Origin of the sequence: Streptomyces sp. AM6-12 (assembly GCF_044327085.1) — a bacterium.
Classification (GTDB): Bacteria; Actinomycetota; Actinomycetes; order Streptomycetales; family Streptomycetaceae; genus Streptomyces.
Genome location: NZ_JBIQWN010000002.1, coordinates 1 through 111,051 on the forward strand (window position 1 = coordinate 1; position 111,051 = coordinate 111,051).

The 111,051-nt window shown below is 73.3% G+C and carries 108 protein-coding genes and 2 pseudogenes (1 of these 110 only partly in view); 45 read left to right on the forward strand and 65 right to left on the reverse strand.

The genetic code is table 11. The features are described from left to right. From ACE4Q9_RS28420 to ACE4Q9_RS28440, 5 genes are all read left to right on the forward strand, one after another. On the forward strand, positions 1-2,949 hold a 2,949-nt coding region (locus ACE4Q9_RS28420), incomplete at its 5' end, for a 4'-phosphopantetheinyl transferase superfamily protein (RefSeq protein WP_397987359.1). Then, positions 2,946-3,263, forward strand: coding sequence for an acyl carrier protein (locus ACE4Q9_RS28425; RefSeq protein WP_397987360.1), 318 nt, complete (start codon positions 2,946-2,948; stop codon positions 3,261-3,263). The genes ACE4Q9_RS28420 and ACE4Q9_RS28425, both read left to right, overlap by 4 nt. A 3-nt stretch (positions 3,264-3,266) precedes the next feature. Next, positions 3,267-4,070, forward strand: coding sequence for an alpha/beta fold hydrolase (locus ACE4Q9_RS28430; RefSeq protein WP_397987361.1), 804 nt, complete (start codon positions 3,267-3,269; stop codon positions 4,068-4,070). Further along, on the forward strand, positions 4,067-5,248 hold the full coding sequence (locus ACE4Q9_RS28435) for a glycosyltransferase (protein WP_397987362.1): 1,182 nt from the start codon (positions 4,067-4,069) through the stop codon (positions 5,246-5,248). The genes ACE4Q9_RS28430 and ACE4Q9_RS28435 overlap by 4 nt, the downstream gene beginning before the upstream one ends. Continuing rightward, entirely contained in the window at positions 5,245-6,321 is a 1,077-nt protein-coding gene (locus ACE4Q9_RS28440) for a class I SAM-dependent methyltransferase (RefSeq protein ID WP_397987363.1), read from the forward strand. Before ACE4Q9_RS28435 ends, ACE4Q9_RS28440 begins: the two co-directional genes overlap by 4 nt. A gap of 98 nt (positions 6,322-6,419) precedes the next feature. Here the strand turns inward: ACE4Q9_RS28440 and ACE4Q9_RS28445 are convergent, their stop codons facing one another. Then, complete coding sequence (locus tag ACE4Q9_RS28445; protein WP_397987364.1) at positions 6,420-7,334, reverse strand: UPF0104 family protein; 915 nt, start codon at positions 7,332-7,334, stop codon at positions 6,420-6,422. Between the two features lie 226 nt (positions 7,335-7,560). Between ACE4Q9_RS28445 and ACE4Q9_RS28450 the strand changes: the two genes are divergently transcribed. Continuing rightward, the gene (locus ACE4Q9_RS28450) at positions 7,561-8,205 is read left to right on the forward strand and encodes a DedA family protein (protein ID WP_397987365.1); all 645 of its coding nucleotides are present in this window, start codon (positions 7,561-7,563) and stop codon (positions 8,203-8,205) included. A gap of 41 nt (positions 8,206-8,246) precedes the next feature. Here ACE4Q9_RS28450 and ACE4Q9_RS28455 read toward each other — a convergent pair. Then, positions 8,247-8,384 (reverse strand): annotated as a pseudogene (locus ACE4Q9_RS28455) (gamma carbonic anhydrase family protein); the annotation flags it as partial. Between the two features lie 54 nt (positions 8,385-8,438). On the opposite strand from ACE4Q9_RS28455, the gene ACE4Q9_RS28460 reads away from it, so the two are divergent. Beyond that, positions 8,439-9,203 (forward strand): acyltransferase, encoded by a 765-nt coding sequence (locus tag ACE4Q9_RS28460; protein ID WP_397987366.1) that lies wholly within the window; start codon positions 8,439-8,441, stop codon positions 9,201-9,203. Positions 9,204-9,207: 4 nt separating this feature from the next. Here the strand turns inward: ACE4Q9_RS28460 and ACE4Q9_RS28465 are convergent, their stop codons facing one another. Continuing rightward, positions 9,208-10,065 (reverse strand): EamA family transporter, encoded by an 858-nt coding sequence (locus ACE4Q9_RS28465; protein ID WP_397987367.1) that lies wholly within the window; start codon positions 10,063-10,065, stop codon positions 9,208-9,210. Positions 10,066-10,173: 108 nt separating this feature from the next. Here ACE4Q9_RS28465 and ACE4Q9_RS28470 point away from each other — a divergent pair, with 108 nt between their 5' ends. Beyond that, on the forward strand, positions 10,174-10,746 hold the full coding sequence (locus ACE4Q9_RS28470; protein WP_397987368.1) for a helix-turn-helix domain-containing protein: 573 nt from the start codon (positions 10,174-10,176) through the stop codon (positions 10,744-10,746). Positions 10,747-10,813: 67 nt separating this feature from the next. Further along, positions 10,814-11,371 (forward strand): YbaK/EbsC family protein, encoded by a 558-nt coding sequence (locus ACE4Q9_RS28475; RefSeq protein WP_397987369.1) that lies wholly within the window; start codon positions 10,814-10,816, stop codon positions 11,369-11,371. A 70-nt stretch (positions 11,372-11,441) separates the two neighbouring features. On the opposite strand, the gene ACE4Q9_RS28480 is transcribed toward ACE4Q9_RS28475, so the two are convergent. Further along, entirely contained in the window at positions 11,442-13,085 is a 1,644-nt protein-coding gene (locus ACE4Q9_RS28480; RefSeq protein ID WP_397987370.1) for an APC family permease, read from the reverse strand. 201 nt (positions 13,086-13,286) lie between these two features. Then, positions 13,287-13,694 (reverse strand): CoA-binding protein, encoded by a 408-nt coding sequence (locus ACE4Q9_RS28485; RefSeq protein ID WP_397987371.1) that lies wholly within the window; start codon positions 13,692-13,694, stop codon positions 13,287-13,289. Positions 13,695-13,833: 139 nt separating this feature from the next. On the opposite strand from ACE4Q9_RS28485, the gene ACE4Q9_RS28490 reads away from it, so the two are divergent. The 6 genes from ACE4Q9_RS28490 to ACE4Q9_RS28515 all read left to right on the forward strand — a co-directional run bounded on the left by ACE4Q9_RS28490 (position 13,834) and on the right by ACE4Q9_RS28515 (position 20,781). Continuing rightward, on the forward strand, positions 13,834-14,565 hold the full coding sequence (locus ACE4Q9_RS28490; RefSeq protein WP_397987372.1) for a hypothetical protein: 732 nt from the start codon (positions 13,834-13,836) through the stop codon (positions 14,563-14,565). Further along, positions 14,562-15,131 carry a SixA phosphatase family protein gene (locus ACE4Q9_RS28495; protein WP_397987373.1) on the forward strand — a complete coding sequence of 190 codons (570 nt, stop codon included), beginning with the start codon at positions 14,562-14,564 and terminating at the stop codon, positions 15,129-15,131. Before ACE4Q9_RS28490 ends, ACE4Q9_RS28495 begins: the two co-directional genes overlap by 4 nt. Positions 15,132-15,162: 31 nt before the next feature. Continuing rightward, positions 15,163-15,789 carry a YigZ family protein gene (locus ACE4Q9_RS28500; RefSeq protein WP_397987374.1) on the forward strand — a complete coding sequence of 209 codons (627 nt, stop codon included), beginning with the start codon at positions 15,163-15,165 and terminating at the stop codon, positions 15,787-15,789. A gap of 131 nt (positions 15,790-15,920) precedes the next feature. Continuing rightward, on the forward strand, positions 15,921-17,084 hold the full coding sequence (locus tag ACE4Q9_RS28505; protein WP_397987375.1) for an exonuclease SbcCD subunit D: 1,164 nt from the start codon (positions 15,921-15,923) through the stop codon (positions 17,082-17,084). After that, positions 17,081-20,077 carry an AAA family ATPase gene (locus ACE4Q9_RS28510; protein ID WP_397987376.1) on the forward strand — a complete coding sequence of 999 codons (2,997 nt, stop codon included), beginning with the start codon at positions 17,081-17,083 and terminating at the stop codon, positions 20,075-20,077. The genes ACE4Q9_RS28505 and ACE4Q9_RS28510 overlap by 4 nt, the downstream gene beginning before the upstream one ends. 191 nt (positions 20,078-20,268) lie before the next feature. After that, the gene (locus tag ACE4Q9_RS28515) at positions 20,269-20,781 is read left to right on the forward strand and encodes an immunity 21 family protein (protein WP_397987377.1); all 513 of its coding nucleotides are present in this window, start codon (positions 20,269-20,271) and stop codon (positions 20,779-20,781) included. Here ACE4Q9_RS28515 and ACE4Q9_RS28520 read toward each other — a convergent pair. The 7 genes from ACE4Q9_RS28520 to ACE4Q9_RS28550 form a co-directional block, all read right to left on the reverse strand. Further along, a complete protein-coding gene (locus ACE4Q9_RS28520; protein ID WP_397987378.1) occupies positions 20,778-22,235 on the reverse strand; it encodes an IS630 family transposase in 1,458 nt (485 codons plus the stop codon). The two genes, ACE4Q9_RS28515 and ACE4Q9_RS28520, sit on opposite strands and share 4 nt — an antisense overlap. 28 nt (positions 22,236-22,263) lie before the next feature. After that, positions 22,264-26,361, reverse strand: coding sequence for a beta-galactosidase (locus tag ACE4Q9_RS28525; protein WP_397987379.1), 4,098 nt, complete (start codon positions 26,359-26,361; stop codon positions 22,264-22,266). A gap of 343 nt (positions 26,362-26,704) precedes the next feature. Further along, positions 26,705-27,946: a cytochrome P450 gene (locus tag ACE4Q9_RS28530; RefSeq protein ID WP_397987380.1), complete on the reverse strand. Its 1,242-nt coding sequence runs from the start codon at positions 27,944-27,946 to the stop codon at positions 26,705-26,707. Positions 27,947-27,985: 39 nt separating this feature from the next. Next, the gene (locus tag ACE4Q9_RS28535) at positions 27,986-29,377 is read right to left on the reverse strand and encodes an NAD(P)/FAD-dependent oxidoreductase (protein WP_397987381.1); all 1,392 of its coding nucleotides are present in this window, start codon (positions 29,375-29,377) and stop codon (positions 27,986-27,988) included. Continuing rightward, positions 29,367-29,591 carry a ferredoxin gene (locus ACE4Q9_RS28540; protein WP_397987382.1) on the reverse strand — a complete coding sequence of 75 codons (225 nt, stop codon included), beginning with the start codon at positions 29,589-29,591 and terminating at the stop codon, positions 29,367-29,369. Before ACE4Q9_RS28540 ends, ACE4Q9_RS28535 begins: the two co-directional genes overlap by 11 nt. A 148-nt stretch (positions 29,592-29,739) precedes the next feature. Further along, positions 29,740-31,428 (reverse strand): DUF885 domain-containing protein, encoded by a 1,689-nt coding sequence (locus ACE4Q9_RS28545; RefSeq protein WP_397987383.1) that lies wholly within the window; start codon positions 31,426-31,428, stop codon positions 29,740-29,742. A gap of 53 nt (positions 31,429-31,481) precedes the next feature. Continuing rightward, positions 31,482-31,967 (reverse strand): Lrp/AsnC family transcriptional regulator, encoded by a 486-nt coding sequence (locus ACE4Q9_RS28550; protein ID WP_397987384.1) that lies wholly within the window; start codon positions 31,965-31,967, stop codon positions 31,482-31,484. A gap of 61 nt (positions 31,968-32,028) precedes the next feature. On the opposite strand from ACE4Q9_RS28550, the gene ACE4Q9_RS28555 reads away from it, so the two are divergent. After that, positions 32,029-33,264 carry a trans-sulfuration enzyme family protein gene (locus ACE4Q9_RS28555; RefSeq protein WP_397987385.1) on the forward strand — a complete coding sequence of 412 codons (1,236 nt, stop codon included), beginning with the start codon at positions 32,029-32,031 and terminating at the stop codon, positions 33,262-33,264. Between the two features lie 370 nt (positions 33,265-33,634). On the opposite strand, the gene ACE4Q9_RS28560 is transcribed toward ACE4Q9_RS28555, so the two are convergent. Both ACE4Q9_RS28560 and ACE4Q9_RS28565 read right to left on the reverse strand, forming a co-directional pair. Further along, positions 33,635-35,032, reverse strand: a complete 1,398-nt coding sequence (locus ACE4Q9_RS28560) for a GNAT family N-acetyltransferase (RefSeq protein ID WP_397987386.1) — start codon at positions 35,030-35,032, stop codon at positions 33,635-33,637. A 252-nt stretch (positions 35,033-35,284) separates the two neighbouring features. Further along, positions 35,285-35,470: pseudogene (locus tag ACE4Q9_RS28565) on the reverse strand (alkaline phosphatase); the annotation flags it as partial. Positions 35,471-35,679: 209 nt separating this feature from the next. On the opposite strand from ACE4Q9_RS28565, the gene ACE4Q9_RS28570 reads away from it, so the two are divergent. Continuing rightward, entirely contained in the window at positions 35,680-35,988 is a 309-nt protein-coding gene (locus ACE4Q9_RS28570; protein WP_397987387.1) for a hypothetical protein, read from the forward strand. On the opposite strand, the gene ACE4Q9_RS28575 is transcribed toward ACE4Q9_RS28570, so the two are convergent. After that, a complete protein-coding gene (locus ACE4Q9_RS28575; RefSeq protein WP_397987388.1) occupies positions 35,985-36,836 on the reverse strand; it encodes an alpha/beta fold hydrolase in 852 nt (283 codons plus the stop codon). The genes ACE4Q9_RS28570 and ACE4Q9_RS28575 overlap by 4 nt on opposite strands. A 100-nt stretch (positions 36,837-36,936) precedes the next feature. Next, positions 36,937-37,590: an NADPH-dependent F420 reductase gene (locus ACE4Q9_RS28580; RefSeq protein ID WP_397987389.1), complete on the reverse strand. Its 654-nt coding sequence runs from the start codon at positions 37,588-37,590 to the stop codon at positions 36,937-36,939. 123 nt (positions 37,591-37,713) lie between these two features. Between ACE4Q9_RS28580 and ACE4Q9_RS28585 the strand changes: the two genes are divergently transcribed. The 3 genes from ACE4Q9_RS28585 to ACE4Q9_RS28595 all read left to right on the forward strand — a co-directional run bounded on the left by ACE4Q9_RS28585 (position 37,714) and on the right by ACE4Q9_RS28595 (position 40,663). Beyond that, on the forward strand, positions 37,714-38,598 hold the full coding sequence (locus tag ACE4Q9_RS28585) for an RNA polymerase sigma-70 factor (RefSeq protein ID WP_397987390.1): 885 nt from the start codon (positions 37,714-37,716) through the stop codon (positions 38,596-38,598). Positions 38,599-38,838: 240 nt separating this feature from the next. Next, positions 38,839-39,600, forward strand: a complete 762-nt coding sequence (locus ACE4Q9_RS28590) for a GntR family transcriptional regulator (RefSeq protein ID WP_397987391.1) — start codon at positions 38,839-38,841, stop codon at positions 39,598-39,600. Positions 39,601-39,742: 142 nt separating this feature from the next. Further along, entirely contained in the window at positions 39,743-40,663 is a 921-nt protein-coding gene (locus ACE4Q9_RS28595; RefSeq protein ID WP_397987392.1) for an alpha/beta fold hydrolase, read from the forward strand. A 23-nt stretch (positions 40,664-40,686) separates the two neighbouring features. On the opposite strand, the gene ACE4Q9_RS28600 is transcribed toward ACE4Q9_RS28595, so the two are convergent. The 3 genes from ACE4Q9_RS28600 to ACE4Q9_RS28610 form a co-directional block, all read right to left on the reverse strand. Then, positions 40,687-41,844, reverse strand: a complete 1,158-nt coding sequence (locus ACE4Q9_RS28600; RefSeq protein ID WP_397987393.1) for an ROK family transcriptional regulator — start codon at positions 41,842-41,844, stop codon at positions 40,687-40,689. Between the two features lie 95 nt (positions 41,845-41,939). Then, the gene (locus tag ACE4Q9_RS28605) at positions 41,940-42,599 is read right to left on the reverse strand and encodes a response regulator (protein WP_397987394.1); all 660 of its coding nucleotides are present in this window, start codon (positions 42,597-42,599) and stop codon (positions 41,940-41,942) included. A 30-nt stretch (positions 42,600-42,629) separates the two neighbouring features. Continuing rightward, a complete protein-coding gene (locus ACE4Q9_RS28610; RefSeq protein WP_397987395.1) occupies positions 42,630-43,793 on the reverse strand; it encodes a sensor histidine kinase in 1,164 nt (387 codons plus the stop codon). 107 nt (positions 43,794-43,900) lie between these two features. Here ACE4Q9_RS28610 and ACE4Q9_RS28615 point away from each other — a divergent pair, with 107 nt between their 5' ends. Together ACE4Q9_RS28615 and ACE4Q9_RS28620 are read left to right on the forward strand one after the other, a co-directional pair. Further along, positions 43,901-44,821 (forward strand): ABC transporter ATP-binding protein, encoded by a 921-nt coding sequence (locus ACE4Q9_RS28615; RefSeq protein WP_397987396.1) that lies wholly within the window; start codon positions 43,901-43,903, stop codon positions 44,819-44,821. Between the two features lie 2 nt (positions 44,822-44,823). Continuing rightward, positions 44,824-45,540 (forward strand): ABC transporter permease, encoded by a 717-nt coding sequence (locus ACE4Q9_RS28620; protein WP_397987397.1) that lies wholly within the window; start codon positions 44,824-44,826, stop codon positions 45,538-45,540. On the opposite strand, the gene mug is transcribed toward ACE4Q9_RS28620, so the two are convergent. Next, the gene (gene mug / locus ACE4Q9_RS28625) at positions 45,521-46,117 is read right to left on the reverse strand and encodes a G/U mismatch-specific DNA glycosylase (RefSeq protein ID WP_397988239.1); all 597 of its coding nucleotides are present in this window, start codon (positions 46,115-46,117) and stop codon (positions 45,521-45,523) included. The two genes, ACE4Q9_RS28620 and mug, sit on opposite strands and share 20 nt — an antisense overlap. Continuing rightward, positions 46,114-47,556 carry an adenylosuccinate lyase gene (gene purB / locus ACE4Q9_RS28630; RefSeq protein WP_397987398.1) on the reverse strand — a complete coding sequence of 481 codons (1,443 nt, stop codon included), beginning with the start codon at positions 47,554-47,556 and terminating at the stop codon, positions 46,114-46,116. The genes mug and purB overlap by 4 nt, the downstream gene beginning before the upstream one ends. Positions 47,557-47,797: 241 nt before the next feature. Between purB and ACE4Q9_RS28635 the strand changes: the two genes are divergently transcribed. Continuing rightward, positions 47,798-48,793: an alpha/beta hydrolase gene (locus tag ACE4Q9_RS28635; protein WP_397988241.1), complete on the forward strand. Its 996-nt coding sequence runs from the start codon at positions 47,798-47,800 to the stop codon at positions 48,791-48,793. A 39-nt stretch (positions 48,794-48,832) separates the two neighbouring features. Here ACE4Q9_RS28635 and ACE4Q9_RS28640 read toward each other — a convergent pair whose 3' ends face one another. From ACE4Q9_RS28640 to ACE4Q9_RS28670, 7 genes are all read right to left on the reverse strand, one after another. Next, a complete protein-coding gene (locus ACE4Q9_RS28640; RefSeq protein WP_397987399.1) occupies positions 48,833-49,654 on the reverse strand; it encodes an SGNH/GDSL hydrolase family protein in 822 nt (273 codons plus the stop codon). A gap of 59 nt (positions 49,655-49,713) precedes the next feature. After that, the gene (locus tag ACE4Q9_RS28645; protein WP_397987400.1) at positions 49,714-50,727 is read right to left on the reverse strand and encodes a hemolysin family protein; all 1,014 of its coding nucleotides are present in this window, start codon (positions 50,725-50,727) and stop codon (positions 49,714-49,716) included. Then, complete coding sequence (locus tag ACE4Q9_RS28650) at positions 50,724-52,067, reverse strand: hemolysin family protein (RefSeq protein ID WP_397987401.1); 1,344 nt, start codon at positions 52,065-52,067, stop codon at positions 50,724-50,726. The genes ACE4Q9_RS28645 and ACE4Q9_RS28650 overlap by 4 nt, the downstream gene beginning before the upstream one ends. A 171-nt stretch (positions 52,068-52,238) precedes the next feature. Next, on the reverse strand, positions 52,239-52,664 hold the full coding sequence (locus tag ACE4Q9_RS28655; protein ID WP_397987402.1) for a GNAT family N-acetyltransferase: 426 nt from the start codon (positions 52,662-52,664) through the stop codon (positions 52,239-52,241). A gap of 45 nt (positions 52,665-52,709) precedes the next feature. Continuing rightward, positions 52,710-53,594 carry an LLM class F420-dependent oxidoreductase gene (locus tag ACE4Q9_RS28660; RefSeq protein ID WP_397987403.1) on the reverse strand — a complete coding sequence of 295 codons (885 nt, stop codon included), beginning with the start codon at positions 53,592-53,594 and terminating at the stop codon, positions 52,710-52,712. Positions 53,595-53,659: 65 nt separating this feature from the next. Next, complete coding sequence (locus ACE4Q9_RS28665) at positions 53,660-56,233, reverse strand: ABC transporter permease (RefSeq protein WP_397987404.1); 2,574 nt, start codon at positions 56,231-56,233, stop codon at positions 53,660-53,662. A 4-nt stretch (positions 56,234-56,237) separates the two neighbouring features. Next, a complete protein-coding gene (locus tag ACE4Q9_RS28670; RefSeq protein WP_397987405.1) occupies positions 56,238-57,065 on the reverse strand; it encodes an ABC transporter ATP-binding protein in 828 nt (275 codons plus the stop codon). A gap of 378 nt (positions 57,066-57,443) precedes the next feature. Here ACE4Q9_RS28670 and ACE4Q9_RS28675 point away from each other — a divergent pair, with 378 nt between their 5' ends. Together ACE4Q9_RS28675 and ACE4Q9_RS28680 are read left to right on the forward strand one after the other, a co-directional pair. Beyond that, the gene (locus tag ACE4Q9_RS28675; protein WP_397987406.1) at positions 57,444-57,686 is read left to right on the forward strand and encodes a toxin-antitoxin system HicB family antitoxin; all 243 of its coding nucleotides are present in this window, start codon (positions 57,444-57,446) and stop codon (positions 57,684-57,686) included. Between the two features lie 52 nt (positions 57,687-57,738). Continuing rightward, positions 57,739-58,077, forward strand: coding sequence for a fic family toxin-antitoxin system, toxin component (locus ACE4Q9_RS28680; RefSeq protein ID WP_397988243.1), 339 nt, complete (start codon positions 57,739-57,741; stop codon positions 58,075-58,077). Here ACE4Q9_RS28680 and ACE4Q9_RS28685 read toward each other — a convergent pair whose 3' ends face one another. From ACE4Q9_RS28685 to bioB, 4 genes are read right to left on the reverse strand one after another with little or no spacing between them, the layout of a single operon-like run. Further along, complete coding sequence (locus ACE4Q9_RS28685) at positions 58,078-58,764, reverse strand: class I SAM-dependent methyltransferase (RefSeq protein ID WP_397987407.1); 687 nt, start codon at positions 58,762-58,764, stop codon at positions 58,078-58,080. A gap of 55 nt (positions 58,765-58,819) precedes the next feature. Then, positions 58,820-59,536, reverse strand: a complete 717-nt coding sequence (gene bioD / locus ACE4Q9_RS28690) for a dethiobiotin synthase (protein ID WP_397987408.1) — start codon at positions 59,534-59,536, stop codon at positions 58,820-58,822. 1 nt (position 59,537) lies between these two features. Then, the gene (locus ACE4Q9_RS28695) at positions 59,538-60,827 is read right to left on the reverse strand and encodes an adenosylmethionine--8-amino-7-oxononanoate transaminase (RefSeq protein ID WP_397987409.1); all 1,290 of its coding nucleotides are present in this window, start codon (positions 60,825-60,827) and stop codon (positions 59,538-59,540) included. Continuing rightward, the gene (bioB, locus tag ACE4Q9_RS28700) at positions 60,820-62,019 is read right to left on the reverse strand and encodes a biotin synthase BioB (RefSeq protein WP_397987410.1); all 1,200 of its coding nucleotides are present in this window, start codon (positions 62,017-62,019) and stop codon (positions 60,820-60,822) included. Before bioB ends, ACE4Q9_RS28695 begins: the two co-directional genes overlap by 8 nt. 147 nt (positions 62,020-62,166) lie before the next feature. On the opposite strand from bioB, the gene ACE4Q9_RS28705 reads away from it, so the two are divergent. Next, a complete protein-coding gene (locus ACE4Q9_RS28705; protein ID WP_397987411.1) occupies positions 62,167-63,294 on the forward strand; it encodes an 8-amino-7-oxononanoate synthase in 1,128 nt (375 codons plus the stop codon). A gap of 92 nt (positions 63,295-63,386) precedes the next feature. Here ACE4Q9_RS28705 and ACE4Q9_RS28710 read toward each other — a convergent pair whose 3' ends face one another. Both ACE4Q9_RS28710 and ACE4Q9_RS28715 read right to left on the reverse strand, forming a co-directional pair. Beyond that, complete coding sequence (locus tag ACE4Q9_RS28710) at positions 63,387-63,611, reverse strand: DUF397 domain-containing protein (protein WP_397987412.1); 225 nt, start codon at positions 63,609-63,611, stop codon at positions 63,387-63,389. A gap of 10 nt (positions 63,612-63,621) precedes the next feature. Next, on the reverse strand, positions 63,622-64,485 hold the full coding sequence (locus tag ACE4Q9_RS28715; RefSeq protein ID WP_397987413.1) for a helix-turn-helix domain-containing protein: 864 nt from the start codon (positions 64,483-64,485) through the stop codon (positions 63,622-63,624). A 213-nt stretch (positions 64,486-64,698) separates the two neighbouring features. Between ACE4Q9_RS28715 and ACE4Q9_RS28720 the strand changes: the two genes are divergently transcribed. Further along, positions 64,699-65,157, forward strand: coding sequence for an ATP-binding protein (locus tag ACE4Q9_RS28720; RefSeq protein WP_397987414.1), 459 nt, complete (start codon positions 64,699-64,701; stop codon positions 65,155-65,157). A 146-nt stretch (positions 65,158-65,303) separates the two neighbouring features. Here ACE4Q9_RS28720 and ACE4Q9_RS28725 read toward each other — a convergent pair whose 3' ends face one another. From ACE4Q9_RS28725 to ACE4Q9_RS28735, 3 genes are all read right to left on the reverse strand, one after another. Then, positions 65,304-65,777, reverse strand: a complete 474-nt coding sequence (locus ACE4Q9_RS28725) for a C40 family peptidase (RefSeq protein ID WP_397987415.1) — start codon at positions 65,775-65,777, stop codon at positions 65,304-65,306. 574 nt (positions 65,778-66,351) lie between these two features. After that, on the reverse strand, positions 66,352-66,660 hold the full coding sequence (locus ACE4Q9_RS28730) for a hypothetical protein (protein ID WP_397987416.1): 309 nt from the start codon (positions 66,658-66,660) through the stop codon (positions 66,352-66,354). Between the two features lie 7 nt (positions 66,661-66,667). Then, the gene (locus ACE4Q9_RS28735) at positions 66,668-67,294 is read right to left on the reverse strand and encodes an ATP-dependent Clp protease proteolytic subunit (RefSeq protein ID WP_397987417.1); all 627 of its coding nucleotides are present in this window, start codon (positions 67,292-67,294) and stop codon (positions 66,668-66,670) included. An 88-nt stretch (positions 67,295-67,382) separates the two neighbouring features. Here ACE4Q9_RS28735 and ACE4Q9_RS28740 point away from each other — a divergent pair, with 88 nt between their 5' ends. The 7 genes from ACE4Q9_RS28740 to ACE4Q9_RS28770 all read left to right on the forward strand — a co-directional run bounded on the left by ACE4Q9_RS28740 (position 67,383) and on the right by ACE4Q9_RS28770 (position 72,544). Beyond that, positions 67,383-67,682 (forward strand): type II toxin-antitoxin system Phd/YefM family antitoxin, encoded by a 300-nt coding sequence (locus ACE4Q9_RS28740; protein WP_397987418.1) that lies wholly within the window; start codon positions 67,383-67,385, stop codon positions 67,680-67,682. A 244-nt stretch (positions 67,683-67,926) separates the two neighbouring features. Beyond that, entirely contained in the window at positions 67,927-68,229 is a 303-nt protein-coding gene (locus tag ACE4Q9_RS28745) for an urease subunit gamma (RefSeq protein ID WP_397987419.1), read from the forward strand. 11 nt (positions 68,230-68,240) lie between these two features. Then, complete coding sequence (locus tag ACE4Q9_RS28750) at positions 68,241-68,552, forward strand: urease subunit beta (RefSeq protein WP_397987420.1); 312 nt, start codon at positions 68,241-68,243, stop codon at positions 68,550-68,552. Then, the gene (locus ACE4Q9_RS28755) at positions 68,545-70,266 is read left to right on the forward strand and encodes an urease subunit alpha (RefSeq protein ID WP_397987421.1); all 1,722 of its coding nucleotides are present in this window, start codon (positions 68,545-68,547) and stop codon (positions 70,264-70,266) included. Before ACE4Q9_RS28750 ends, ACE4Q9_RS28755 begins: the two co-directional genes overlap by 8 nt. Before the next feature lie 17 nt (positions 70,267-70,283). After that, complete coding sequence (locus ACE4Q9_RS28760; protein WP_397987422.1) at positions 70,284-70,958, forward strand: urease accessory protein UreF; 675 nt, start codon at positions 70,284-70,286, stop codon at positions 70,956-70,958. An 81-nt stretch (positions 70,959-71,039) separates the two neighbouring features. Then, the gene (ureG, locus tag ACE4Q9_RS28765; RefSeq protein WP_397987423.1) at positions 71,040-71,717 is read left to right on the forward strand and encodes an urease accessory protein UreG; all 678 of its coding nucleotides are present in this window, start codon (positions 71,040-71,042) and stop codon (positions 71,715-71,717) included. Beyond that, positions 71,714-72,544 (forward strand): urease accessory protein UreD, encoded by an 831-nt coding sequence (locus tag ACE4Q9_RS28770; RefSeq protein ID WP_397988244.1) that lies wholly within the window; start codon positions 71,714-71,716, stop codon positions 72,542-72,544. The genes ureG and ACE4Q9_RS28770 overlap by 4 nt, the downstream gene beginning before the upstream one ends. A gap of 52 nt (positions 72,545-72,596) precedes the next feature. Here the strand turns inward: ACE4Q9_RS28770 and ACE4Q9_RS28775 are convergent, their stop codons facing one another. The 10 genes from ACE4Q9_RS28775 to ACE4Q9_RS28820 form a co-directional block, all read right to left on the reverse strand. Beyond that, complete coding sequence (locus ACE4Q9_RS28775) at positions 72,597-73,322, reverse strand: lysophospholipid acyltransferase family protein (protein ID WP_397987424.1); 726 nt, start codon at positions 73,320-73,322, stop codon at positions 72,597-72,599. Between the two features lie 124 nt (positions 73,323-73,446). Beyond that, positions 73,447-74,094: a methyltransferase family protein gene (locus tag ACE4Q9_RS28780; protein ID WP_397987425.1), complete on the reverse strand. Its 648-nt coding sequence runs from the start codon at positions 74,092-74,094 to the stop codon at positions 73,447-73,449. 153 nt (positions 74,095-74,247) lie between these two features. Next, positions 74,248-75,465 (reverse strand): ornithine--oxo-acid transaminase, encoded by a 1,218-nt coding sequence (rocD, locus tag ACE4Q9_RS28785; RefSeq protein ID WP_397987426.1) that lies wholly within the window; start codon positions 75,463-75,465, stop codon positions 74,248-74,250. Beyond that, positions 75,465-76,274, reverse strand: coding sequence for a dimethylargininase (ddaH, locus tag ACE4Q9_RS28790; protein ID WP_397987427.1), 810 nt, complete (start codon positions 76,272-76,274; stop codon positions 75,465-75,467). Before ddaH ends, rocD begins: the two co-directional genes overlap by 1 nt. A 177-nt stretch (positions 76,275-76,451) precedes the next feature. After that, entirely contained in the window at positions 76,452-76,937 is a 486-nt protein-coding gene (locus ACE4Q9_RS28795; RefSeq protein ID WP_397987428.1) for an Lrp/AsnC family transcriptional regulator, read from the reverse strand. A 42-nt stretch (positions 76,938-76,979) separates the two neighbouring features. Next, positions 76,980-77,171: a hypothetical protein gene (locus ACE4Q9_RS28800; RefSeq protein ID WP_397987429.1), complete on the reverse strand. Its 192-nt coding sequence runs from the start codon at positions 77,169-77,171 to the stop codon at positions 76,980-76,982. 92 nt (positions 77,172-77,263) lie between these two features. Continuing rightward, entirely contained in the window at positions 77,264-78,214 is a 951-nt protein-coding gene (locus ACE4Q9_RS28805) for a cytochrome c oxidase assembly protein (protein WP_397988246.1), read from the reverse strand. Between the two features lie 133 nt (positions 78,215-78,347). Next, positions 78,348-79,373, reverse strand: a complete 1,026-nt coding sequence (locus ACE4Q9_RS28810; protein WP_397987430.1) for a 6-phosphofructokinase — start codon at positions 79,371-79,373, stop codon at positions 78,348-78,350. 293 nt (positions 79,374-79,666) lie between these two features. Next, positions 79,667-80,395: a type 1 glutamine amidotransferase gene (locus ACE4Q9_RS28815; protein ID WP_070028154.1), complete on the reverse strand. Its 729-nt coding sequence runs from the start codon at positions 80,393-80,395 to the stop codon at positions 79,667-79,669. Between the two features lie 21 nt (positions 80,396-80,416). After that, positions 80,417-81,655 (reverse strand): MurT ligase domain-containing protein, encoded by a 1,239-nt coding sequence (locus ACE4Q9_RS28820; protein ID WP_397987431.1) that lies wholly within the window; start codon positions 81,653-81,655, stop codon positions 80,417-80,419. Positions 81,656-81,807: 152 nt separating this feature from the next. Between ACE4Q9_RS28820 and def the strand changes: the two genes are divergently transcribed. Next, positions 81,808-82,347 (forward strand): peptide deformylase, encoded by a 540-nt coding sequence (gene def / locus ACE4Q9_RS28825; protein WP_397987432.1) that lies wholly within the window; start codon positions 81,808-81,810, stop codon positions 82,345-82,347. 60 nt (positions 82,348-82,407) lie between these two features. Here the strand turns inward: def and ACE4Q9_RS28830 are convergent, their stop codons facing one another. After that, entirely contained in the window at positions 82,408-83,052 is a 645-nt protein-coding gene (locus ACE4Q9_RS28830) for a TetR family transcriptional regulator (protein ID WP_397987433.1), read from the reverse strand. A gap of 173 nt (positions 83,053-83,225) precedes the next feature. Here ACE4Q9_RS28830 and ACE4Q9_RS28835 point away from each other — a divergent pair, with 173 nt between their 5' ends. Continuing rightward, positions 83,226-84,482: an acyl-CoA dehydrogenase family protein gene (locus ACE4Q9_RS28835; RefSeq protein ID WP_397987434.1), complete on the forward strand. Its 1,257-nt coding sequence runs from the start codon at positions 83,226-83,228 to the stop codon at positions 84,480-84,482. Between the two features lie 87 nt (positions 84,483-84,569). Here the strand turns inward: ACE4Q9_RS28835 and ACE4Q9_RS28840 are convergent, their stop codons facing one another. The 7 genes from ACE4Q9_RS28840 to ACE4Q9_RS28870 all read right to left on the reverse strand — a co-directional run bounded on the left by ACE4Q9_RS28840 (position 84,570) and on the right by ACE4Q9_RS28870 (position 91,878). Next, positions 84,570-85,115, reverse strand: a complete 546-nt coding sequence (locus ACE4Q9_RS28840; protein WP_397987435.1) for a cupin domain-containing protein — start codon at positions 85,113-85,115, stop codon at positions 84,570-84,572. Between the two features lie 7 nt (positions 85,116-85,122). After that, complete coding sequence (locus ACE4Q9_RS28845; protein WP_397987436.1) at positions 85,123-86,346, reverse strand: cytochrome P450; 1,224 nt, start codon at positions 86,344-86,346, stop codon at positions 85,123-85,125. Next, the gene (locus ACE4Q9_RS28850) at positions 86,343-87,407 is read right to left on the reverse strand and encodes a type III polyketide synthase (protein WP_397987437.1); all 1,065 of its coding nucleotides are present in this window, start codon (positions 87,405-87,407) and stop codon (positions 86,343-86,345) included. The genes ACE4Q9_RS28845 and ACE4Q9_RS28850 overlap by 4 nt, the downstream gene beginning before the upstream one ends. A gap of 740 nt (positions 87,408-88,147) precedes the next feature. After that, positions 88,148-88,381: a DUF6213 family protein gene (locus ACE4Q9_RS28855; RefSeq protein WP_397987438.1), complete on the reverse strand. Its 234-nt coding sequence runs from the start codon at positions 88,379-88,381 to the stop codon at positions 88,148-88,150. A gap of 26 nt (positions 88,382-88,407) precedes the next feature. Beyond that, positions 88,408-89,793 (reverse strand): NADP-dependent succinic semialdehyde dehydrogenase, encoded by a 1,386-nt coding sequence (locus tag ACE4Q9_RS28860; RefSeq protein WP_397987439.1) that lies wholly within the window; start codon positions 89,791-89,793, stop codon positions 88,408-88,410. 76 nt (positions 89,794-89,869) lie between these two features. Further along, positions 89,870-90,343, reverse strand: a complete 474-nt coding sequence (locus ACE4Q9_RS28865) for an NUDIX domain-containing protein (protein ID WP_397987440.1) — start codon at positions 90,341-90,343, stop codon at positions 89,870-89,872. Further along, the gene (locus ACE4Q9_RS28870) at positions 90,340-91,878 is read right to left on the reverse strand and encodes an ATP-dependent DNA ligase (protein ID WP_397987441.1); all 1,539 of its coding nucleotides are present in this window, start codon (positions 91,876-91,878) and stop codon (positions 90,340-90,342) included. The genes ACE4Q9_RS28865 and ACE4Q9_RS28870 overlap by 4 nt, the downstream gene beginning before the upstream one ends. Positions 91,879-92,052: 174 nt before the next feature. On the opposite strand from ACE4Q9_RS28870, the gene ACE4Q9_RS28875 reads away from it, so the two are divergent. From ACE4Q9_RS28875 to ACE4Q9_RS28895, 5 genes are all read left to right on the forward strand, one after another. Continuing rightward, positions 92,053-92,628 carry a helix-turn-helix domain-containing protein gene (locus ACE4Q9_RS28875; RefSeq protein ID WP_397987442.1) on the forward strand — a complete coding sequence of 192 codons (576 nt, stop codon included), beginning with the start codon at positions 92,053-92,055 and terminating at the stop codon, positions 92,626-92,628. Positions 92,629-92,717: 89 nt separating this feature from the next. Next, complete coding sequence (locus tag ACE4Q9_RS28880; RefSeq protein WP_397987443.1) at positions 92,718-93,683, forward strand: NADPH:quinone oxidoreductase family protein; 966 nt, start codon at positions 92,718-92,720, stop codon at positions 93,681-93,683. Next, entirely contained in the window at positions 93,680-94,861 is a 1,182-nt protein-coding gene (locus ACE4Q9_RS28885) for an acyl-CoA dehydrogenase family protein (protein WP_397987444.1), read from the forward strand. The genes ACE4Q9_RS28880 and ACE4Q9_RS28885 overlap by 4 nt, the downstream gene beginning before the upstream one ends. Beyond that, positions 94,858-95,946, forward strand: coding sequence for an acyl-CoA dehydrogenase family protein (locus ACE4Q9_RS28890; RefSeq protein ID WP_397987445.1), 1,089 nt, complete (start codon positions 94,858-94,860; stop codon positions 95,944-95,946). The genes ACE4Q9_RS28885 and ACE4Q9_RS28890 overlap by 4 nt, the downstream gene beginning before the upstream one ends. Positions 95,947-96,049: 103 nt before the next feature. Beyond that, positions 96,050-96,244 (forward strand): hypothetical protein, encoded by a 195-nt coding sequence (locus tag ACE4Q9_RS28895; protein ID WP_037658873.1) that lies wholly within the window; start codon positions 96,050-96,052, stop codon positions 96,242-96,244. Between the two features lie 5 nt (positions 96,245-96,249). On the opposite strand, the gene ACE4Q9_RS28900 is transcribed toward ACE4Q9_RS28895, so the two are convergent. The 3 genes from ACE4Q9_RS28900 to ACE4Q9_RS28910 all read right to left on the reverse strand — a co-directional run bounded on the left by ACE4Q9_RS28900 (position 96,250) and on the right by ACE4Q9_RS28910 (position 99,425). Next, positions 96,250-97,488, reverse strand: a complete 1,239-nt coding sequence (locus ACE4Q9_RS28900) for a phosphodiester glycosidase family protein (RefSeq protein ID WP_397987446.1) — start codon at positions 97,486-97,488, stop codon at positions 96,250-96,252. A gap of 75 nt (positions 97,489-97,563) precedes the next feature. Continuing rightward, entirely contained in the window at positions 97,564-97,923 is a 360-nt protein-coding gene (locus ACE4Q9_RS28905; RefSeq protein ID WP_397987447.1) for a DUF779 domain-containing protein, read from the reverse strand. Positions 97,924-97,964: 41 nt separating this feature from the next. Beyond that, a complete protein-coding gene (locus ACE4Q9_RS28910) occupies positions 97,965-99,425 on the reverse strand; it encodes a purine-cytosine permease family protein (protein WP_397987448.1) in 1,461 nt (486 codons plus the stop codon). Between the two features lie 93 nt (positions 99,426-99,518). On the opposite strand from ACE4Q9_RS28910, the gene ACE4Q9_RS28915 reads away from it, so the two are divergent. Both ACE4Q9_RS28915 and ACE4Q9_RS28920 read left to right on the forward strand, forming a co-directional pair. Then, positions 99,519-100,163, forward strand: a complete 645-nt coding sequence (locus ACE4Q9_RS28915; RefSeq protein WP_397987449.1) for a TetR/AcrR family transcriptional regulator — start codon at positions 99,519-99,521, stop codon at positions 100,161-100,163. 91 nt (positions 100,164-100,254) lie between these two features. Beyond that, a complete protein-coding gene (locus ACE4Q9_RS28920) occupies positions 100,255-101,868 on the forward strand; it encodes an amidohydrolase (RefSeq protein WP_397987450.1) in 1,614 nt (537 codons plus the stop codon). A 97-nt stretch (positions 101,869-101,965) separates the two neighbouring features. Here the strand turns inward: ACE4Q9_RS28920 and ACE4Q9_RS28925 are convergent, their stop codons facing one another. Continuing rightward, positions 101,966-102,706 carry a DedA family protein gene (locus tag ACE4Q9_RS28925; RefSeq protein ID WP_397988248.1) on the reverse strand — a complete coding sequence of 247 codons (741 nt, stop codon included), beginning with the start codon at positions 102,704-102,706 and terminating at the stop codon, positions 101,966-101,968. Between the two features lie 168 nt (positions 102,707-102,874). Between ACE4Q9_RS28925 and ACE4Q9_RS28930 the strand changes: the two genes are divergently transcribed. Together ACE4Q9_RS28930 and ACE4Q9_RS28935 are read left to right on the forward strand one after the other, a co-directional pair. After that, positions 102,875-103,447, forward strand: coding sequence for an HD domain-containing protein (locus tag ACE4Q9_RS28930; protein ID WP_397987451.1), 573 nt, complete (start codon positions 102,875-102,877; stop codon positions 103,445-103,447). Between the two features lie 48 nt (positions 103,448-103,495). Beyond that, positions 103,496-104,752, forward strand: coding sequence for a PP2C family protein-serine/threonine phosphatase (locus tag ACE4Q9_RS28935; protein ID WP_397987452.1), 1,257 nt, complete (start codon positions 103,496-103,498; stop codon positions 104,750-104,752). 13 nt (positions 104,753-104,765) lie between these two features. Here the strand turns inward: ACE4Q9_RS28935 and ACE4Q9_RS28940 are convergent, their stop codons facing one another. The 6 genes in view from ACE4Q9_RS28940 to ACE4Q9_RS28965 are tightly spaced (at most 37 nt apart) and all read right to left on the reverse strand, a layout consistent with a single transcriptional unit that may run on beyond the window. Beyond that, complete coding sequence (locus ACE4Q9_RS28940; protein WP_397987453.1) at positions 104,766-106,118, reverse strand: NADase-type glycan-binding domain-containing protein; 1,353 nt, start codon at positions 106,116-106,118, stop codon at positions 104,766-104,768. Positions 106,119-106,122: 4 nt separating this feature from the next. Next, positions 106,123-106,686 carry a phage tail protein gene (locus tag ACE4Q9_RS28945; RefSeq protein ID WP_397987454.1) on the reverse strand — a complete coding sequence of 188 codons (564 nt, stop codon included), beginning with the start codon at positions 106,684-106,686 and terminating at the stop codon, positions 106,123-106,125. Then, complete coding sequence (locus ACE4Q9_RS28950; protein WP_397987455.1) at positions 106,683-108,653, reverse strand: putative baseplate assembly protein; 1,971 nt, start codon at positions 108,651-108,653, stop codon at positions 106,683-106,685. The genes ACE4Q9_RS28945 and ACE4Q9_RS28950 overlap by 4 nt, the downstream gene beginning before the upstream one ends. Beyond that, complete coding sequence (locus ACE4Q9_RS28955; RefSeq protein WP_397987456.1) at positions 108,653-109,075, reverse strand: GPW/gp25 family protein; 423 nt, start codon at positions 109,073-109,075, stop codon at positions 108,653-108,655. The genes ACE4Q9_RS28950 and ACE4Q9_RS28955 overlap by 1 nt, the downstream gene beginning before the upstream one ends. After that, positions 109,075-109,392: a PAAR domain-containing protein gene (locus ACE4Q9_RS28960; protein ID WP_397987457.1), complete on the reverse strand. Its 318-nt coding sequence runs from the start codon at positions 109,390-109,392 to the stop codon at positions 109,075-109,077. The genes ACE4Q9_RS28955 and ACE4Q9_RS28960 overlap by 1 nt, the downstream gene beginning before the upstream one ends. Before the next feature lie 37 nt (positions 109,393-109,429). Further along, positions 109,430-111,051: the 3' portion of a VgrG-related protein gene (locus ACE4Q9_RS28965; protein ID WP_397987458.1), read on the reverse strand. Its footprint extends 202 nt past the window's final position; only the last 1,622 of its 1,824 coding nucleotides appear in the window; its start codon lies beyond the right edge, outside the window; the stop codon is at positions 109,430-109,432.

A 111,051-nucleotide genomic window follows, 5' to 3' on the forward strand; every position in this document is an offset into this window, starting at 1 on the left:
GTCGGCGTGGGCCGGCTGCTGGACCGGGCGCTGCGCGCGATGGGCGTCGTACCGGACGCGGTCGCCGGGCACAGCGTCGGCGAGTGGACGGCCATGGCGGCGGCCGGAATCTACTCCCCGGACCAAGTCGACGCCTTCATGGCGGAGTTCGACCCGGACGCGCTGACCGTCCCCGGCCTCGCCTTCGCCGCGATCGGCACCTCCGCCGCACAGGTGGGCACGGCGCTCGCCGACGCCTGGGCGGGCTCCGGGATCGTGCTCTCCCACGACAACGCGCCCCGCCAGTCGATGGTCTGCGGGCCGGACTCGGCGGTCGAGGACCTCGTACGGTCCTTCCGCGCGCAGGGCGTGATCTGCCAGGTGCTGCCCTTCCGCTCCGGCTTCCACACCCCGATGCTCGAACCGTACCTCGCCCCCATCCAGGATGCCGCCGACCGCTTCCGGCTGCACCCGCCGGGCGTCCCGGTGTGGTCCGGCACGATCGCGCGGCCGTTCCCGGCGGCCGAGTCGGCCGTGCGCGCGCTGTTCGTGCGGCACCTGCTCGAACCCGTCCGCTTCCGCGAACTGACCGAGGCCCTCTATGCCGCCGGACACCGCGTCTTCGTCCAGCCCGGCCCCGGCCGCCTCACCTCGCTGATCGACGACACCCTCGGGGACCGTGACCACCTCGCGGTCCCCGCGTGCTCGCCGCACCACGACGGCGTACCCCAACTCCGGCGAGTGGCAACGGCCTTGTGGGCGGCGGGGGCGGCGGTGGCACCGGCCCTGAGGGCGGCCGCCGCGACGGGGAGGGCCACGGCGGCGCCCGCGATCCTGGTGAACCCCGCGGGCGCCGACCGGCCGCCGGTCCGGCTCGACCTCGGCGGCGCGCTGGTGTCGCTCGACGGCGGCGTACTGGCAGAGCTGCGCGCGGAGCTGCGGCCCCCCGCGACACGTCCCGCCGACCCCACCCTGGCTGGCCGGGCGGCCGCCCTCGACGGTCTCGCGCCCCCGATCTCACCCGCCCTCGACACGCTCGCCGCCCGCTTCCCGGTCGCCGCCGAACTGTCCGCCCTGTTGTGGGACACCGCGGACACGGCGGCCGAGGTGATGGCGGCGGCGGGGGGTCGTACTCCGGCCGTACCCCGCCGTACCCCGGCCACGCACCAGCGCACGCCCCGCGCGACGACACCCGCACCCGCAGCCGCGACGGGCGCCCCTGGCCGCCCCGCACCCGCAGCTACGACGCGCACCCCCACCCACCCCGCACCGACAGCCGCGACGCGCACCCCCACCCGCCCCACACCCGAAACCCCCGTGCCACCCACCTCACCCCCCACGACCACCACCCTCCACATCTCCCCCCACTCCATGCCCCACCTCCTCGACCACTGCTTCTTCCCCCAACGTCCCGACTGGCCCGATATCGAGGACCGCTGGCCGGTCGTACCCGCGACCACGATCGTGCGGCACATGATGGACGCGGCGGAGGCGGCCGCGCCCGGAATGCGGGCGGTGGCGGTGCACGAGGCAAGGTTCGACCGGTGGCTGACCGCCGTACCCGCCGTGGACGTGCCGATCACGGTCACCCCGGTCACCGGACGCCCGCACCGCCTCGCCGTCGCCTTCGGCCCCACCGCCCGCGCCGTGATCGAACTCGCCGCCCACCACCCGGCACCGCCCCCGCCGGGGCCCCGCCCGGACGCCCCCGAGCGCCGCCCCGAGCACACCGCCGCGCAGCTCTACCGCGAGCGCTGGATGTTCCACGGCCCGGGCTTCCAGGGCCTGACCGAACTGTCCGCGATCGGCGAGCGGCACGTCCGCGGGGTGATCACCGCGCCTGCCGCCCCCGGCGCCCTGCTGGACAACGTGGGCCAGTTGCTCGGCTACTGGATCATGGCGACCCGTACCGAGCGGACCGTCGTCTTCCCCGTGCGGATGCGGCGGATGACGTTCCACGGGCCGCAACCGGGACCCGGCACGCGGATCGACTGCCTGGTGCGGATCACTTCCCTCACCGACACCCTCCTCGAAGCCGACGCGCAGCTCACCGCCGGCGGCCGGGTGTGGGCCGTGCTCGACGGCTGGCAGGACCGCCGCTTCGACAACGACCCCACGACCCGCCCCGTCGAACGCTTCCCCGAGCGCCACACCCTCTCCGCGCCGCAGCCCGGCGGCTGGACGCTGCTGCACGAGCGCTGGCCCGACCTCGCCTCCCGCGAGCTGATCATGCGCAACTCGCTGGGCAGCGCCGAGCGTTCGCAGTACGCCGCCCATCCGCCCCGCGGGCGCCGCCAGTGGCTGCTGGGCCGGATCGCGGTCAAGGACGCGGTACGGCGCTGGCTGTGGGAGCAGGGCGAGGGGCCCGTCTTCCCGGCCGAGATCCGGGTCCACAACGACGCGGCCGGCCGCCCCCGCGTCACCGGTGTGCACGGCCGGACCCTGCCCCCGCTGGACGTCTCCCTCGCCCACCGGGCCGAGGCGGGCGTCGCGATCGTACGACCGCGCGACCCGCACAGCGGCTCCGGCTCCGGCTCCAGCTCCGGCATCGGCATCGACATCGAGGAGGTCGCCGAACGCGAGCCCGCCACCCTCGCCACCGCGCTCGGACCGGACGAACTCCGGCTGCTTCGGGCGCAGTCGGGCCCGGAGGCCGAGTGGTTCACCCGGTTCTGGGCCGCCAAGGAAGCCGTCGCCAAGGCCGAGGGCACCGGATTCGGCGGCCGGCCACGGGACTTCAGGGTCCTGGAGGCCACCCCCGACGGCAGCCGGCTGCTCGTCGCCGGCCGGCTCGCTCCCGCCTACCCCGTCCACTGCGCCCATGCGGCCAACCCGCTCACGCTGGCGCCCCGCGCGTACGTCGTGGCCTGGACCACCGGGCCCACCACCGAACCCACCGCGGTCAGTACCCGGCCCACCCCCGAAGCCGCCGCATTCCACGATCCCGCAGCCGAGGAGACCCCCCGATGAATCCCCCGCTCATCCCCACCCAGCCGGCCCCCGAGGCCGTCCTCGCCGACATCACCGGCATGCTCCGCGAGGTCCTGGCCGAGTACGGCGACGACGACACGGTCATCGGCATGTCCACCACCTTCAACCGCGATCTGGAACTGGAGAGCATCGACCTGGTCACCCTGGCCGGGCTCATGGAGGAGCGGTACGGCGGGCGGGTCAACCTCGCCGAGTTCCTGGCCGGGATGGAGTTCGACGAGATCATCGAGCTGACCGTCGGCAGGCTCGTGGAGTACGTGGTGTGGAGCCTGCGCACCGCGCAGGCGGACTGAGCCATGGCGATGGTCGACGCCAACGGCATCCGGCTGCACGTCCAGCGCATGGCCCCCGCGGGGGGCGGCACCCCGCACGGCACGGTCGTACTGGTGCACGGGCTGCTCACGGACAGCCTGGCCAGCTACTACTTCACCGTCGCCCCCGCATTCGCCGCGGCCGGGCTGGACGTGGTCATGTACGACCTGCGCGGCCACGGCCGCAGCGAACGCCCGCGCGAGGGTTACACGTTGGACCACAACATCGACGACCTCACCGCTCTCCTCGACCGCCTCGGCATCACCGGTCCCGTGCATCTCGTCGGCAACTCCTACGGCGGGACCGTCGCGTTCGGCTACGCGGCGCGTGACCCCGAGCGCGTCGCCACCCTCACCCTCGTGGAGTCCGAACCCGCCACCCCAGCCTGGGCGAGCAAACTCGGCGGCATCCTGCACCGCGTGGTCACCCAGCTCGCGCACAACGAGCGGGACGCGATCGCCTGGATCACCGCCCACCGCGGCCACAACACCGCGCGCCTCGCCAAGGGCGCCGCCCGGCTCGCGCGGGAGACCAGCCTCGGCCGGGACATCCCCGCCAGCCGGGTGCACACCGACGCCGAGATCGCCGCCGTACGCTGCCCGGTCCTCGGGGTGTACGGCGGCGACTCCGACCTCGCGGACCTGATCCCGCTGCACGAGGCCCGGCTGCCGGACTTCCGCCCGGTGGTGCTGCCGGGCCACGAGCACTCGGTGCTGGTGGAGGCGCCCGGCGTGGTCGGCGGGCACATCCTGGACCTGATCCGGGCCGGCGCGGGTGCCGTGCGGTGAGCGGTTTCCTCTTCGTCGTACCGCCGCTGACCGGCCACATCAACCCGGCCGCCGGGGTCGCCGACCGGCTCGCCGCGCGCGGCCACCGGGTGGCCTGGGCCTGCGCCGATCCGGGCCTGGTGCACCGGCTCGCGGGCCCCGGCGCCCCGGTGTTCGGCTGCGCGGGCCCGGTGCCGGGCGCCGACGGCGTCGTACGGCCTCCGGACCTGCGCGGCGCGGAGGCGCTGAAGTTCCTGTGGGAGCGGTACCTGCTGCCGCTCGCCGAGGCGATGGCGCCCGGAGTGCGCGCGGCCGTCGAGGAGTTCCGCCCGGACGTGGTGGTCGCCGACCAACAGGCCTTCGCCGGGGCCCTGGTGGCCGAGCGGCTGGGTCTGCCCTGGGCCACCTCCGCGACCACCTCGGCCGAATTCAGCGGCGCCTACGACGGGTTGCCCAAGGTCGCCGAATGGCTGCGGCGGCGGCTGGCCGAGCTGCGCGACCGCCTCGGCGATCCCTCGGGCACCGCCGACCCGCGCGCCTCGCCCCACCTCCTGCTGATCTTCAGCAGCCCCGGACTCGTCGGCCCCCAAGCCCCCTCGGGGCCGCACATCCACTATGTCGGCCCCTCCCTCGCCGGCCGCCCGCACCGCCCCGGCTTCCCCTGGGAGTGGCTGACTCCCGGCCGCGCGGAGGTCCTGGTCACCCTCGGCACCGCCAACGCCGACGCCGGAGGCCGCTTCCTCGCCGCCTGCCGGGAGGCGCTGCGCGACCGCGCCGACCGGGTGCAGGCGGTGCTGGTCGATCCGGGCGGCGTGCTGCCCGCCGAGGACGGCGGCAAGGACGTGCTGATCCTGCCCTCCGTGCCCCAACTCGCCCTGCTGGAACGGATGGACGCGGTGATCTGTCACTCGGGCCACAACACCGTGTGCGAGGCGCTGTGGCACGGCGTCCCGCTCGTCGTCGCCCCCATCCGGGACGACCAGCCGGTGATCGCCGCGCAGGTCGTGGACGCGGGGGCCGGGCTCCGGGTCAAGTTCGGCCGGGTCACCGCGGACCGGCTGGGCAGCGCCCTCGACACCGTGCTGCACGACCCCGCCCACCGGGCCGCCGCCGCCCGCGTCCGCACCGCCTTCCGCGCGGCCGGCGGCGCCCCCGCCGCGGCCGACCACCTGGAACGACTCGCAACGGAGAGCCGATGAGCGACCCCAGCGACAAGCGGGCGAAGGCCGAACGCGTCGCCGCCCTGCGCCCTGCCTACCGAGCCGACCTCGCCTCCGGCGCCGCCCGCTTCCTCGGCGCCCGCCGCACCACCTGTCCCTGGTGCGGCTCGGACCGGCTGGACAACCGGCTGCGCACCACCGACCTGCTCCAGCACAAGCCCGGCCGCTTCACCCTGGACCGCTGCGCCGGCTGCGGGCACATCTTCCAGAACCCCCAACTCACCGAAGCCGGGCTGGAGTTCTACTACCGGGACTTCTACGACGGACTCGGCGAGCAGCGGATGAGCGGCACCTTCGGCGGGCGCACCGCCATGTACGAGGGCCGCGCCCGCGCCATGCTGCCGTACGACCCCGCGCCGAAGACCTGGCTGGACGTCGGCACCGGACACGGCCACTTCTGCGCGAGCGCCCGCAGCGTGCTGCCCGGCACCTCCTTCGAGGGGCTGGACTTCACCGACGGCGTCGAACTCGCCGCCCGCGAGGGTCGGATCGACCGCGCCCACCGCGGCGCCTTCCCCGACCTCGCCCCCGAACTCACCGCCCGCTACGACGTGGTGAGCATGTTCCACTACCTGGAGCACAGCACCGACCCCGACCGCGAACTGCGCGCCGCCCACCAGGCCGTACGCCCCGGCGGCCACCTCCTCATCGAGGTCCCCGACCCGGACAGCCGCTACGCCCGCCTCCTCGGCCGCTGGTGGCTGCCCTGGCTCCAGCCGCAGCACCTGCACTTCGTCCCGGTCGGCAATCTGCGCCGCCGGCTCACCGAACTCGGCTTCACCGTACTCGCCGAGCAGCACGCCGAGCCGCACGACCCGGTCGATCTGCTCGCCGCCGTCTGGCTGGCCCTGGACCACACTGCGCCCCGAGAGGACGCCCCCTGGCTGCCCGAGCCCCCCGGCGCGGCGCGCCGCGCCCTGCGCACCACGCTCCTGCTCGCCGGGGTGCCCGCCCTGCTCACCGCCACCCTCCTCGACCGCCTCGCCATCCGCCCGCTCGCCCACCGACTCCACCTCGCCAACGCCTACCGCCTGGTGGCCCGCCGGGAGTGAACGCGCCCCGGCTCACAGCACCTTGGACCGGATCAGCGCCGACAGCACCAGCGCGCCCGGCAGCAGCGGCAGCCAGTCCGTCACCACCCGGTAGCCGATCACGGTCGCCGTGGCGGGGGCGGGCTCCGCGCCGAAGGCGACCAGCGTCCACACCAGCGCCGCGTCCACCGCCACCCCGCCGGGCACCGGGGCCGCGCCCACCGCCGTGCCGGCCGCCAGGAACGCCAGCGCCACCTCCGCCCAGGACAGTCCGAGCCCGAGCGCGGCCCCGACGCAGCCGAGCGCGCCCGCTGCACCAGCGGCATCGCCACCGCCCCGCCCCACAGCGCCAGCGCCCGGCAGGGCCGCGCGTGCACCACCCGGACATCGGCGAGCGCGGTGCGCACCAGGGCGGTCACCGGCCGCCGCAACGGCCGTACGACCGTCAGCAGCACCCCCGCCCCGGCGACCACCCCGCACGCGACCGCCGCCACCGGCACCAGCTCCGTGCCGTCCGGCACCAGAGCGGCCAGGCGCCGCAAGGCCGGCGAGAGGGCCAGGAACACCAGCAGCACCAGGGTCTTCGACACGCCTTTGACCAGCGAGTACAGGCCGATCGACGCGGTGGCCCGGTCCAGCGGCACCCCGCGCGCCCGCAGGAAGCGCACGGTCACGGCATGCGCGCCGAGCCCGCCGGGCAGCGCGTGGTTCGCGGCACCCGCGGCGAACTGCGAGGCCAGCAGGAGCCCCGCCGGCAGCCGGTCGGGCAGCGCGCCCTGCCGTACACAGGAGGCCGCCACCCAGGTCAGGCACGTACAGCCGACCCCGGCCAGCAGCCAGCCGGGATCGGCCGCGACGAGCCGCGGTACCCCCTCGTACACCACGGGCCGGTTCGCGACGGCCCAGCACAGCGCGATCAGCAGCGGGGCCAGACACAGGGCGAGGCGCAGGGTCCGGCCGGAGATCGAGGGGGCGGCGATCCGGGCCGGAGCCTCGGGTACAGGAGCGGTGACGAGAGGAGACGGTACGGACACGGGGACGTCGTCCTTCCGCGGCGGGGCCCGGCGGGCGGGCGGTGCGGTCCAGACCGGGGGGAGCCTTCCCGCGCCGGATGACACCGGGATGTCCGAGAACCCAACGCTCGGGGGCGGACCGGTGCCGTACGCCGCGCGGCCGGTCACCGCCGACCGGGTAGCCTTTCTTGGGGAGCGCTTTACACAGCGCTGCCCGCCAAGGTCAGCGGCAGGGGAGGATCCCGCGGTGCACGTCCAGGAATGGCTCGACTCGGTCCCGGCGGTAGCCGTCTACGCCGTGGTGGCCCTGGTGATCGGCGTCGAGAGCCTCGGCATCCCGCTGCCCGGCGAGATCGTCCTCGTGTCGGCGGCGCTGATGTCCTCCCAGCACTCCCACATCAACCCGCTGATCCTCGGCGCGTGCGCCACCGCGGGCGCGGTGATCGGCGACTCCATCGGCTACGCCATCGGCCGCAAGGGCGGCCGGCCGCTGCTGGCCTGGCTGGGCGGGAAGTTCCCGAGGCACTTCGGCGAGGCCCATGTGGCGACCGCCGAGCGCTCCTTCCAGAAGTGGGGCATGTGGGCCGTCTTCTTCGGCCGCTTCATCGCCCTCCTGCGCATCTTCGCGGGCCCCCTCGCCGGCGTCCTGCACATGCCCTACTGGAAGTTCCTGATCGCCAACATCCTCGGCGGCGTCTGCTGGGCCGGCGGCACCACCGCCGCCGTGTACTACGTGGGCGTCGTCGCCGAGGGCTGGCTGAAGAAGTTCTCCTACGTGGGCCTGGCCGCCGCCGTCGTCATCGGTCTCGCCACGATGCTGATCGTCAGGCGCAAGACCAAGCGGACCCAGCAGGAACTGTCCGAGCGGGAACCTGTCAACGCCGGCGAGTGACAGCGCCCCCATCCCGATCAGGCAGTCGTCCCCGACCGCGGCCCGTGCACGACCGCGCCGTACCAGACACTCGCCCCCGCGCCCAGCGTCACGTCGCCGATCACCGAGGCCGTCGGCGCCGCGAACGCCTCCGCGTCGACCCGCGGCTCCTTGCCGCCGCAGGACAGAGGGTGGGGCAAAGATCACAGCGGTCCGGCCTCTCGCCGGACGCAACCCGTGAGTAACGTGACCCCGTGCCGAAGCGCAAGAACACGTTCTCATCCTGGCGCCATGGCCTGGCCCAGCGTGCCGTCCACGCGGCCTGGGCCTGGGCCCAGCGGGCCGGCTCCGTCACGGCGGAGCATCCCGGATGCCTCCGCTTCGGCGCCATCGGCGAGGCCACCCGGCTCGCCTTCCCGCTCGGCACGGTCTTCGGCGAACCCTGGATCCGCCTCGGCTCCCACTGCATCATCGCCGAACAGGTCACCCTGACCGCCGGTCTGATGCCCGACCTGGACCTCGGCCCGGACCCGATCCTGCGCATCGGCGACGGCGTGGTGCTCGGCCGCGGCAGCCACGTCATCGCGGACACCACGGTGACCATCGGCCGCGACTGCTACTTCGGGCCGTACGTCTACGTCACCTCCACCAACCACTCCTACGACGACCCGCACGAGCCCATCGGCCGGCAGTGGCCCCGCATGGAGCCCGTGGAGATCGGCCCCGGCTGCTGGATCGGCACCGGCGCGGTGATCCTGCCGGGCGCGCGGATCGGCCGGAACGTCGTGGTCGCCGCCGGTGCCGTGGTGCGCGGCACGGTGCCCGACCACGCCGTGGTGGCCGGCGCTCCCGCCAGGGTCGTACGGCGCTGGACGCCCGAGGACGGCTGGCAGCCGCCGCTGCGGACCCCCGCCCCGATGCCGGTCCCGGACGGGGCGACCCCGGCGCAGCTGCGGGCGCTGGCCGGTCTCGACGAGTCCGCGGTGGCCCGGCTCGCCGAGCTGGAGACCGAGGGCTGAGCCCTCAGCCGGTGGCCAGCAGCACCGTGCCCAGCAGGGCGAGGCCCGCGCCCGCCGCCTGGACGGCGCGCAGCCGCTCGCTGAGGAAGCCGCGGGCGGCCAGCGCGGTCACCACCGGGTAGAGCGAGGCGAGGACGGCGGCCACGGTGACCGGGCCGTGCTGGGCGGCGATGGCGTAGGTGCCGTTGGCCGCCACATCGGCGAGACCCACGAAGGCCAGCGCGGGCAGCGAGCGGTAGGGGAAGCCGCCCTGTGGCAGGGCGGTGCCGCCGCGCCGCAGGGAGACGGCGAGCACCGCTCCGCCCACCGCGACATTGGTCAGCCGCTGTACGAACAACGCGAGGCACAGGCCGGTGACCGTGGTGGACGCCTCGGCGATCAGGGCGAACACCGTGCCGAAGCCGAGCGCCGCGACCAGCGTCAGCAGGACCGTGCGCCGCTCCACCGGCGCGCCGCGCAGCTGGGGTCCGCCCGCGAGGACGACACCGCCGACGGCGACCGCGATGCCCGCGAACTGGAGCAGCCCCGGACGCTCGCCGAGGATCAGGCCCACGCCGACCGGTACGACGACGCTCAGCGTGGCGAGCGGCGAGACGACGCCCATCGGGCCGAGTGCCAGGGCCTTGTAGAAGGCGAGCAGGGCGATCGGACCGACCAGGCCCGCCGCGAACGCGAACCACAGCCGGGGCCCGGCCGCGCCCCAGGCGCCCGTGGCGGTGACGATCGCGCCGAGTACGGCCGCCGCGATGGCCTGCGAGACGACGACCACGGTGAGCGCCGGCGTCCTTCGTGTCAGCAGCCCGCCGCCGAAGTCGGCCAGCCCCCACAGCAGGCTGGTGGTCAGGGCGAAGAACGCCGTCACGATACCTCGCAGTACAGTTTGTTGGACGAACGGGTGCGCTCCACCGTAGTTCAGTCAACTGGACCGCGTCATCCAAGGAAGTGAACCATCTCGGATATCGGACGGAACGTGTCGGACCTCGAATTGCTCACCCAGTCCCTGGCGCGCAACGTCAGGCACTGGCGTTCGGTGCGCGGTTTCACCCTGGACGTGCTCGCCGCCCGCGCGGGGGTCAGCCGCGGCATGCTGATCCAGATCGAGCAGGCCCGCACCAACCCGAGCATCGGCACCATCGTCAAGATCGGCGACGCGCTCGGCGTCAGCGTCACCACCCTGCTCGACTACGAGCGCGGGCCCCGCGTCCGCATCGTCCCCGCCGAACGGGCGGTGCGGCTGTGGCGCACCGCCGCCGGCAGCTACAACCGGCTGCTCGCGGGCACCGAGGCGCCCGGCCCGCTGGAGATGTGGGACTGGAGGCTGATGCCCGGCGACGAGAGCCCGGCGGAGCCGCACCCGCCCGGCACGGTGGAACTGGTCCATGTCACGGCGGGTGAGCTGACCCTCACGGTCGACGGCGAGGACCACCTCGTGCCGACCGGCGCCAGCGCCACCTTCGAGGCCGGTGTCCCGCATGTCTACGCCAACCGCGGCGAGGTCCCGATGGAGATGATGATGGCCGTCTCGGTGCCGCCCGTGCAGTGATCTCCGCGCCCGCCCGTGCACTGAGATGCCCCTGCGCCGTCCCGCCGCGCCTTGTTAGCGTGCGGCCATGCGCGCACCCATCGGAGACTTCGAGACCGCGACCCCGGTGACCGACTGCCTGGCCGAGCTGACCGAGCCGGTGGCGTGGGCGGTGCGGAACTGGACCGCCGGGATGCCCGCCGACCGCGTCCTGTACGTAGACACCGACCCGGAGTGGGCGGACACCGCCGTCTTCGTGCAGCACTACGGCAGCGATCTGCCCGAGCGGTCGGCGAACTGCGTGGTGGTCGCCGCCAAGCGGGCCGGCGAGACCACGCTCGCCGCGTGCCTGGTGCTGTCCACCACCCGAGCCGACGTCAACGGCACGGTCCGCCGCCGACTGGGCGCCCGCAAGGCGTCGTTCGCCCCGATGGACACGGCGACGGGGCTGACCGGGATGGAGTACGGCGGCATCACCCCGATCGGACTGCCCGCCGACTGGCCCCTGCTGGTGGACTCTGCCGTCGTGGACCTGCCCTACGTCCTGGTCGGCAGCGGCCGCCGACGCGGCAAACTGCTGGTACCGGGCAAGGTCTTCGCGGAGCTGCCGGGGGCGGTGGTACTGGAGGGGCTGGGTGTGGCCTGACCCAGAACCCCGACGCGACGGTGCCCCGTCAGCCGCGGACGGCCGACGGGGCACCAGGACGGGCTCCGGCTCAGTGCGCCGGCGCGTCCGTCACGACGACCTCGTCGATGCTGCGCTCGATCGCCTCCGTGCTGGAGGCGGCGGCCTTGGCCCAGTAGTAGATGCCGAGAGAGAAGACCGTGATGACCAGGATGTCCCAGTACAGCTTGATGTGGCCCTGGCTGCCCACGCCGAAGCTGCCCTGCCAGGAGATCAGGCCGATGCCCAGCAAGTAAACCGGCAGCCACTGCGCGGCCTTGAAGTCCATCCGGGGGGCGTCGGGCCGGCCCTTGTGGTTGGCCCACAGGGCGTAGGAGCCCATCAGCACGTAGCCGAGCAGGATGGCGAAGGCCAGCCGCCACAGCGTGTCCCAGCCGCTCCAATAGATGATCAGGTTGGCGACAACGAAGGACACGGGCGAGATGATCTTGCCGAAGGGCAGCCGGTAGGGGCGCTCGAAGTGCGGCAGGCGGTCGGCGAACACGCCGTAGGCCAGCGGGGCACCGGCGTACATGAGCACGCTCGCCGAGGTGATGAAGCTGACCAGCCTGTGCCAGCTCGGGAACGGCAGGAAGCAGAGGATGCCGGTGACGAAGGTGACGATCAGGCCGATCCACGGCACGCCGCGCTTGTCGGTCTTGGTGAGCGCCTTCGGGGCGTAGCCGTTCTTGGCCAGCCCGTAGGAGACGCGGGAGGTGGCGGTGGTGTAGATCAGGCCGGTGCCACCGGGGGAGATGATCGCGTCGACGTAGAGCACCCAGCCCAGCCAGCCGAGGCCGACCAGGGTCGCGAGGCCCGCCCAGGGGCCGCTGATGCCGGCGTATGCCAGCTTCCCCCAGCCGTGCGCGAAGGAGGCGTGCGGCAGCGCGGCGACGAACACGATCTGGAGCAGGATGTAGATGCCGGCGCCGATGGCGACCGAGCCGAGCGTGGCGCGAGGCAGGTCACGCTTCGGGTTGCGGCTCTCACCGGCCAGCTGGATCGCCTGCTCGAAGCCGAGCAGCGCGAAGATGATGCCGCTGGAGCTGATCGCGCCCAGCATGCCCTTGACGCCGAACGGGGCGAAGCCCTCCGAGGTGAAGTTGGCGACGTGGAAGTTGCCGACGGCGATGATGAAGATCGCGGCGAGCGGGATCGCGATCTTCCACCAGGTGGCGGCGCTGTTGGTGTGCGCCAGGGCGCGGACGCCGAAGAAGTTGACGCCCACGAAGACGGCCATGAGCACGACTGCAGTAACGATTCCGCTGGTGGTCAGCGTCTGGTCGGCGTTCTCCAGCCCCTGCGCGAACTTCCAGTGACCGGCGTAACCGATCATCGCCTCGACCTCGATGGGGGCGACGGTGGCCGCCTGGAGCCAGGAGAACCAGCCGAAGGACATGCCGGCCAGGCCGCCGAAGGCGTAGTGCGGGTAGCGCGCCGTACCGCCCGCCACCGGGAACATGCCGCCCAGCTCGGCGTGCACGAGCGCCAGCAGGACGATGGCCACCGTGCCGATCACCCACGAGATGATCGCCGCGGGGCCGGCCACGACGACGGCCTGCTCGGCGCCGTAGAGCCAGCCGGAGCCGATGATGGACCCCACGGAGGCCCACATCAGGCCGATGAGTCCGACGTCGCGGCGCAGACCCCCGGACTCACTCGTGGCTACCGGTGCAGCCTGATCGACTTTCGTCATGCAAGTGGCCTCTCAGATCGTAAACGCAGTTTTAACGGGGAGGGAGGCCACAGGCTAGGAACGGTTTCCTCGTCGGCAAAAGACTGCTTACCAAAACTTGACCCAGGATCTTGTCCGCCTTGGGGACAGGGTTTTCACAGCTCAGAGGCTACAGCCGAATGTCAATATTCACCACTGAATTGTGATGAAGAAGTTCTGACACTAGGGCAGGCGTGGAATTTCGATCGCCGGACAGCGGTCCATGACCATGTCCAGACCGGCCGCACGGGTGCGATCGCAAGCTGCTTCGTCGACGACGCCGAGCTGGAACCAGACCGCCTTCGCACCCTTCGCCACCGCCTCGTCGGCCACCACGCCCGCCAGCGCACTGTTGACGAAGACGTCCACCACGTCGACGTCGAAGGGGATGTCCGCGAGGGAGGCGTAGCCCTGCTCGCCGTGCACCGTCTCCGCCTTCGGGTGCACCGGCACGATCCGCTTGCCGTACCGCTGGAGCACCTGGGCCACGCCGTACGCGGGCCGGGCGGAATTGCCGGACAGACCGACCACCGCCCAGGTATCGCCCCGTTCGGTCAGAATCCTGCGAATCGCCGCCTCTTCGTCGTACACGTCCGCCTCCTGTGTGGTGATTTCCGATGCCGTCAACCGGCCTCCGAAAGCGCTGATTCCCGTCCCCCTACCCCTCCACGGTGACCGGAATCGGCGCGCGGTGCCAGCGCACGGGCCCGCGCGCGCCTACGCTCGGCCCGTGCTGCGCATCCTCGACGCCCGAACCGGCGAGTCCGTCGCCGCCACGCCCGCCCGCCGCGGCCTGACCCGCGTCGAGGCCCGTGCCCCCGGTCCCGATCTCACGTCCCTGCGGGTGCTGCTGACCGCCGACCTCCTTGCCCGCGCCCTCGAACTGAACGGGCTCCAGGCCTGGCCGACCGCCCCCGGCCAGGCACCGGAACTGCGCACCGCCGCCGACGCCCTCGCCGTCCGCCCCTTCGAGGAGGCGCACGGGCCGGGGCTCGCCGAGGCGGGCGTCGTGCGGGTGACGGCGGGGGAGGTGGACCCGGCCGCCGCGGAGGGGCCGGTGGTGGCCGTGGCGCCGGTGGTGTGGGCGGGCGAGCCGGGGGCCCCGCTGTCGGACCTGCTCACCGACCCGACCGCCCTGCGCCTCGCCCTGCTCTCCGTCCCCCACGGGGAGACCGTCACGCTGGACGAGGCCGCCCTGAGCCGGGCCGCCGAGCGGCTGGCCGGATGGCGGCGGGACGTGGCCGGATGGGCGCGCCGGCCCTCGCGGCCCGTGCCGGAGGCGGTGCGCGAGCGGCTCACCGAGGCGTGGGAGGACGACCTGGACATGCCGGGCGTGCTGGAGGCGCTGGTGCAGGCCGCGGCCGATCCCGCGGTGGCCGACGGCGCCCGGTTCGAGACGTTCGCCTACGCCGACCGGCTGCTCGCCCTCGAACTCACCCGCGACCTCGGGACCCTCGGGTGAGCGACCGCGCGGGCACCGGTCCGCTGCGCCGGCTCGTCGTGCTCAGACACGCCAAGTCGGCCTGGCCCCAGGGCGTGCCCGACCACCGCAGGCCGCTGGCGCCGCGCGGCCTGCGCGACGCCCCCGCCGCCGGGCGTGCCCTCGCCGGGGCCGACCTGCTGCCCGACCTCGCCCTGTGCTCCACCGCCGTACGCGCCCGCCAGACCTGGCAGCTCGCCTCCGGCGAATGGGGCACCCCGCCGCGGGTGCGCTACGAACCCCGCCTGTACGAGGCCGGCGTACCGGCCCTGCTGGAGGTCGTACGCGAGAGTCCGCCCGAGGTGAAGACGCTGCTCGTCGTCGGGCACAATCCGGGCCTGGAGGACCTCGTCCTGGCGCTGGCCGGGGACGGCCTGGACGACAGCCTGGAGCGGGTCCGCGCCAAGTTCCCCACCTCCGCGCTCGCCGTCCTCGCCTGGCACGGCGCCGGCTGGGCCGCCCTCGCACCGGGCGCCGCCCTGCTGACCTGGTTCACGGTGCCCCGCGGCAGGACCCACGCCCGGGGTGGGCCCGGCGCCTGCGCATAGGGCTGGCGGCGCCTGCGCATAGGCTGGCGGGATGCAGGACGAGTACCGCACAGTGGCCCACGCGGGCGTGCACGAGACCGAGATCAACCGTTCCCGCTTCCTGTGCGCCCTCGCCCCGGCCGCCACCGAGCAGGAGGCGCAGGACTTCATCGCGGCCGTCCGCAAGGAACACGCCGACGCCACCCACAACTGCTGGGCGTACGTCATCGGCGCCGACGCCTCCGTGCAGAAGGCCAGCGACGACGGCGAACCGGGCGGCACGGCCGGCGTCCCCATGCTCCAGATGCTGCTGCGCCGCGACATGCGGTACGTCGTCGCCGTCGTCACCCGCTACTACGGCGGTGTCAAGCTCGGCGCCGGCGGGCTCATCCGCGCCTACGGCGGCGCCGTGGGCGAGGCCCTGGACACCCTCGGCACCCGCACCCGGCGCCGCTTCCGGCTGGCCACGGTCACCGTCGACCACCAGCGCGCGGGAAAGCTCCAGAACGAACTGCGCGCCACCGGCCGCGAGGTCCGCGACGTCCGCTACGGCGAGGCCGTTGCCCTGGAGATCGGCCTGCCGGACGCCGACGTGGAGGCCTTCCGGGGGTGGCTCGCCGACGCGACGGCGGGCGCGGCCGCCTTCGAGCTGGGCGGCGAGGCGTACGGGGATGCCTGAGGGGCGGGTGCTCGGGGGCACCGGACGGGACGGACAAAAGGGGCGTAACGCCCTTATGGTGCGCCGGGTATGACGGGTGGTACGGCAGAGGCCGGCCGCGTTGTCACACCCGGCCGATACTCTCGGGAGCCATGAGACTCCTGCACACGTCCGACTGGCATCTCGGCCGGGCCTTCCACCGGGTGAGCATGCTCGGGGCCCAGGCCGCGTTCATCGGACACCTCGTGGCCACCGTGCGCGAGCGCGAGGTGGACGCGGTGGTCGTGTCGGGAGACGTGTACGACCGGGCGGTGCCCCCGCTGGCCGCCGTCGAGCTGTTCGACGACGCCCTGCACCGCCTCGCCGAGCTGGGCGTGCCCACGGTGATGATCTCGGGCAACCACGACTCGGCCCGCCGCCTCGGCGTCGGCGCCGGACTCATCGACCGCGCCGGCATCCACCTGCGCACCGAGCCGTCCGCCGTCGCCACCCCGGTGCTGCTCGCCGACGCCCACGGCGAGGTCGCCTTCTACGGGCTGCCGTACCTGGAACCCGCCCTGGTGAAGGACGAGTTCGGGGTCGCGAAGGCCGGACACGAGGCCGTCCTCGCCGCCGCCATGGACCGGGTCCGCGCCGACCTCGCGACCCGCCCCGCCGGCACCCGCAGCGTCGTCCTCGCGCACGCCTTCGTCACCGGCGGCCGGGCCAGCGACAGCGAGCGCGACATCACCGTCGGCGGGGTCGCCGCCGTACCGGCCGGGATCTTCGACGGCGCCGACTATGTCGCCCTCGGTCATCTACACGGCTGCCAGACCCTCACCGAGCGGGTCCGCTACTCCGGCTCCCCGCTCGCCTACTCCTTCTCCGAGGCCGACCACCGCAAGAGCATGTGGCTGATCGACCTCGCCGCCGACGGCGCCGTCACCGCCGAACGCATCGACTGCCCGGTGCCCCGCCCGCTGGCCCGCGTCCGCGGCACCCTGGAGGAGCTGCTCGCCGACCCGGACCTGGAGCGCCACGCCGACGCCTGGGTCGAGGCCACCCTCACCGACGCCGTCCGCCCGCCCGAGCCGATGGCCAGGCTCACCGAGCGCTTCCCGCACACCCTGAGCCTGGTCTTCGCCCCCGAACGCGCTCCCGACGACCCCCGGCACTCCTACGCCCGGCGCCTCGCGGGCCGCAGCGACCAGCAGATCGCCCAGGACTTCGTCGCCCACGTCCGGGGCGCCGGGCCCGACGAGCGGGAGGCGGCCGTGCTGCGCGAGGCGTTCGACGCCGTCCGCGCCGACGCCGCCGTCCGGGAGGTGGCCAAGTGAGGCTGCACCGGCTCGACATCACCGCCTTCGGGCCCTTCGGCAACGCCCAGAGCATCGACTTCGACGCCCTGTCCGCCGCCGGGCTCTTTCTGCTGCACGGCCCCACCGGCGCGGGCAAGACCTCCGTCCTGGACGCCGTCTGCTACGCGCTGTACGGCTCCGTCCCCGGCGCCCGCCAGAGCGCCGCGGGCCAGGGCATGAACCTGCGCAGCGACCACGCCGACCCCCGCACCCGTACCGAGGTCCGCCTCGAACTCACCGTCGCCGGGCGCCGGTTGGAGGTCACCCGGCAGCCGCCCTGGGAGCGGCCCAAGCTGCGCGGCAAGGGCACCACCGTCGACAAGGCCCAGACCTGGCTGCGCGAGTACGACGCCACGGCGGGCGCCTGGAAGGACCTCAGCCGCTCGCATCAGGAGATCGGTGCCGAGTTCGAGCAGCTGCTCGGCATGAGCCGCGAGCAGTTCTGCCAGGTCGTGCTGTTGCCCCAGGGGGACTTCGCCCGCTTCCTGCGCGCCGACGCCGAGGCGCGCGGGCGGCTGCTGGGCCGCCTCTTCGACACCCAGCGCTTCGCCGACGTGGAGAAGCGGCTCGCCGAACGCCGCCGCGCCGCCGAGGCACGGGTGCGCGAGGGCGACGCGGCCCTGCTCGCCGACGCGCACCGCATGCAGCAGGAGGCCGGCGACGCCATGGAACTGCCCGAGCTGGCGCCGGGCGAGCCCGGCCTGGCCGAGGCCGTGCTCGGCGCCGCCGCCGTCGCCCGCAGCACCGCCAGGGAACGCCTCGCCGGCGCCGAGAGCCGCCTCACCGCCGCCGAGTCCGCCCACACCGCGGCCCGCCGCACCCTGGACGGCATCCGCGAACTCGCCCGCCTCCAGAACCGGTTCGCCGAGGCGCGGCGACGAGCCGAACGCCTCCGGGAGCGGGCCGCCGAGCACCATGCCGACCAGGAGCGCATGGACCGCTCCCGCAAGGCCGAGGCGGTCGCGCCCGCGCTGGAGCTGCGCGAGGAGGCCGAGCGGGAACACCGCGCGGCCACCGCCGCGGAGGCCCGCGCCCGCGGTCCGCTGCCCCCGTCCCTCGCCGGCGCCGACGCGGGCGGACTCGCCGCCGCCGCGCGCCGCGCCGCCGAGGAGCTGGGCGGCCTCGACGCCGCCCGGCGCGCCGAGCGACGCCTCGCCGAACTGGCCGTGGAGCGCGCCGCGCTGGACCGGCAGGAACGCGCCGACGAGGACGCGCTGCGCGAGGCCGAGGCCTGGCTGGAGGGCTGGGAGGACATGCGTGCGGCGCTCCAGGCGCGCATCGACACCGCCCAGGAAGCAGCCACCCGCGCCGAACAACTCGCCGTCCGCCGCGAGCCGATGCGGCGCCGCCTGGCCGCGGCCCGCACCCGCGACACCCTCACCGGCGACCTGGAGACGGCCCGGCGACGTGCCCGGGAGGCCGCGCAGCGGGCCCTGGACGCCCGCGCCCACTGGCTCGACCTGAAGGAGCAGCGCCTCGACGGCATCGCCGCCGAACTCGCTGCCCACCTCACCGACGGCGCGCCCTGCGCGGTCTGCGGCGCCACCGAACACCCCGCGCCCGCCCGCAAAGACGCCGGACACGTGGACCGCGCGGCCGAGGAACGCGCCCACGCCGCCTCCCGGGAGGCCGACCGGCAGCACGCCGACGAGGAGCGGCGGGCGGGCGAGGTCGGCAAGGCCCTGGCCGTCGCCGTCGCCGAGGCCGGCGAGACACCCGCCGCGCAACTCGAAGTGGAAGCAGCGGAGTTGGAGCAGGAGTACGCCAGCGCCCACCGCGCCGCCTCCGCCCTGCACGCCGCCCGCGAGGAGCTGCGGCGCGCCGAGCAGGAGCGCGAACGGCGCCTCGGCGACCGGCAGCAGGGCGGCGTCCGGGCCGCCTCGCGCCTCACCCGGCGCGAGGCACTGGAGCGCGAACAGGACCAACTGCAAGCCGGGTTGGCGCAGGCGCGCGGCACCGCCGACAGCGTGGCCGCGCGCGCCGCCCAGCTGGAGCGGCGGGCGGTCCTGCTCACCGAGGCCGCCGACGCGGTACGCGCCGCCGAGGACGCCGCACAGCGCCTCAAGACCGCCGACGCCCGGCTCGCGGACGCCGCCTACCGGGCCGGTTTCGCAACGCCCCAGGAGGCGGCCGACGCCCTGCTCACCGATGCGGCCCACCGCGAACTCCAGCACCGGCTGGACGCCCGGCAGTCGGAGGAGGCCGCCGTACGCGCCGTACTGGCCGAGCCCGACACCGCGGCCGCGGCCCGGCGCCCGCCCGCCGAACCGGCCGACGCCGAGCGGGCCGCCGCCGCGGCCGAGCACCGGCTGCGGACGGCCGCCTCCGCCCGCGACGCCGCCGCCCGCTGCTGCGCCGAACTGGACCGCCTCTCCGCCCGCGCGACCGCGGCCGTGCGCCAACTGGCCCCGCTGCGCGAGGAGTACGACGGCATCGCCCGGCTGGCCGCCCTCACCGCGGGCACCTCCGCCGACAACGAGCGCAAGATGCGCCTGGAGTCGTACGTGCTCGCCGCCCGCCTGGAACAGGTCGCCGCCGCCGCGACCGCCCGGCTCCAGCGGATGTCCTCCGGGCGTTACACCCTCGTGCACTCGGACGACCGCAGCGGGCGAGGTCGCAGCGGGCTCGGGCTGCATGTCGTGGACGCCTGGACCGGGCGCGAGCGGGACACCGCCACCCTGTCCGGCGGCGAGACCTTCTTCGCCTCCCTCGCGCTCGCCCTCGGCCTCGCCGATGTCGTCACCGACGAGGCCGGCGGGGTGCGCCTGGACACCCTCTTCATCGACGAGGGCTTCGGCAGCCTGGACGACCAGACCCTGGACGAGGTCCTCGACGTCCTCGACGGCCTGCGCGAACGCGACCGCAGCGTCGGCATCGTCAGCCACGTCCCCGACCTGCGCCGCCGCGTCCACGCCCAACTGGAGGTCCTCAAGGGCCGGACGGGTTCGACGCTGCGGACGCGGGGAGTCTGAGCGGGGCGGCGCCACACATTCAAGCCTTCGCGCGCGAACTGCTCGAACTCGACGGCGCGTCCGTGCACACACTGCCCGCGGCGATCGTCAAAGCCTCCGCGGTGCTGGGTGCGGCCTGATCGCCTCGCCCAACCACCGCCCGTCTGGGGCTAGTTCGGCGGTTGTCGTGCGGGCGTGTAGGTTCTTCGCCCATGGCTCGGTTTGAAGATCGCGGAGTGCTGGAGTGGGTGGAGTCGGGCGGCGGCCCCCTGATCGCCGTTCCGGAGGTGGTCCTGCCGTTCTGGGCGGGCGCCGACAGCGAGGAGCTGGACACGGACTACGACCGGGCCTGTGAGGTCCCCGGCTACGCCGGGCTGCTCCCGGTCGGCGACAGCGCGGCCCTCGTCCTCGGCGACGAACCGGCCGCCACCTCCTACCTGCCGGAGCACACCACCTTCGTCCGCTGGTCCGCCGCGGACTCCGAGCGCGACCTGCTGGCCCGGGTCCCCGCCGCGCTGGAGACGGCGGTGTGGGAGCACGAGCTGCGCTGGGAAGTGCCGGGCCCCGTGGTCCTGTTCGACTCCGCCTGGCCGGGCGCCGAGGCGGACCGGCAGGAGCACCTGCGGGTGCCGCTCGCCGCGGGCTCGTACACCGTGCGCGCCGCCTACACCCAGCCGGGCCCGGAAACCTGGGTGGGACTGGTCCGGCTGGGCAGGCTCGCCTAGTGAGCTGGTCTGGAGATCCTGTCGCAGTAGCGGCAGATCCGGTCGATGATCTGGTCCGCGGACTTGGTCCATCTGAAGGGCCGGGCCTGCTCGTTCCAGGTTTTGATCCAGTCATCGAGCGCGGTCTTCAGCTCGTCGAGTGAGCAGAACACGCCGCGCTCCAGACACCGCCGCTGCAATTCGGCGAACCACCGCTCGACCTGGTTGATCCAGGACGAGTAGGTGGGGGTGAAGTGCAGCTCGAACCGAGGATGGGCCAGAAGCCACTTCTGCACCACCGGCGCCTTGTGGGCGCAGAGGTTGTCGCAGATCTCGTGGACCGCCAGGCGGGGATCGCTCTGGCGGTCGATGTCATCGAGAAAGTCGCGGAAGTCCACCGCCCGATGCGTCGCCGACAGCTTCCCGATCACCTTGCCGGTGGCGGTGTTCAGGGCGGCGAACAGGTCCACGGTGCCGTGCCGGACATAGTCGAAGCTGCGCCGTTCAGGGGTGCCGGGCGCCATGGGCAGCACCGGGGCGGTCCGCTCAAGAGCCTGGATCTGCGGCTTCTCGTCCACCGCGAAAACTGCCGCGTTCGCCGGCGGGGCGAGATACAGCCCGACCACGTCGCGGATCTTGTCGATCAGCAGCGGGTCCGGGGAGATCTTGAAGTTCTCCGTTCGCCAAGGCTGCAGCCCGAACGCCCGCCAGATCCGCAGCACACTCGTCGGAGAGATCCCCACTCGCTTCGCCAGCTCCCGCTTCGACCAGTGGGTGGCACCCTCGGGCACCTCTTCGAGAGTGCGCACCACCACCTCTTCCACCTGGGCGTCGGTGATGGTGCGGGGCACACCGGGACGTGGCTCGTCGGACAGCCCGTCAAGCCGGCATCGGAGAAATCTGGTCCGCCACCGGCGTACGGTCGCGCGATCGGTGTCCAGCCGTGCGGCCACCGCGGTGTTGTTTCGGGCTGGGGCGTGCCGATGATCCGCCCCCGCTTGGTCCAGGTGACACCGTCGTCGGTGGACGTCGCGAGGCCGGTGGAGTTCCACTCGCCGTAGCCGCCGTCCGCGAACACGTGGTGCTCGGCGTGGTAGAAGCCGTAGATCGTGCCCTTGGGGTCGTGCGGGTCCCGCTGCGCCGACGACAGCCATGCGCCGTTGCCGTCGAACGTCCCGCGGGGGCCGGCCGTCAGCACGGGCGTGGTGGGACTGATCGGGCCCATGGTGTCCAGGCTCCGCCCGGTGCTGCGGTAGTCGTCGCCGTCGACCCAGAACGTGAGGTTCGCCGTTCCCTGCGCGTTGGGCAGGTAGGGGAAGGTCGAGTCGTTCGCGTACCACCGGACCGGGTTGTCGGGGACGGGCACCACCTGTGGGGTCCCGAGCGTGGTGGTCGGGGTGAGGGTCGCCTCGTGCGCGGCCGACGCGGTCGCGGGGGCCAGCAGCACGGCGGCGGTGGCCGCGACCGCGGCCCATACCGTGCGGTTCCTCGGGGATCGGTGGCTCAGTCGCATGTCAGCTTCGCTCCTGCCCAGTCGCCGTGATCGTTTCCATTGCCGTCACCGGCGTCGCCGACCGACAGGTCGAGGACCTGGCCGCCGGTCACCGGGACGTCGATGGCGACCGGGGCCGAGTCGCCCTTGAGGACCGGGGTGGTGGTCAGCACCTTGCCGTCCAGCCCGACGCTGAAGGTGACGGTGCCGGGATCGCCGTTGTCGACGCCGGCCGTGGCGGTGAACCTGCTGCACTTCCCGCCGAGATAGACGGCCACGTCACTGGGCGAGTTGGTGCCCAGGCCCTTGGCGTAGACGGTGCCGCCGAGTTTCAGCGGAGTGCCGTCGCCGCTCGCGGTGCCGCCGACGCTCTGGTCGCGTTCGACGGGTCCCCAGCCGTTGCTCGCCGACAGGAACTCCAGATCGCTGACCTGCCGGGTGCCGGTCGGCGCTCGCGGTACGGCACCCGGTGTGCGTTCGTCGGACGCCGTGGTGCGGCTGCCGCCCTGCGTCTGGTGGGTGACGACGCGCAGGGCGCTCGTCCTCGGCACGGTCGCCGGGGCGGTGACCTCCCAGCTGAGGGTGGCCGAGGAGCCACCGTGGACGCTGCGCACGACCGGTGGTGTGGAGGTGCCGCTCGCCTTCCAGCCGTCCGGCAGGTCGAGTCGGGCCGTCACGTCCCGCGCGGTGGGCTTGCCCGCCGGCACGCCGACGGTGGCGGTCGCGGTGAACTTCTGGCCCCCGCCGATCACGCCGGGCACGTGCAGGGCGACCGTCGCCGGCGGAGCCTTCGGCATGGCGTAACGCCTCTTGTCGTAGCCGGGGCCGTCGTTCTGCGCGACCTTCAGCGAGGAGGCGTAACTGCCGTAGTTCACCAGGCTGACCTTGCCCAGGCCGCCGGTGCTGCCGTCGAGGTTCCAGACCGCGATGGCGATCTTGTTACGGCCGTGCGGGTTCAGCACCCCGTTCGGTACGGGGAAACTGCGCTGCGGACCGAGGTAGTTGACGTAGTTGCCCATGTCCCAGCCGTTGACGTAGATCTCGGCGCGGTACTTGCGGGAGGGGTTGTCGTCGAGCCGCACGCCCACGGAGGTGTCCTGGCCCTCGGGCAGTTGGAGGGAGACGTCGGTGGTGTACCAGGAGACGCCCGGAGTGGGGTCGGTGGCGGGCAGGGTGACGGGCTTCCAGACGGCCGTGGGGTAGCCCGGCAGCATGTAGCCGGCCCGCTCCCCGTACAGCCCGCCCGTGGCCAGCGGACCGCGCACCGGGTCGACCGGGCTCTCCCCGCCGCGCACTCCCTGGAGCCGCCAGGTGAGGCTGTTGAAGGCGGTACCCAGCAGGGTGGCGCCGGTCAGGCCCCGTGCGGCCTTGTTGCCGCTGTGCGGGGTGTAGTCCTCCTCGTGGCCCATGTCGACCGTCAGCACCGACACGACGTTGTCCGCGCCGTTCTTCACCACCCCTTCGGGGAAGGTGTAGGTCTGCTGGCCGTCCTTGGTGGAACTGCCCAGGAAGACGCCGTTGAGCCAGACCGAGGAGGCCGCCGTACCCCCGCCGCTCTGCGTGGAAAGGGTGATGCCGGTCTCCTTGCCGGTGCCGGTGAAGCGGCCCCGGTACCAGGTGCTTCCGGTGTGGAAACCGTAGTCGTCGGCGAACAGTACCGGGCCGTTCGAACCCGGAGTGGTGATGCTGTGGGTGGTGGTCTTGTCGGCGACCTGCCAGGTGGAGTCGTCGAATCCGGGCCGCGCCTCGGGTGACTCCTCGGTGTGCTTCCAGTTCGTCAGCGCGGGCAGGGTGACGGGCTCGGCGGTCGGCAGGGTGCCCGCCCGGCTGCCGGTGCCGGTCGGCCGGGTGGCGATCGGGGTGCCGTTCCAGGTGATCGAGGTGGCGTCGCTGAACACCTCGACGGCTCCGTCGTCGCCGGTGTCACCGGTCAGGTCGAGCCGGTCCCCGTGCGTGGAGGCGCCGCGCACCAGGTGGGTGCCGCGCACCAGCACTGGCCCGCTGGAGGTGTCCTGCCGCCAGAACGTCTTGGCCGTGCCGGTGTCGGCGAGCAGCAGGAGCAGCGGGTGGCCGCCGCCGCTGATCCGGACCCGCGTGAGCCCGGTGTGCCGGTAGTCGAGCCGCAGGTCGCCCGTCGCCGGGTCCCAGGTCGATCCCACCGTGCCGCCGGCCGAGGTGACCTCGGGCCGGGTGCGGTAGTTGAGCACCGTCTCGCCGTCAGAGCCTTTGTCACCGTAGAGCACGGCGACCTCGCGGTCGCCGATGAGCGCGTCGGTCATGATCTCGGAGGTGGAGTACTGGAGCTTGTTCCCGCCGAGGTCGTAGTCCGCGACGATGGTCTTCGAGGCCCGGCCGTCGAGGGTGAGGGCGGTGCCCGGCTTCTGCGGGACGGTGTAGACGGGGGCGGTGGGCGTGGTGCCGGTGCGGACGTCGATGGCGTCGACGGGCACGAACCCGTTCCCGGCGACGACGATCTTCAGCGTGTGCGGGCCGGACGTGAGCCCGCTCACCTGGTAGGCGACGTACTGGCTCCGGCCCGTCGCCCCGTACAGGTCGACGGTCTTGACCTTGGTGCCGTCCAGGTAGACGTCGGCCTTGCCGTGGTTGGCGGCGAGGTTGCTGATGAACTTCACGCCGGTTCCGGTGAAGTCGACGCTCGCGCTGTCGCCCGCGGTGTCGGAGAAGGATTCGGTGTGCTGGTAGTCGCCACCGGTGTACGACTGCTCCGCACCGACGTGCGACCAACTGCCCTGGTAGGTGAGCGCTTTGTCGCGGTCGTCGTAGGTGTAGCGGGAGCGCGCGCCGAGGTCGAGGGTGAGGTGCGTGGAGTCCTTGTCGTTCGACGTGGAGTCGGAGTGGCGCAGCACATGGAACTGGGTGCCGGTGTCCGGGTTGCCGCGGGCGGTGTCCACGATCTTCGCGTTGTCGGTGGGCGCCGGGGCCAGCGGGTCGGTCTTGGTCAGCGGGGTGAGCGCCTGTGTGAAGTACCCGATCAGCTTGTCCGTGGAGTACTTGGGATCCAGCTGCCGGTTCTCGCGGATGGCCGCCCCGTAGTCGTACGAGGTGTAGTTCTGCGGCATGCCCAGCCAGCCCCAGTTGGTGCCGCCGTAGGTCATGTAGAAGTTCTGCTCGGTCGCGCCGACCGCGATGTTGTGCTTGTAGAAGACGTCGGCGAACTTGTCGTTGATGAGCTGGGCGCACTTGTCGTAGCCGGGGCCGCCCCACGGGTCGAAGGCGCCGCCCTGGAACTCCGGTGCGATCAGCGGCTTCTTCGGCGGGTGGTCGTAGGAGATGTCGGGCACGCCGCTCCACCGGCTGGGATCGGAGCAGTTGAAGCCCTGCGGGTAGGAGTCGGCGCCGTCGACGTCCAGGGCGGCGTCCCCGGCGTTGAACGTGCCGTTGTCGTTGCCGACCAGCGGCACGGTGATGCCGTCGGCGGTGGCCTTGTCCTCCAGGTGCTTCATGTACGTCCGGCCGGCGGCGCTGCCGTTGTAGTACTCGTTCTCCACCTGGTACTGGATCACGGACCCGGTGCCGTTGGTGAGTTGGTGCCGGGCGATGATCCGGTCGATCCGGGTCTGCCACTCGTCGGAGTACTTCAGGTAGTCGGGATCGCTGGTGCGGGTGCTGCCGGGTTTCGCCGACAGCCAGCCGGGGAAGCCGCCGCCGTCCACCTCGGCATTGATGTACGGGCCGGGCCGTGCGATCACGTACAGGCCCAACTCGTCGGCCATGTCGAGGAGTTTGTCCACGTCACGGATGCCCGTGAAGTCGTAGACGCCCGGAGCCGGCGAGTGGTAGCCCCAGTCGAAGTAGAGCGAGACGGAGTTGAAGCCGGCCGCCTTCATCTTCTCCAGTACATCCCGCCACAGGTCCTGGCTCGGCAGCCGGAAGTAGTGGAACTCCCCGGACCACAGATAGGTCCGCTTGCCGTCGATCATGAACGAATAGCCGTCATAGGTGACCGAGTGCGCCGTGCGCACATTCCCGGCCGCGGCGCTCCTGGCCGCCGCGGCCGGCGGCGCCGCGCTCGCGGCAGAACCGGTACCGAGGGCCAGCCCGACCGTCAGCACGACGGCTGCGCACACTGCGAGGAGTCTCCGGATCATCCCCACCTCCATTGCGGCAACCGGCCTGACCACAAACGGTGTTGAGGTCTGTTGCCATATGTTTGATTGGGTGGCTTCGCGTTCGGCAGTGTGGCACTCGGCTGTGCGGAACGCAACGGATGTCACACGGCGGGCGACCTTTTCGGGCACCTGGGCGGTGTTTCCACCACAACCCGACACGACTGCTCAAGTCCGTTACGAGAGGTCGGCCGAGTCGGCGCCGCCTGGTGCGGTCGGCTCCGGAAGGGGCGGCCCGGGCCGCGAACTGCTCACCGCAGCCGCGCGATTCGGTCGTGCGCCCGCGCGTGCTCGGCCCGACCCGGAAAGACGGCGCAGAGAGGTTTCAGGGCCGGACGCCGTCGAAGGCGATCCGCAGGTGTCGGGGTCCGCGCAGTACCGCGTTCTCCCGGTAGGGCGGCGGGTCCTGGACCAAGCGGGGGTTGTCCAGGCGCCGGGCCAGCTCGGTCAGGGCGATCTGGGTCTCCAGGCGGGCCAGCGGTGCGCCGAAGCAGATGTGGATGCCGCTGCCGAAGCCGAGGTGCTGGATGTCCTCGCGGTCCGGGTCGAACCGGTCGGGGTCCTCGAACCGCTCCGGGTCCCGGTTGCCCGCGGCCAGCACCAGCCAGATCCGCGACCCCTTGGGGATCGTCACCCCGCGCACCTCGATGTCGGTGATGCAGGTGCGCTGCGGCACCAGCTGCACCGGCGGCTCGTAGCGCAGCAGTTCCTCCACCAGTCGCGGCGCCAGCTCCGGCTCATGGCGCAGCCGCTCCAGCACGTCCGGGTGGCGCAGCAGCGTGAGCATGCCGTTGGTGATCAGGTTGACGGTCGTCTCGTGACCCGCGATCAGCAGCAGGACCGAGGTGCTGAGCACCTCCATCATCGTCATGGCGCCGTCCGGGCCATGGCTGTTCACCAGGTCGGACAGCAGATCGTCGCGCGGCTCCTTGGCCCGCTCCTCGGCCAGCCCGGCCAGATACATGCCGAGCTGCATCCGGGCCTCGCGCGCGGTCCTGGCGAAGTCCTCGTCCGCCTCCTGCCGCGTCCCCGGATCGAGGCTCGCGACCAGCGGATCGACCCAGGCGCGAAAGCGCGGCTCGTCCTCACGGGGCACCCCGAGCAGCCGGCAGATCACCGTCACCGGGAACGGGTACGCGAACTGGTCCACCAGATCGATCTCCCGCTCCTCGCCGAAGTCGTCGATCAGACCCCTGACGATCTCCCGCAACTCGCCCCGCATGCCGTCGATCCGGCGCGGCCGGTGCGGGGGCCCGAAGGCGCTGTTGGCGATCCGCCGCAGCCGGTCGTGCTCCGGCGGGTCCAGGCGCAGGAACGACGGCGGCAGCCCGCCCGTCTCCTCCGACTGGAGCAGGACATCCTCCCCGGCCGCCGCCAGATTCGCCGCGTCGGAGCTGATCCGCGGATCGTGCAGCAGCGCCTCGATGTCCCAGTAGGAGCTGATGACGTAGGGGCCGCCCTCCTCCTCGTGCAGCACCGGTGTCCCGCGCAGCTCCCGGTACACCGGGTACGGGTCGGCGCGGTTGGCGAAGTCGGTGATCCGGCGCACGATCGAGTCTTGCGTCATGGGGCTTCCTCGGGGCGGTTCCGGCACGCGGGGCGCCGGTCAGTGGCGGGCGGGGTGGAAGACGAGCTGGGTATCGGCGGGCGAGTAGCCGCTCAGGGTCACCATCGGGCCGTGGGTCGGCAGGGACGGGTCGGGGAAGTCGGCCGGCACCGGGCGCCGGTTCTCGGACCGCCGGTCCATCGTCGGGTACTCCACCGGGAACGGCGCGCCCCGCTCGATCGCCCGCTGGTAGAACTCCAGCCACCGCGTGTTGTCGAAGCTCACCGCGGCCACCACCCGGCCCTTGTGGCCGTAGACCCCGACGAACCGGCGCTCCGCCGTCGAACCCTGGGTGATCATCAGCTCCTCGCCCATCGGGGGCACCCCGACCGACTTGATGTTCACCCCGAACTGCGAGGACCAGAACGCCGGCATCCACAGGTGCGGGCGCCGGTCCGCGCCGTCGCAGATCATGTTGTGCGCGGCCGTCTCCGCCTGCGCCACCGCGTTGCCCCAGTGTTCGAGCGAGAGGAACTGGTACTCGAACAGCGCGTGCGGGGAGCGCGCCACATCACCCGCCACGAACACGTCGTCGGTGACGATCCCCCGGAAGTCGAAGGCCCGGCAGCCCGCGTCACAGGCGATGCCGCGCGGCCCCGCGCCGAGCCCCGACCCCTGGAGCCACTCGGTGTTGCGCTGCGAGCCCAGCGAGACCACGACCACGTCCGCCTCGACCACGCTCTCGTCGGACAGATGGACCGCCCGCACCCGCCCGGCCGCGTCGCCCTCAAGGGCCGTCACCGTCACACGGGTCCGCAGATCCACGCCGTGCTCGCGCATCAGATCCGCGGCCACCGCGCCGATCACCCCGCCGAGCGCGCCCACCAGCGGCGCGCCCGCCCGTTCCGCGACCGTCACCGCGATGCCCTGCTCCCGGCACGCGGAGGCGACCTCGCAGCCCGCGAACCCGGCGCCGATCACGAACACCCGGCGCGGCCCCGCGCGCAGCCGCTGGTACAGCCCGGCCGCGTCGTCCCGCGTGCGCAGCAGGAAGACGCCGTCCAGCCGGGCCTCCGGCTCCTTCGGCCAGGGCCGGGCGCGCACCCCGGTGGCGATGAGCAGCCGGTCGTACTCCACCTCGTCCCCGTCGGCCAGCCGCACCCGCCCGGCCGTCAGGTCCAGGCCGGTGGCCGCCGTGCCGAGCCGCCACTTGGCGTCGATCTCCCGGCGCCGGGGCAGCCCGGTGCGGTGCGGGTCCGCCCGGCCGAGCAGGACCGCCTTGGACAGCGGCGGGCGGTCGTACGGCTCGTACGGCTCGTCGCCGATCAGCGTCAGCTCCCCGGCGAAGCCCTCCGCGCGCAGCGTCTCGGCCGCCCGCAGCCCCGCCAGCGAGGCCCCCACGATCACGATCCGGCCCTCGCGGCGGAGCCGGTCCATGTGGTCAGCGGCCATCGTCCGCGCTCCGGGAAGCGCCGGCCACCCCGTCGGCCGTGATCGCCTGCACCGGGCAGGCGGCCACGGCCCGCGCCAGTCGCTCGCGCTGCTCCGGGTCGGGCTGCGGGTCGTAGACCAGCGATTCCTCGCCGTGCATGGCGAAGACGTCCGGCGCGAGGAACGCGCACTGCGCGTACCCCTGACACTTGTTGAGATCGACGACGAGCCTCATCGACGCCCTTCCGGTGGTCAGGGTCCGCGGCGCGCCCCACGCGGCTGACGCGTGCGGCGGCCCGGACGGCGGTCGTCCCCCGTTCGCCAGCATGGGAGCGAAGCCGGGGGGCCCGCGCGCCGGGCACGCCGATCGAGTGAGTCGGCCCTCAGAGCGCGGCCAGCTCGTCCACCAGGTCGTCCAGGCCCAGCGAGCCCTGGGAGAGGGCCGCCATGTGCCACGCCTTCAGGTCGAACGACGCGCCGTGCCGCTCGCCGGCCCGCTTCCGGCCCAGCAGCCAGGCACGCTCCCCGAGCTTGTAGCCGATGGCCTGGCCGGGCATGGTCAGGTAGCGGGTCAGCTCGCTCTCCACGAAGTCCGCCGGGCGGCTGCTGTGCGCCCCGAAGAACTCCTGCGCCAGCTCCGGCGTCCAGCGCTCGCCGGGGTGGAACGGCGAGTCCGCCGGGATCTCCAGCTCCAGGTGCATGCCGATGTCCACGATCACCCGCACCGCCCGCATCATCTGCGCGTCCAGGTAGCCGAGCCGCTCCTCCGCGTCGCCGAGGTAGCCCAGCTCGTCCATCAGCCGCTCCGCGTACAGCGCCCACCCCTCGGCGTTGGCGCTGACGATGCCCACCGTCGCCTGGTAGCGGGAGAGGTCCTCGGCCACGTGCGCCCACTGCGCGAGCTGGAGGTGGTGGCCGGGCACGCCCTCGTGGTACCAGGTGGACACCAGGTCGTAGACCGGGAAGCGGTCCTGGCCCATGGTGGGCAGCCAGGTGCGGCCGGGCCGGGAGAAGTCCTCCGAGGGGCCCGTGTAGTACGGCGCCGCCGCGCCGCCGGGCGGGGCGATCCGCGACTCCACCCGGCGTACCCGCTCGGCCAGTTCGAAGTGCGTGCCGTCCAGGTCCGCGATCGCCCGGTCCATCAGGCCCTGGAGCCAGCCCTGGACCTCGTCCACGCCGATGTGCCGGCCGTGCTCGTCCAGGTGCGCCAGCGCCACCCAGGGGGTCTCGGCGCCGGGCAGGATCTTCTCCGCCTCGCGCTTCATCTCGCCGAGGATGCGGTGGAACTCGGACCAGCCGTACGCGTACGCCTCGTCCAGGTCCAGGTCGGTGCCGTTGAAGTACCGCGCGAGGCGCGCGTACCGCTCCCGGCCCACCACGTTCGGGGCGCCCTCGACGGCCGGCGCGTACACCTCGCGCAGCCAGTCGCGCAGTTCCACCAGGGCGGCGGTGGCGGTGCGGGCCGCCTCGTCCAGCTCGGCGCGCAGCGCGTCGGGGCCGGCGGCGGCGAACTCCTCGTACCAGCCGCGGCCCTTGCCGTCCGTGTCGATCCACTCGCCGAGCTGCCCGATGAAGGTCTCGGTCGGCCGGGGCGCCGCGAACAGCTTGCGGTCCAGGCCCAGTTGGAGCGACTCGCGGTAGCCGGCGAGCGCCCCCGGCACCGCGCGCAGCCGCTCGGCGATCGCCGCCCAGTCCTCCTCGGTCTCCGCCGGCATCACCGTGAAGATGTCCCGCACCGAGTGGCCGGGGGTGTGCATGTTGCCGACGGCGCGCAGGTGCTCCTGCGCCTCGTGCACGGCGAGTTCGGCAGTCAGCCGCTCCCGCAGCAGCCGTCCGCAGCGCCGCTCCACGCCGCTGTCGGCGCCGGGCCCGCGCTCCGCCTCGTCCAGCCTGGCGAGGGTGGTCCGGGCCAGCTCCGCGAGGGCCTCCTGGCCCGCGGGCGAGTAGTCGGGCAGCGTGCGCGAACTCTCCGGCACGCCGAGGTAGGTGCCGGTCACCGGGTCGAGGGCGATCAGGTCGTCCACGTACGCGTCGGCGACCTGGCGGGGCAACGGGGTGTTGATCTCAGACATGCCGCCCATCCTCGTACGGGAGGGATCCCCGCGTCACCAGCGTCGGCCGGGATTCAGCTGTCGGCGTGGCCGGGCGGCAGCAGCGGGCCGCACTCCCACTGCTGGAAGATCAACCGGGTCTCCACGCGGGCGACTTCGCGGTGTGCCGTGAACTCGTCCAGGACCAGCCGCTGGAGATCGGCCATGTCCGCCACGGCCACATGCACCAGATAGTCGTCGGGGCCGGTCAGATGGAAGACCGAGCGGGCCTCCGGCAGGGCGCGCACCCGCTCCACGAAGGGCCCCACCAGCTCCCTGCGGTGCGGCCTGACCTGCACCGAGAGCAGCGCCTGCAATCCGCGGCCGAGCTTGGCCGGATCAAGTCGCAGCCGATGACCGAGGATCACACCGCAGCGGCGCAGCCGGGTCACCCGGTCCAGACAGGTCGACGGCGCCACCCCGACCTGGGCGGCGAGATCGCGGTAGGTGATCCGGGCGTCGTTCTGCAACAGCCGCAGCAGTTCGAGATCCACCGGATCCAGTACGACGGAATCGGCCATCGGCCGAACGTAGCACGGACTTCGGCCCCGGTAACCCGTTCGATGTTCACCCTTTTCCGTCATGGACACAGCGACGATGGGCGCCTACGACGACGTACGCCCCGCACCGAGAGCCCTCGCGACCGAGGCCGTGCACGCCGGCCGCGACGATCTCGCCCGCCAGGGACTGCACGCCCCGCCGATCGACCTGTCCACGACCTACCCCTCCTACGACAGCCGGGGCGAGGCCGCGCGCATCGACGCCTTCGCCACCGACGGTGCCGACCCGGTGGGCCCCCCGGTCTACGGCCGGCTGGGCAACCCGACCGTCGCCCGCTTCGAGACCGCGCTGGCCCGCCTGGAGGGCACCGAGTCCGCGGTCGCGTTCGCCAGCGGCATGGCGGCCCTCAGCGCGGTGCTGCTGGCCCGCTCGGCGACGGGCCTGCGCCATGTCGTCGCGGTACGGCCGCTCTACGGGTGCAGCGACCATCTCCTCACCGCCGGGCTGCTCGGCACAGAGGTGACCTGGACCGACCCGGCCGGCGTCACCGACGCGCTGCGCCCGGACACCGGCCTGGTGATGGTCGAGTCCCCGGCCAACCCGACCCTCGCCGAACTGGATCTGCGGGCCGTAGCGCACGCGTGCGGTTCGGTGCCGCTGCTGGTCGACAACACCTTCGCCACACCGGTGCTCCAGCGCCCGGCCGAGCAGGGCGCGCGGCTGGTGCTGCACAGCGCGACGAAGTACCTCGGCGGGCACGGGGACGTGCTGGCCGGGGTCGTGGCCTGCGACGAGGAGCTGGCGGGCCGGCTGCGCCAGATCCGCTTCGCCACCGGCGGCGTCCTGCACCCGCTGGCCGGCTACCTCCTGCTGCGCGGCCTGTCCACCCTGCCGGTCCGGGTCCGGGCGGCCTCCGCGAGCGCCGCGGAGCTGGTCCGCCGCCTCGCCGCGGACCCGCGGGTGACCCGCGTGCACTATCCGCGGATCGGCGGCGCGATGATCGCCTTCGAGGTGAAGGGCGATCCGCACGAGCTGATCTCCCGGGTACGGCTGGTCACCCCGGCGGTGAGCCTGGGCAGCGTGGACACCCTGATCCAGCACCCCGCGTCCATCAGCCACCGCATCGTGGACGCGGACGACCGCCGGGGCGCCGGGGTCGGCGACAAGTTGCTGCGGCTGTCGGTGGGGCTGGAGGACGTGGACGACCTCTGGGCCGACCTGGACCAGGCGCTGGGCGAGCCGACCAAGGTGCGGGTGCGGACGGCGGAGGCGGCGCGGACGGCACAGAGGGTCCGGACGGCGGACCCGGTGGGCTGACGGACCGGTGACCGGTAACGCCTCTCCCGGTGCCTCGGGGGGACCGGGAGAGGCGACCTCACCGGACCTCACCGCCGGAGTCCGCCGGCCACACCGGCCACTGCCGGAGTCCGCCGGCCGCAACGGCCACTACCGGAGTCCGCCGCCCACCGCCGGCCACACCGGCCACCGCCGGAGTCCGCCGGCCACACCGGCCACCACCGGAGTCCACCGGCCACCGCCGACCTCACCGGACCTCACCGCCGGAGTCCACCGGCCACCGTCGGAGTCCGCCGGAGTCCGCCGGCCCCCACCAGGCCCCGGCATCCACCGGCCCCCACCGGACCCCGCCAGGTCCCGGCATCCACCGGTCCACCGGCTCCCACCGACGTCAGTCCCTGCGCGCCCTGTCATACGTCGGCCGGAGCGGTGAGGGCTCCGCCGCCAGGCGTGCCGTGATCACCAGCGTGCCCTCCTCCACCTGGTAGTCCAGCGGCAGCCCCAGGCCCCGCATCGCCGCGACCATCCCCGTGTTGGACGCCTGCGTCACCGCGTACACGCTGTCGCAGCGGGCCTGGCGGGCCATCCCCACCAGCCGCCGCAGCAGCTCCGCGCCGACGCCCCGCCGCTGCCAGTCGTCCTCGACCAGAAGCGCCACCTCCGTCTCGTCGCCGTCCCACAGCAGATGCCCGAGACCGACGATCCGCCCACCGGCCGTCTGCGCGGCGAGCGTCCGCCCGAAGCGGGGGCTGAGCAGATGGTTGAGGTAGCGGTCGGCGTCCCCGACGGGCCCGTGGTAGCGCAGCATCAGCGTGCGGTCCGAGCACCGCTCGTGCATCGCCCTCGCCGCCGCCAGGTCACCGGTGTCGATCCGCCGTACGGCGATGTCGTCGCCCTCGGGCAGCGTCAGCACGTCCTGCCCGTCCGGGAGCCGCGGACCCAGTCGCGCGTCCAGCTCCACCAGCGCCCGCGCCCGCGCGAACTCCGTGGGGGTGAACGGGAGATACGGCCGCTCCACGGTGAGCACGCCGCCCTCCGACGCCCGCAGCCGCATGACCGTATCCTCCAACACCCCTTCCACCGGCACCGGTTCCCGGTCACCGCCCCGGCCGGGCACCGAACGGATCGTGCACCGGCCGAGCAACTGCCGCAGCGCCAGCGGAAGTTCCGCCGCGTCCAGCGCCGTACGGGTGGCCAGGCCCAGCACCCGCGTCGGAGCGTCGACCAGATCGTGGGCGTCGGCCCGCTCGATGTACGTGGAGCCGCCCCCGGCCGCCGCCACCGCCCGCGTCAGCTCGGCCGCGCCCAGCGCGCCGGGCGCCCGCAGCAGGAACTCGTCCACCGTGCCCTCGGCCAGCGGGTGCGTCTGGAGGCTCAGGATGTCCACCCGGTGTTCCGCCAGCGCCGTGCACAGCGCGGCCAGTGAGCCGGGTTCGTCCCTGACCGTCGTCCGCATCCGCCACAGCGTGCTGGGCCCGCTCGGCCCGGCGGCGCCGTCGCCCGGCCCGGCCGGCCGCGCCACGGCGGCCGGCCGGGCACCGGTATCACCAGCCGGGGACGGAGGCGGCGCATGGCCGTGCCGCCGCGCCCACCAGGTGTGGAAGCCCGCCGTCGCGGCCAGAGCGAGCGCCGAGATCATCAGCAGGGCGGGCCCGTCGGGGCCGTGCCCGATCAGGTTCGCCACCCCGTCGGCCACGGCGACGGCGGTGAATAGGGCGGCCAGTTCCACCAGGTCCCGCCGCCAGTGGTGCACGGGCCGGCCGTGCCGGGCGCGGGTCACATCAGACATGTCCGGAGTCATACAAGCACTGTGAAGGAAGCGTGTTGCCTGATCGCGAACTGTTTGTGACCGACAGGTAAAGCATGCTCCGCCCCATTTGTTCCATCTTCTACGACCACTCGTGGCCGGCTCCTGGCCGGAGTCGCCCGGAACAGGGCAAAGCCCGCGCTCAGCGCGCGAGTTGAGGGGTCGCGCGCCGGGGGATGACGCCGGCGCGCGACATGGCTCGAAGCGTACGGGAACCGGCCGGGAAACCGTCGATTACTGGCCGACCCGGCGGGGCTGGAGCGTCCTGGTGAACAGCACCGTACCGTCGTACTCCCGCAGCCGTACCGTCAGCTCGCCGCTCGCGCCGTCGATGTCGACCTCGCCGAAGAACTGGTAGCCCTCGGCGGGCGAGACGTTGGAGGCGGCCGGAGCCTTGACGAACACCCGGTCCGGGCCGAAGGGGGCCGCGCGGCGCGCACACGAACCGGAGGTGAACAACCGTACATGCCGGTACGGGACTTGGGCGCGGCGCGGCGCTCGGTGCCCGCGACGGTGAAGCGTCGTCCGCCGATCGGGTGAACCGGGCGGGAACGGACGGAACGGGGCGGCGTCCGCGCGATAGCTGTGGGGCGAGCCCGCGTCCGGAGCGGGAGTGTCAACGGTGAAGGATGATCGTGCGAGCAAAGGCAGTTCTGGTTTCCCTGGCCGCGGCGGCCTGTTCGGTGCTGGGCCTCGCGGGGTCCGCGCAGGCCGCGTCGGGAGACGTCGTCGTCTTCTCCACCGAGGTCCAGCCCCTGGACGTCTATCACGACCCGGTGGGCTGCCACCGGCTGCCCGCGCTCGCCCACGTCCTGTCGAACCTCTCGGATGAGCCGGTGCGGATCTACGGCAACCCCTTCTGCCTCGGCCCCTCACTGGCCGTGCAGCCCGGCTACGGAACGCATGTACCGGGCGGCGCGGGGTCGTTCTCCGCCTAAACCCCCTCCGGCACCCCGCCCCCGCTGCCGTCCAGGATCACCCGTGCCACCAGTGCCGGATCGTCGCTCATCGGGCAGTGCCCGCAGCCGGGGAGGCGGATCAGGCGGGCGTGCGGGATGGTCTGCTTGGCGCGGACGCCCTGGCGGCGCAGGAGGAGGCGGTCCCGGCTGCCCCAGGCGACCGTGACCGGCAGGCCCGGCAGCGGGTCGGTGAAGCGGACGGTGTTGCCGGACCGCAGGGTCGCCGTGAAGCCCGTGGCCTCCACCAGCGCACGGGTCTCGGCGACCACGGCCGCGGGGTCGCGGCGGGCGGGGCGGGCGTAGATCGTGCTCGTCAGCGCCGTGCGGCCCGCCGCGCTGCGGCTGAGCCGTTCCACCAGGGGCGCCGGCAGCCGCTGGGCGACGCCCCGCATCGCGAGCAGCGTCGCGAAGGCGTACCGCCGCTCCGCCTCCGTCCAGAACCCGGCGGGGGAGAAGGCCGTGACGGACCGTACGAGCTTCTCGCGGCCCAGCTCCAGCGCGAGCAGGCCGCCCAGCGAGTTGCCCGCGATGTGCGGGCGGTCCAGGTCCAGCGTCTCGAACAGGGCGCCCAGCACGGCGTTGGTCGTGGGCAGGTCGTAGGCGAGGGCGGGCGGCAGTGCCGGGGACGCGCCGAAGCCCGGCAGGTCGACCGCGATCACCTCGCGCTCGGTGGCGAGGATGTCCACCACCGGGTCCCAGGCCTGCCGGTGGTGCCCGATGCCGTGCAGCAGCACCAGCGGCTCGCCGCGCCCCACTCGCGCGTAGGACACGGCCACCTCTTCGGGGCCGCGCGGGGTCGATACGGTGAAGGAGGCGGTGGCGGACATGGGTGCTCCTCGGCTCGACTGCTGACAGACGCCGTAGACAGCTTGTCAGCAATTACTACCGACGGGTAGCCCCAGGGGTGCCGTCAGAACCGAACCGGCGTCAACCCGCCCGCCGCACCTCGATGTTGACGTCCGCGTGCCCGAACACCCGCGACATCCGCAGCCACAGCGGCAGATACATCTCCGTGGCCCGTGCCGCCGTGATACCCCCCAGATCCAGCACCCGCCCGGCCGGCCACCCGAAGTCGCCCAGCCACGCCGTCACCCGCTCCTTCGCCTCCGCGTCCTCCCCGCACACGAACAGATGGTGCTCGCCCGGCACCCGCGCCGGATCGACCATCACCGTGACGTTGACGGTGTTCAGCGTCTTGACCACCCGCGCTCCGGGAAACGCCCGCTGGATCCGCTCGCCCATGCTGTCCGACTCCACCGGGTCGAGCCGCGGCAGCCCGTCCTCGAAGGACAGCGGGTTGCACACGTCCACCAGGATCTTGCCGTCCAGGTGCGCGGCGCCCGCCGCCCGCAGCGCGTCCAGCGCCACCCGCCCGCTCACCGCGTTGATCACCGCCTCGCCCGCCTCCGCGGCCTGCGCGAACGTCCCCGCATGCGCCCGCCCGGCCGCCGCCGTCGCCCACTCCCGCGCCACCGGATTGTCCGCGGTGCGCGAGCCCAGCGTCACCTCGTGCCCCAGCTCCACCAGCCGCCCCGCCAGCGTCCGGCCCACCTCGCCCGTGCCCAGCACCCCGTACCGCATCGCACACCTCCGGCTCCCGGCCACCGGCGCCCGGCGGTCCGCGCGGTCATTGTGGTCCGGCACGCCCACGCACGGCCTGATTCCGAGTGGACAGCGCGGGGGCGTGTCGGATGGGATGAGGGCATGACCGCCGACCCCGCGACCGACGTCTTCGAGGAGCACCGGAGCCTGCTCACCGGCGTCGCCTACCGCATGCTCGGCCGGGTCGCCGACGCCGAGGACGTGGTCCAGGACGCCTGGCTGCGCTGGTCCCGCGCCGACCGCGGGGAGGTCCGCGAACCCCGCGCCTACCTGGTGCGGATCACCACCCGGCTGGCCATCGACCGGCTGCGCCAGGTGCAGTCGCGCGCCGAGTCGTACGTCGGACCCTGGCTGCCCGAGCCGTACGTCACCGAGTACGGCGACACCGCACCCGACGCCGCGGACCGGGCCGTCCTCGCCGACACCGTCTCGATGGCCGTACTGGTCGTCCTGGAATCGCTCTCGCCCCTGGAACGCGCCGTGTTCGTGCTGCGGGAGGCGTTCGGCTTCCCGTTCGCCGAGATCGCCGCCCTGCTCGACCGCGGCGAACCGGCGGTACGGCAACTCGCCGCACGGGCCCGCCGGCATGTGCAGGAACGGCGTCCGCGCTACGACGTCGATCCCGGCCGGCGCCGCGAGTTGACGGAGCGTTTCCTGCACGCCGCGTCCGGGGGAGACCTGGACGGGCTGATGTCGGTGCTCGCCCCGGACGTGCGGCTGGTCTCCGACGGTGGGGGCAAGGTCAGGGCGGCCCTGCGGATCCTGCACAGCGCGGACAAGGTGGCCCGCTTCGTGGCCGCCGTCGCCCCCGCCGTGGGATCCGACCCCGCCCTGCGGCTGCTGGAGGTCAACGGTGGTCCCGCCGTCCTGGTCCTGTCCGGCGGCAAACCCGACAGCCTCTTCCAACTGGACGTCACGGAGGGCCGCGTGACCTCGGTCTACATCCAGCGCAACCCCGACAAGCTGCGCCACCTGGCCGACCACTGAACCGCATGCGGACCCGAGCCCCCGTCCCGCGACGGGGGCTTTGCCGTGATGTCACCCGGATCACCGCGTACGAACGCCTCGTGAACGCTGCGCTGCGGCCCTCCTCGGCGTTCGTCCGGGGAACGAGGATTGGTCTTGACCAAGGGTGTCGGCCGTCCTATGGTCGGCAGAGAAGTGCAACAACCTTTAATAAACAAGGGCGCTAAAAACCGCCGCACCACGGCTCTTGCGGAGGACAGGGTGGGGACCACGCAGCTGGATTCGGTGCAGGAACCGAAGTACTGGCATCTCAGGACCGTGCTCAGCGAGGCGCTCGACTCCGAGTTCTCGGTCGGCGAGATCCTGCCCAACGAGCGCGATCTGGCCGCCCGCTTCGGCGTGGCCCGCGCCACGCTCCGCCAGGCCCTCGAACAACTGGAGCTGGAGGGCCGGTTGCAGCGCCGCCGGGGCGTCGGCACCACTGTCGCGCCGCCGCGCGTGGGCGTGGCCGTCGGCGGCGAACAGCACGCCTGGCCCGGCGTCGCCGGGGACGCCTGGCAGGCCGTCGACTGCGTCCAGGAGATCCCGCCCGCGGCCGTCGCCGCCGCGCTGGAGACCGGCGCGGACGAGCCCGTGCACACCGTGCGCCGCTCCCGGATGTCGGGCGGCCAGCTGGTCGCCACCGAACTCCTCCACATCCCGGCCGCGTCGGTGCCCGGCCTCACCGCGATCGACGCGCCCTCCGGCGCGGCCCGCGCGCGTGCGGTGCTGCGGGAGCTGCACCACCTGGACCTGGAGGGCCAGGACCGGGCCGTCGAACTGGGCTCGGCCCGCGCGGACGACGCCCGTGAGCTGGACCGGCTCCCCGGCTCGCCGGTCCTCGTCGTCACCACCCGCTTCACCGCCCTCGGCCGCACCGCCGCCCTCTCCGTGGCGACCTACCGCGCCGACACCTGCCGGCTGACCTTCGGCGACAGCGCGGGCGTGGAAATCCACCACGACCCGGCCCGGCGGGCCTCCTGATCCGTCCGGGCAGTTCCTCGCCGCGCGTGCGCCCCTGAGCTCCACCGGGCCGCACCGGTGCGGGCGGTCGGCGCCATGTCGCCGGCCGCGTGCCGCTCCTATGATTCCGGCGACCACACAACGCGAGGAGGCCGTTCCGCCGATGAGCCGAATCCCGCCCGCGGCACAGGTACCGGCGTACGAGGAGCTGCGCGTCCCCGTGCGCGGCGGTGAACTGGCCGTACTGCGCTGGCCCGCCGCCGACCCCGGCGCCCCCGTGGTGCTGGCCCTGCACGGCATCACCGCCAACGGCCTGTCCTGGGCGCGGGTCGCCCACCACCTCGCCGGCCGCGTCACCCTGCTCGCCCCGGACCTGCGCGGCCGGGCCCACAGCCGCGACCTGCCGGGCCCGTACGGCATCGCCGCGCACACAGACGACATGGCCGCCGTGGCCGCCCGGCTGGCCCCCGGCCCCGTGGTGCTCACCGGCCACTCCATGGGCGCCTTCACCGCCGCGCTGACCGCCGGGCGCCACCCCGCCCTGCCCCGCGCCCTGCTGCTCGTCGACGGCGGCGTGCCCTTCCCCGTGCCGGCCGAACCGGACCCCGACGAGCTGATCGCCGCCGTCCTCGGCCCGGCCATGGCCCGGCTGTCGATGACGTTCGAGGACCGGGCCGCCTACCGTGCGTTCTGGCAGCGGCATCCGGGCTTCGCCGCCGCCTGGTCGCCCTGGGTGGACGCCTACATCCAGCGCGATCTCGTGGGCGTCGAGCCCGAGTTGCGCTCGTCCTGCGCGATCGAGGCGGTCCGCGCCGACGGCATCGACCAGCTCGGCGGCGAGGTGGCCGAGGCGATCCACCGGCTGCCGCTGCCCGCGCGACTGCTCTGGGCGGAACGCGGCCTGATGGACGAGCCCCAGGGCCTGTACGACGACGACCGCCTCGCCGCCGCCGAGCTCGACCCCGGCCGGGTCAAGGCCCGGCGCGTCCCCGGCACCAACCACTACACGATCCTCGTCGGCGACACCGGCGCCCGGATCGTCGCGGACCAGCTGCTGGCCGAGGCGGGCGTCGCGGCGCCGTAGCGGGAGCGGTAGTACGGTTCCCGTCAGCGGCGCGCCGTCACCGTGCCCTCCACCGCGAACAGCTGCTCCTCCACATGGTCCAGGGCCAGCCGCAGCGCCCCCGTGGCCACGGCCGCCTCGCCCAGCACGGACAGCGCCACGCGGGGCGGCCGCAGGCAGTAGCGGGCCAGTTCGCGGCGCAGCGGTTCCAGGACACCGTCCAGCCCGGCCGCCCAGCCGCCGATCACGACCAGCTCCGGATCGAGCGCGAGGACCAGCGCGGCCACGTCGTGCACCAGCCGCTGGATGAACCGCTCCACCGCCGCGCGCGCCCGCAGATCGCCCTCCCGCGCCAGCGCGAACACCTCGGCCACCGCCTGCTCGTCCAGCGGGTGCAACGGCTCGTCGGTGGTGGACAGCAGCGTCTCCGGGGTGGCCTCCCGGCCCAGCAGGTGCAGCGCCCCGATCTCCCCGGCCGCCCCGCCGAAGCCGCGGTGCAGCCGGCCGCCGATCAGCGCGCCCGCTCCGGGGCTCAGCCCGGCCAGCACGAACACCACGTCGTCGGTCTCGTCCGCCGCGCCCTTCCAGTGCTCGGCGACCGCCGCCGCGTTGGCGTCGTTCTCCACCAGCACCGGGCACTTGAAGGAACGGCTCAGCCGCTCGCCGAGGCCGAGGCCCGTCCACTGCGGCAACGCCGTGCTCAGCCGCACCGTGCCGTCGGCCGCCACGATGCCCGGCGTGCCCACGCCCACCGCGCGCAGCGAGCCGCGGGGAACCCCGCAGCGCCGCAGCAGCTCGGCGACCGTGCCCCGCAGCCGGTCCAGGCGCTCGTCCGCGGGTGCCGTCTCGGTGACCTCCTTGGCCTGCCGGCCCAGCACCCGCCCGTCCAGGTCGGACAGCAGCGCGGCGACCCGGTGCGGGCCGATCTCCAGGCCCAGCAGATGCCCCGCCTCGGCCCGGAACCGGAACCTCCGGGCCGGGCGCCCCTGCCTGCGCACGATCCCCTCGTCGGCGGCCCGCTCCACCACGAGCCCGGCCTCGATCAGCTGCTCCACCACGCCCTCGACCGTGGGCCGGGACAGCCCGGTGACCCGCGCGATCTCGCTGAGCGTCGCGCAGTCCGTGGCCCGCAGCGCGTGCAGCACCACCGCGGAGTTGATCCTTCGCAGCAGCGAGGGATCGCCGCCGGTCAGCTGCCCCACCGTCCGTCCTCCCAGCTCGCGGGCGTGTTGGCCGGATCGTACTCGTCCCACACCGCCCCGGCGAGCGCCGGGCTCGACGGAGCGTGGCAGCCCGCTCAGCGCGGCTCCACGAATCCCGACTCGTACGCCGCGATCACCGCCTGTGTGCGGTCACGGGCGCGGAGCTTGGCCAGTACGGCGCTCACATGCGACTTGACCGTCTCCGCGCCCACCACCAGCCGGGCGGCGATCTCCGCGTTGGACAGCCCGCGCGCCATCAGCCGCAGCACCTCCGCCTCCCGCTCGGTCAGCCGCGCCCGCCGCAGAGCGCTTTGCGCGGGCCGCCCCGCGCCGTCGCCGTACCGTTCGGCGAGCCGTCGTACCGAGCCGGGGAACAGCAGCGAATCGCCCTCGGCGACCAGCCGTACCGCGTGCACGATCTCGGCCGGCCGGGCCCGTTTCAGCAGGAACCTGTCGGCGCCCGCGCGCAGTGCCTCGTACACGTACTCGTCGTCCTCGAAGGTGGTCACCACGAGGATCTTCGGTGGGTCGGGGACCGTGCGCAGCACCGCGCGGGTGGCCTCGATGCCGTCCAGCAGCGGCATCCGCACGTCCATGGCGACGACATCGGGCCGCAGCCCGCGCACCAGCGGGACCACCGCCGCGCCGTCCGCGGCCTCGCCCACCACTTCGATGTCGGGCTGCGCCCCGAGCACGGCCCGCAGCCCCGCGCGGACCAGGGGCTCGTCGTCGACGAGGAGTACGGTGACCGGCATCCGGCCAGCCTAGATCACCCCCGACGCCCGTCAGGCCAGCGGGAGTTCGACCCGGACCAGCCACGCGTCCCGCTCCGGACCGGTGTGTGCGGTGCCGCCGAGCAGGGCGGCGCGCTCGCGGATGCCCCGCAGCCCGCTGCCGCGGCCCGGGCCGGGTATGGGTTCCGGTGGTTCCGGCAGGGCGTTACGCACCCGCAGCAGCAGCCGGTCGTCGGTGACCGCGACCCGGACCCGCACGGGCACGGCGCCCGCGTGCCGGACCACGTTCGTCAGCGATTCCTGGAGGGTGCGGTAGCCCTCGCGGGACACCGGCCCCGGGACCGCCGCGACCGGTCCCGACACCTCGGCGTCCACCGTCGCGCCCGAGGCCCGCGCCGACTCCAGCAGCCGGTCCGCCTCGGCCAGCGTGGGCCGGGAGCTCGCCGGCCGCCCGGACTCGCGCAGCACCCCCAGCACCCGCTCCAGATCGGCGAGCGCGGCCCGGCCGGTCTCCTCGATCGCGCCGAGCGCCCGGTCGGTGAACTCCGGATCGCCCGCCGCACGCGCCGCGCCCGCCTGCACCACCGCCACCGTCAACGCGTGCCCGATGGAGTCGTGCAACTCCCGTGCGATCCGGTTCCGTTCGAGCAGCAGCTCGGTGCGCTCCTCCAGCGCGGCCAGCCGCTCGGCGGCCGACGGCCCGAGCAGCCGGCGCGCGCACACCGTGACCAGCGCGCCCAGGCCGACGACCGCGCCGTACAGGACGAGCAGCGGGAGGGGTGACAGCAGGGCCCAGGCGGGCGCCGGCGACAACCGGTCCAGCAGGGGCGCCCCGGACGGCGCGTGGCCCCACGCACAGCGCGCCAGCTCGACCGTGGTGACGAGCGACCACACCGTGGCGAAGCAGGTGACCCAGCCGAGCACCCAGCGCAGCTCCAGCCAGCCCACCGTGCGCAGCCGGTCCCGCCAACTCGCCGCCGGGGCCTCGGATATGCCGGACTCCGGCGCGTCGGGCGTCAGCAGCAACCGCGCCTGCACGCCCTCGCCCCGGCGGACGGCGGGCAGCAGACCGAGCGGGACGAGCACCAGGGCGGGCACCCAGGGGCGCGCGGGGTCGATGAAGAGCCACAGACTCTCCATCAGCATCGGCACCCACAGATGCAGCAACCGTGTGTACGTCGTCCCGCGCAGCAACGGGCGCAGGAGGCGGACCATGGGCACATCGTCGCACCCGCCACTGACAACAAACCTCCCCCGCACGAGGGAGACGGTCCCCACCGGCGGGGGAGGCACCGACTCCCGTGCCCCGCCAGGCTGAGGCCATGACCAGCATCGACGTACGCGACCTCACCAAGGAGTACGGCGCACGGCGGGCCGTGGACGGCCTGAGTTTCAGCGTTCGCCCCGGCCGTGTCACCGGCTTCCTCGGCCCCAACGGCGCGGGCAAGTCCACCACCATGCGCCTCGTCCTCGGCCTCGACCGCCCCACCTCGGGCACCGCCACCATCGGCGGCCGGGAGTACGCCGCGCTGCGCGAGCCGCTGCGCCGGGTGGGCGCCCTGCTGGAGGCCGGGGCCGCGCACCGCTCGCGCACCGCACGCGACCATCTGCGGGCCCTCGCGGCGAGCAACCGCATCCCCGGCGCCCGCGTCGACGCGGTCCTCGAACAGACCGGCCTCGCCGAGGTGGCCCGGCGCCGGGTGGGCACCTACTCGCTCGGCATGCGCCAGCGGCTCGGCATCGCCGCGGCCCTGCTCGGCGACCCCGGGGTGATCCTGCTGGACGAGCCCGCCAACGGCCTCGATCCCGACGGCATCGTCTGGATCCGCACCCTGCTGCGCGGACTCGCCGCCCAAGGCCGCACCGTCCTGGTCTCCAGCCATCTGATGAACGAGACCGCCTGCTTCGCCGACCATCTGGTGATCCTCGGCCGCGGCCGCCTCCTCGCCGACACCCCGGTGCGGGAGTTCATCGACGCCCGCGTCCAGCCCGAGGTCACGGTCCGCAGCACCGACGCCGGCGCGCTCGGCGAGCTGCTCGCCCGGCACGGCCACGACGCCGTGCGGCACGCGGACGGCGCCTGGACGGTACGGCACGCCCGCGCCGAGGAACTCGGCCGTCTGCTCGCCTGGGAGGGCCTGCCCGTGCTGGAACTGACCACCCGCGAGGGCACCTTGGAGCAGGCGTACCTCGATCTGACCGCCGCCGGAGCCGAGTTCACCGCCCAGCCCCAGGAGGTCTGACCATGCCGTTCGTCCCGGTCCTGCGTGCCGAGCTGATCAAAATCCGCACCCTGCGCTCGCTCATCGGCTCGCTGGCCGCGGTCGTCCTGGTCACGGCCGCCTTCTCCGCGCTCGCCTCGGCCTCTCCCGACGAGAACGGCCCCGACCCGCTGTTCTCGGCGTTCTTCGGCATCGGCTTCGGCCAGATCGCCGCCATCGCCTTCGGTACGACGGCCGTGGCGGCGGAGTTCCGGGGCGGCGCGCTGCGGCTGACCCTGGCGGCCACCCCGGCCCGGCCGCGCTGGTTCGCCGCCAAGGCCACCGCGATCGCCCTGTCCGCGCTCGCCGCCGGACTGCTCACGGGAGCGGTGACGCTCCTGGTCGGCAAAGCCGTCCTCGGCGCCGACGGCCCTGCCTGGGCCGAGGGACTGCGCGGCGCTCTCGGCTGCGGCCTCCAGCTCACCCTGATGGCCCTGTTCGCCGCGGGCCTCACCGCCGTCCTGCGCAGCGGTGTCGCCACCCTCTCGATCCTGATCCCGTTCCTGCTGATCGTGTCCTTCGTGATCGGCGACATGTCGGCGGGCATCGCCGACTTCCTCCCCGACCGCGCGGGCCAGGTCGCCCTGCACCACACCTGGGACGGCCCGCTCGGCCCCTCGACCGGCCTCGGGGTGTGCGCCTTGTGGACGACGGCGGCTCTCCTGGCGGGCGCCTGGTCCGTCAGCCGCCGGGACGCCTGAACCGGGGGTCGCGGTGGACCGCGTCGACGTCGGCCTCCGCCGCCGCCCGCAACCGCCCGAACTCCTCCGCCATCGTCGCCGCCGTCCAATGCGCGTTCAGGCCACTGGGGTTGGGCAGGACCCATACTCGGGTGCCCCCGATGGTCCGCTCCTGCGGTCCTATCCGGGCGGTCCGGTCGGCGAAGGCGGCGCGGTAGGCGGTCACCCCGACCACCGCGAGCCAGCGCGGCGCGAGGTGCCGTACCTTCTCGGTCAGCAGCAGGCCACCCTCGGCGTACTCCTCGGCGGTCAGCTCGTCCGCCCGAGCGGTCGCGCGGGCCACGACATTGGTGATGCCGAGGCCGTACGACAGCAGCTCCCGCTGCTCGGCCGGTTTCAGCAGCCTCGGCGTGAAGCCGGACAGGTGCAGCACCGGCCAGAACCGGTTGCCGGGGCGGGCGAAGTGGTGGCCGGTGGCCGCCGTCATCAGGCCGGGATTGATACCACAGAAAAGCACCCGGAGGCCGCCCGCGACCACGTCCGGGACGAGACGGTCGCGGGCGGCCTCCAGGTCCGCCTGGGAAAGACGCGGGGTCAGAGGATCGCCCCCGGTGTGTAGCCGGCGGCCTCCGGGCGCTGCTTGACGATCTCCTCGATCCGGCCGACGACCACGGCGACCTGGTCGGCCGCGGCGCCGGTGAAGGACAGCTTGTCGGCCATCAGCGCGGCCAGCTGCTCGCGGTCCAGCGGGAGGCGCTCGTCGGCGGCGAGCTTGTCCAGCAGATCGTTGCGCTCGGCGCCCTGCTCGCGCATGGCGAGGGCGGTGGCGACGGCGTTCTCCTTGATCGCCTCGTGTGCGACCTCGCGGCCGACCCCGGCGCGCACCGCGCCCATCAGCACCTTGGTGGTGGCGAGGAACGGCAGGTAGCGGTCCAGCTCGCGGGCGATGACCGCCGGGAACGCGCCGAACTCGTCGAGCACCGTCAGGAAGGTCTCCAGCAGGCCGTCCAGCGCGAAGAACGCGTCCGGGAGCGCGACCCGGCGCACCACGGAGCAGGACACGTCACCCTCGTTCCACTGGTCGCCCGCCAGCTCGCCGGTCATCGACGCGTAGCCGCGCAGGATCACCATCAGGCCGTTGACGCGCTCGCAGGAGCGGGTGTTCATCTTGTGCGGCATCGCCGAGGAGCCGACCTGGCCGGGCTTGAAGCCCTCGGTGACCAGCTCGTTGCCGGCCATCAACCGGATCGTCCTGGCCAGCGAGGACGGCGCCGCCGCCAGCTGCACCAGCGCGGTGACGACCTCGTAGTCCAGCGAGCGCGGGTAGACCTGGCCGACCGAGGTGAACGCGTGGGAGAAGCCCAGGTGGCCGGCGATCCGCTGCTCCAGCTCGGCGAGCTTGGCCGCGTCGCCGCCCAGCAGGTCCAGCATGTCCTGCGCGGTGCCGACCGGGCCCTTGATGCCGCGCAGCGGGTAGCGGGCGAGCAGCTCCTCGATACGGCCGTAGGCCACGAGCAGCTCGTCGGCGGCGGTCGCGAAGCGCTTGCCGAGGGTGGTGGCCTGCGCGGCCACGTTGTGGGAGCGGCCGGCCATGACCAGCTCGGCGTACTCGCCGGCCAGCTTGCCGAGACGGGCGAGGACGGCCACACCGCGGTCGCGCATCAGCTCCAGGGAGAGCCGGATCTGGAGCTGCTCGACGTTCTCCGTGAGGTCACGGGAGGTCATGCCCTTGTGCACGTGCTCGTGCCCGGCGAGCGCGTTGAACTCCTCGATCCGCGCCTTCACATCGTGCCGGGTGACCTTCTCGCGCTCGGCGATCGAGGCCAGGTCGACGGTGTCGAGGACACGCTCGTAGTCGGCGAGCGCCTCGTCCGGCACCTCGATGCCGAGGTCCTTCTGGGCCCGCAGCACGGCGAGCCAGAGCTGCCGCTCCAGCTTCACCTTCTGCTCGGGCGACCAGAGCGTGGCGAGCTCGGCGGAGGCGTAGCGTCCGGCGAGGACGTTCGGGATGCGGGGCTTGGCGGGCGCTGAAGTCACGTGTCCAGAGTTTACAGTCCGTCCATACAGGGTCCGCACCGTCCAGGGACCGTAGAAAACTACAGGTCACCGGGCTCTCGTAGGGGGCATCACGTATCCGGTCCGGTCGGTCCGGGCGGTTTGTGGCTCACGGCGCGCGGGCCGGACCCTGCGAGCCGCACGCAGGAGGCAGGGTGGCTCTGGGTCCACCCCCGTGGGGGTGCTGGACCGCTGGTGGGCCGAACTGGCCGTTCATAGCGTGGTGTTCATGACGGATGACACGGACGGAACGCGAAAAAGCACCACCCGGCGGACGGCGCTGCGCGGGCTGGGACTCGCCGTGGTCGGCATGGCGCCGGCCACCGGACGCGGAACCTCGCCGGCCGCGGCGGCCCCGCGTCGCGGGCCGGTGACGTACGTGCTGGTGCACGGTACCCACAGCGCCGGCGCGTTCTGGATGCCGATCGCGCGGGAACTGGTGCTGCGCGGCCACCGCGTCGTCATGGTGGACCAGCCGCGGCACGGCGCGGAGGCCTTCGTGGCGGAGTCGTACCAGCGGCAGGACCTCACGGCGATGGCCGTCGAGCCCTCCCCGCTGAAGGGCCTCGGGCTGGACGACTACGAGGCGCGCGTCACGGGCATCGTGCGGCGGGCCGCACGGAACGGTCCGGTGGTACTGGTCGGGCACAGCCTGGGCGGCGTGTCGGTCAGCCGTGTCGGCGACGCCGTCCCGCACCTGCTTCGGCACCTCTGCTACATGGCGGCCTTCTGTCCCAGCCGCGTCCTGCCCACGGCGGACGCCTGCACGGCGGCACCCGAGAACGCGAACGCCGTCAGCCCGGTGGAACTGACGGTGGGCGACCCGGACCGGCTCGGGGTATTGCGGCTGAACTTCCGTACGGGTGTCAGCGGTGAGTTGGCCCTCCTGAAGGAGATGATCTGCGCGGACTACCCCGACGCCGGCTTCCGCCGGATACTGGCCGGCATGCAGATCGACGAGCCCGTCGCCGCCTATGCGGGCCGAGCGGTCGGCCGGGCCGGCACCTGGGGACGCGTTCCCCGCACCTACCTGCGTTTCGGCAGGGACCGCACGATCGCCACCGCGCTCCAGGACAGAATGATCGCGGAAGCCGACGCGTCCACACCCGGCAACAGCTTCCGCGTGCACGACTTCCCCGGCGCGTCACACGGGGGCCCTCTCGACCCCACCCCGGTCGCGGACGTCCTGGCCACGCTCGCAGGACAGGGAGGCCAGTAGGTCCTGTCCTGCGGATCACGTGTCCTGTGCCGGGGAGACCTAACGGAGCGCGCGCTTGTGCAGCCCCTCGTCCGTCTCAGGCGTCTCGTAGGGGAGCAGCTCCGGCCGCTTGGCCGGCAGGCCGTCGCCGGAGGAGCGGCCCGTCAGGCGTCTGCCGATCCAGGGGAGCAGGTGCTGCCGGGCGAAGCGGAGGTCCGCCGTGCGCCGGTGCAGCCAGGCCGGGGGTGCGGTGGCCGGCATCGGGACGTGCCACTCGGCGTCCTCGGGCGGGTAGCCGAGCGACTGCCAGACCGCCTCGGCCACCCGGCGGTGCCCCTCGGCCGTCAGATGCAGCCGGTCCACGTCCCACAGCCGGGGATCGCCGAGCGCGGGGGCGCCGTACAGGTCGACGACGACGGCGCTGTGCTTCGCGGCCAGCTCGTCCACGGTGGTGAACAGCTCCTCCATGCGCGGCCGGAACCGCTCCAGGACCGGTCCCTGGCGGGCGGGGCTGCGCATCAGCACCAGTCGCCGGCAGGAGGGGGCCAGCCGCTCCACCGCCTCGGTCAGCAGTCCGCGCACCCTGCCCATGTCGCACTTGGGCCGCAGGGTGTCGTTGAGCCCGCCGACCAGGGTCACCACATCGGCGTTCATGGCGGCGGCCCGGTCCACCTGCTCGTCGACGATCTGCCCGATCAGCTTGCCGCGCACGGCGAGGTTGGCGTACCGGAAGCCCGGTGTGCCCGCCGCCATCCGCGCGGCGAGCACATCCGCCCAGCCCCGGTAGGAGCCGTTAGGCAGCAGGTCCGACATGCCCTCGGTGAAGGAGTCGCCGATCGCGACCAGGCTGGAGTACGGGGGAGGCACGGGATTCGTCTGCATGGCGACAGCGATGGTATCCCGGCTCCATACCCAGCGGTCGGTCGGGGCGGCCGGCCCGCTCAGGCAGGCTGGCCGAACAGCTCCCGCAGCACGTCCTCCATGGTCACCAGCCCGGCGAGGCGCCCGTCGTCGCCGAGGACGGCCGCCACGTGATTGCGGCTGCCCCGCATCGCGGTGAGCACGTCGTCCAGCGGGGTGTCCGCCTTCACCCGCGCGATGGGCCGCATGTCGCGCAGCGCGAACGGCAGGTCTCGGGGCAGGGCGTCCAGCGCGTCCTTGACATGCAGATACCCGACGATGCGACGGCTCTCGTCGACCACCGGGAAGCGGGAGAAGCCCGACTCGGCCGACAGCCGCTCCAGCTGCTCCGGGGTGACGCCCACTCGCGCGTACACCACCCGCTCCAGGGGCACCACCACGTCCTGCACCGGTCGGCTGCCCAGCTCCAGGGCGTCGTGCAGCCGCTCCTGCGCCCGGCCGTCGATCAGGCCCGCCTCGCTCGCGTCCTTGACGATCTCGGCGAGTTCGGCGTCCGTGAAGGTGGCCGCGACCTCGTCCCTGGCCTCCACCCGCAGCAGCTTCAGCAGCCCGTTGGCGAACGCGTTCACCGTGAAGATCACCGGGCGCAGCGCGCGGGACAGCGCGACCAGCGGCGGCCCGAGCAGCAGCGCGGCGCGCACCGGCTCCGCGAGCGAGATGTTCTTGGGCACCATCTCGCCGAGCAGCATGTGCAGATAGGTCGCCAGGGTCAGCGCGATCACGAACGACACCACATGGCCCACGCCCAGCGGCACGCCCACCGCGTGGAACACCGGCTCCAGCAGATGCGCGATGGCCGGCTCGGCGACCACACCCAGGACCAGCGTGCACAGCGTGATGCCGAGCTGGGCGGCGGCCAGCAGCGCGGAGACGTGCTCCAGGCCCCACAGCACGCTCCTGGCCCGCCGGTCGCCCTCCTGCGCGAGCGGCTCGATCTGCGAGCGGCGCACCGAGATCAGCGCGAACTCACCGGCCACGAAGAAGGCGTTGACCACGAGGGTGGCCAGACCGATCAGCAGTTGTACGGCGGTCATCGCGCCCCCTCCGTGGTCCTGTTCCCGCGCTCGTCGTCCAGGGGTGCGTGCAGCAGCAGCCGGGCGGCGCGCCGGCCGGAGGCGTCCACCACGTCCAGGCGCCAGCCCGCGATCTCGACCCGGTCGCCCGCCTCGGGTATCCGGCCCAGCTCGGTGGCGACCAGTCCGGCCAGGGTCTCGTACGGCCCCTCGGGCACCCGCAGTCCGACGCGCGCGAGCTGGTCGGTGCGGGCGGCGCCGTCGGCCGAGTACAGGGCCCGGCCGCTCTCGTCCGCGCCGGCCGGGGCGAGGTCGGGCGTCTCGTGCGGGTCGTGTTCGTCGCGCACCTCGCCGACGACCTCCTCGACGATGTCCTCCAGGGTCGCCACGCCCGCCGTGCCGCCGTACTCGTCGATGACGACGGCCATGGTGCGGCGGCCGGAGAGCCGGTCGAGGAGCCGGTCGACGGTGAGGGACTCGGGCACCAGCAGCGGCTCCCGCATCAGATGTGAGATACGGCGGTGGCGGCGGTGCTCGGCGGGCACCGCGAGGAGGTCCTTGATGTGCACGGTGCCGACGACGGAGTCGAGGGTGCCGCGGAAGACCGGGAAGCGGGACAGGCCCGTCGCACGGGTCGCGTTCGCCACGTCCTCGCAGGTCGCCTGCTCCTCCAGGGCGATGACCTGGACGCGCGGGGTCATCACGTTCTCCGCGGTCAGGTCGGCCAGGTTCAGCGTCCGCACGAACAGCTCGGCGGTGTCCGCCTCCAGGGCGCCCTGCTTGGCGGAGTGCCGGGCGAGCGCGGCCAGCTCCTGCGGGCCGCGCGCGGAGGCCAGCTCCTCGGCGGGTTCGAGACCGAGCCGGCGTACGACATGGTTGGCCGTGCTGTTCAGCTGGGCGATGAAGGGCCGGAAGGCGGCGCTGAACCAGCGCTGCGGGGTGCCCACCCGTTTGGCGACGGCCAGCGGCGAGGAGATCGCCCAGTTCTTGGGCACCAGCTCGCCGACGACCATCAGGAACACCGTGGACAGCGCGGTGCCGAGCACCAGGGCCGCCGATTGCGCCGCACCGCCCGACAATCCCATGGCCCGGAACGGCCCGGCGAGCAGCTTGGCGATCGAGGGCTCGGCGAGCATGCCGACGACCAGGTTGGTGACGGTGATGCCGAGCTGGGCGCCGGACAGCTGGAACGTCAGGTTCCGGACGGCCTTCAGGGCGCCCGAGGCACCCCGCTCGCCGCGCTGCGCGGCCCGCTCCAGCTCACCGCGCTCGACCGTGGTCAGCGAGAACTCCGCGGCCACGAACGCGCCGCAGGCCACCGACAGCAGGATCGCCACCAACAGGAGCAGCACTTCGGTCATCGGGTCACCCCCGTCCCATGATCGGACAGGGGACGGCGGGACGCGCGGTGTCGCGGGCCGGGGGGCTCGTCCATGAGGGGACGCTCACTACCTTTCACAGAGGACCGAGTGCTCCCTCCATGGTAAAGGATGGGCAAAGTGTCGTCGGGGGCCTGTGGACAACCGCGGCGCTCAGCCGGTGAGCGGCTTCACCCAGCGCCGCCACTGCTCCTCGGGGCCGTACCCGGCCGAGCTCCACGCGTGCCGCGCCCGCTCATTGCGCACCAGCACCATCGCGTCGGCGCGCCGCCCGCCGAGGCGCACGAAGCGCTCCTCGGCGGCGGCCAGCAGGGCCGTGGCGACGCCCTGACGCCGTCGCTCGGGAGCCACCGCGAGCCGGTACAGATGGCAGCGCCAGCCGTCGAAGCCCGCGATCACGGTGCCGGCCAGCTCACCGCCCCGCTCGGCCAGGATCAGCGCCTGCGGGTCGCGCGCCACCAGGCGCTCCACCCCGGCGCGGTCGTCGCTGATGCTGGTGCCCTCGGCGGCCGTCCGCCAGAAGGCGAGCACGGTGTCCAGGTCATCGGGGGTGGCGGGCCGTATGCGCAACTCGTTCATACGGCCATCCTGATCACGGCCGTTACCCGGACGCCGGGGATTCCGTCATGCGGACTCGGCGCGCAGCCGCTCGATCACCGGCGCGAACGCCTCCATGTGGGCCTCCAGGACGGTGAGGTTGGTGAACCCGTACCGCTCGCGCTGCGCCCTGACCTTCGTCACGACCTCCTCCAGCGTGCCCACCAGCATGACGGGCAGCGCCAGCATGGCCTCCAGGGTCAGCTCCGGCCGCCGCTCCAGCACCGCCTTGAGCGCCGACTCGGGGTCGTCGGTGACGGCGACCTGCTGGATCAGCAGGTTCAGTTCCGCGGGCTCCGCCCGGCCGGCCGCCAACCCCTGGTAGCGCGACACCCGTTCGTCCAGCTCGTCGGCGTCGAGCGGTTCGAGCGAGCGCGTGTTCCCCGACCGGACGCCCGAGAAGGCCGCGATGTCGGCGTGCTCGGCGGTCAGCCGCAGCATCCGGTCGCCGTTGCCGCCGATCAACAGCGGTACCCGGGCCTGTTCCGGGCGCGGCCGGTACTCCGCGGAGCCGAGCAGCCGCGCCAACTCCTCGACGGTGCGCCGCAGATGGTCCACCCGCTCGCCCGGAGAGCCGAACGGCAGCCCGGCCGCCTCGTGCTCCTCCCGCACATAGCCGGTGCCCAGGCCGAGTTCGAGACGTCCGCCGGTGAGCGCGTCGGTGGTCGCGACCTCGCGGGCCAGCAACACGGGGTTGTAGAAACCCGCGTTGAGCACGAGCGTGCCGACGCCGGGCCGCTCGGTCGCCTCGGCGGCCGCGACCAGCGCCGGGAAGGGCGCCACCCAGCCGAGATGGTCGGGGACGAGGATCACGTCGTAGCCCAGTTCCTCGGCGCGACGGCACTTCGCGCGCCACTCGGCCGCGGAGGCGGGCGTGAGCAGATTGACCCCGAAGCGGAACGGACGCGGCATGAAGTCTCCCCGTTAAACGGTGAATTGACCTTGAGCAGACATACGATCACATCTCCTGGGCGGGATCACTCGTGGGCGATCGCGGCCAGCACGTTCATGCGTGACGCCCGTAGCGCGGGCAGCGCGGCGGCGACGACCCCCACCACCGCGGAGCCGACGACCACGGCCACGATCGTGCCCCAGGGGATCGCGAACGCCGTCAACCCGCGCAGCGCCAGCACCCGTTGCATGCACACGCCCCACACCAGGCCGAGGGCGAGACCGAGCACCGCGCCGAACACCGCGATCACCACCGACTCCAGCCGGATCATGCGCCGCAACTGCCGCCGCCCGAGCCCGATCGCCCGCAGCAGTCCGATCTCCCGCGTGCGCTCCACCACCGACAGGGCCAGGGTGTTGACCACCCCGAGCACCGCGATCACGATCGCCAGCGCCAGCAGCGCGTACACCAGGTACAGCAGCACCCCGATCTGGTCGTGGACCAGCCGCTTGTAGTCGCTCTGGTCACGCACCTGCACCTGCGGAAACGGCTTGAGCGCCCGTTCGAGGCGGGGCCGCAGGTCCCCCGGCGCGGTGCCGGGCGCGGCGTTCACGTACAGCGCGGAGTCCTGGCCGCCGGGCGCGTACCGCTCTAGCGTGCCGAGCCCGAAGAACACCCCGCCCTGATTGCCGAAGCCGTCGGTGGTGGACTGCTCGGTGAGCGCGCCGACCCTCAGGCCGGCCCGGCGGCCGCCCGGAAACTCCACCGGGAGCACACTGCCGAGCCGCACCCCGTGGTCCTGGGCGAAGCCCGCGTCCAGGGCGAGATGCCCCTCGGCCAGCGCGGCCGCCGAGCCGCCTCGCGCGTAGGAGAGGTGCACGACGTCGTCCAGACCCGGACCGTAGCCGACGGCGCCGGTCTCCACCCGGCGGCCGTCGGGCAGTCGTACGGCGATCCGTGTCAGCCGCTGCGCCACGACGAGCCCGGCGCCCCTGGTCGCGGCCACACGGTCGGCGATCTGCCGGGTGAACGGCGTGAAGTTGGCGCTCTGGACCGTGAAGTCCGCGCCGAGCCGCTTGTCGATCTGCTGGTCGAACGACGCCGACATGGACGCGCTCGCCACCGACATCCCGCCCACCAGGGCCAGGCCCACCATCAGCGCGGCGGCGGTGGCGCCGGTGCGGCGCGGATTGCGCAGGGCGTTGCGCTGGCTCATCCGGCCGACCGCTCCGAACAGCGCGGGGAAGCCCCCGCCCAGCACCCGGATCACCGGCCGCACCAGCAGCGGCCCGGCCACTACGGTCGCGATCAGCGTCAGCGCCACCCCGGCGCCCAGCAGCCCGGCGGCGGGACCGGTACGCGTGGCCGCCGCACACCCGGCCAGCGCCGCCGCGCCCACGGCCCCGACCGCCGCGCCGGCGATCGCGCGCGTCCGCAGCGGCTTGCCCACACCGGCGACCTCGGCGTCCGCGAGCGCCGCCATGGGGGAGACGGCCGCCGCGCGGCGGGCCGGGAGATAGGCGGCCACGAAGGTCACGCCGAGGCCGACCACGTACGCGGCGACGGGCGTGCCCCAGCCGATCACCATCTGGGCGGCGTTCAGGTTCGTCCCGAGCGTCCGCATCAGGCCGATGAGCCCGAACGCCAGCCCGATCCCGGCCGCCAGGCCGAACGTCGAGCCGACCAGACCGAGCAGCAGCGCCTCCGTCAGCACCGACCGGCGCACCTGCCGCCGGTCGGCGCCCAGCGCGCGCAGCAGCCCCAGCTCGCGGGTGCGCTGGGCGATCAGCATGGAGAAGGTGTTGACGATCAAAAACACGCCGACCAGGAGCGCGACCCCGGCGAAGCCCAGCATCACGTACTTGATCACGTCCAGGAAGCTGCCCAGGCTGGCCGCCGCCGACTTGGCCTGCTCGTTCGCCGTCTTCACGTCGTACGTTCCCGCGTGCGTGCCGAGCGCGGCGACGACCCGGTGCCGGAGCTGCTCGTCGGAGACACCCGGCGCCGCGTCCACCGAGATGCTGGTCGCCCGCGCCTCCGAGCCGAGCAGCCTGCGCCCGGCCACCGCCGGGTCCAGGTAGACCAGGGCGGTGCCCGGATTGGTCGTGGTGAAGGTGGCGATCCCGACGACCCGCACCCGGAACGTGCCGGGCTGGGCCTGCACGGTCAGCGTGTCGCCGATCCGTACGTGTCTCCTGCCCGCCGTGTCCGCGTCCAGTAGTACCTCGCCCGGACCGCGCGGGGCGTGCCCGGAGGTCAGCCGCACCGGGCTGTGCCGGGTCGGGTACCAGGAGCCGGCGAGGGTGGGCGCGCCGTTGGTCGGGCTGATGGAGCGGTCGCGGCGGTCGACCACCACGAGGTTCTGCACCTGCACATCGGCGCGCGCCGCCGCCACTCCGGCGGCCCTCGCCACCGTGTCGCGCAGCGTGGCGGGCAGCGTCTGCACCGCGCCGCTCGCCCGCGCGGACATCAGGTCGCGCTTCGGCTGCACGGTCACATCGGCGGCGGTGGAGGCGAACAGCCGGTCGAATGTGCGGGTCACGGTGTCGGAGAAGATCAGGCTGCCCGCCACGAACGCCACGGACAGCACCACGGCCAGCGCGGACAGCGCGAGCCGTCCCTTGTGCGCGAGGAAGCTCCGCAGGGTCGCCTTGAGCACCGGGTCAGCCCTCCCGCGCGGCATCCCGGCGGCGGGTCTCGCCGAGCCGATCCGCCCGCTCGCCGTCGAACCGTTTCATCCGCTCCAGGACCCGCTCCGCCGTCGGCCGGTCCAGCTCGTCCACGATCTGCCCGTCGGCGAGAAAGAGCACCAGGTCGGAGTGGGCGGCGGCGCCCGGATCGTGGGTGACCATGACGACGGTCTGCCCCAGCTCGTCCACGGCGCCCCGCAGAAAGCCCAGCACCTCCAGGCCGGCCCGCGAGTCGAGGTTTCCGGTCGGTTCGTCGGCGAAGATCAGCTCGGGCCGGGAGGCCAGCGCCCGCGCGCACGCCACCCGCTGCTGCTGACCGCCCGAGAGCTGACCGGGCCGGTGCGCGAGCCGCCCGCGCAGCCCGAGGGTGTCGATCACCTGATCGAGCCACGCCTGATCGGGTTTGCGGCCGGCGATATCCATCGGCAGGGTGATGTTCTCGGCGGCGGTCAGGGTCGGGATGAGGTTGAACGACTGGAACATGAACCCGATCCGGTCCCGCCGCAGCCGGGTCAGATCCCGCTCCCGCAGCCCGGTGATCTCGGTGTCGCCCAGCCACACCTGCCCGGCCGACACCGTGTCGAGCCCCGCCAGGCAGTGCATCAGGGTGGACTTGCCGGACCCCGAGGGCCCCATCACGGCGGTGAACCGGCCCCGCGCGATGTCCACGTCCACCGAGTCCAGCGCGAGAACGGCGGTCTCGCCCGCGCCGTACGCCTTGGTCAGCCCGCGGGCGCGGGCCGCGGTCCCCTCGCCCGGCGCGCGGCCGGGGGCGTGCTGTGCGGCTGCGGATGTCCCCAAGACCGCCTCCCGGTCACCGGTACGAGCTGTCGGGGCCGAGCCTAATGTGACCGGGCGTACAGGGGGAACCAACGACGGGCACGGCGGCGGGCCGGGGGGTGACGCAGCCCGGCGATGGGGGGTGAACCCGACCCCGGCCCCCACCGGACAACACCCCCGATCCGACGGCGGCCCGGCCCGACCCCGGCCCCGACCCGACCCCGGCCCCGATCAGGCATCGGCCTCAACCTGGCCCTGATCAGGCTCCGGCCCCAACCTGGCCCCGACCCGGCCCCTGGCCCGACCCGCCCCCTGCCCGCCGCCGGGGCGCGACCGTGCGCCCCCTCGTGCCCCCGGTTCCGCTTGCCCCTGCTAGCGTCCGGGCGCTAGCGTCGAGGCATGGCGAAAACCCAGTTGAACGTGCGCGTGGACGAGGGCACCGCCCGCGCGGCGCGCGAGCGCGCGCTGGCCCGCGGGATGAGCGTCAACCGCTACATCGAGGAACTGGTCAGACAGGACACCGGCGAAGTGGGCCGCACCTTCGTGGAGGCCGCCGCCGACTTCATGAAGCAGTACGAGTCCGTGTTCGCCGAGGAGTTCACCGAGGCGCGCGGCACCGCTCCGGGCGAAGGACGCAGTTGATCCCTTGAGCGATTCGCCGAACGGGCTGAGCATCGACCTCGCCTGGCTGCTCATGCTCGCCGAACAGAAGACGCCCGGAGACCCGCAGGTCACCGACTGGGGCGCGCTGATCGCCGCCGTCGCCCGGCACCGGGCGGAGATATTCGGCGTGCCGGTGTACGAGACGCCGTACACGCGCGCCGCCGCCCTCCTCCAGCTGCTCATCCACGTGCCGGCCCTCGAACGCGCCAACGCGCTGTTCGCCTCCGCGGTCGCCTACGCCTACCTGGTCGCCAGCGGCGCCAAGGTCGTCACCACCCCGGAACAGGTGCGCGACCTCGCCCGGCTGGTCAAGGACGGTGCGGCGAGCATCGAGGACATCGCCCGCGAGCTGCGCCGCTGGAGCCTGTGATCAGCGGGTGCCCGGCTCGCCGTCCGGGCGCCAGGCGGTCCCCAGCACGCAGTACGAGGCCAGCAGCCGAGGTCCGCCCTCCGGCAGCAGAAGACGGCGGTACGGGCCCAGTTCGAACCCGGCGCAGCGCAGTGCGGCCACCGGGTCGCGGCCCAGATGGCAGCCCCCGGCGAGCGCGGGCCACACCGTACGGTCGAGGGCACGCTGGGTCAGCCGCATCGCCCGCCCCCCACCGCGTCCGTGCTCGAAGAACCGCACCTGGCCGCCGGGCCTGAGCACCCGCCGCGCCTCCTCCAGCGCCCGCGCCACATCGCGCACGCTGCACAGCACCAGGGAGAGCACGACCGCGTCGAACGTCCCGCTCCGGGCGGGCAGCGCCTCCGCCGTGCCGGGCACCACGTCGACCGGCACCGGCGCACGCCGCGCCGCCTCCCGCGCCAGCCGGCCCAGCAGCGGCTCCGGTTCGACGGCGACGACCCGAGCGACGGCGGCGGGATAGCGGGCGAAGTTGAGCCCGTTGCCCGCGCCGACCTCGATCACCCGGCCGGTCAGCCCGGCGAGCAGCCGCCCCCGCACCCCGGCGAACCCGAGCCGCGCGTCCGCCCCGGCGCCGACCCGCGCGTAGTACCGGGCGAACACCGGATGCCGCACGGCACCCGGCCCCGCAGCCTCGGACCCCAACCGCACACCGACCTCCCGGACATCGCGGACCTGCGGGAAGTGTCCCTCCGCGAGTCCGGTGCTAAGCCCCCTCCCGCGCCCGGAACGCCTCCGCGTCCCATGTGCCGTCCAGCCGCGGGGACAGCCAGCCCGGAGCCATCGCCCTGAACTCGGCCGGGGGCAGGGCGCCCGCGCCCGCCGGGAGCGCGCCCAGCAGGGGCGTGGCGGAGACCTCCGGCAGGTCGGCGACATTGCAGCGGGTGGCCAGGTCGGGCTCGGCGGGCCAGCTGCCGATCACCACGCCGAACGGCTCCAGGCCACGGCCGCGCAGCTCACGCGCCGTCAGCTCCGTCGCGTTCAGCGTGCCCAGGCCCGCCTGGGCCACGATCAGCACCGGCGCGCCCAGCGACCGCGCCGCGTCGGCCAGCGTGCCGCCCGCCGCGTCGAACCGCACGAGCAGCCCGCCCGCCCCCTCGACCAGCACCAGATCGTGCTCGGCGGCCAGCTTGGCGGCCCGCTCGGCCACCTCCTGCGGATGCACCGGCGCCAGGCCGGCCCGCCGTGCCGCCGTGCCCGGCGCCAACGGCTCGGGATAGCGGGCGACTTCCTCGGCCGTGACGGCACCGGCGAGCCGGGCCACCTCGTCGGCGTCCCCGCGCTCCTCGGGCCGTACTCCCGTCTGGGCGGCCTTGAGGACGGCCACCGAACGGCCGGCCGCGAGCGCCGCCGCGGCGACGGCCGCCGTGGTGACGGTCTTGCCGACCTCCGTGCCCGTCCCCGTGATCACCAGTACCGGCATCTCATCCCTCCCGCGCCGCGGCGCACACCGCGCGCGCGATCCTCGTCACGTCCTCGTCGGAGGTGACGTACGGCGGCATCGTGTACACCAGATCGCGGAACGGGCGCAGCCACACGCCCTCCGCGACGGCTGCACGGGTGGCCGCGGCCATGTCGACCTCGTGGTCCAGCTGTACGACGCCGATGGCGCCCAGCACCCGTACGTCCCGCACGCCCGGCAGCCCGGCCGCCGGTGCGAGACCCGCGGTCAGGCCCGCCTCGATCCGCTTGACCTCGGCCAGCCAGTCCTGGCCCATCAGCAGGTCCAGCGAGGCGCAGGCCACGGCGGCCGCCAGCGGATTGCCCATGAAGGTCGGCCCGTGCGCCAGCACCGGTACCTCGCCCCGAGAGATCCCGTCGGCCACCCGCGTGGTGCAGAGCGTGGCCGCCATCGTCAGATAGCCGCCGGTCAGCGCCTTGCCCACGCACATCACATCCGGGGTGACGGCCGCGTGGTCCGCCGCGAACAGCGCGCCCGTACGCCCGAAACCGGTGGCGATCTCGTCGAACACCAGCAGCACGCCGTGCGCGTCGCACGCCTCGCGCAGCACCCGCAGATACGCGGGAGAGTGGAAGCGCATACCGCCCGCGCCCTGCACCACCGGCTCCACGATCACCGCGGCCAGTTCGTCGGCGTGCCGCCCGATCAGCTCGCGCAGATGCTCCGCGTACGACTCCTCGTACCCGGCCGGCGGCGCGTCCGCGAACACCTGGCGCGGCAGCACGCCGGACCACAGCTCGTGCATCCCGCCCTCGGGGTCGCACACCGACATCGGCTGCCAGGTGTCCCCGTGGTAGCCGCCCCGCCAGGTCAGCAGCCGCCGCTTGCCGGGCCGGCCGAGCGAACGCCAGTACTGGAGACACATCTTGACGGCGACCTCGACCGACACCGAGCCGGAGTCGGCCAGGAACACATGCTCCAGGCCCTCGGGCGACATGTCGACAAGGAGCTTCGCGAGCCGGACGGCGGGCTCGTGGGTGAGCCCGCCGAACATCACATGGCTCATGCGTCCCAGCTGCCCCCGGGCGGCCTCGTTGAGCACCGGGTGGTTGTAGCCGTGGATCGCCGACCACCACGAGGACATGCCGTCCACCAGCTCGCCCGAGCCGTCCGCGAGCCGCAGCCGGACCCCGCTCGCCGACTCCACGACGAGCGGTTCGGCGCGTCCGGGCATCGGGCCGTACGGATGCCAGACGTGCCGCCGGTCCAGCTCCAGCAGCTCGGGGACGCTCAGGTGGGGCAGGTCAGGCATTGGGCGCGAGATCCGTTCCGGCGCCCCGGCGGCGGACGGCGACCAGGTCGGTCCGGGGCTCGTTCGCGGCCACCGGCTCGGCGGCCGGCTCCGCGGGGACCGGACCGCAGACCCCGGCGCCCTCGTGGCAGCCGCCCGCGCCGCCCTCGTGGCAGCCGGCACCGGCGCCGTCATGGCAGCCGCCGCCCGCTCGGTGCTCCGGCAGGGTCACCTGGTCGGCGCCCTCCACCTCGAAACCGGCGTCGGCGATCATCTCCAGGTCGGCCTTGCCCGCCTGGCCCTCGCTGGTCAGGTAGTCGCCGAGGAAGATGGAGTTGGCGAGGTGCAGCGCGAGCGGCTGCATCGTGCGCAGGTGCACCTCACGGCCGCCCGCGATGCGCACCTCCACGTCCGGGCAGACGAAGCGGACCATCGCCAGGATCCGCAGACAGCGCTGCGGGGTGAGGTTCCACTCCTTGGCCAGCGGTGTGCCCTCGAACGGGATCAGGAAGTTCACCGGAACGGAGTCCGGGTCCAGCTCGCGCAGCGAGAAGACGACGTCCACCAGGTCCGCGTCGCTCTCGCCCATGCCGGCGATCAGACCGGAGCACGGCGACAGACCGGCCGCGTGCGCCTTCTGCACCGTGTCCACCCGGTCGGCGTACGTGTGGGTGGTGGTGATGTCCCCGTAGGTGGACTCGGAGGTGTTCAGGTTGTGGTTGTAGGCGTCCGCGCCCGCCTCGCGCAGCCGTTCGGCCTGGCCGTCGGAGAGCAGTCCGAGGCAGGCGCACACCTCGACGCCCTCGTTCTCCTCCTTGATGGCCTTGATGGTCCGCGAGACCCGGTCCACGTCCCGGTCGGTCGGGCCGCGCCCGCTCGCCACCAGGCAGACGCGCTTGGCGCCGCCCGCGAGCCCCGCGGCGGCCGCCTTCGACGCCTCGTCGGGCTTGAGCCAGGTGTACTTGAGGATGCCCGCCTCGGAGCCGAGCCGCTGGGAGCAGTAGGAGCAGTCCTCGGGGCACAGGCCGGACTTGAGGTTGACCAGGTAGTTGAGTTTCACGCGCCGGCCGAACCAGTGCCGGCGCACCTTGCCGGCCGCGGCCACCACGTCGAGCAGGTCGTCATCGGAGGTGGCCAGCACGGCGAGCGCTTCCTCGCGGGTCGGCAGCTCGCGCCGAAGCCCCTTGTCCACCAGCGTGTTCAGCAGGTCCATGAGGCCCGATCCTGTCTTACCGGACCGCCCCTGGCCAAGGAGAGTTCGCACAAGGAACACCGTTCACCGTGTGGGTATTGCCACACGGTGGGTGGCGGACGGGCCAGCTAGGGTCTGTGCGCTACCTACAAAACCTCCGGAGGACTCATGGCGTTCGGCTGGATCGAGGAGCAGGCCCGCGCGCGTCACCGGGCCGGGCTCGGGCGGCGCCTCAGCCCGCGCCCCGCCGACTCCCCGCTGCTGGATCTGGCGAGCAACGACTACCTGGGCCTCGCCCGGCACCCCGAGGTGACCGAGGGCGCGGCGCGGGCCGCCCGGACCTGGGGCGGCGGCGCCACCGGCTCCCGGCTGGTCACCGGCACCACCGAGCTGCACGCCGAACTGGAGCGGGAACTGGCCGCGTTCTGCGGCTTCGAGGCGGCCCTGGTCTTCTCCTCCGGGTACGCCGCGAACCTGGCCGCGGTCACCGCGCTCGGCCCGCACGGCTCGCTCGTCGTCTCCGACGCGGGCAACCACGCCTCGCTCATCGACGGCTGCCGGCTGGCACGGGGCGAGACCCAGGTCGTCGGGCACGCCGACCCGCAGGCGGTGCGCAAGGCCCTCGCGACCCACGAGGGGGCGGCGATCGTGGTCTCGGACACCGTGTTCTCGGTCGACGGGGACCGGGCGCCGCTGCCCGCGCTGGCCGAGGCGTGCCGGGAGCGCGGCGCGGGGCTCGTCGTGGACGACGCCCACGGCCTCGGCGTGCTGGGCGACGGGGGCCGCGGGGCGGCGCGGGCGGCCGGGCTCGCGGGCGCGCCGGACGTGGTGGTCACGGCCACCCTGTCCAAGTCGCTGGGCAGCCAGGGCGGGGTGGTGCTGGGCCCGGCGCAGGTGATCGACCATCTGGTCAACGCCGCCCGGACGTTCATCTTCGACACCGGTCTCGCGCCGGCGGCGGCCGGTGCGGCCCTCGCGGCCCTGCGGCTGCTCGCCAGGGAGCCCGCACGGGCGACGCGGGCCCGCGAGGTGGCGGGGGAACTGCACGCCCGGCTGACCGCCGCGGGTCTGGAGGCGGTGCGTCCGGACGCCGCGGTGGTCTCCGTACGGGCTCCGTCCCCGGAGCAGGCGGTGCGCTGGGCGGCCGACTGCCGGACGGCGGGGCTGGCCGTGGGCTGTTTCCGTCCTCCCTCCGTGCCCGACGGCATCTCACGGCTGCGGCTGACCGCCCGCGCGGACCTCTCCGGGGCCGAGATCGCACACGCGGTACGGGTGATCGTCGAATCGCGACCATGAGCCGGCGGACACGGCCGTGCTGCGCGGCGGGTGCGTCAACGGGTCCGGCGGGGTTGGGCGGGTCCGGCCAGCTTCGCCGGGTCCGGCGGGTTTCAGCGGAGCGCGGCCACGAAGCCGGCCCAGCTGCCGGCGGAGAAGACCAGCGCGGGCCCGGCGGGGTCCTTCGAGTCGCGCACGGCGAGCAGTCCGGACCAGGGACCGGAGCGCGGCCGGGCCGTCTCCACGCAGTTGTTGGCTCCCGTGCTGTAACTGCTGCGCAGCCAGCGCACGTCGTACAGGTCGGTACTGGCAGGGACGCTCCGAGGCAGAGCTGACAATGGTGCCTCCTTACGCGCCGTCACCTATCCCGGCGAGGTAGTCCAGCGAATCGTGCGGGGAAAGAGCGTGTTCCTGAAGGGTCTGGAAGGCCTCCGAGTACGCCCGGAGGTCTTCTTTCCGTTCCAGGTAGAGGCTACTCGTCAACTGGTCGAGAACAACAACATCGAGATCAGAAGTGCTCGGAAATGAGAAAATAACGAAAGGCCCGGTCAGGCCGACATGCGCGCCCGCCCCGAACGGCAGTACCTGGAGCCGCACTTGGGGCAGCCGGGCCGCGTCCATCAGCCGCTCCAGCTGGCGCGCCATCACCTCGGGGCCGCCGACCTCGCGCCGCAGCACCGCCTCGTCCAGGACCGCGCTCAGCTCCAGCGGCGGATTCGAGCGCAGCACGTCCTGACGGGCCAGGCGGACCTCCACCAGCGCGTCCAGGCGCTCCTCGTCCAGGTCCTTGACGGCCGCACGGGTCACCGCGCGGGCGTACTCGGCAGTCTGGAGCAGGCCGGGCACCACGGTGGTCTCCAGCGTGCGCATCGCGCGGGCCTGCGACTCCAGGCTGATGAAGTCCCGGTACGTCGGCGGGAGCACCCCGCGGTAGGCGTGCCACCAGCGGTTGCGGTCGCCGTCGCCGTCCTCGGAGCCGGCCAGCATCAGCAGCAGTTCGCGCAGCTGGGCGTCGCGCACGGCGTAGGCGTCCAGGAGTAATCGAAGATCGGCCGGTTTCACACCACTGGAGCCCGTCTCGATGCGGCTCACCTTCGACTGGTGCCAGCCGACGAGACGGGCCGCCTCCCCACTGGTGAGCCCCGCACCGGTGCGCAGCGTGCGCAGTTCGGCACCCAATTTGCGGCGGCGCACTGCCGGCCCGTTCTGCATGGGCTCCTCCTTACTCCTTACGGGCCGCCCGAATACGGTCTCCCGTCGCAGAGTTCACCGCATCGAGCGACAGATATATGCATATCTTGGTGGATCGCTCCCCGTGACCGGTTCGGTGGTGGCAGTCTGGCGAGGAAGCACCAGTCCGGGACCGTACTCGAACCATCCGCTCCATGGAGGACTCCGGTCCCGTGGGAAAGGGACGATGTCGCCATGGCAGACCACCTGGAAGCATCCGTCACTCTGCCGAGCGATCCCGCCTCGGTGGCCGCCGCGAGATCGTACGTGGTGGCGACCCTGGCGGAGTGGGGCCTGCCGTCGGACACCGAGGCGGCCGACACGGTGCGGCTCATCGTCTCGGAACTGGCCACCAACGCCGTGCAGCACACCTTCGGGCAGTCCCCGACCTTCACGGTCGACCTCGCGCTGGAGCGCGACGAACAGCTGCGCATCGGCGTCACGGACAGTCATCCGCGCTTCCCGAAGAGACTGCCCGCGGCCGTCCAGCAGGACAACGGCCGCGGGATGGTCATCATCCGCTGGCTCACCGCCGAGTGCGGCGGCAGGCTCCGCGTCCGCCCCACCCGTGAGGGCGGCAAGACGGTCTCCATCGAACTGCCCTGGACCGCCCCGGCCGAACCGGCGGCGACGGCGGGCCGTCAGGAGCCGTAGCGAGGGGCCCTCGCGCCCGGCCGCGAAACGTTCATCCGGCGAGCGCGGGACCCGTTCCGGACCGCCCCGAGGCTGGAGGCGGTGCCGGGTGAGGGGGGCACGAGGAGCGGCCCGTTGGCTGGAGTCGCTCCCGGTGCGCGGCCGGGTCAGCTGACCCGGCCGTACCAGACGCTCTTGGTCCAGATCTTCTCCAGCCGCACCACGGAACCGGTCTTGGGCGCGTGCCAGATCTTGTTGTGACCGGCGTAGATGCCGACGTGGTAGACGTTCGAGCCGTAGTGGAAGAACACCAGGTCACCGGCTCTGCGGTGGCCGGAGGAGATGTGGTGCGTCTTGTTGTACTGCTGCGCGGCGGTGCGCGGCAGCTTCTTGCCGGCCTTCTTGAACGAATAGAGCGTCAGACCCGAGCAGTCGAACCGTCGCGGCCCGGTGGCCCCCCACTGGTACGGGGCGCCCTTCTTGGACGCCGCGATGTTCAGGGCCTTCGTCGCCAGCGTCGCGGCCGAGGCATCGGCGGAGAGGCCCGGAACCGCGATCGAGCCGCCCACGGCGGCCAGGGTGAGGGCCGAGGCCGTACCGGCACGGGCCATCAGCGACGGGACACGATTGAGCGCAGTCATGCGCAACCCTTCGTCAGCCGCCTGTGAAGGATGACCTGTCGGATTCGGGCTGGCGAAGTAGCCCGGCCGCGTTGCCACGGCTTCACCCCAAGGGCCGCCCGAAGCGCCCGCCCGTCCGCTCACGCGGTCGGCCGACCGTTCCGGGGACCCGCCTTGCCTGGGTCCTCCACTCCTGCCGATCCACTCCTGTCGACCGGTCATCCGGGCGGCGGCAGGACTCGGCGTCCGCCCGGATCGCCCCGCCGCGGCGGCGGGGGCTTGTCGTCAGACAGGGATCTTGACCTACAGCTGTCCGAAAATCCCAACGGAATCGGGGATTTGTGGCGTTACTCACCACTCGCCCGTTCGGGTGGCGGGTGCTGTGTTCGATGTTCCGTCAGTTCCCGTGCTGAGCCCCGGACCTGGGAAAAGACGGCCGCGCGCGGAGCATGGGCGCGCCCCGCGCGCAACTCGGGAGAGCCGGAATCGGATCCGGATATACACCGGTCGGCGGTACGTCGTTCGGACCGTTTCGAACCCGGACCCGGCGGCCGCGCGGACGCCCCGCACCCGCCGGGTCCGGCGGCCGTCCGGATCAGCCGACGGCGTCCGGCGGGAGCGTGACGCGAGCGGCCCGGCGCTCGCCGTCGAGCACCCGCAGCGCCCGTGCCAGCGTGCCCCCGTACACCTCCCGCTCGCCCCGTTCGTGCATCAGCTCCAGCGCGTCGCGCAGCTCCTCCGCCCGGCGCACCAGCGCCTGCGCGGCGCGCAGCCCGCGATAGGTGTCCCCGTCGCGCGCCGGATTGATCCTGCCGAGCAGATCGACCACCGCGAGATAGTGGTCGACCACCGCGCCCTCGGCCTGCGTCAGCGCCGGCAGCGGCGGCAGCTCATCGGGCGGCACGGCCGGCTCACCGCCCGCCGGGGAGGCCCCGGCGGCTGGGCACCACGCCGTCCACCAGGCCGTACGACAGTGCGCCCGGCGCGTCCAGCATGAGGTCGCGCTCCAGGTCTTCGTGGACCTGCTCCGCGGTGCGCCCGGTGTGCCGGACCAGCATCTCCTCCATCAGGGCGCGCAGCCTGACCAGTTCGCCGGCCTGGATGAGCAGATCGCTCGGCTGGCCCTGCGCCGGCTCGGGCAGCTCGGGCTGGGAGAGCACCACGCGGGCGCCGGGCAGGGTGAACCGCTTGCCGGGGGTGCCGGCGGCCAGCAGCAGGGCGCCGACCGAGGCGGCCTGGCCCAGGCAGTAGGTGGCCACGTCGCAGGTGACGTACCGCATCGTGTCGTAGACCGCCGTCATGGCGTGGAAGGAGCCGCCGGGGCAGTTCAGGTACAGCGTGATGTCCCGGTCCGGTGCCAGGTGTTCGAGGTGCATGAACTGGGTGATCACATCGCTGGCCGCCGCCTCGTCCAGGGGCGTCCCGAGGAAGACGACCCGGCTCTCGAACAGCTTCGAGTAGGGATCGAGCCGCCGTTCCCCGAAGCTGGCGCGCTCGGTGAACTCGGGCAGGACGTAACGGGCGGACGGTCGGGACATCTGGGCACACCCCTCCTCACGGCGGAGACCGGCGATCTCCGACTTCTGTACAGAATGTACAGGACGTACCTGCCGTTATGATGGGGGTATGGCCTACGAGATTCCGGTGACACAAGCCAGGGCTGAGCTCGCCGACCTGATCAACCGGGTGGTGTACGGCGGCGAGCGCGTCGTCGTGACCCGGCACGGCAAGCCGCTGGCCGCGCTGGTCTCGGCCGCCGACCTGGAGCGACTCGAAGCCCTCGACGCAGCCGTGGCGGGTGAGGAGCGGGTGGCCAGCTCGGTGTCCCGCATCCGCGAGCCGGGCGTCCGTGAGGTGCCGTCCGCTCCCGGCGAACGCCAGCGCTTCGGCATCGCGGCGGAATACCGGGGACCGGGCGTGTCCTGAACCACCCCCTGCGCGCACGGCGGTTATCGCCGTTGCCATGCGGCGGTCATGAGCCACCCAAAGGCTGGTTAACGTCGTTGAAACTCCATCGAACTAGCCTGCCGTTCCATGCCACCGGAGGGTTTTTGTGCCCCCGTTGATCACGGTCGGTCCCTATTCGTCCGTGTGTTACACCTGACTCCCGTCGCGGTGGCTGCGGCACCCGGACCCCGTACGGTCCGGAGCGAGGACTGTGAGGTGGGACATGCAACTGACCCCGCACGAGCAAGAGCGACTGCTCATCCATGTGGCGGCCGATGTGGCCGAGAAGCGCAGGGCCCGTGGCCTCAGGCTCAACCACCCCGAAGCGGTCGCCCTCATCACCTCGCACATCCTGGAGGGCGCGCGCGACGGCCGCAGCGTCGCCGAGCTGATGTCCACCGGCCGCAAGCTCCTCACCAGGGACGACGTCATGGACGGCATCGCCGAGATGATTCACGACGTACAGGTCGAGGCGACCTTCCCGGACGGCACCAAGCTCGTCACCGTGCACGAGCCGATCGTCTGACGGGGGCCGCGATGATTCCCGGAGAGTTCCTGTTCGCGGACGACCCCGTGCGCGTCAACGAGGGCCGGCCCAGCACTCGGCTCACCGTGCTCAACGCCGCCGACCGGCCCGTCCAGGTCGGCTCCCACTACCACTTCGCCGAGGCCAACCCCGGCCTGGAGTTCGACCGCGCCGCCGCGCGCGGCAGGCGGCTGAACATCGCCGCCGGCACCGCCGTGCGCTTCGAGCCCGGCATCCCCGTCGAGGTCGAACTCGTCCCCCTCAGCGGCGCCCGGATCGTGCCGGGGCTGCGCGGCGAGACCGGGGGTGCCCTCGATGCCTGAGGTCTCCCGCGCCGCCTACGCCGACCTGTTCGGACCCACCACCGGCGACCGCATCCGGCTCGCCGACACCGATCTGCTGATCGAGATCGAGGAGGACCGCTCCGGCGGACCCGGCAGCTCCGGGGACGAGGCGGTCTTCGGCGGCGGCAAGGTCATCCGCGAGTCCATGGGCCAGTCCCGTGCCACCCGTGCCGACGGCACTCCCGACACCGTGATCACCGGGGCCGTGGTGGTGGACCACTGGGGCATCGTCAAGGCCGACGTCGGCATCCGCGACGGCCGTATCACCGCGCTCGGCAAGGCCGGCAACCCCGACACCATGGACGGTGTCCACCCCGACCTGGTGATCGGTCCCGAGACCGAGATCATCGCGGGCAACGGCCGGATCCTCACGGCCGGCGCCATCGACGCGCACGTCCACTTCATCTGCCCCCAGGTCGCCGACGAGGCACTGGCCTCCGGCATCACCACCCTGGTCGGCGGCGGCACCGGCCCCGCCGAGGGCTCCAAGGCGACCACCGTCACGCCCGGCCCCTGGCACCTCGCCCGGATGCTGGAGGCGATGGAGTCCTACCCCCTGAACATCGGCTTCCTCGGCAAAGGCAACACCGTCAGCCACGAGGCGATGCTGTCCCAGATCCGCGGCGGCGCCGTCGGCCTGAAGCTGCACGAGGACTGGGGCTCCACCCCCGCCGTCATCGACGCCGCGCTCACCGTCGCCGACCGCACCGGCATCCAGGTCGCGATCCACACCGACACCCTGAACGAGGCCGGGTTCGTCGGCGACACCCTCGCCGCGATCCGGGGCCGGGGCATCCACTCGTACCACACCGAGGGCGCGGGCGGCGGGCACGCGCCCGACATCATGACCGTGGTCTCGCAGCCCAACGTGCTGCCCAGCTCCACCAACCCGACCCGGCCGTTCACCGTCAACACCGCCGAGGAACACCTCGACATGCTGATGGTCTGCCACCACCTCAACCCGGCCGTCCCCGAGGACCTCGCCTTCGCCGAGTCCCGGATCCGGCCCTCCACCATCGGCGCCGAGGACATCCTGCACGACCTCGGCGCGATCTCGATCATCTCCTCCGACTCCCAGGCCATGGGCCGGGTCGGCGAGGTGATCCTGCGGACCTGGCAGACCGCCCACGTCATGAAGCGGCGCCGGGGCGCCCTGCCCGGCGATGGCCGCGCGGACAACCACCGGGTACGGCGCTATGTCGCCAAGTACACGATCAACCCGGCGCTCGCCCAGGGCCTCGCCACCGAGACCGGCTCCGTGGAGCAGGGCAAGCTCGCCGACTTGGTGCTGTGGGAGCCCGCGTTCTTCGGGGTGAAGCCGCTCCTCGTGCTCAAGGGCGGCCAGATCGCCTACGCGCAGATGGGCGACGCCAACGCCTCCATCCCCACTCCGCAGCCGATCCTGCCCCGCCCGATGTACGGCGCGATCGGCCGCGCCCCGGCCGCCAACTCCGTCAACTTCGTCTCCTCCCTCGCCCTGGAGGACGGGCTGCCGGAACGGCTCGGGCTCGGCAAACGGTTCGTGGCGATCGACTCCACGCGCGCGGTCACCAAGGCCGACATGCGGGAGAACGACGCCCGCCCCGACGTCCGGATCGACCCCGACAGCTTCGCCGTGCACATCGACGGCGACCTGGTCGAGGCGACCCCGGCCGCCGAACTGCCCATGGCCCAGCGCTACTTCCTCTTCTGACGGCCGACGGCACCGTGATGACACGCGCGGCACTGCTCGTCCTGGCCGACGGCCGCTTCCCCGCCGGAGGGCACGCCCACTCCGGCGGGGCCGAGGCCGCCGTCAAGGCGGGGCGCATCACCTGCGCCGCCGACCTGGAGGACTTCTGCCGGGGCCGGCTGCACACGGCCGGACTGGTCGCGGGAGCCCTCGCGGCGGCCGCCGCACTCGGCCTGGACCCCCGTGAACTGGACGCGGCGGCCGACGCCCGTACGCCCTCCCCGGCGCTCCGGCTCGCCGCCCGCCGGCTCGGCCGCCAGCTGCTGCGGGCCGCGCGGGCGAGCTGGCCGTGCGGCGAACTCGAGCAGCTCGCCCGGTGGTTCCCCAAGGGCGCCCACCAGCCCGTGGTCCTCGGACTCGCCGCCCGCGCGGCCGGGCTCGGGCCCACGGACGCTGCCTACTGCGCCCTGTACGAGAGCGTGAGCGGACCGGCCACGGCGACCGTACGACTGCTCAGCCTCGACCCCTTCGACGCGACCGGAGTACTGGCCCGGCTGGCACCGGAGCTGGACGCGGTCGCGCGGACGGCGGTGGACGCGGCGGGCAGAGCGGCGGCGGAAGGCCCCCACGCGCTGCCGGCGGCGTCCGGACCGCTGCTGGAGATCCTGGCCGAGGCCCACGCTGCATGGCCGGCCCGGCTGTTCGCGTCCTGACCCGCCCCGTCACCCGTCCGGCGTACGACCGTCCCGTACCACCCCCTGTGAACAAGCCCCCCGCCCCCCCAGGAGCCGTCCATGCACCTCGACCACTCCCACCACGGTCCCGCCGCCGTGAGCGCCGACGCCCACCGCCCGGACGGAACCCGCCGTGCCCTGCGCATCGGGCTCGGCGGACCCGTGGGATCGGGCAAGACCGCCACCGTGGCCGCACTCTGCCGGGAACTGCGGGACGAGCTGTCCCTCGCCGTCGTCACCAATGACATCTACACCCGTGAGGACGCCGAGTTCCTGCTGCGCGAGGCGGTGCTGCCGCCCGAGCGGATCACCGCCGTCGAGACGGGCGCCTGCCCGCACACCGCGATCCGGGACGACATCTCCGCCAATCTGGAGGCCGTCGAGGACCTGGAGGAGAGCGTCGGCCCGCTGGACCTGATCCTGGTGGAGTCCGGCGGCGACAACCTCACCGCGACCTTCTCCAAGGGGCTGGTGGACGCGCAGATCTTCGTCATCGACGTGGCCGGCGGCGACGACATCCCGCGCAAGGGCGGACCCGGCGTCACCACCGCCGACCTGCTGGTCGTCAACAAGACCGACCTCGCCCCCTACGTCGGCTCCGACCTCGCCCGGATGGCCGCCGACGCCAAGGCCCAGCGCGCCGAACTCCCCGTCGTCCTCCAGTCCCTGCGCGGCACCACGGGCGTCGCCGACGTGGCCGCCTGGGTCCGCGAGCGGCTCGCCGCGTGGACGGCATGACCCTCACCGGCGCCCCGACCGCCCCCCGGAACGGGACCCTGGCCGGCATCCGCCCCGGCGGCCCCGGCACGGCGCCCGCCCGGGTCCGCGCCGACGCCCGGATCGTGGCCCGAGCCGACGGCCGGGGCGGTACCGCGCTGCCCGTGCTGGACGGCTCGGGACCGCTGGCGCTGCGCCGCACGCGGGGGAGCGGGGCCGAGGCACGGGTGATGGTCGTCGGCGCGATGAGCGGCCCCCTCGGCGGCGACCGGTTCGCCCTCACCGCCCGAGCGGAGCGGGGCGCCCGGCTGCATGTCGGCTCCGCCGCCGCCACCCTCGCCCTGCCGGGCCAGACCCCCGGCGAGGCCCGCTACGACGTCCGGCTCGACGTGGCCGACGGCGCCGAACTGCACTGGCTGCCCGAGCAGCTGATCTCGGCCACCGGCAGCGACCTGCGCGTCACCACCCTGGCCGAACTCGCCACCGGCGCCCGGCTGGTGCTCCGTGAGGAACAGGTGCTCGGCCGGGCCGGGGAGCGGCCGGGCCTGCTCACCACCCGCCTCACCCTGCGCGTCGCCGGCCGCGCCGTCCTGGACCAGCAGCTGTCCTGCGGCCCCGGCGCCCCCGGCGGCTGGGACGGCCCCGCCACCCTCGCGGGCCACCGGGCGGTGGGCCAGCTCCTCGTGGTCCGTCCGGAGTTCGCCGAGCAGCCGCCCGCGCCCCGCATGCTGGGCGACCGCGCCGCCCTGATGCCGCTGGCCGGCCCGGCCGCTCTGGTCACCGCCCTCGCCCCGGACGCGCTGCGGCTGCGCCGGGTACTGGACGAGGGACTGGCCCTGCTCGGGTGACGAAGGAGGGGCGAGGGGCGGCGGACGGAGGGGCGGGGGCGGAGGGTGAATCTCAGCCGAGCGGTGCCTTCGGGAATCCGCGGTCCCTCGCCCTCCTCTCCGTGGGCTGCTGGGCCTTCGCCACGGCCGCGTACTGGTCGACGTACTCCTGCTCGGACAGGGTCAGGATGGCGTACATGATCTCGTCGGTGACGGCCCGCAGGATCGCCTTCTGCTGCTCCATGCCCGCGTAGCGGGAGAAGTCGAGGGGCTTGCCGAAGCGGATGGTGACGGGGCGGACGCGGGGGAGGGCCCTGCCAGGCGGCTGGGCCTCGAAGGTGCCGATCATGGCGCAGGGGATCACCGGGACGCCCGCCGTCAGGGCCATCACGGCGACCCCGACCTTGCCCTTGTACAGCCGGCCGTCGTGCGAGCGCGTGCCCTCCGGGTAGATGCCGAGCAGTTCGCCCTTGCGCAGTACCCCGAGGCCCTCGCGGATCGCGGCCTGACCCGCCTCCTTGCCCGAGCGGTCCACCGGGATCTGTCCGGCTCCGCGGAAGAAGAACGCGGTGAGCCGGCCCTTGATGCCCGGTCCGGTGAAGTACTCGGCCTTGGCGAGGAAGGTGATGCGGCGCTTGAGGATCGCCGGCATCAGGAAGTGGTCGGAGAACGAGAGATGGTTTCCGGCGACGATCGCCGGTCCCTCCGCCGGCACGTTCTCCAGGCCCTCGATCCGGGGCCGGAAGACCAGTCTGAGCAGGGGACCCAGCAGCACGTACTTCAGCAGGTAGTAGAACAAGGGGGTCGCTCCTCACTCCGGCGGCTCGGCTCGGCCGCGAGGACAGCGTGCTGCCACTCGCGCCCGGAGGCAACCGGACCGGAGAGCTTGACGCGATCGCCCGGCATGAGCCGAACGAGAGACGCTAGGGCCGCTCGCCGCCGGCGCCCCGCGGGTGCGGGCCGGGGGTGGTGGGGCGCAGCCGGGGTATGAGCGCCGGGACCCGCGACCGGTAGGCGTCGTACGCGGCGCCGAACTCGCCCGCCATCAGGGCGTCCTCGGCCCGGACCCGGAGCAGCAGCCAGGGGATCCCGGCGACCAGGAAGGCCGTCCAGGCGCCGAAGCCGCCGGTCAGCATGGCGCCGGTGACCAGGCCGATGATGCCGGTGTAGATGGGGTGGCGGACCAGCCGGTAGGGGCCGTCCGTGCGCAGCTCGTGGTGTTCCTGGAGGGAGGGGACGCTGTCCCACATCGTGCCGAGCACGCAGCGGGCCCACAGCAGCAGGGCGGTGGAGACGAGGGCGAGTAGGGCGCCGAGCAGCGCCAGTTCGGGCTGCCAGAACTGGAGGTGTTCCCAGAAGCCCCGCGTGTGCCGGACCACCACGAGGAACACCGCCACGCCCGCGATCAGCAGGATCCGGCGTGACGCCGAGGTGCGGGAGGCGCGCAGCCAGCCGCGGACGCCGCCGTGGGCTCTGATGCCGAAGTAGGCGGCACCGAGCAGCCAGGCGGCCGCGAAGACCAGGAAGCAGACACTGGTGAGGGTAACGAGTGCCGGACGCAGCGAATTCATGCCTCAAGGCTGCGCCCCGCACCCCACCGCTCACCAGCACCCACGGGTCGATGGAGGGCTCTCCACCCACGGATGGAGAGCCCCCTGACCACCCCCTCAGGAGCCCCTGAGCGACCCTCAGCCCAGCCCCGGTTCCCAGCCCAGCCCCGGTCCTCAGCCCAGCACCCGCTCCAGCGTCCCGAGGGCGGACCGCAGTTCCTCCGCCGTGATCGTCAGCGGCGGTGCCAGGCGGATCGTGGAGCCATGGGTGTCCTTCGCCAGGATCCCCTCCCGCATCAGGCGCTCGCTGATCTCGCGCCCGGTGCCGATCGCCGGGTCGATGTCCACGCCCGCCCACAGACCGCGGGCGCGGAAGCCCAGCACGCCCTTGCCCACCAGCTCGGTCAGCCCGTCCCGCAGGATCACGCCCAGCTCGGCGGCCCGCCGCTGGAACTCACCGGTCTCCAGCAGTTCGAGCACCGCGATGCCGACCGCCGCCGCGAGCGGGTTGCCGCCGAACGTCGAGCCGTGCTCGCCCGGATGCAGCACTCCCAGCACCTCGCGCCGGGCCACCACCGCCGACACCGGCACGATACCGCCGCCGAGCGCCTTGCCGAGCAGCAGCATGTCCGGCACCACGTCCTCGTGGTCGACGGCGAGCGTGCGGCCCGTGCGCCCGAGGCCCGACTGGATCTCGTCCGCGATGAACAGACAGCCCTTGCGCCGGGTCAGCTCGCGCACGCCCGTCAGATAGCCGTCGTCCGGGATGACCACCCCGGCCTCGCCCTGGACGGGCTCGATCAGCACCGCCGCCGTGTGCTCGTCGACGGCCTCCTCCAGCGCGGCCAGGTCGTTGTACGGCACGACCTTGAAGCCCGGCGTGAAGGGGCCGAAGCCCGTCCGTGCCGTCTCGTCGGTGGAGAAGCTGACGATCGTCGTCGTACGGCCGTGGAAGTTGTCCGCCGCGACCACGATCGTGGCCTGGCCGGCGGGGACGCCCTTGACGTCGTAGGCCCACTTGCGGGCCACCTTGATGCCGCTCTCCACCGCCTCCGCGCCGGTGTTCATCGGCAGCACCATGTCCAGGCCGGTCAGCGCCGCGAGCCGTTCGGCGAACTCGGCGAGCCGGTCGTTGTGGAACGCCCGCGAGGTGAGGGTGAGCTGGTCCAGCTGGCGGTGGGCGGCCTCGATCAGCGCCGGGTGGCGGTGGCCGAAGTTCAGCGCCGAGTACCCGGAGAGCATGTCCAGGTAGCGGCGGCCCTCCACGTCCTCCACCCAGGTGCCCTCCGCCCGTGCCACGACCACCGGGAGCGGGTGGTAGTTGTGCGCCAGGACCGGCTCCTCCGCGCGGATCAGGTCGGCGGACGTACGGGTGCGCGCGGGTGCGGTCATCAGCGGATCTCCTGGGTGCAGCACTTGATGCCACCGCCGGCCTTGTGGAACTCCGACAGGTCGACGGGGACGGGGACGTAACCGTGGTCGGCGAGGCGCTCGGACAGGGCCTCCGCCTGGGGCGCGATGAACACCTGCCGGCCGTCGGACACCGAGTTCAGGCCCCAGCTCATCGCGTCCTCGCGGGTGGCCTCCACCGCGTCGGGGTACAGCCGCCGCAGCACCTCGCGGCTGCCCGGCGAGAACGCCTCCGGGTAGTAGCAGACATTGGCGTCGTCCAGCACGAACAGCGCCGTGTCCAGATGGTAGAAGTACGGATCCACCAGTGTCAGGCCGATCACCGGGTGCCCCAGGAACTCCTGCGCCTCGCGGTGCGCCTCACGGGTGGTGCGGAACCCGGTGCCCGCCAGGATGTACCGGCCCGTCCACACCAGGTCGCCCTCGCCCTCGGACACCGACTCGGGGCGGTAGACGGTGTAGCCCGCCGCCTTGAACCAGGTGTCGTAGTGCAGCGACTCGGGGCGCCGCTCCGGCGCGTGGAACAGGGAGCCGAAGACCCGGCCGCCGACCACGCACGCCGCGTTGGCCGCGAACACCATGTCCGGCAGGCCGGGGACCGGCTCGACGGCGTCGACGGTATGCCCGTGGGCGCGATAGGTACGGATCAGCTCCTGCCACTGCTCGCGCGCCAGATCCACGTCAACCGGCCGGTCGGGGTTCATCCAGGGGTTGATCGCGTACTGCACCGCGAAGTGTCTGGGTTCACAGACGAGGAAGCGCCGGGGGCGCGATTCACGGCTTTCGGACACAGAGGGTTCCCTCCGGTTTCCGTCTGTCACTGATGGGTGACTCAACGGTAGGAAGGAACGGGGACGCGCGACAAGCGCAGAAAGCTGCGTGGACCTGCACTATCGCTGCGTTGTCCGGCTCGGTCACGCAGGCCTGCTGCGCATACTCCCGATCATTGTCCGCGGGTCATCTCCGGGTCATTCGGGGGCCGCCTGGGTGGCACCCGCCTCCGGGCTGTCGGGCAGGAGATGGGAGAGCACCATCACGCTGATCGTCTTCCGGATGAAGGGCACCGTGCGGATCCGCTCCAGCACCTCCTCGAAGTGGTCCACGTCCCGGGCCCGTACGTGCAGCAGCGCGTCCGCGCCGCCGGTCACCGTCATGGCCGCCGTGATCTCCGGATGGTTGCGGACGACCTCCGCGAGGCGCCGGGGCGGGGCCGCGCCCTCGCAGTAGACCTCGACGTACGCCTCCGTGCGCCAGCCGAGCGCGGAGGGCTCCACCGTCGCCGTGAACCCGGTGATCACCCCGGTCTCGCGCAGCCGGTCCACGCGCCGCTTGACCGCCGTCGCGGACAGCCCGATCGACGCCCCGATCTCGGCGAAGCTGCTCCTGGCGTTCGCCATCAGGGCGGTGATGATCTTGCGGTCGAGTTCGTCGAAGGACGCGGTCCTGCTGCTCATGCGGGCAATGTAATCAGCCGGGCGAGCGGGACGCCGGGGCGGCTACGCCTGGGTGACGGCCATGGCGAGGGTCAGCAGTCCCAGCACCACCCAGCCGAACCACAGCCAGCCGTCGCCGCCGAGCGCGACCGTGTAGGCGGTCACGGCGACGAAGGTGCTGGCCGTGAGCGCGCCCATCGCCTTGAGGGAGCCATGGGCGCGGCCGTGCGCAGAGCCATGGGTGGAACCGGTCATCGCGAGGCCCTCCTCCTGGTCCGTCCGACCATGGTGCCCCTCCGGCCGCCCGCAGGGGATACCCCGGACCCGGCTCCGGGGCGCGGCCGGGCTCAGCCCTGGCGTGTGTTCAGCGACGCCAGGTAGGCGTTGTAGTCCGCCAGCTCCTTGTCGCCGTCCCGGTCCGCCTGCCGGTCCTTGCGCTTGGCGTGCCGCTGCTCGGAGCTGTACCACTGGAACAGCAGCGCGATCAGCACCAGTACGGACGGCACCTCGCTGAACGCCCAGGCGATGCCGCCGGCGCTGTTCTGGTCGGAGAGGGGGTCGACGCCGAGCGAGGCGGGCGGGTGCAGGAAGGTGGTCACCATCGGCGTCGACGCCATCATCAGCGCGATGCCGAAGAAGGCGTGGAACGGCATGCCCGCGAACAGCTCCAGCATCCGCATCAGATGGCCCGGCCGGTGCGGGCCCGGGTCCACGCCGATGATCGGCCAGAAGAAGACGACACCGACCGCGAGGAAGTGCACCATCATCGCGATGTGCCCGGTCTTCGAGCCCATCAGGAAGTCGAACAGCGGGGTGAAGTAGAGCACGTACAGGCTCGCGATGAACATCGGGATGGTGAACAGCGGGTGGGTGATGACCCGCATGTACCGGCTGTGCAGCAGCATCAGCAGCAGCTCACGCGGGCCCTTGCGGCCGCGGGCCGCGGTCGGCAGCGCGCGCAGCGCCAGGGTGACCGGGGCGCCGAGCAGGATCAGGATCGGCGACAGCATGCTGATGATCATGTGCTGCACCATGTGCACGCTGAACATGACCATCCCGTAGTCGTTCAGCTTGGTGCACATCACCAGCAGGATGGTGAGCACACCGACGACGTACGAGAAGGTGCGGGCCACCGGCCACGCGTCGCCGCGCCGGCGCAGTCGTACGACCCCCCACGCGTACAGGCCGAGCCCGAGCAGGCAGGCGATCAGGAAGAAGGGCTCGGCCGAGAAGGCGAGCCCCCGCCCCAGCGTGAACGGCGGCAGATTCATCACCATGCCGTGTCCGCTGTGATCCATGTGTCCCATGTGATCCATGCGGCGGCTCCTGATTCATGGGGGTTGTACGTTTCTGTCCGCCCATAAGAGTAGGACCGCCCCCGATCATGCCGGTGACCGGGGGCGGGTAGTTCAGGACCGGACCAAAGGCGGACTAGAGCACGCACTCCGCCTCGTCGTACCGCTCCACCGGGACCGTCTTCAGGGTCTCCACGGCCTTGGCCAGCGACACCATCACGATGTCGGTGCCGCGCAGCGCCGTCATCATCCCGAACTCGCCCCGGTGCACCGCCTCCACGGCGTGCCAGCCGAAGCGGGTGGCCAGCACCCTGTCGTAGGCGGTCGGCGTGCCGCCGCGCTGCACATGCCCGAGGATGACCGGCCGGGCCTCCTTGCCGAGCCGCTGCTCCAGCTCGACGGAGAGCTGACGGGCGATGCCGGCGAAGCGCTCGTGGCCGTAGACGTCCGTGCCGCCCTCGTCGAACTCCATGGACCCGGCGCGGGGCTTGGCGCCCTCGGCGGCGACCACGATGGCGAACCGCTTGCCCGCCGCGAACCGCGCGCCGACCTTGCGGGTCAACTCCTCGATGTCGAAGGGCCGTTCCGGTACGACGACGGCGTGGGCGCCGGCCGCCATGCCGGAGTGCAGGGCGATCCAGCCGGTGTGCCGGCCCATGACCTCGACGATCAGCACCCGCTGGTGGGACTCGGCGGTGGTCTTCAGCCGGTCCAGGGCCTCGGTCGCCACGGTCACGGCGGTGTCGAAGCCGAAGGTGACATCGGTGACAGCGATGTCATTGTCGATCGTCTTGGGCACGCCCACGATGGGCAGCCCGTTGTCCGACAGCAGCCGGGCCGCCTTCAGGGTCCCCTCGCCGCCGATCGGGATGATCGCGTCCAGACCCAGCTCCGCGACATGCCCCCTGGCCCGCTCGACGCCGTCGCGCAGGTGCTCGGGGCGGACGCGGGAGGAGCCGAGGATGGTGCCGCCGCGGGCCAGGATGCCGCCCACCGCGTCGAGGTCGAGCTTCACGGAGTCGCACTCCAGGAGGCCCTTCCAGCCGTCCCGGAAACCGATGACCTCGTCGCCGTGGTCGGCGACCGCACGGTGCACGACGGACCGGATGACGGCGTTCAGACCCGGGCAGTCGCCGCCGGACGTGAGGACACCAATGCGCATAGCCCGAATTACCTTCTCGAACGTGGGCCGGGAGACCGGACCACGTTGTCCGGCGGATTCCCGGTCACCCTACCGGCGTGAGGGGGTGGCTCCGCAGTGGGCGTCCGCCTGCTGGACGCACCCGCCCAGATGAGCGGACGAGCCGTCAGGCGGGCCCGCCATGATCCTGCCGGAAGGCGCTGAGCGGCCCCTGACGCGCGGCTTACGCCGGGTCCCGCGCGGCCGGACCGGGGCCCGTGCAGCCGTATGCGCGCGGCTGTGCGAACCCCGGATCCCGGGGCGGCGTGCCGTGCCTAGGCGGGCTGCTGGGCCGCCGCGATGCGCTCCTCGCGCAGGGCGTCGTACCAGCGGTCGTCGATCGGCGGCAGCGCGTTGACGTCGAGCGCCAGCTTCAGCAGCAGGTCGGCGATGAGCGGGTTGCGGGCGAGGACCGGCCCGTGCATGTACGTGCCGAAGACGGTCCCGTTGTACGCGCCCTCCGTGCCGTCCCCGGTGCCGTTGCCCCGGCCGATCTTGGTCCGGGCGAAGGGGCGGGCGGTCGGCCCGAGGTGGGTGACGCCCTGGTGGTTCTCGAAGCCGGTCAGCGGGGGCAGCCCGAGCTGCGGGTCGATGTCGGCGAGCACGTCGCCGACGCACCGCTCGCCTTCGCCGCGCACCGAGACCACGTCGAGCAGGCCGAGGCCCGGCTCGCGCTGGCCGAGGTCGTTGATGAACTCGTGGCCGAGGATCTGGTAGCCGGCGCAGACGGAGAAGACGATGGCGCCGTTCTGCACGGCCCGCTGGAGGTGCCCGTCACGGCGCAGCCGCTCGGCGGCGAGCCGCTGCGGACGGTCCTCGCCGCCGCCGATCAGGTAGATGTCGCCGGAGGTCGGGATCGGCTGGTCGCTGCGCACGTCGAGCCGGGCCACGTCCAGGCCGCGCTGCCGGGCCCGGCGCTCCACGACGAGGGCGTTGCCCTGGTCGCCGTAGGTGCTCAGCAGGTCCGGGTAGATCCACACCAGCCGCAGTTGGTTGTCGCTCATGAGGTGATCGCCCTTCGAAGATCAGTTGCCGACGCGGCGGCGCAGGTCCTGGAACGCGGTGTAGTTCGCGATGACCTCGATCCGGCCCGGCGGGCACAGCTGGACGGCCTGGTCGAGGCTCTCACAGACCTGGAAGTGCTGGTTCGCGACCTCCAGACGCACCGCGAGGTCCAGCTTGCGGTCGCCGAGCACGAAGATCGGGTGACCGGTGAGCCGGGTGTAGTCGACGTCCCACAGCCAGGAGGTGTCGGTGCCGTCGGCCCCGCGGGCGTTCACGGAAAGGATCACCGGGGCGGGCGGCGGGTCGATCAGCGAGAAGGTCTCCAGCCAGCCGGCCGGGTTCTTGGCCAGCAGCAGGCGCAGGTCGCGGTTCTGGAACTGCACGACGTCGTACCGGCCGGCCACCGCCTGCACCTGGTACATCCGCTCCAGGGCGACCTGCGGCGGCACCCCGAAGACGGCGGCGACGGCGGCGGAGCTGGCCGCGTTCGCCTTGTTGGCGCGGCCCGGCAGCTGGAGGTGGATCGGCCAGGCGGAGCCGTGCGGGTCGAGGACGTGGTCCCCGGACAACGCCCAGCTGGGCGTGGGCCGGCGGAAGCCGCACTCGCCGCAGTACCAGTCGTCGCCGGGGCGCTGCATCACGCCGCCGCAGGACGGGCAGGACCAGGCGTCGTCCTTCCACATCTGGCCGGCCGCGACCCAGACCACGTTCGGGGACGAGGAGGCGGCCCACACCACCAGCGGGTCGTCGCAGTTGGCGACGACGACCGCCTTGGAGCCGGCCAGGCCCTCGCGCCAGTTCTCGGCGAGCATCCGGGTCTCGGCGGCCCGGTCGAGCTGGTCGCGGGAGAGGTTCAGCAGCGCGATGCACTTCGGGTCGGTGTCGCGGGCCACCCCGGCCAGGTACTTCTCGTCGACCTCGATGACGCCGAACTTGGCGTCCGAGCCGCCCGCCAGCGCGGAGGTGATACCGGCCGGCATGTTGGCGCCGAGCGCGTTCGACACGACCGGGCCCGCGGCGCGCAGCGCCTCCGCGATGAGCCGGGTGGTGGTGGTCTTGCCGTTGGTGGCGGACACCAGCACGACATCCAGGTTCTGGGCCAGCCGCGCCAGGAGGTCGGGGTCGAGCCGCAGCGCGACCTTCCCCCCGATCACCGACCCGCTGCCCCGTCCGGCGGCCCGCGATGCCGCCGCGACCGCCTTGCCCGCGGTCACGGCCAGCTTGGCCCGCGGCGTGAGCGGGTCCGAGTTGCCTGCCATCAGTTCTCGATCCTCCTTGCGTACGCGCCGCGCCTGGGGCCATCCGGCAACGTGGTGTGAACCCTCAGCCTATCGAGATCCATTCGCACACCCGAATCCGGTCCGCACCCACTGCGACGGGCATGAGCTGAACGAACCGTACCCTTGCCGCCATGCGACACGGTTCCATTCCGGGCGTCCACGGGCGCGTCCGGCCCCTCACCCTGCTCGGCGACCCCGCTCTGCGCGAACGCTGCGGGGACGTCACCGACTTCGGCCCCGAACTGGCGGCGCTCGTGCAGGACCTGTTCGCCACGATGTACGCGGCCCGCGGGGTGGGCCTGGCCGCGAATCAGATCGGGGTGCCGCTGCGGGTGTTCGTCTACGACTGCCCGGACGACGACGATGTCCGGCATCTCGGACATGTGGTGAACCCGCATCTGGTGGCGGCGGACGGGATCGTGCTGCGCGGCCCCGAGGGCTGCCTGTCCCTGCCGGGCCTGGAGGCGGGCACCGAGCGGTACGACCACGCGGTGGTCGAGGGTTTCACGGTCGCCGGTGAGCCCGTCACCGTCCACGGCACGGGCTTCTTCGCGCGCTGCCTCCAGCACGAGTGCGACCACCTGGAGGGCCGGGTCTACGCGGACCGGCTGACGGGGTGGCGCAGGCGCCGGCTGGAGCGGCGGATCGGGCGGGCCTCCTGGAGCCGGTGACCCGGACGGGACCGTGGGCGAGGCCGTGAGCGGGGCCGTGGACGGGGTCCCGGCGGCGGCTCAGAACCCCGGTCCGCCCACCCGGTCCCCGGCGGCCGCGAGCCGCCCCCACAGCAGGTCGGCCAGGGAGCGCACCAACTCGGCGCGGGAGCAGGGGCGTTCGCCGAGCCACCAGTCGCCGGCCGCGTGCATCATCCCGACGATGCCGTGCCCCCACACCCGCGCGAGCTGCTGGCTGCCGGGGCCGAGGTCCACCCGCTCCTCGATGACCTGGGCCAGCTCCTCGCCCATCCGCCGCAGCAGCGGGGCGCTGTGCTTGCCGACGTCGAAGCCCTGGTCGGCGCCGGTGCTGCCCTCGGAGGGGTGCATCAGGAACCGGTACACCTGGGGCCGTGCCTCGATGGCGGCGAGATAGGTGTCCAGCGTGGACTCCACCCGCTCGCGCCGGTCCGCCGGGGCGTCGAGCGCGGCGCGCAGGGAGGAGAGCAGGGCATCGGTGTGCCGCTTGGCGAGCGCGGCGTAGAGTCCGCCCTTGTCGCCGAAGTGCCGGTAGAGGATGGGCTTGGTGATCCCCGCCTCGGCGGCGATCGCGTTCATCGACGCCTGCGGGCCGTCGCGGAGCACCACCCGGTCGGCGGCCTCCAGCAGCTCGCGCCGGCGGCGGTCGGCGGACCGCTGCTGATCGGTCCGCTGTGTGGTGTCCATGAGTGCTCTCTCCCCACCCGTGTTGATTCGGTGACGCCTGCGCAAACTAGCACTCACCGGGCCGCTGACATCGAACGGGATACCGAGAGGTCAGTGCAGGTTGACTTTTTCTACCCGTCAGTAACAGACTCTGGTTACCGCAAGTAACACATCGTACCGCCGCTGGAGGGGACATGGCCGAGTTCACCATGGAGCTGAACGACGAGCAGAAGGAAGTCCGGGACTGGCTCCATGGCTTCGCCGCCGATGTGATCCGGCCCGCGGCCGCCGAGTGGGACGAGCGCGAGGAGACCCCCTGGCCGGTCATCCAGGAGGCGGCGAAGGTCGGCATCTACTCCCTCGACTTCTACGCGCAGCAGTACTTCGACCCCACCGGCCTCGGCATCCCGATGGCCATGGAGGAGCTGTTCTGGGGCGACGCGGGGATAGCCCTGTCCATCGTGGGCACCGGCCTGGCCGCGGTGGGCGTGCTCGCCAACGGCACCGAGGAGCAGATCGGCACCTGGATCCCGCAGATGTACGGCGACGCCACCGATGTCAAGGTCGCCGCGTTCTGCTCCTCCGAGCCCGACGCCGGCTCCGACGTGGCCTCCATGCGCACGCGCGCGGTGTACGACGAGGCCGGCGACGAATGGGTGATCAACGGCACGAAGACCTGGGCGACCAACGGCGGCATCGCCAACGTCCATGTCGTCGTCGCCAGCGTCGACCCGGAGCTGGGCTCCAAGGGACACGCCTCCTTCATCATTCCGCCGGGCACCAAGGGCCTCGCGCAGGGGCAGAAGTTCAAGAAGCACGGCATCCGCGCCTCGCACACCGCCGAGGTCGTGCTCGACGACGTGCGGGTGCCCGGCTCCTGCCTGCTCGGCGGCAAGGAGAAACTGGACGAACGGCTGGCGCGCGCCCGCGAGAAGGCGAAGGCCGCCGGCGGCGTGGGGGTACCCCCGGCCGAAGGCTGGGGGAGGGTGAAGAACGCGGCGATGGCCACGTTCGAGGCGTCCCGGCCGGCCGTCGGCGCGATGGCCGTGGGCACCGCTCGGGCCGCTTACGAGGTCGCGCTCGAATACGCCAGGTCCCGCGAGCAGTTCGGGCGGCCCATCATCGACAACCAGGGTGTCGCGTTCCAGCTCGCCGACATGCGCACGGCGATCGACGCGGCCCGGCTGCTGGTGTGGCGGGCGTCCTGGATGGCCATCAGCGGCAAGAAGTTCACGGCCGCCGAGGGCTCGATGTCGAAGCTGTTCGCCAGCGAGACCGCGAAGAAGGTGACCGCGCAGGCGATCCAGATCCTGGGCGGGAACGGGTACACGCGGGAGTATCCGGTGGAGCGGATGCACCGCGACGCGGCGATCTACACGATCTTCGAGGGGACGAGCGAGATTCAGCGGCTCGTCATCGCGCGGACGCTTTCGGGAATGCCGATCCGGTAGCGCCGTGCGGGGAACCGCGCGATCCCGGCTGGCCGCCGGCAGCGGCTGATCGCGCGGTTCCCCGCGCCCCTTCGCGGGGCGCTCGACTCACCTGTGCCGCAAAGGCGTGAGCTGCTCGATGTCGTACTTCAGGCGCAGCGCCTCGATGGCTTCCTGGTCGGGCGGGCCGCCGTCGCGGAGGATTTCGAGGAGTTCCTCGAAATAGCGCTCGTGGTCGGGCGGCGGGCTCGCCTGGAAGAACATCTTGGCGGGGGAGTCCGTCGGGTTCGCGAAGGCGTGCGGGCAGCCGGGGGGTACGACGATGACCGTGCCCGGAGTCGCCCGGACCACCCGGTTGCCCGAACTCGACTCCCACTTCTTCCAGTTGTCGGGGGTACGGATGCGAGGCTCGAAGGCGAGCACGTCCAGCTCGCCCTCCAGCACGTAGAACAACTCCTCGCTGCGGGTGTGCACATGGGCGCCGACGTCGAAGCCCGGCGGGACCTCCACCTCGAAGGTGGAGGCCATCCGCGAGTGCGTGCCGGTGACCTTGAACGTGACCCGCTGTGCGGGCGTCTCCACCACCCGGCCCTGTCCGGGCGGCACGAGCAGCCCGTCGACCGATGCCGATGTCAGCCCTTCGATCGTCGTCATCGCCGGCTCACCACATCACGGGCAGGGCCTCGGGACCGCGGATCAGCGCGCCCTTCTTGAAGGGCACCTCCGCGGGCGGTACGGCCAGCTTCAGCCCCGGAATCCGGTCCAGCAGCGCGTCGACCAGCAGCTCGGACTCCAGCCGGGCGAGCTGCCCGCCCGGACAGTAGTGCGGCCCGAAGCCGAAGGACACATGCGGGTTGGGGCAGCGGGAGAAGTCGATCTCCTCCGGGTCGGGGAAGACCTCCGGGTCGCGGTTCGCGGCCAGGTACGACACGTAGACCGCGTCGCCCGCGCGGATGCGCACGCCCCTGATCTCCACGTCCTCCAGGGCGATCCGGGACAGGCCGACCGCGTTGCGGTGCGGGATGTACCGCAGCAGCTCGTCGATCGCCCGCGGCCGGATCTCCGGTTCGGCGCGCAGTCGTTCGGCCAACTCCGGGCGAGTCAGCAGGAGATAGAACATCTGCCCGCTGTTGTTGGTGACCGCCTCGCCGCCGATCTGGAGCAGGACGGCGAGGCCGACGGCCTCCTCCAGGGTGACCTCGCCCCGGCTCACGGCGGCGCCCAGCAACGAGGTGACGTCCTCGCCCGTGCCGCTCCCGCGCGCCCCGATGAGGCCCGAGAAGTACGCGCTCATCTCACGCTTGGCCCGCTCGCTGACCTGCTTGCCGTGCGCGGAGGACAGGATCAGCTGGGTCCACTCGTGCATGTCGTGCCGGTCGGCGGCCGGGACGCCCATCAGCTCGCAGATCACCGCGATGGGGAACGGGCTGAGGATCGCCGCCGTCAGATCGGCCGGCGGACCGTCCGCCAGGAGCTGGTCGATCAGCTCGTCCAGCATGCCGCGCGCCTTCTCGCGCACCCGCTCCACGCCCTTGGCGGTGAACGCCGCGGTGACCGAGCGGCGCAACCGCGTGTGGTCGGGCGGGTCCAGGAAGCCGACCGCGCCGCGGTCCGGTATGAAGTGCGGGGCGAGCCGGGTGACCGGCTTGTCCATGACCGCCTCGCGGCCGAAGCGCGGGTCGTTGGTCACCATGCGCACGTCGTCGTACCGGGTGACCAGCCACGCCCAGCCCTCGCCGTTGGGCAGCTGGATGCGGGTGACCGGGCCCTCGCGCATCAGCTCGGCGAGCACCGGGTCGAAGTCGGTTCCGGTGAGGTCGAGCGCCGGCCACTGGCGGACCGGCGGCACGGCCTCGGTGAGCGTCGCCTCCTCGGTCTCCGTCATCGCCCGCCCCCGTCGCCGTCGGTCCAGCGGCCGACCGTCATCTCGGCGGTGATACCGGGGCCGAAGCCCGCGAGCAGTCCGCGCGCCTGCTCCTCGGCGCCGCCCTCGTCGAACAGCCGGCGCAGCGCGTCCAGGACGACGGCGCTCGCGATGTTGCCGTACTCGGTGAGCGTGGAGCGGCTGAAGCGGAACGCGTTCGGCTCGACCTCCAGGAACTTGCTGAGGTCGTCGAGGATGCGCGGGCCGCCGGCGTGGATGATGTAGAAGTCCAGGTCGGTGGCGTCCCAGCCGTGGTTGCCCGCCAGGTCCTTGAGGGCCGGGGCGAGCGGCTCCATGGTGGTCGGCACCCGCTTGTCCAGCAGGAAGTGGAAGCCGGTGGCCCGGACGTCGTAGGCGATCCAGTCCTCGGTCTTCGGGATCAGGTAGGAGCCGTTGCGCTCCAGCTTGACGCCCCGGCCGCCGCGTCCGCGCACCACGGCGGCGGCGATGCCGTCGCCGAACAGGCCGTTGGACAGCAGCGAGCCGACGCCCAGGTCGGTGGGCTGGTAGCACAGCGAGCAGAACTCGCAGGCCACGATCAGCGCGTTGGCGTTCGGGTACGCCGTGCAGAAGTCGTGGGCCCGGTTGATCGCCGCGCCGCCGGCCGCGCAGCCCAGCTGGGCGATGGGCAGCTGACGGGTGGTGCTGTCGAAGTCCATCTCGTTGATCAGCCAGGCCGTGAGCGAGGGCATCATGAAGCCCGTGCACGACACGTAGATGATCACGTCGATGTCGGTGGTGAGGAGTTCGGCGTCGTCCAGCGCCCGCTGGATCACCGCGGGGACGCGGGCCTTCGCCTCGGCCTCGTAGAGCTTGTTGCGGTCCTCGAAGCCGGGGTGCTTGAGGGTCTCCTCGATGGGCTGCACGATGTGCCGGGTCTTCACGCCGGTGTTCTCGATGAGCCTCAGTGCCAGCGCCAGTTGAGGGTGGTCCGCGTGGCGGGAACGCGCCAGCTCCAGCGTCTCCTCCATCGTGATCACGTGCTCCGGGACCGAAACCGAGGGTCTGCACAAAGTCGCCATGAACCGTCCCTGCTTTCCGCGTGTCCGGAGGGCCTTCACCCACCGGTCAGAAGGTGGTTCACCTCAGGAGGTGCTTCACCCACCGTCACCCGTGAGGACCACGATCTCGCGCTGGGTTACTCCGAATCGGGGATGCCGGGTCGGTCTCGGAGGAGGACTTCCGGCGCCGGACGGGGGAAAAATTCACGCCGACCGTTACCGCGAAAGCCCTGCTGGGGACGGCCGCCGGGGCCCTCGCCCCGGACCCGGCGGCCGGCCGTGTCGTGCCGCTCGCCGAACGGGGCACGGCGGCCGGGTGGAGCCGGGTCCGGCGGACGGTATTCCGGACGCGTCCGGGCTCGGCGGCGGGGCCTACGCCTTGGCGGCCCACCTGCCGCAGGTCGCCGGTGCTCCCCGCCCGGGGAGGGGTGCCGAGGGTGCTTCCCGGTCGGTGATCGGCGGGTGGCCGGCGTGTCCGCCGGCTGGATGGTGTCAGCGCTGGCGGCTGCGTCACTGCGGCGGGCCGTCCGGGGAGGGGTGCCGAGGGTGTGGCCCTGAGTACGGGCGGCGTGAGGGCCGGCACCGTTGTCGGCGCCCCCTCGGTGCGCCGCCCGCCGGGCACCCCGGCCCGTGGGACCGGGGCACCTTCCGGTTCCATCGGCGTGCTCCGCTGCGCCGCGAAGGGCAGCGGCTCCGGGGCGAGTTGCCGGGCACGCTCCCGCGGCGCGAGGCCGCTTCGGCGCTCGCCGCGCCGCCGCGGGCTACGGCGCTCCGCTGCTGTGCGCGATGCACGCCACGTCGATACGGTCGGCCAGTTTGGCGAGTTCGATGGTCAGCTCGGCCACCGTGTCCTCGTCCAGCCGCTGTTCACCGGTCTCGACCAGCCGCAGCCAGCGTCCGCCCACGGTCCGCAACAACTTGCTCACATCGGCGGCGGCCACCTGAAGGGTCCCGTGGTCGTCGACGATCAGAGGCAGAGTCACTTCGCGGTTCACAAAAGAAGATGGTAGCCGCGCATACCTCACGCACTCTGCCAAACCGTGGTGATGTTGCAGAACTCCCGCATTCCGTGCCCGGACAGCTCACGCCCGTACCCCGAGCGCTTCACACCGCCGAAGGGGAACGCCGGATGGGAGGCGGTCATCCCGTTGACGTACACCGCCCCGGCCTCCAGGTCCCGCGCGAACCGCTCGACTTCGCTCTCCTCGCGCGTCCACACATTCGAACTCAGTCCGAACGGGGAGTCGTTGGCGATGAGCAGTGCCTCGTCCAGGTCGTCGGCCCGGTACAGCGTGGCGACCGGGCCGAACGCCTCCTCCCGGTGGATGCGCATCTCGCGGGTGATCCCGGCGAGCACGGTCGGCGGGTAGTACCAGCCGGGCCCGTCGGGGCGGACGCCGCCGCACAGCACCTCGGCACCGCCGCGCCGCGCGTCGTCGACCAGCTCCTCCAGGTCCGCGCGGCCCTGCTCGCTGGAGAGCGGCCCGACCTCGGTGTCCTCCTCCAGCGGGTCGCCGACCTTGAGTGCCTTCATCCCGGCGACGAACCGCTCGGCGAACGTGTCGTAGACATCGCTGTGCACGATGAACCGCTTGGCGGCGATGCAGGACTGCCCGTTGTTCTGCACGCGCGCGGTCACCGCGACCTCGGCGGCCCGGTCGAGGTCGGCGGAGGGCATGACCACGAACGGGTCGCTGCCGCCCAGCTCCAGGACCGTCTTCTTGATCATCTCTCCGGCCGTGGAGGCCACCGCCCGGCCCGCGGGCTCGCTGCCGGTGAGGGTGGCCGCCTTGACCCGCTCGTCGCGCAGGATGTCGTCCACCGCGGCGGAGCCGATCAGCAGCGTCTGGAAACAGCCCTCCGTGAAGCCCGCCCGGTGGAACAGGTCCTCCAGGTAGAGGGCGGTCTGCGGGACGTTGGAGGCGTGCTTGAGCAGGCCCACGTTGCCCGCCATCAGCGCGGGCGCGGCGAACCGGATCACCTGCCAGAGCGGGAAGTTCCAGGGCATCACCGCGAGCACGGGGCCCAGCGGCCGGTAGCGGACCCGTACCCGCGTCGCCCCGGAGTCACGGACGTCCGCCTCGGCGGGCTCCTCGTCGGCGAGCAGGGCCTCGGCGTGCTCCGCGTACCAGCGCATGGCCTTGGCGCACTTGGCGGCCTCGGCGCGGGCCTGCTTGACCGGCTTGCCCATCTCGGTCGTCATGACCCTGCCGATCTCCTGCTGGTCCTCGTCCAGCAGATCGGCGGCCCTGTTCAGCAGCCGGGCGCGCTCGGCGAACGGGGTCGTCCGGTACGTGCGGAACGTGGCCTCGGCGAGCTGGAGCCGGCGTTCCAGCTCCTCCTCGCCCATGGCCTCGTACGTCTTGAGCGTCTCGCCGTTCGCCGGGTTCACCGTCGCGATGGGCATGGCTGACCTCCCTGGAAGCGGGCTGTGCTTCGACCTTCGCGCGCGGCCCGCCGGGGCGCAACGCCAGGTCGCCTGTTCAGCCCGAGTGCTCCGCCAGCCGGTCGAGAAACGCGGCCTGCGCCGTGATGATCACCTCGCGGGCCCGCGCCAGGCCGAGCCAGGCCACCCGGTCCAGCTCCGGGAAGCGCGCCTGCCGCCCCGAGCGCGGGGGCCACTCCATGGTGAAGGTGCCGGGGCTGAACCCGGACAGGTCCGGGTCGCCGCGCAGCGCCCAGGCCGTGACGACCTTGCCGTTCCTCTGCACGACCTCGCCGAGCGGTACGGCCTCCCCGTCGGGTGGCGAGAGGCCCAGCTCCTCCCGGAACTCCCGGCGGGCCGCCTCCCACGGGGGCTCGTCGCTCTCGTACTCGCCCTTGGGGACGGTCCAGGCGCCGGCCTCCTTCTTCGCCCACAGCGGGCCGCCCATGTGGCCGAGCAGCACCTGGAGACCGTCGCCGGTGTGCCGGTACACCAGCAGTCCCGCGCTGCGCTTCGTCGTACGCACCGTCACGGTGTGACCTCCGGGTGGGCCGCGAGCAGGGCCTCCACGGTATCGGCCTCGGCGGGGCTCTTGTCCGCGCGGTAGCGGATCACGCGGGCGAAGCGCAGGGTGACCCCGGCCGGATAGCGGGAGGAGCGCTGGAGGCCGTCGTAGGCGATCTCCACGACGAGTTCGGGTCGCACCCGGACCGTCCAGCCGTCGTCATCGACCGCCAGTTCTTTGAGGCGCTCGGTCTGCCAGGCGAGCAGCGCGTCCGTCATGCCCTTGAAGGTCTTGCCGAGCATCGCGAAGCCGCCGTCCGCGGCGCGGGCGCCGAGGTGCAGGTTGGAGAGCTTGCCGGTGCGCCTGCCGTGGCCCCACTCGGCTGCCAGCACCACCAGGTCGAGGGTGTGCACCGGCTTGACCTTGAGCCAGGCGGCGCCGCGCCGGCCCGCGCTGTAGGGGGCGGCCAGCGACTTCACCACCACGCCCTCGTGGCCGCGGGCCAGCGTGTCGGCGAGGAAGCGCTGCGCCGCTGGGATGTCCGCGGGGCCCTCGGCCAGGGTGCGCCGTACCCGCATCGGCTCGGGCACCAGCCGGGCCAGCTCCGCGTGCCGCTCGGCGAAGGGCAGGTCGAGCAGATCCCGGTCGCCGGCGGCGAGGACGTCGAAGAAGACGGGGGAGACGGGCACCGCCTCGGCCGCCCGCGCCACGTCCGTACGGGAGCCGACGCGGCCCGCGGTCTCCTGGAAGGACCGGGGCCGGCCGGCCGCGTCGAAGGAGATCACCTCGCCGTCCAGGATGAACCGGTCGCCGGTCAACTCCAGTGCGGCGGCCGTCACTTCGGGCAGCCGGGCGGTGATGTCGTCCAGGGTGCGGGTGTGCACGCGGACCGTCTCGCCGTCCCGGTGCACCTGCACCCTGATGCCGTCCAGCTTCTCCTCCACCGCGCACGCGCCCAGCTTCTCCACGGCCTCGGCGACGGAGGACGCGCTGTGCGCCAGCATCGGCAGCACCGGCCGGCCGACGGTGAGCCGGAACCGCTCGAGCGCGTCGGGTCCCTCGCCCAGCAGGGCCTGGGCGACGGTCTGGAGCGAGCCGGACAGCATCACCGCCCGGCGTACGTCCTGCGCCGCCGCGCCGGTCGCCCGCGCGAGGCCCTCCACCGCGACGGCGTCCAGGGCGCCCTGGCGGACCTCACCGGTGAGCAGGCCCAGCAGGAAGCGCTGCTCGGGCTCGGTGGCCGCGCCCATCAGGGCGCCGACGAGCCGGGCGCGCTCGGCCTGGGCACCGGCCCCGGACACCCGGCCCAGCTCGGTGAGGGCGGCGTCGACCTCGCGGACGGTGAGGGTAGGTTCGGCGGTCGGCGGCACCCGCTGTCCCAGCACCTTCCAGCCGACGCCGAGCCGCCCCTGCGGCAGCCGCCCGGCGAGATACGGGATCACGACCGGCACGTCCTCCGCGTCCGCCTCCCTGAACAACTCGGCGAGCAACGCGACCTTCCGCGACCGGGCCGCCGTCGCCGCCACCTCCCCCGAGACCTCCGCGAGCCGACTGAGCAACATGTCCTCAGGGTGCCGCAGGGCTCCGCCCGGCGCGCGGTGCGGGCGCGAGGTCCACGGGACGCGCCGCCGGTCGCCGGGCCCGTCGTGCCCGGTCGCGCGGTTCCCCGCACCCGTCGGAGTGGTCCTTCGGTTTGCGGGATTGACAACTCGGTGTGCCGAAATTGCAATGGCCGTATGAGCACCGAAGACGTCCTGGCCGCGGTGGGCCCCCGGCTGCGCCGGATCCGCAAGGAGCGGGAGGTGACCCTGGCGGCGCTGTCCCAGTCCACCGGCATCTCCGTGAGCACGCTGTCCCGGCTGGAGTCCGGGCTGCGCAGGCCCAGCCTGGAGCTGCTGCTGCCGATCGCCCAGGCCCACCAGGTCCCGCTGGACGAACTCGTCGGCGCGCCGCCCGTCGGCGACCCCCGCGTGCGCGCCGAGCCGCTGCGGCGAGGCGGCCGTACGTTCTGGCCGCTGACCCGCCAGCCCGGCGGCCTCCAGGCCTACAAGGTGCTCGAAACCAAGCGCGCCGGGGAACCCGAGCCGCGCACCCACGAGGGGTACGAGTGGCTGTACGTGCTGTCCGGCCGCCTGCGACTGGTGCTTGGCGAGCACGACGTCGTGCTGTCGGCGGGCGAGGCGGCCGAGTTCGACACCCGTGTGCCGCACTGGTTCGGGTCGGCGGGGCAGGGCCCCGTGGAATTCCTGAGCCTGTTCGGGCCGCAGGGGGAGCGGATGCATGTGCGGGCGCGCCCGGCCGCTCGCGCATGAGCCGTCCGGGGGGTGTTCCCTGATGGGCAAGCGACCGCTTAGTATGCGGACGGATCCGGTCGGACGATGCGGTCGCGTGGAGGCCCCGTATGCAGGCATGGCAGGTGCACGAGAACGGCGAGCCGAGCGAGGTGATGCGCCTCACCGAGACCGGGCGGCCCGTGCCGGGCGACGGCCAGGTGCTGCTGCGGGTGCGGGCGGCCAACGTCAACTTCCCCGACGCGCTGATGTGCCGGGGGCAGTATCAGGTGCGGCCCCCGCTGCCCTTCACGCCGGGCGTGGAGATCTGCGGCGAGACCGAGGACGGCCGCCGGGTGCTCGCCACCCCCGCGCTGCCGTACGGCGGTTTCGCCGAGTACGCCCTCGCGGACGCCGCCGCCCTGCTGCCCGCTCCCGAGGCGCTGGACGACGCCGAGGCCGCCGCGCTGCACATCGGCTACCAGACCGGCTGGTTCGGGCTGCATCGCCGGGCGCGCCTCGAAGCGGGCGAGACCCTGCTGGTGCATGCCGCGGCCGGCGGTGTGGGCAGCGCGGCCGTGCAGCTCGGCAAGGCGGCCGGCGCCACCGTGATCGGCGTGGTCGGCGGCGCCGAGAAGGCCGCCGTGGCACGCGAGCTGGGCTGCGACGTGGTCGTGGACCGGCGCGCCGAGGACGTCATCGCCACCGTGAAGGCGGCCACCGGCGGGCGCGGCGCCGATGTGATCTACGACCCTGTCGGCGGCGAGGCCTACGCCCAGTCCGCCAAGCTGGTCGCCTTCGAGGGCCGGATCGTGGTCGTCGGCTTCGCCAGTGGCACCATCCCGACCCCGGCGCTCAACCACGCCCTGGTGAAGAACTACTCGATCCTGGGTCTGCACTGGGGCCTGTACAACACCAAGAACCCCAAGCTGGTCCAGCACTGCCACGAGCAGCTGACCGAGCTGGCCGCGCGCGGCGCGATCAAGCCGCTGGTGAGCGAGCGGGTGTCGCTGGCCGGCGCCGCGGCGGCCGTACAGAAGGTGGCGGACGGCCGCAGCACCGGCCGGATCGCCGTGACGACGGAGGTGGCGGCGTGAGCGACGTCGGCGAACTGCGCGAACGCACACGGGAGTTCCTCGTCGCGAACCCGCCGGAGCGGACCGGGCGGCTGGACTTCCTGCGCGCCCGCTTCGACGCGGGCCTCGCCTGGGTGCACTACCCCGAGGGGCTGGGCGGCCTCGGCGCGCCGCGCTCCCTCCAGGCCGTCGTGGACGCCGAGCTGGAGGCGGCGGGCGCCCCCGACAACGACCCGCGGCGGATCGGCATCGGCCTCGGCATGGCCGCGCCGACGATCCTCCAGTACGGCACCGAGGAGCAGAAGCGGCGCCTGCTGCGGCCCCTGTGGACGGGCGAGGAGGTCTGGTGCCAGCTGTTCAGCGAGCCCGGCGCCGGGTCCGACCTGGCCGCGCTCGGCACCCGCGCGGTCCGGGAGGGCGAGGAGTGGGTGGTCGACGGGCAGAAGGTGTGGACCTCCAGCGCCCATCTCGCCCGCTGGGCCATCCTGATCGCCCGCACCGACCCGGACGTGCCCAAGCACCAGGGCATCACCTACTTCGTCTGCGACATGACCGACCCCGGTGTCGAGGTGCGGCCGCTGCGGCAGATCACCGGTGAGGCCGAGTTCAACGAGGTCTTCCTCACCGGCGTCCGCATCCCCGACAGCCGCCGCCTCGGCGCGGTCGGCGAGGGCTGGCGGGTCGCCCAGACCACCCTCAACAACGAACGCGTCGCCATCGGCGGCATGCGGCTGCCCCGCGAGGGCGGCATGATCGGCCCGGTCGCCGCGACCTGGCGGCAGCGCCCCGAGGTGCGCACCCACGACCTGCACCAACGGCTGCTGAGGCTGTGGGTGGAGGCGGAGGTCGCCCGGTTCACCGGCGAGCGGCTGCGCCAGCAGCTCGCCGCGGGCCAGCCCGGCCCCGAGGGCGCCGGCATGAAGCTCTCCTTCGCCCGCCTCAACCAGGAGATCAGCGGCCTGGAAGTGGAACTCCGGGGCGCGGAGGGCCTGTTGTACGACGACTGGACCATGCGCCGCCCCGAGCTGGTGGACTTCACCGGCCGGGACGCCGGATACCGCTATCTGCGGGCCAAGGGCAACAGCATCGAGGGCGGGACCAGCGAGGTCCTGCTGAACATCGTCGCCGAGCGCGTCCTCGGGCTGCCCGCCGAGCCGCGCACCGACAAGGACGTCGCCTGGAAGGACCTGGCCCGATGACCGACCTGCTGTACTCCGAGGAGGAAGACGCGCTGCGGGCGGCCGTGCGGGACCTGCTCACCGACCACTGCCCCGCGGCTGGTGTCCTCGCCCGCGCCGAGTCGGCGGCCCCGCACGACCTGGACCTGTGGAAGTCGCTCGCCCAGAGCATGGGCCTGGCCGGGCTGCTGATCCCCGAGGCGTACGGCGGTCAGGGCGCCACCCATCGCGAAGCCGCGGTCGTGCTTGAGGAGCTGGGCCGGGCGGTCGCCCCGGTGCCGTACCTCACCAGCGCGGTCGTGGCCACCGAGGCCCTGCTCGGCTGCGGCGACGCGGAGCTGCTGGCGAAGCTCGCGACCGGGCGCACCATCGGGGTGCTCGCCGTCGGGCTGCACCTCGGCCCGGGCGCCGCGGTACCGGTCGTACGGTTCGAAAGCGGCGCCCTGCACGGCGAGTTGACCGGCATCGCGGACGCGACCGCCGCCGATGTGCTGCTCGTACCGGCCGACGACGGCGGTCTGTACGCCGTGGCCGCCGACGCCGTCACCCGCACACCGCAGATCTCCCTGGACCTCACCCGGCCGCTCGCCACCGTCACCCTCGACGGGGCGCCCGGCCGCCGCGTCGGCGACGCCGAGCCCGCCGTACGACGGGCGCTGCGGGCCGCCGCCGGGCTGCTCACCTCCGAGCAACTGGGGCTCGCCGACTGGTCGTTGACCGAGACGGTGCGCTATCTCAAGGAGCGCAAGCAGTTCAACCGGCCGGTCGGCGGGTTCCAGGCGCTCAAGCACCGGCTCGCCCAGCTCTGGCTGGAGGTGGTGAACCTGCGGGCCGCCGCCCGCGCCGCCGCCGACGCCCTGGCCACCGGCGAGGACACCGACATCACGGTGGCCGTCGCCCAGGCGTACGCCGCCCCCGTCGCCGTCCGCGCCGCCGAGGAGGCGCTCCAGCTGCACGGCGGGATCGGCATGACCTGGGAGCACCCCGTGCACCTGTACCTGAAGCGGGCCAAGGCCGGCTCCCTCGCCTACGGCACCGCGGGCGCCCACCGCGAGGCCCTGGCCGAACTGGTCGACCTGCGGGCCCCTCGGAGCCGTATTACCTGAAACACCACACGATCGGAGGACATGTCAGCCGCCCTGCGCAACCCCCCGCTACGCCACACTTGCGGCCGAACGCCGCTCATGGGCGTGGCGGAGGAGGTTTCCGATGGCGATTTCCATCTCTGTGGTGCTGCTGCTCCTGATCCTGGCGGTGATCTTCATGCGCAACGGTTCGCTGAAGGTCTCCCACGGCCTGGTCTGCGTCATGCTCGGCTTCTACCTGGCGTGTTCGAGCATGGCGCCGACCATCCACAACGGGCTCGACGCGACGGCCGCCCTGGTGAGCAGCCTGCGGCCCTGAGCCGGTCAGCCCGTGGTGAAGACGCCGACCCCGTTCGCCACGGGCCGCTCGGCGCCGCCGCTCGGATGGTTGCGGACCGTCACGGCGCCCGCGCCGCTGTCGCGGGTGACCATCTCGGTGGAGCCGCCGCCGTCCAGGTTGAACGCGCCGGCGGCGCCCAACGACCGCATCGTGGCGGCCTCCTCCGCGATCGTCAGGCCGGACCGGTAGGCGACGGCGCCGTCCAGGGCCAGGATCAGCAGCCGTCGTCCGCTCGCGTCGAAGCCCACGGCGGTGCGCACCGCCGAGGTGGTGTCGTCCAGGCCGGACAGCGGCCTGCCGTCGCGCAGCACCGGGAAACCGCCGAGCGCGAAGGCGTAGGCGACCCTGGAGACGGCCGCGACCAGTTTGTGGGTGACGGACACCGCGTCCCCGACGGCGAGTTCGCGCAACCGTTCGGCGCCCTTCTCGCGGCCCACCAGGACCGTGGTGCCGGCCGGGATCGTGCCGCTGCCCGGAGCTTCGGAGACGGAGACCACCCGGCCGCGGCGCACTGTCACCTCGTACGTCTCGGAGCTGCAACCCGCCGCCCGGTTGGTGTCGGTGCCGCAGACCGCGCGCTCGCGCGAGGCGCTGCCCCAGCGGGAGGTGTAGGCGCCGACCGCGTTCTGCGGCAGTGCGTACTGGTTGAGGCCCTTCAGGGGCAGGGTGCCCCGGGGGGTGCGCACCGAGCCGGTCAGGGTGAGGCGGTCCAGGCGGGCCCGGCGGTCGGTGCCCACGCCGAGGACGTCCTCGGTGTCCGTGCCCGGCGGCAACGCGGGCCCGAACCGCTGGCCGTCCGGCACCGCGGCCTTGAGCACCCGGCCGTCCGCCACGGCCGGGCCGACGCTCGCACCGGTGGGGTCCACGCCCGGATGCTGGGTCTCCGTGATGTCGAAGAAGTCCCCGTTGACGCCCGCGACCGCCTTCGCCGCGTCCGCCATCCGGGAGACGGTGGCGCGGGCGGCCACCGCGCCCGGATCGAGCAGGCCGACGCGCACACGCGGATCACGGAGGTCGACCGTGAGCAGATGGGCGTGCGTGGTGCCCGCGGCCGCCGGGAGGTCGAACTGCCGGTAGGTGACGCCCGGCGCGATGGTGGTGCCCGCCGGAACGGCACCGGCCGGCGCCGCCCCCGCGAGGGCCGCGCCGGCCAGTACACCGAACGCCGTGACAACCGTGAGAACCGCTCTGCCCGCTGCCGAACGCCCGCGACGTCTGGTCACCGTGCCCCCTGATGTCTCGTCAACTGTCCCTGTGTGCAGGGGCAGTGCACCAGAAGAGGGCGGCCGGTGGGAGGACTAGGCGTCGACTACGCGAGAACGGGTGAGAAAACGCACCCCCTCGGGTGCCTCCAGGGAGAATCCGCTGCCCCGGCCCGGCACGACGTCCACGATGAGCCGGGTGTGGTTCCATGCCTCGTACTGGCTGCGCGACATCCAGAAGGTGACCGGCTCCGCCACCCCCGCCACGTCCAGCTCGGCCAGCAGCACGTCCGAGCCGCCGGTGCGGAACTCGCCCTCCGGATAGCACATGGGTGCGCTGCCGTCGCAGCAGCCGCCGGACTGGTGGAACATCAGCGGTCCGTGCACGGCGCGCAACCGGCGCACCAATTCCTGAGCGCGCTCGGTGAGTTGCACGCGCGGGACTTCCTCTTCCATGGCACCGTCCTGGAATCCGGGGGCGTCCGACCCGGCCAGTCTCACGGATGCGCCCGGCGCGGTCCAGAGCGCGCGGCGGCAGGCGTCAGCAGCGCGTAGGCGACGGCGGACACGACGAGGCCCGCCGGGAGGGCGAGGTCCACCCCGCCGAGGGCGGTGGCCAGCGGCCCGGTGTAGACCGTGTCGACGCACAGCGCGGAGGCGGCCACGCCCAGACAGAGGGCCAGCGATCCGCGCCAGTTGACGCCGCCGGTGAACCAGAAGGGGCCGGCCGGGGACTCGTCGGCGAGCCCGGGGCCGTCGTACCGGTTGCGGCGCAGCAGGATGTCGACGGCGAACACGGCCGTGCTGGGGCCGAGCAGGACCACGGTCAGTTGGAGCACATCGCCCACCGTGTCCAGGAAGTTGGAGACCAGCAACGCGTACAGGGTGAGCGCGACGGACACCGTGCCGTCGATCAGGACGCTGACCTGGCGGCGGATGCGCAGGCCGACCGCCTGGAGGGCGAGGCCGGCGCTGTAGGCGGTCAGCGCGTTGAGGGCGATGGTGCCGAGGACCAGCGCGAGCAGGAAGACGGGACGGAACCAGGCGGGCAGCAGCGGCTGGAGGGAGGACTCCGGGTCGTTCATGTCGACGGCGGTCGCGGCACACGCGCCGAGCCCGCACACCACCACACCGGGCAGGAATCCGCCCAGTGCCGTCCAGCCGGCCACCGCCCGCGCCGGGGTGGCGCGCGGCAGATAGCGGGAGAAGTCCGCGCTGGTGGTGTAGGAGAGGGGGTTCGAGGCGATCAGGGCGACACCGGCCAGGACGGTCGCCCACAGCGCGTTGCCGGTCAGCGGACGCTCCGGGACGTACCCGAACTCCGTGTGCCGCAGCACCACGACCCCGAGGACCGCGAACACGGCCGTCAGGGCGAGGGTGATCGGCAGGTAGAGCCGGACGATCGCGGCATGGCCGTAGACGCTGATCGCGAGGGTGATCGCGGCGATGAGCACCACCACGAGCGCCTTCACCGCCGTGTCCACCGGCAGACCGGTGTCGCCCACCAGGGAGAAGGCGGCGGTGGCCGCGGCGGCCAGGTTGAGCGCGAAGTAGCAGACCGAGATCAGCCAGCCGGTCACCGCGTTGTTGACCCGGTTGCCGCGCACCCCGTACAGCGTCCGCGTGATGACCTCGCTCGGCGCGCCCGCCGCGGGTCCCGGTATCGCGAGCAGCCCGGTGAGCAGCCAGAACAGATTGCCGACGACGATCACCGCGAGCGCCTGCCACAGGCTCAGGCCCATCAGCACCAGGGCCCCGCCCACCACCAGGCTCAGGTAGTTGACGTTGGCGGCGGCCCACACCGAGAACAACTCCCGTGGCCTGCCCCGGCGTTCGGAGTCCGGGATGTGGTCGATGCCGTGCGCCTCCATGCCGCCGGAGCCTTGGGGCGCGGGGGCGGTCTTCTCGGCGGACGTGGTCCGCGCGTCGGGACTCGGGTCGGGGAGCGTGGACGCCATGGGGCCCTCCGGAAGCGGCGGGAAGGGAGGCCGGCCGCTTATTGGGCAAGCGACCAGTTGCTTATTGGTCGGTCACTCAATAGCATCGCCGTCATGTCGTCAAGCGTTCAGCGCAAGCGAATCCGCAAGGATCCGGCCGCCCGGCGGGCCGAGATCGTGGACACGGCCGCCGCGATCGCGCTGGCCGAGGGCCTGGAGTGCATCACCCTGCGCCGGGTCGCCGAGGAGCTGGCGGTGCGGCCGGGGCTGATCAGCCACTACTTCCCCTCGGCCGAGGAACTGGTGGCGGAGGCGTTCGGCAGCGCGGCCACGGGGGAACTGGACCGCCTGCTGCCCGCCGGGCCGCACGACGGCACCCCGCTGGAGCGGCTGGCACGCTTCCTCGGCCACACCTCGGGGGAGGCGTACGACGCGATCAGCCGGCTCTGGCTCAACGCCCGCCACCTCAGCCGCTACCGGCCCCCGCTGCGCGACCGGGTCGCCCTCCAGGAGGCCGACTGGCGCGCCCGCCTCGAAGGACTGATCCAGGACGGCGTGGCCGCCGGTGAGTTCCGCACCGGGGACCCCCTCGCGGTCGCGCTCCAGATCCTCGTCGTCCTCGACGGGCTCAGCGTCGACGTCAACACCGTCAGCCCGGAACTCCCGGCCGCGGTGGTCCGCATGGCGCATCGCACCGCAGAGCATGAACTCGGCCTGGACGAGGGCGCGTTGACGCGCGCCGCCGTCACCGCCGGCTGACGTCCTCCATCTGCCGCGAAGCCCGAAACCCGAGCCTTGAAGCCCGCCCCCCGACGTTCGAAGCCCGACTCCCGAAGTCCGAAGGAGCCCCGTGCCCGCCGACCTCGTCCTGCTCTCCGCCCGGCTGCTCGACCCGGCCACCGGCGGCCTCCTGCCGCACACGGCGCTCGCCGCGCACGGCGGGCACATCGTCCTGCTCGGCGACGACCGGGAGGCCCGCGCGCTCGCCGGGCCGCGCAGCACCGTGCTGGACCTGCGCGGCGCGGTGGTCGTGCCGGGCCTGACCGACGGGCATCTGCACCCGGTCTCCGGCGCCGAGCGCACCATGGGCGTCGACCTCTCCGGCTGCCGCGACCTGGACGCCGTACGGGAAGCGCTCGCCGGGGCCGCACGGAAGCTGCCGCCCGGCGCCTGGCTGCGCGGCTGGGGCCTGGACCCCAACGCCTTCGGCACCGCCCCGGTCGGCCACGCCGCCCTCGCCCCCGTCCTCGACGGCATCCCCGCCCTCCTCGACCTCTTCGACGGCCACTCGCTGCTCGCCAGCGAGCGCGCCCTGGAACTGGCGGGCATCGACGGACCGCGCACGTTCGCACAGGGCTCGGAGATCGTGTGCGACGCCGAGGGCCGGCCCACCGGGCTGCTCCTGGAGGACGCCGCCTGTGAGCCGGCCGAGGCCGCCGCGCCCAAGCCGACCGAGGCCCAGATCCGGGCGCGGACCGCCGAGGTGCTGGGCGCCATGGCCGCGGCCGGCCTCACCGGTGGGCACGCCATGGACGGCACCGGCCTCGACGTCTACGCCGCGCTGGAGGACCGGGACGCGCTGCCCCTGCGGCTGCGGGTACACCCCTGGTGCCGCCCGGAGACGGACGACGACGCCCTCGCCGAGCTGATCAGGCTCCAGGGCACCGGCGGCGCGCTGTGGCGGGTGGCCGGGGTGAAGCTGTTCATGGACGGCACCATCGACAACGGCACCGCCTGGCTGGAGGACCCCGACCGGCACGGCGAGTCCGCCCGCGCCTTCTGGCCCGACCCGCGCCGCTACAGCCAGGTGATCGCCGCGCTGCACCGGGCCGGAGTGCCCACGGCCACCCACGCCATCGGCGACGCGGCCGTACGGCATGTGCTGGACTCCGTGGCAGAGGCACAGGCCGGGCACCCGAGCGGCGTCCGGCACCGCGTCGAGCACATCGAGACCGTGCCGGACGACACCGTACGGCGGTTCGGGCCGCTCGGGGTCGCCGCCTCCATGCAGCCCACGCACTGCTGCGAGTTCACCCGCGCCGACCACACCGACAACTGGTCGCGGCGGCTCGGCGAGGAGCGGGCGGCGCGCGCGTTCCGCTGCCGTGACCTGTGGGCGGCCGGGGCCACGGTGGTGCTCGGCTCCGACTGGCCCATCGCGCCGTACCCACCGCTCCAGGTCATGGCCGGCGCCCGGCACCGCCGCCCGGCCGACCTCTCCCTGCCCCCGCACGGCCCCGAGCAGGCCCTCACCGGCCTCCAGGCGCTGCGGGCGATGACGGTGAACGCCGCGTGGGCCGCGGGGGAGGAGGAGTGCGCGGGCCGGCTCGCCGTCGGGCACCGAGCCGACCTCACGGTGCTCGCGGAGGACCCCCTCGCGGTGGCCGACACCGAGCTGGCGGAGGTGCCGGTGGTGCTCACGGTGGTGGCGGGACGGGTGCGGCACCGGGCGGCGGGGGTGTAGGAGGGGCCGAGGGGGGCTTTGCTTTTCTTGCGAGGGGTTCCCTTATGAGGGCCTCCCTTGCGGGGCCTTCTCTTACGGGGCTTCGGGAGGGCCCCGCTCACTGGTCGCGCGGCTCCGACCGGTCGTACCGTTCCGACCGGTCGTACCGCTCGGGCTCGCCGGGCCGCTCGGACCCGTCGTCCTGCCCGGGCTCGGCGCGTCGCTCGGGCTGATGGCGCCGCTCCCGGTGGGTCCTGTAGGCCTCCACCAGCAGCGGCAGCATGGAGGCGACGACGACCACCGCGACCAGCGGCAGCAGGTAGTCGTCCACCTGGGGGACCGACGCGCCGAGGGTGAAACCCGCCAGGACCAGGGCCTGCGACCAGAGCACCCCGCCCACGGTCTGCCAGAGGGTGAACGGCCGGGCGGGCACCCCGAGCGCCCCCGCCACCGGATGCAGCACCGTGCGCAGCAACGGCACGAACCGGCCGATCACCAGCGCCTTGCCGTAGCCGTACCGCGCCAGCAGCCCCTCCGCGCGGGCCGCCGCGCCCTTCACCCGCTTACTGGAGGTGCGCGCGAGCAGTGCACGGCCGCCGTGCCGCCCGATCAGATAGCCGACCTGACCCCCGGCCACCGCGCCGATCGCCGCGCACAGCAGCACCTGCCACAGCGCGAGCCGCGGCGGCTGCCCGGTGCCGCCCGCGCACAGCACACCCGCCGGGAACAGCAGCGTGTCCCCCGGCAGGAAGAAGCCGAAGACGAGCAGCCCCGACTCCGCGAAGATCACCGCCAGCACCCCGAGCGCACCGAAGGCAGCCAGCACCGAGGCACTGTCCAGCGGGTTGACGGCGATCACCGGCCGCGCCTCCTGCCTCCCGGCCTCCTCGTGGGCTTCTCGCTCCAGCATCCTGCGCGGGAAGGACTTACGCCCGGTCTGTGGGAACGTACAGGCCGGACGGGACCGACATCTTCCGGTCACCCGTCGTACACCCTCCCGTACACCCCGCCGAGGCAGCGTGTCCTCGTGACGCACCGCCCGATCTCCTCCGTCGACGCGCTCATGGCCCTGCTGGCCGGGTGCGCCGGCGTCTGGGACAGGCCGGACCGCTCCGGCGACCCGGTGGACATCCTCGACCACGGCCTCCAGGTCGCCGCCCTGCTCGCGGTGAGCCGCCCCGGCGACGAGGAGGCGCAGGCCGCCGGGCTCGTCCACGACATCGGCCACCACCTGGTGCCCGGCGACGAGGCCGGACACGGCACCCATGCCGCGGCGGCCGTCGAGGGCCTGCTCGGACCCCGCGTCGCCCGCCTGGTCGCCCTGCACATTCCGGCCAAGCGCTACCTCGCCGCCACCGCTCCGCGGCTCACGCTGTCCCCGGAGAGCGCCCGCACCCTCGGCTGCCAGGGCGGCCCGATGACCCCGGCGGAGGCGGCCGCCTTCGAGGGCGGCCCGGACTTCGCGGCGGCGGTCGCGCTGCGCCGCGCCGACGACGCCGGGAAGGTCGTCGGCCTGCGGGTACCTTCCCTGGAGAGCTGGCGGCCGGTCCTGGACCGGGTCGCGGCCCGGCAGAGCCGGGAGGGCGCCGGCGGATGCTGAGGTGCTCATGGTGGGACGGTGCGGGTGTCCCCCTTTAAGGTGAGTCCTGTGGTGGATTGGTTTCAGCCGTTTCGCCAGTCTGCGGTCGACTCCGTCGAACACGGTCCCGCCGGGCCCGCCCCGGAAGCGGTGCCCGCGGGCCCGGCCGAGCTGCGCGCGGTGGCGGCCACGATCGGTACGACCCTCGACGAGGACACGACCTGCGCGGAGCTGACCCGCGCCGCCGTCGCCCAGGTGGGCGGCGCCGCGGCCGTGCTCCGCTGGGGCCGCGAGGCGGGCGTCGGCTACGAGGCGGTCGGCGGGAACCCGGCCCTGCTGCCCGAGGCCCGGCGGGTCGCCGCGGCCGCCCGCGTCGCCGCCGACCCGGACCGGGACCTGGCCGTCGCCGCGGAACCCGGAGACGAACGCTCCGCGCTCTGCGTACCGCTGGCCACCGGCGGCCGGAACTACGGCGTGCTGGTCTGCGCCCGCGACCGCGCGCCCTACGCGGCACCCGAGGCGGAGTTCCTGCGCTTCCTCACCGAGCGCGCCGCCTCCCACATCCGGGGCGCCCGCGAGCACGACGCGGTCAGTGGCATCGTCGGCAAGCTCCAGCGCGCCCTGCTGGTCGAACCCGGCCGCCCGCACCCGAATCTGGACGTCGCCATCCGCTACCTGCCCGTCGGGCACAGCGCGCTGGTCGGCGGCGACTGGTGCGAGACCGTACGACTGCACTTCGGCCGCACCCTGCTGGTCGTCGGCGACGTCATGGGACACGGTCTGGAAGCCGCCGTCGACATGACCGCCTACCGCTCCTCGCTGCGCTACATCGCCTCCGCCGACCTGCCCCCGCACCGGGTGCTGCGTCAGCTCGACGACATGGCCGCCGACGAACCCGAACGCAGGCCCGCCACCTGCCTGCTGGCGCAGATCGACCCCAACCGGGGCCTGGTGACGCTGGCCAGCGCCGGGCATCTGCCGCCGTTCGTGATCGACGCGGACGGCCGGGCGACCCCGCTGCCCGTGCCCGTAGGACCGCCGCTCGGCACCGGGCTCGGCGGCTATGAGCCGGCCACCTTCCGGCTGGCGCCGGGGCAGACCCTGATCCTGTTCACCGACGGGCTGGTCGAGCGGCGCGGCGAGGACATCGACCGCTCCCTGGACCGGCTCGGCGCGATCGACTTCGGGGCCGCGCCGGGTCTGGAGGACATCCTCGACACCGTGGTCACCCGGCTGGACGCCGGCGCCACCGAGGACGACGTCGCCGCCCTGGCCGCCCGGCTGCGGCCGCGGTCGCAGCCGGGCCCGGAGCGTCAACTCCCCTGATCCGGGGCGGGGTTCAGCTCCGCTGGAAGAACTCCACCTCCGCGACGGCGACATGGCGGCCGGCCGTCAGTCCGGTGACCGAGTGCAGCACCAGGCGCACCCGCACCACGTCGTCGATCCCGGTCTGCACCGTCTGCGGACCCGCCTTGTCGTTCAGCGAGATGGACTTGTGGTGCACGGTGCCGTCCGAGGACGTGACCTCCATGTCCATCTGGAGCGCACGGGCCTCGGTCGCGTACTGCTCCGGCGAGTCGGAGGCGCCGTTGGTGATGATGAGATCCACCAGCCGGAACGGCTTGCCGAAGGTGTACGTCACCGAGGCCCCCGGCCCCGGCGCGCCCCAATAGCGATTGCTCAGGCCGTCCTTGGTGTTCGACGCCGGATGGCCGGGCACGGCCGCGCTCGCCGTGACACGGGTCGCGGTGACGGCCTTGGTGCCGGCGAGCTTGTCGCGGGTGTCCTCGAACAGGGCGCGCCCGGCGGGCAGCAGCAGGAATCCGCCCACGCCCAGCGCGAGCACCACCAGCAGGATCACCAGGACCCGCACCCACCGCCCGGACCCGGCCCGCACCCGGCGCCGGAACGGCCACACCGTCCGCCACCAGGGCAGCGGCGCGGGGGCCGCCTGCGGGTTCAGCGGGGTGGCACAGCGCCGGCAGAACCTGCGCCCCGGCGGATTCGGCGTCCCGCACGCGGGGCACGGCGGCCCGACCACCTCGTCCCGCCGCTCCACCGGCCGCACGACCGGCCGCGGCGCGACCGGCTTCCCGGGTAGCACGGGGGCGGGCTGGTGGACCTCCGGCTCGACGGGCTCGGGAGCGCGGGGCGCCCGCGGGGCCGGGGCGGCGGGGGGAGTGCGGGGCGGGGGCGCGGCCGGGGCGGAGGGCGGCGAGGTGCGCGGTTCCGGAGAGGCCGGGGGTGTCGGCGTTGCCGGAGGTGTGCGCGGGGTCGTGGCCGCCGCCCGCTCGGGAGCCGTGCGGGGCGCCGGGGGAGCCGGGGGCGCGGGGGGTGTGCTGCGTGCGGGGGGTGCGCCGGACTCGCCGGACGCGGTGGGTGCCGTACCGCGGACCGGCGGAGCCTGGACCGGCCCGGCGTCGGTGTCGGTACGCGTCGTACGGCGCTCCTCCGCCCGGGACCGGGTGTCGGCCGCCGGCGAACCCGAACTCGCCGCGGCCGTCCGGCTGTTCGGGCGTGAGTCGATCTCCGGCGTAGCGGGGGGCGAACTCCCCTCGTCCGCAGGGGCGTTGCCGCCGCCCACCGGCGTCCGCGCGGCCCCTTCCGAGGACCAGCCCAGATACGCACCGCAGTTGCCGCAGAAGTCGTCGTCGGAGCCGTTGGACGCCCCGCACGCGGGACAGGCGCGCATGGCGTCACCTCCCTTCGTCGGCGGGCGGTCCGGACAGGACCTCGACCCGGCAGGGGACATGGACGGGACAGTGGGCGCGGACGATCTCGCGGACGCGGTCCGCGTCCACCACCGGCTCCCGGCCCGGCCACACCCGGACCAGCACCTCACCGGAGGGCGCGGGCGGCAGCGGGGCGCCCGGCGTGCTGGACCACACCGCGCCCCCGTCGCCGGTGACCTCGGCGTCCACCCCGAGCGTGAGCCGCAGCCGCTCCACGAGACCGCGCCGGGTGCCGCGCCAGCGGTGCAGCTCGACCGCCCGTACCACCGCCTCGCGGCGCAGCTCGTCCGGCCACTGCGGGTCGTCGGCCGCGCCCACCCAGGACGCCAGCCAGGCCACGAAGTCGGCCGGGGCGACGCGCGGGTCGAGATAGGCGGCCAGATTGTCGAGCGTGGCGAACACGGGGGCGAGGACGGTGTCCAGGCCCGCCGTGAACCGCTGCGCGAAGTCGTCGTCGGCGTACAGCGCGGGCAGCAGCCCGCCGATCGGATGCCGGCTCGGCAGACCGGGAACGGCGGCACGGCTCATGGGCGCCCCTCCGGCTCGATGGGCTGCACGACGACCTGGTGCTGGTAGGAGAAGACCAGCGCGCCCGGACCGACGTCGATACGGTCCACCGGCGCGCCGCGCCGCCCGGTGATCGGGTCGGCGGCGAACAGCCGGATGTCCTCCACCAGCGCGTTGCCGGTGGCCCGCTGGAGCACTCCGAACACCTCGCCGTACTGCACCGGACGCCCGAACGGCCAGCCGGTGCCGTCCGGGCCGCCGCGCAGCGGGTTGAGGTACCGGAACAGCGCGGCCAGCGCAGCGTCCCGCACCCGGTCGGTGTCGGCCGGCGCGGTGGCCAGCCGGGCGACCACGGTGACGCCCTGGTAGACCGGCGGCTCCACCACCAGCCGGGTGCCGATCAGACGCCGTTCGTCCAGGCTGCCGGTGATCGCGGTCAGCACCTGGTCGGACGGGATGAGCTGCTCGAAGCGGAGCCGGTCGTCGCCCTCGTCGGCGACCGCGTCCGGCACCACCAGCACCCGCACCGCACCCGGCCCGGCCCCGGCGTCCCCGGCGGGCAGACAGCGCACCCGGCGCACCGAGGGCGCCGCCTGCCGGGCGATGATCTCGTGGTCCTCGGCCGTGACCGCCCGCTCCTGCATGCGCAGCGCGTCCGGGGCACGCAGCTTGGCGTTGGCGACGGTCTCCCCGTCCACGCCGCCGCGCGCCGCCTCCCGGTTGACGACCCGCGCGATGTACGGCACCGAGCTGCGCAGCACCGAGATCGCGCCGCGGGCCACATTGCCGGCCGGGCCGCCGCCGGTGCGGTAGCGGGACACCCGGATGCGGGCGCCCTTCTCCGGCACCGCCCCGCACAGCCGCAGCGTGCCGTCCGGCTCGCGCAGCGCCGGCGGGAAGCTGAACTCGCCGGTGGTGGCGTCCACCCGCACATGCCGGTCGCCGGGGCCCGAGCGGCCGAAGTGCTCGACCACCTCCCAGCGCTGCCAGCCGTCGGCCGAGGAGACCTCCACCAGCGGCGGCCCGCCGTCCAGCAGCACCGGCGGGCGGCCGAGCCGGAACGTCTGGCCCGCGACCCCCTCCGAGGTGCCGAGCGGCACGTCCGTGACGGTCTCGGCGTGCTCGACCGCGGTGGTGCCGCCGACCGTGAACACCGTGGCCTCGCGCACCGTCGGGGACTCCGAGTAGAACGGCTGGCCCGCCTCCGGCTCGGTGACCCGGCAGCGCAGCCAGCCCGCGCGGGTGCCGCCGATGACGGACGCCGTGTGCCCGGTCGGCACGTACACGATCACCTCGCCGGGCCGGTTCAGACCGCCCGTGGTGTCCGTGCCGGTCTCGCACAGCCGCCAGCGGCCGCCGTCCCACGCCTCCCACACCAGCGGCGGCTGGCGCGGGTCCACGCCGACGCCCTCCACCCGGCTGTCCAGCCGGACCGCCACGATGCACCGCGGCACCGCCGTGGGCAGCCCGAACAGCAGCGCGTCACCCGGCTGCGGGGCCGCCTGGAAGCACCGCACGTCGCGGCCCTCGGCCAGCTCGCGCGTCCGGTCGGTCTGCTCACCGCCCCGCGGCGCGCTCACCAGCCGGGTCAACTCGCTGGGTACGATCCGCAGTTCGTCCTTGGTGGCGAACACCACGGGCTCCTCGGCCTCGCCGTCCGCAGTGGTCACCTCGGTGCCCGCGGGCAGCGTCACCGCGTCCTGCTGCGGCGCCGACAGCCAGAAGTCCACCTCGGCGCAGGCCGCCGCGGGCGGGAACAGCCGGATGCCCAACAGGTCGAGGAAAGCGGTGTAGTTCTTGTCCGGCACCCGGTTCAGCCGGTACAGCAGCTGGTCCACGATGTACGCGAACGTCTCGATCAGGGTGACGCCCGGATCGGAGACGTTGTGATCGGTCCACTCCGGAGCGCGCTGCTGCACATAGCGCTTCGCCTCGTCGACGAGCTGCTGGAAGCGCCGGTCGTCCAGATTGGGGGAGGGCAGGGCCATCAGTCCGCGACCGCTTCCTCGGTCCCCTCCTCGGAGGGGATCGTGTAGAAGGGAAACACCAGGTTGCGCCGGTCGTTGGTGGAACGGATCGTGTAGCGCACATCGATGTAGAGGGTGCCGTCGTCCACGGCGTCGAAGGCGACGACCACCTCGTCCACGCCGATCCGCGGCTCCCAGCGCTCCAGCGCCTCGCGCACCTGCTGCGCGATCCGGCCCGCGGTGGAGCCGTCGCCGGGCGCGAAGACGTAGTCGTGGATGCCGCAGCCGAACTCGGGCCGCATCGGCCGCTCGCCGGGCGCGGTGCCGAGGACCAGCCGGATGGCCTCCTCGATCTCCCGCTCCCGCTCCACCAGCGCGATCCCGCCGGTCGGGCCGACCCGCAGCGGGAACGCCCAGCCCCGGCCGATGAACCGCTCGCTCATCACACCCCTCCGACCTGCACGTTCAGGGCGCCGAGCAGGACGTTCGCGCCGCACGTGGTCGTGTCGCCCGCCCGTGCGGCCGGCAGCCCGCCGATCAGGACCAGGCCGGAGGTCAGCGCGGCCGGACTGGGCATGATCACATTGCCGGGGCCGAGGGCCGCGTGCGGGGGGATCGGGCAGGTGTGCAGGCTGCCCACCACGGCGGCGGGTTTGCCGCCGATCAGCACCCGCGCCACCGTCGCGGCGGCGCCGGGCGGCGGGGTGGCGACCACCCCGCCGTGGCTGGTGGAATCGCCGGTACGGGCTGCGCCGGGCATGTGGGGCTCCTCCTGGGAAGTGTCTGGTGCGGGTGGGTCAGTTGATGCGGACGAGGTCGGCCTTCAGCACCCCCAGCAGGCCGCCGTCCAGCGTGAGATCGGTCTGCCCGGAGACCGTCGCCGAACGGCCGGACACGGTCGCCGAGTTGGTGCCGTGGATGTCCACCGAGGCGCCCTTCACGGTGACCGTGCCGGTGCCCGCGTCCAGCGTGATGCCGTGCTCGTCCAGGCGCACCGAGGACAGCGCGCGCCGCCCGCCGGCCGCGTACACGGTCAGCGTGATCCGGTCCTGGCGGTCGTCGAGCAGCACCTCCATGCGCTCGTCGCCGGTGCGCAGCCGTACCCCGGAGGGCCCCGACCGCGGGTCCAGCAGCTCCACCCGGTGGCCCGAACGGGACACGATGGAACGCCGGTTGACCTTGCCACTGGTCCCGTCGATCAGCGGGACGTCGTGCTTGGACGGGGTGTCCACGCCGTTGTACAGGCCGCCGATGACGTACGGGCTGTCCAGCAGGCCCTGTTCGAAGCCGACCAGCACCTCGTCGTTGACCTCGGGGCTGACCACGCCCCCGCCGCCCTTGCCGCCCCACTGCACCGTGCGCACCCAGTCGGACACGTACGTGTCGTCCAGCCAGGGGAACTTGAGCCGCACCGCGCCGCTCTGCGCGCCGCCCGGTTCCCGCACGTCCGTCACCACACCGATCGCCAGGCCCGGAATGCGCGGGCCCCGGCCGGGCGCGTTGGCCCCGGTCGCCAGGCCCGCGAGCGACCGGTCCGGGCTGGCGCTGACCCACACCGTGGTCCGGTAGCCGCCGTGCGGATCGAGGCTGTGGTGCACGGCGGTCGCCGTGTACCGGCCGGAGAAGGCGGGCCCCACATTGCCGAGCGCCACCGGCACCCCGGCCCGCAGCCGCGGACTGCCCTCCACCACCACTTCCAACTCGGCGAACCCGGAAGCAACGTGCGCGGAGATCGCCGAGGCCGCCGCCGCCGTCTCGGCCTGCGTACGGTACGGGGTGTCGGTCACCGTCAGCTTGGCGCTCGCCCCGAACGCGGACGCCAGCGACGGGGAGAGCCCCGGCTGCACCGACTGGCTGGTCACCGACGGCTGCCGGGCCACCAGCGGCGTCTTGGTGGTGACGTCCCAGCCGCGCACCTCCACCTGGGACGCGCCGTCCGCGCCCGACAGGGCGGCCCGCAGCGCCAGCAGATTGCGCCCGTACTCCAGCACCATCGGGCTCTGCGTGGCCGGCGTCGACGGCGCGGGTGCCCCCGACGCCGGCTCGGGCCGGGTGAATTGGAGCACCCCCTTGTCGTCGACCCGCACCTGCGCACCGCTCTCGCCCGCCAGGTACTGGAGGAAGTCCCAGTCGGAGACGTTGGCCTGCGACAACTGCTGGTAGGTGACCGGCGCGGCCTCCACCTTCCCCACGGGCAGACCGGCGCCCGCGGCCACCTTGCGGACGATCGCGGCGGCCGTCATGTTCCGGTACGCCACCACCTTCCGGCCGCGCTGCAGCCGGTGCGCCTTGGAGTAGGCGCGCAACACGGTGAACGAGCCGGTGCCGTCCCGGTCGATCTCCACCGCCGTGACCTCGCCGTTGAACAACTGCTCGCGCGCCTGCCCGGCGACCGTCACCACCGACACCTTCAGCGGTG

Excerpts from the sequence above, each read along its gene's own strand:
- ACE4Q9_RS28425 (WP_397987360.1), top strand. The coding sequence starts at position 2,946 with ATGAATCCCCCGCTCATCCCCACCCAGCCGGCCCCCGAGGCCGTCCTC.
- ACE4Q9_RS28430 (WP_397987361.1), top strand. The coding sequence starts at position 3,267 with ATGGCGATGGTCGACGCCAACGGCATCCGGCTGCACGTCCAGCGCATG.
- ACE4Q9_RS28440 (WP_397987363.1), top strand. The coding sequence starts at position 5,245 with ATGAGCGACCCCAGCGACAAGCGGGCGAAGGCCGAACGCGTCGCCGCC.
- ACE4Q9_RS28475 (WP_397987369.1), top strand. The coding sequence starts at position 10,814 with ATGCGCGCACCCATCGGAGACTTCGAGACCGCGACCCCGGTGACCGAC.
- ACE4Q9_RS28480 (WP_397987370.1), bottom strand. The coding sequence starts at position 13,085 with ATGACGAAAGTCGATCAGGCTGCACCGGTAGCCACGAGTGAGTCCGGG.
- ACE4Q9_RS28500 (WP_397987374.1), top strand. The coding sequence starts at position 15,163 with ATGCAGGACGAGTACCGCACAGTGGCCCACGCGGGCGTGCACGAGACC.
- ACE4Q9_RS28505 (WP_397987375.1), top strand. The coding sequence starts at position 15,921 with ATGAGACTCCTGCACACGTCCGACTGGCATCTCGGCCGGGCCTTCCAC.
- ACE4Q9_RS28515 (WP_397987377.1), top strand. The coding sequence starts at position 20,269 with ATGGCTCGGTTTGAAGATCGCGGAGTGCTGGAGTGGGTGGAGTCGGGC.
- ACE4Q9_RS28520 (WP_397987378.1), bottom strand. The coding sequence starts at position 22,235 with ATGGGCCGCGGTCGCGGCCACCGCCGCCGTGCTGCTGGCCCCCGCGAC.
- ACE4Q9_RS28525 (WP_397987379.1), bottom strand. The coding sequence starts at position 26,361 with ATGATCCGGAGACTCCTCGCAGTGTGCGCAGCCGTCGTGCTGACGGTC.
- ACE4Q9_RS28530 (WP_397987380.1), bottom strand. The coding sequence starts at position 27,946 with ATGACGCAAGACTCGATCGTGCGCCGGATCACCGACTTCGCCAACCGC.
- ACE4Q9_RS28535 (WP_397987381.1), bottom strand. The coding sequence starts at position 29,377 with ATGGCCGCTGACCACATGGACCGGCTCCGCCGCGAGGGCCGGATCGTG.
- ACE4Q9_RS28540 (WP_397987382.1), bottom strand. The coding sequence starts at position 29,591 with ATGAGGCTCGTCGTCGATCTCAACAAGTGTCAGGGGTACGCGCAGTGC.
- ACE4Q9_RS28545 (WP_397987383.1), bottom strand. The coding sequence starts at position 31,428 with ATGTCTGAGATCAACACCCCGTTGCCCCGCCAGGTCGCCGACGCGTAC.
- ACE4Q9_RS28550 (WP_397987384.1), bottom strand. The coding sequence starts at position 31,967 with ATGGCCGATTCCGTCGTACTGGATCCGGTGGATCTCGAACTGCTGCGG.
- ACE4Q9_RS28555 (WP_397987385.1), top strand. The coding sequence starts at position 32,029 with ATGGACACAGCGACGATGGGCGCCTACGACGACGTACGCCCCGCACCG.
- ACE4Q9_RS28560 (WP_397987386.1), bottom strand. The coding sequence starts at position 35,032 with ATGTCTGATGTGACCCGCGCCCGGCACGGCCGGCCCGTGCACCACTGG.
- ACE4Q9_RS28570 (WP_397987387.1), top strand. The coding sequence starts at position 35,680 with ATGATCGTGCGAGCAAAGGCAGTTCTGGTTTCCCTGGCCGCGGCGGCC.
- ACE4Q9_RS28575 (WP_397987388.1), bottom strand. The coding sequence starts at position 36,836 with ATGTCCGCCACCGCCTCCTTCACCGTATCGACCCCGCGCGGCCCCGAA.
- ACE4Q9_RS28580 (WP_397987389.1), bottom strand. The coding sequence starts at position 37,590 with ATGCGGTACGGGGTGCTGGGCACGGGCGAGGTGGGCCGGACGCTGGCG.
- ACE4Q9_RS28585 (WP_397987390.1), top strand. The coding sequence starts at position 37,714 with ATGACCGCCGACCCCGCGACCGACGTCTTCGAGGAGCACCGGAGCCTG.
- ACE4Q9_RS28595 (WP_397987392.1), top strand. The coding sequence starts at position 39,743 with ATGAGCCGAATCCCGCCCGCGGCACAGGTACCGGCGTACGAGGAGCTG.
- ACE4Q9_RS28605 (WP_397987394.1), bottom strand. The coding sequence starts at position 42,599 with ATGCCGGTCACCGTACTCCTCGTCGACGACGAGCCCCTGGTCCGCGCG.
- ACE4Q9_RS28610 (WP_397987395.1), bottom strand. The coding sequence starts at position 43,793 with ATGGTCCGCCTCCTGCGCCCGTTGCTGCGCGGGACGACGTACACACGG.
- ACE4Q9_RS28615 (WP_397987396.1), top strand. The coding sequence starts at position 43,901 with ATGACCAGCATCGACGTACGCGACCTCACCAAGGAGTACGGCGCACGG.
- ACE4Q9_RS28620 (WP_397987397.1), top strand. The coding sequence starts at position 44,824 with ATGCCGTTCGTCCCGGTCCTGCGTGCCGAGCTGATCAAAATCCGCACC.
- ACE4Q9_RS28640 (WP_397987399.1), bottom strand. The coding sequence starts at position 49,654 with ATGCAGACGAATCCCGTGCCTCCCCCGTACTCCAGCCTGGTCGCGATC.
- ACE4Q9_RS28645 (WP_397987400.1), bottom strand. The coding sequence starts at position 50,727 with ATGACCGCCGTACAACTGCTGATCGGTCTGGCCACCCTCGTGGTCAAC.
- ACE4Q9_RS28650 (WP_397987401.1), bottom strand. The coding sequence starts at position 52,067 with ATGACCGAAGTGCTGCTCCTGTTGGTGGCGATCCTGCTGTCGGTGGCC.
- ACE4Q9_RS28655 (WP_397987402.1), bottom strand. The coding sequence starts at position 52,664 with ATGAACGAGTTGCGCATACGGCCCGCCACCCCCGATGACCTGGACACC.
- ACE4Q9_RS28660 (WP_397987403.1), bottom strand. The coding sequence starts at position 53,594 with ATGCCGCGTCCGTTCCGCTTCGGGGTCAATCTGCTCACGCCCGCCTCC.
- ACE4Q9_RS28675 (WP_397987406.1), top strand. The coding sequence starts at position 57,444 with ATGGCGAAAACCCAGTTGAACGTGCGCGTGGACGAGGGCACCGCCCGC.
- ACE4Q9_RS28680 (WP_397988243.1), top strand. The coding sequence starts at position 57,739 with ATGCTCGCCGAACAGAAGACGCCCGGAGACCCGCAGGTCACCGACTGG.
- bioD (WP_397987408.1), bottom strand. The coding sequence starts at position 59,536 with ATGCCGGTACTGGTGATCACGGGGACGGGCACGGAGGTCGGCAAGACC.
- ACE4Q9_RS28695 (WP_397987409.1), bottom strand. The coding sequence starts at position 60,827 with ATGCCTGACCTGCCCCACCTGAGCGTCCCCGAGCTGCTGGAGCTGGAC.
- bioB (WP_397987410.1), bottom strand. The coding sequence starts at position 62,019 with ATGGACCTGCTGAACACGCTGGTGGACAAGGGGCTTCGGCGCGAGCTG.
- ACE4Q9_RS28705 (WP_397987411.1), top strand. The coding sequence starts at position 62,167 with ATGGCGTTCGGCTGGATCGAGGAGCAGGCCCGCGCGCGTCACCGGGCC.
- ACE4Q9_RS28715 (WP_397987413.1), bottom strand. The coding sequence starts at position 64,485 with ATGCAGAACGGGCCGGCAGTGCGCCGCCGCAAATTGGGTGCCGAACTG.
- ACE4Q9_RS28720 (WP_397987414.1), top strand. The coding sequence starts at position 64,699 with ATGGCAGACCACCTGGAAGCATCCGTCACTCTGCCGAGCGATCCCGCC.
- ACE4Q9_RS28725 (WP_397987415.1), bottom strand. The coding sequence starts at position 65,777 with ATGACTGCGCTCAATCGTGTCCCGTCGCTGATGGCCCGTGCCGGTACG.
- ACE4Q9_RS28735 (WP_397987417.1), bottom strand. The coding sequence starts at position 67,294 with ATGTCCCGACCGTCCGCCCGTTACGTCCTGCCCGAGTTCACCGAGCGC.
- ACE4Q9_RS28740 (WP_397987418.1), top strand. The coding sequence starts at position 67,383 with ATGGCCTACGAGATTCCGGTGACACAAGCCAGGGCTGAGCTCGCCGAC.
- ACE4Q9_RS28745 (WP_397987419.1), top strand. The coding sequence starts at position 67,927 with ATGCAACTGACCCCGCACGAGCAAGAGCGACTGCTCATCCATGTGGCG.
- ACE4Q9_RS28750 (WP_397987420.1), top strand. The coding sequence starts at position 68,241 with ATGATTCCCGGAGAGTTCCTGTTCGCGGACGACCCCGTGCGCGTCAAC.
- ACE4Q9_RS28755 (WP_397987421.1), top strand. The coding sequence starts at position 68,545 with ATGCCTGAGGTCTCCCGCGCCGCCTACGCCGACCTGTTCGGACCCACC.
- ACE4Q9_RS28760 (WP_397987422.1), top strand. The coding sequence starts at position 70,284 with ATGACACGCGCGGCACTGCTCGTCCTGGCCGACGGCCGCTTCCCCGCC.
- ureG (WP_397987423.1), top strand. The coding sequence starts at position 71,040 with ATGCACCTCGACCACTCCCACCACGGTCCCGCCGCCGTGAGCGCCGAC.
- ACE4Q9_RS28770 (WP_397988244.1), top strand. The coding sequence starts at position 71,714 with ATGACCCTCACCGGCGCCCCGACCGCCCCCCGGAACGGGACCCTGGCC.
- ACE4Q9_RS28780 (WP_397987425.1), bottom strand. The coding sequence starts at position 74,094 with ATGAATTCGCTGCGTCCGGCACTCGTTACCCTCACCAGTGTCTGCTTC.
- rocD (WP_397987426.1), bottom strand. The coding sequence starts at position 75,465 with ATGACCGCACCCGCGCGCACCCGTACGTCCGCCGACCTGATCCGCGCG.
- ACE4Q9_RS28795 (WP_397987428.1), bottom strand. The coding sequence starts at position 76,937 with ATGAGCAGCAGGACCGCGTCCTTCGACGAACTCGACCGCAAGATCATC.
- ACE4Q9_RS28800 (WP_397987429.1), bottom strand. The coding sequence starts at position 77,171 with ATGACCGGTTCCACCCATGGCTCTGCGCACGGCCGCGCCCATGGCTCC.
- ACE4Q9_RS28805 (WP_397988246.1), bottom strand. The coding sequence starts at position 78,214 with ATGGATCACAGCGGACACGGCATGGTGATGAATCTGCCGCCGTTCACG.
- ACE4Q9_RS28810 (WP_397987430.1), bottom strand. The coding sequence starts at position 79,373 with ATGCGCATTGGTGTCCTCACGTCCGGCGGCGACTGCCCGGGTCTGAAC.
- ACE4Q9_RS28815 (WP_070028154.1), bottom strand. The coding sequence starts at position 80,395 with ATGAGCGACAACCAACTGCGGCTGGTGTGGATCTACCCGGACCTGCTG.
- ACE4Q9_RS28820 (WP_397987431.1), bottom strand. The coding sequence starts at position 81,655 with ATGGCAGGCAACTCGGACCCGCTCACGCCGCGGGCCAAGCTGGCCGTG.
- def (WP_397987432.1), top strand. The coding sequence starts at position 81,808 with ATGCGACACGGTTCCATTCCGGGCGTCCACGGGCGCGTCCGGCCCCTC.
- ACE4Q9_RS28830 (WP_397987433.1), bottom strand. The coding sequence starts at position 83,052 with ATGGACACCACACAGCGGACCGATCAGCAGCGGTCCGCCGACCGCCGC.
- ACE4Q9_RS28835 (WP_397987434.1), top strand. The coding sequence starts at position 83,226 with ATGGCCGAGTTCACCATGGAGCTGAACGACGAGCAGAAGGAAGTCCGG.
- ACE4Q9_RS28840 (WP_397987435.1), bottom strand. The coding sequence starts at position 85,115 with ATGACGACGATCGAAGGGCTGACATCGGCATCGGTCGACGGGCTGCTC.
- ACE4Q9_RS28845 (WP_397987436.1), bottom strand. The coding sequence starts at position 86,346 with ATGACGGAGACCGAGGAGGCGACGCTCACCGAGGCCGTGCCGCCGGTC.
- ACE4Q9_RS28850 (WP_397987437.1), bottom strand. The coding sequence starts at position 87,407 with ATGGCGACTTTGTGCAGACCCTCGGTTTCGGTCCCGGAGCACGTGATC.
- ACE4Q9_RS28860 (WP_397987439.1), bottom strand. The coding sequence starts at position 89,793 with ATGCCCATCGCGACGGTGAACCCGGCGAACGGCGAGACGCTCAAGACG.
- ACE4Q9_RS28870 (WP_397987441.1), bottom strand. The coding sequence starts at position 91,878 with ATGTTGCTCAGTCGGCTCGCGGAGGTCTCGGGGGAGGTGGCGGCGACG.
- ACE4Q9_RS28875 (WP_397987442.1), top strand. The coding sequence starts at position 92,053 with ATGAGCACCGAAGACGTCCTGGCCGCGGTGGGCCCCCGGCTGCGCCGG.
- ACE4Q9_RS28880 (WP_397987443.1), top strand. The coding sequence starts at position 92,718 with ATGCAGGCATGGCAGGTGCACGAGAACGGCGAGCCGAGCGAGGTGATG.
- ACE4Q9_RS28890 (WP_397987445.1), top strand. The coding sequence starts at position 94,858 with ATGACCGACCTGCTGTACTCCGAGGAGGAAGACGCGCTGCGGGCGGCC.
- ACE4Q9_RS28895 (WP_037658873.1), top strand. The coding sequence starts at position 96,050 with ATGGCGATTTCCATCTCTGTGGTGCTGCTGCTCCTGATCCTGGCGGTG.
- ACE4Q9_RS28905 (WP_397987447.1), bottom strand. The coding sequence starts at position 97,923 with ATGGAAGAGGAAGTCCCGCGCGTGCAACTCACCGAGCGCGCTCAGGAA.
- ACE4Q9_RS28910 (WP_397987448.1), bottom strand. The coding sequence starts at position 99,425 with ATGGCGTCCACGCTCCCCGACCCGAGTCCCGACGCGCGGACCACGTCC.
- ACE4Q9_RS28915 (WP_397987449.1), top strand. The coding sequence starts at position 99,519 with ATGTCGTCAAGCGTTCAGCGCAAGCGAATCCGCAAGGATCCGGCCGCC.
- ACE4Q9_RS28940 (WP_397987453.1), bottom strand. The coding sequence starts at position 106,118 with ATGCGCGCCTGTCCCGCGTGCGGGGCGTCCAACGGCTCCGACGACGAC.
- ACE4Q9_RS28945 (WP_397987454.1), bottom strand. The coding sequence starts at position 106,686 with ATGAGCCGTGCCGCCGTTCCCGGTCTGCCGAGCCGGCATCCGATCGGC.
- ACE4Q9_RS28950 (WP_397987455.1), bottom strand. The coding sequence starts at position 108,653 with ATGGCCCTGCCCTCCCCCAATCTGGACGACCGGCGCTTCCAGCAGCTC.
- ACE4Q9_RS28955 (WP_397987456.1), bottom strand. The coding sequence starts at position 109,075 with ATGAGCGAGCGGTTCATCGGCCGGGGCTGGGCGTTCCCGCTGCGGGTC.
- ACE4Q9_RS28960 (WP_397987457.1), bottom strand. The coding sequence starts at position 109,392 with ATGCCCGGCGCAGCCCGTACCGGCGATTCCACCAGCCACGGCGGGGTG.